This is a genomic window from Bradyrhizobium sp. WYCCWR 12699 (assembly GCF_032144035.1).
GTDB lineage: Bacteria > Pseudomonadota > Alphaproteobacteria > Rhizobiales > Xanthobacteraceae > Bradyrhizobium.
Genome location: NZ_JAVTJN010000039.1, coordinates 56,977 through 168,204, shown reverse-complemented (window position 1 = coordinate 168,204; position 111,228 = coordinate 56,977). Strand labels below are relative to the sequence as shown.

Genomic DNA, 111,228 nt, shown 5'->3' with positions numbered 1-111,228 from the left:
TTGAACGGGCCGACCAGCACCACGAAGGGCGTCAGGAACGAGACGGTCACCCAGAACAGCACGGCATGGGTGGCCCCGAGCACGAAATAGCCGGGCGCGCCGTACCAGGTGCGCAGCTCCAGATCCATCAGCCGCATGCCGATCGTCGCCGACGAAGGACCGCCGATGCAAGCGCCATAATAGACGATGGCCCAGATCACCGAGGCCGGCCAGGCCAGCCAGAACAGCGCCCAGCCGAGGCCGAGCGTGACCACGCCGAACAACGCGATGAAGAGGTAGCCGAGGATCACCGGCACCGAGATCACGACCATGTCGATCAGGAAGGCGAAGGCCCGGCGCGTCGCGACGCCGCGGAACTGTTCCGGGTGCAAATAGGGGTCGTAGGCGTGCGGTTGCACCCCGCCATCATTGCGCCAGGCATTGCCCGAGTCCGAATACGACATGTCCGTTCTCCCAAGGGGAAGCTCAAGGGGGAAGCTCCCGTGGCAGGACATGGGAACAGCCCGTCCGCGTGCCAAGGGTGTGCTGGGATTAACAAGCCGAAATATTCCGGCGATTCGGGGGCGGGAGAGGCTGGCGGTTGAGCGCCGATAATGTCGTGAGGCTTACCCCTGCGTCCGCAGCTTCTCCGCTGCCTTCGGCGCAAAATAGCTCAGCACCCCGTCGGCGCCGGCGCGCTTGAACGCCAAAAGGCTCTCCATCATCGCGCGCTCGCCGTCGAGCCAGCCGTTGTTCGCGGCGGCCGCGATCATCGCGTATTCGCCCGAGACCTGGTAGGCGAAGGTCGGCATCGCGAAGGTGTCCTTCACGCGGCGGACCACGTCGAGATAGGGCATGCCGGGCTTCACCATCACCATGTCGGCGCCCTCGGCGATGTCGAGCTCGACCTCACGCAGGGCCTCGTCGGAATTGGCGCTGTCCATCTGGTAGGTGCGCTTGTCGCCGGTCAGCGTCTTGGCCGAGCCGATGGCATCGCGGAACGGGCCGTAAAAGGCGGAGGCGTATTTAGCCGCATAGGCCATGATCTGCACGTCGGATTGGCCTGCGCGATCCAGCCCCTCGCGGATGGCGGCGACGCGGCCGTCCATCATGTCCGAGGGCGCGATGATGTCGCAGCCGGCTTCGGCCTGCACCAGGGCCTGGCGCACCAGCACGGCGACCGTCTCGTCGTTCAAGATCCTGCCGTCGGAGATCAGGCCGTCATGGCCGTGGCTGGTGAAGGGATCGAGCGCGACGTCGCAGAGCAGGCCGATCTCCGGAAACTCCTTCTTGATCGCGCGCACGGCTTGGCAGACCAGATTGTTCGGGTTGGTCGCCTCGGAGCCTTCCTCGTCGCGCAAGGACGGCTCGGTGTAGGGAAACAGCGCGATGCAGGGGATGGTGAGCTTCATGGCGCGCTCGGCCTCGCGCACCGCCTGGTCGACGCTGAGGCGCTCGACGCCGGGCATCGAGGCGACCTGCTCGCGCTTGTTGTTGCCGTCGATCAGGAACAGCGGCCAGATCAAATCGTCGGTGGTGAGCACGTTCTCCCGCACCATGCGCCGGGCCCATTCGGCCTTGCGGTTGCGGCGCGGCCGGACGGTCAGATCGAGGGCATGGGGCACCGCGGTGCCCTCGCTGCGCGAAACCTCGCGCAATTCGATCGGACGTCCGTATTTGATCGCCATCACTCTTCCTCCGGCTGGAATTATTCTTATACCAGCTCGCACGGTTCCCGTCACCGCGGCTTGACCTGCCGCAAGGGATGGGTAGCCGATTGATTTTGCAGGGCGAAGCAGCCAGAAGGGGCTCATGTCCGAGATTTCCACCCGCGATGCGGCCCGCGACGGCGCCAGGGACACTGCCAGAGACAATGCGATGTCCGTCGCTGCGATCTCGTCGGAGCGGGCCGAGTCCGACGACAATGTCTGGACGCGCCGCCTGGTGCTGTTCCTGCGGGTGATGGCGCTGCTCTCGATCCTGAAAGGTCTCTATCACTGGGCGCAGGTCACGGGCTTTGTCGGCGGCGAGGACGAGGCGTTCGAGAACCAGGCGATGGCCTGGCAGGCCGCGACGGTCTACTTCGCCGTGATCGAGCTGGTCGCCGCGGTCGGCCTGTGGCTGGCAACGCCGTGGGGCGCGGTGGTGTGGCTGACGACCGTGGTGTCGATGGCGGTGATCGAGCTGATGTTCCCGGGCATCTACGGCGGCAGCCTGATCGTCGTCGGCGTCGAGGCCTTCATGCTCGCCGCCTATCTCGCGCTGGCTTGGATGGCCGCGCGCGAACGGCCGCCATAGGCGACGACGTCGCCGCAAAAATTGCGGGCGTCCGGGGCCATCTCTCCGCGTTCTCGCTTTGAAACATCCGGGTCCCGGCTCTGCGCGCCGCTTTGCGGCGCTTGTCCGGGACACGAGAGTGTTGTGTTTGGTTGACCGCTGGTTGCCTAAAATTTGCGGTAAGTTTTCGTTGACCAGGGCGGTTCCGCCACAGCTCTTACGCGCCCGTTTCGAAACGAACCGGGGCTGTTCTGGAATGCGACAACAGGGGCGGACGGAGGGTGAACAGGACCTTGCGAAGGTCAACAGAGGGTTGCGAAAAGTGCTTGTGGCACAGGCTTAATCCGCAATTCACTGTCTTAAATTCATGATCTCTTTATTCTCTTATTTAAGCCGATCTTCAAACGAGCCCCTTAAGTTGCACCTATCAGACGGGACACAAGTTTCGTCGAATAAGTGTCGATAAAAACGACAACAGGGGAAGTGTCATGATGAAAGCCGTCGCAACTGCGGCAGATACCGCAGAGCGCGTCTCCGGCCAGCAGGGTTCGGTGCAGTCGCTCTATCTGGAAGCTTTGACTCTGGTGGAGCGGCTGCATCGCCGGCTCCTCGACGTGATCAAGGACGAATTCGATCGCCGCGGCCGTGCGGACATCAACTCGGTGCAGGCGCTCCTGCTCTACAACATCGGCGACAAGGAGCTGACCGCGGGCGAGCTGCGCACGCGCGGCTACTATCTCGGCTCCAACGTCTCCTACAATCTGAAGAAGCTCGTCGAGCTCGGCTTCCTCGATCATCAGCGCTCGCGCGTCGATCGCCGCTCGGTGCGCATTCGCCTGACCCCGCAGGGCCAGGAAGTCCGCCGCATCGTCGATGCGCTTTACCAGAAGCACGTCAAGACGGTGGAGCAGGTCGGCGGCATCTCGGGTGAGGAATTCTCGACCCTCAACAAGTCGCTGCACCGCCTCGAGCGGTTCTGGACCGACCAGATCCTCTATCGTCTCTGAGTTTTCTGAAGGGACCAAGGCCAAGCCGGCCCGCAACAAGACCGGCAAGCCTGCCCTGGACGTGCCTGACTTCCCCAAGCGCACTGGTCCGGAGTTGCCCCGGACCGGTGCGTTTACATTTTTGCACTGCGAAAAAAATCTCGGATGCGAGGAACCAGTTCCGGGTCCGGCGCTTATTTCCTTCGGATCGGAGACAGGACGATGCTGGTCGAGCGCGGGCTTCAGGCGATGAACGTGGAACTCGTGAGCGAGGCCTACGCGATCGCGGCGAACTACCTTCGCCGCTCCGGCGCCATCCCCGATACGCTCGTCACCGACGAACGCCTGCTCGAGGTCATCATCAAGCTGATCCAGCGCGGCGAATTCAACAAGATCAGGCTCGCCAACAAGGCGATCAATTGGTTCGAGACGCAGTCCGAGGCTCGCGCGGTTGCCTGATCAAGACTCCGAAAATCCAAGAGAACCAGAGGGTGCCATGGAAGCCGCGATCGACCGCATCATGCAGACCTATGACCTGCTCGCCAACCGCACCGCCGCGGCCAGCGAGGAGGCGCGGGCCAAGGTCACGAGCTATCTCACCACGTTGATGGAAGCCGGTGAGAAGGACCCGCACAGGTTGACGGTGTGTGGCCTGACCTATCTGCGCCAGCTCGACGGCAGCGTGGACCCGGTGAAGGCGGGGTATACCGGGCTGTAAGGCGACGCCAGCCGGAGTCCGCGCCTCCAGGCATGAGCAGCTAGGGCCGAAGCGGCCCCATTCCGGATGAGGCGGACGGGCGGTTTTCTCGAACCGGCCGATCCCCGAAAACTCCGTTCTCCACCATATCTGGCATAAATCCGGTCCTCGACCCGCAAACCCTTGGCCTGTTGCGGGCGATGTGGTAGATCGCGCGCGCCGCTTCCGATCGCCACACCAGACCGCCCGTAGCCCGCCACAAGGCTGCGGCGGTGGAGATATTCTCAAGATGACGTCAGCCCAGACCGCCTCCGCGCCCGATTCGTTTTTCACCGCCTCGCTCGAGCAGGCCGACCCGGAAATCGCCGCCGCCATCAAGGGCGAACTCGGCCGGCAGCGCCATGAGGTCGAACTGATCGCCTCCGAGAACATCGTCAGCCGGGCCGTGCTGGAAGCGCAGGGTTCGGTGATGACCAACAAGTACGCAGAGGGTTATCCGGGCGCGCGCTATTACGGCGGTTGTGAGTGGGTCGACGTCGCCGAGAACCTCGCGATCGATCGTGCCAAGAAGCTGTTCGGCGCGAACTTCGCCAACGTGCAGCCGAACTCCGGCAGCCAGATGAACCAGGCGGTGTTTCTGGCGTTGCTGCAGCCCGGCGACACCTTCATGGGTCTCGATCTCGCGGCCGGCGGCCATCTCACCCACGGTTCGCCCGTCAACATGAGCGGCAAATGGTTCAAGGCCGCGCACTACACCGTGCGCCGCGAGGACCAGATCATCGACATGGATGCGGTCGCCAAGCAGGCCGAACAGGTCAAGCCGAAGCTGATCGTCGCCGGCGGCTCGGCCTATTCCCGCGCCTGGGATTTCAAGCGCTTCCGCGAGATCGCCGACAGCGTCGGCGCCTATCTCCTGGTCGACATGGCGCACTTCGCCGGCCTCGTTGCCGGTGGCGTCCATGCCTCGCCCGTGCCGTACGCGCACATCACCACGACGACGACGCACAAATCGCTGCGCGGCCCGCGCGGCGGCCTGATGCTGTGGAATGACGAGACGCTGACCAAGAAGTTCAACTCAGCGATCTTCCCGGGCCTGCAGGGCGGCCCCCTGATGCACGTGATCGCGGCGAAGGCGGTCGCTTTCGGCGAGGCGCTGCGTCCGGATTTCAAGGTCTATGCCAAGAACGTCGTCGAGAACGCCAAGGCGCTGGCGGAAGCGATGAAGGGCCACGGCTTCGACATCGTCTCCGGCGGCACCGACAACCATCTGATGCTGGTCGACCTCAGGCCGAAGGGCCTGAAGGGCAACGCCTCGGAGAAGGCGCTGGTTCGCGCCGCCATCACCTGCAACAAGAACGGCATTCCGTTCGACCCCGAGTCGCCGTTCGTCACCTCCGGCATTCGTCTGGGCACGCCGGCGGCGACCACGCGCGGCTTTGGCGTCGCCGAATTCCAGCAGGTCGGCGGCATGATCGCCGAGGTCCTCAACGCGATCGCGCAGTCCGCCGACGGCAAGGCGCCGCTGGTGGAAGCTGCGATCAAGGAACGGGTCAAGGCGCTCACCGATCGGTTCCCGATCTATCAGTAAGGTTGGGTCAAGCGGATGCGCTGTCCAAACTGCAACAGTCTCGATACGCAGGTGAAGGACTCGCGTCCGACCGAGGACTCGTCCGTGATCCGCAGGCGGCGCGTATGCGTCGCCTGCAACTTCCGCTTCACCACCTTCGAGCGCGTGCAGCTGCGCGAGCTCACGGTGATCAAGCGCAACGGCCGCCGCGTGCCGTTCGATCGCGACAAGCTGATGCGCTCGGTGCAGATCAGCTTGCGCAAGCGTCAGGTCGAGCCGGAGCGCGTGGAGAAGATGGTCTCCACCATCGTGCGCGAGCTCGAGACCGGGGGCGAGGCCGAGATCTCGTCCGAGGTAATCGGCGAGACCGTGATGGAGCATCTGCGCACGCTCGACGACGTCGCCTATGTGCGCTTCGCCTCGGTCTACCGCAATTTCCGCGAGGCCAAGGATTTCGCCGATGTGCTCGGCGAGCTCTCCGGTGAGGAGGAAGCGCGGCTCGCCGCGATCCGCAAATGATCTTCCGTATCCTGGAAGACCAGTACGCGCAGAAGGCCCGCGAGGCCAAGGACGCCGATCTTCGCTTCATGCGGCTGGCGCTGGCGCTGGGCAGGCGCGGGCAGGGGCGCACCTGGCCCAATCCGGCCGTCGGTGCGGTCATCGTCAAGAACGGGGTCATCGTTGGTCGCGGCTGGACGCAACCGGGCGGGCGGCCGCATGGCGAGCCCGAGGCGTTGCGGCGGGCAGGTGAAGCGGCACGCGGCGCCACGCTCTACGTCACGCTGGAGCCGTGCTCGCATTTCGGCAAGTCGCCGCCTTGCGCCGATGCGGTGATCGCGGCCGGCATCAAGCGCGTGGTGGCGGCGATCGAGGATCCCAATCCGGAAGTTGCGGGGCAGGGCCATGCGCGCCTGCGCGCCGCCGGCATTACTGTGGACGTGGGTCTGTGCGCGGCGGAAGCCGCCTTCGACCATGCCGGACATTTCCGCCGCATCCGCGACAAGCGCCCGCATGTGATCCTGAAGCTCGCGGTGTCGCCCGACGGCAAGATCGGCGCGGCCGGCGGCAAGCCGGTCGCGATCACCGGGGAAGCGGCGCGCAATCGCGTGCATCTGCTGCGCGCGCAGAGCGATGCCATCCTGGTCGGCATCGGAACGGTGTTGGCGGACGATCCGCTTCTCACCTGCCGCCTGCCGGGCATGGCGGCGCGCTCGCCGGTGCGCGTGGTGCTCGATCAGAGCCTGCGGCTTCCCGGCGCAAGCAGACTGATAGGCTCCGCGCGCGAGACGCCGCTCTGGGTGGTGGGGTCTGAGCTCGCGGAAGCCGCCGCGGCGACGCGGCTGGGTGCGACCGGCGCGCAAGTGATCCGTGTCCCGGCGGCAAATGCCTCCGGGCTCGATCTGCCGGCGGTGCTGCGGGCGCTGGCCGGGAAGGGCATCACCCGCCTGATGGTCGAGGGCGGCAGCCGGGTGGCGTCCTCGTTCGTCGCGGCCGGTCTGGTCGACGAGATCTGGCTGTTCCGCGGCACGGAAGCGGTCGGCAGTGACGGCGTCGATGCGCTCGATGCATTGCCCCTGTCGAAAATCACGCAGTCGCAGGCCTACAAGGTTCATGCTAGCGAAACATTCGACAAGGATACTCTCACCGTCTACGAGCGCGCGTAATGTTCACCGGCATTGTCACCGATATCGGCGAGATCGTCAGTTTCACGCCCGTGGCACAGGGCCAGCTGCACCGGCTGCGTATTGCCTGCAGCTACGATCAGACCACAATCGCCGACGGCGCCTCGATCGCCAGCAACGGCGTCTGTCTGACGGTGGTTGCTTCCGGCGTCGCAGGCGACAAAACCTGGTATGACGTCGATGCGGCGGCGGAAACGCTGGCGCTGACGACAGCGAAGCACTGGAAGCAGGGCACGAAGCTCAACCTCGAGCGTGCGCTCAAGATCGGCGACGAGCTCGGCGGCCACATCGTCGCCGGCCACGCCGATGGCATTGCGACCATCGTCAGCCGCGAGGACCTGCCTGACATGGCCCGGTTCGAGCTCTCGACCACGCGGGAGCTGGCCCGGTTCATCGCCACCAAGGGCTCGATCACGCTCGACGGCGTCTCGCTGACGGTCAATACGGTGAAGGACGTGACCTTTTCGGTGCTGATCATCCCGCACACGCTGACGGTGACCACGATCGGTGGCTGGAAGGCGGGCAGTGAGGTCAATATCGAGGTCGATCTGATGGCCCGCTATGCGGCGCGGCTGACGGAAATGAAGTGACGGCGCATAAAGTTCGTCATGCGCGGGCTTGACCCGCGCATCCATCCTCTTATGAGGGGCTTGCCCGATGGATTGCCGGGTCAAGCCCGGCAATGACAGAATAGGTAGACCATGGCAGACGCGCGGCGCGCACCCCTGAAGGACCAGACCGACATTTCCGGCGCGCGCGCGCTGATTGTCGAGGCGCGGTTCTATGACGATCTCCAGGACGCACTACTGGACGGCGCAATTGCCGAGCTGAAGGCGGCAGGCCTGAGCCATGACGTCATCACGGTTCCGGGCGCGCTGGAAATTCCGGCCGCCGTGGCCATCGCGATCGATGCGGCTGCGGCGAACGGCAAGCCTTATGACGCGGTGATCGCGCTCGGCTGCGTGATCCGTGGCGACACCATTCATTTCGAGATCGTCTCGCAGGAATCCTCGCGCGCGCTGATGGACCTCGCGGTTGCGCGCAAGCTTCCGCTCGGCAACGGCATCCTCACCGTCAACAACGAGGACCAGGCCTGGGCGCGGGCGCGCGCCAGCGAGCTCAACAAGGGCGGTGATGCCGCGCGCGCGGCGCTCGCGATGCTGCGCATCAAACGCCGTCTGGCGCGGGCCTAGAGCCATGGCCGACAACACCAAAAAGCCGGCGGGGCCTAACGAGAAGAAAGCGAACCGGCGCGGTGCGGCGCGGCTCGCGGCCGTGCAGGCGCTGTACCAGATGGACATCGCTGGCGCCGGCATCAACGACATCTTCGCCGAGTTCGAGAGCCATTGGCTCGGCAACGAGGTCGAGGGCGACACTTACTTGCCGGCGGAAGCCGCCTTCTTCCGCGACGTCGTGTCTGGCGTCGTACGCGACCAGAAGAAGCTCGATCCCCTGATCGACGAGGCGCTGTCGAAGGGCTGGCCGTTGAAGCGGATCGAGGCGATCCTGCGCGCGGTGCTGCGGGCGGGGGCCTACGAACTGGAGCATCGCAGGGACGTGCCGGGCCGCGTCGTCATTTCCGAATATGTCGACGTCGCCAATGCCTTCGTCGACCGCGAGGAGACCGGCATGGTCAACGCGGTGCTCGACCAGATCGGCCGCCAGTTTCGCGGCGACGAGTTCGGGCGATAGTCGTGCTGGGGGGCGTTGCATTGAAGCAATACGCGAGCCCCATTCTCCGCTGTCATCACCCGCGAAGGCGGGTGATCCAGTACGCCGCGGCCTATCGATTTGACACGAGCGTCTCTGGAATACTGGATCGCCCGGTCGAGCCGGGCGATGACACCTGTTTGTGGGGATAAGCCAGTGGCAAACCCACAAAATCCCTCCGCCGAAGACAGCCTCATCGCGCGCTATTTCAAGCCGCTGGCGACCGATCCCGGTGCGTTCGGTCTGGTCGATGACGCCGCGGTGCTGTCGTCGTCCGGCGACGACATCGTCGTCACCACAGATGCCGTCGTCGAGGGCGTGCACTATCTTGCCGGCGATCCGGCCGGCACCATCGCGCGCAAGGCGCTGCGGGTGAACCTGTCCGATCTCGCCGCCAAGGGCGCGGTGCCGGCGGGCTTCGTGCTGACGCTGGCGTTGCGCAGCAAGGAGGATGCCTGGCTGCGGCCCTTTGCGGATGCGCTGGGCGAAGACGCCAGGGAATTCGCTTGTCCTCTGCTCGGCGGCGACACGGTCTCGACGCCGGGTCCGCAGATGATCTCGATCACGGCCTTCGGCCGCGTGCCGCAGGGGCGTATGATCGGCCGCACCGGCGCAAGGCCTGGCGATCGCATCCTGGTGACGGGCACGATCGGCGACGCTGCGCTCGGCCTCGACGTGCTCACCGGCGGCGCTGCCGCGGCAGCGCTCGCAAACAGTCCCGCCGCAAAGGACGCCCTGGTCTCGCGCTATCGCGTGCCGCAGCCGCGCAATGTGCTGGCGCGGGCCGTACGCGATCATGCGACCGCGGCGATGGACGTCTCCGACGGGCTCGCCGGCGATCTGGTGAAGCTCTGCGCGGCGTCCGCCGTCTCGGCCACGGTCGATGTGGCAAGCGTGCCGCTCTCGGCCGCGGCAGCAGGCCTGGTCGCCCGCAACGTCGTTGGCGTCGAGACGCTGCTCGCGGGAGGCGACGATTACGAGGTGCTGTGCACGGTCCCGCCGGCGCAAGCCGATGCGCTGATTGCCGCGGGGCGGGCGGCCGGCCTTGCCGTCACGGCGATCGGCACGATCGTCGCAGGGACGCAGAAGCCGCGATTCCTGGACGGACAGGGCCAGGAACTGGCTTTGACGCGGCTGTCCTACAGCCACTTCTAGGAATCGCTCCAAACCGGCATCTTGGTTCTCAGCACTTGGTTCTAAATACCTGCCGAGATCGGCGTTTTCGGCCTTATCCGGCGTTGCACCCTCAATTTGATTTTGGCAAGCTTGCGGCTGACTGAAGCCGCCCCTTTTGGGCAAGGGGCGGCTTTGTTCGAAATCAAGGCGCCGCACTGCACAACGGACAATAAAAGGCGCCGGGGGTACATCAAGGATCTGAGGCAAACATCACATGACAGCATTATGGTTGATAGTGCTCTGCGGAGTGCTTTCCGTCGTCTACGCGATTTGGGCGACGTCTTCGGTGTTGAGCGCGGATGCGGGGTCGCCGCGCATGCAGGAGATCGCAGGAGCGGTCGCTGAAGGCGCACAGGCGTATCTGCGGCGCCAGTACACCACGATCGGCATCGTCGGCATCGTCATCTTCGTGCTGCTTGCCTATTTCCTCGGTCTCTATGTCGCGATCGGATTTTTGATCGGCGCCGTCCTGTCGGGGGCGGCCGGCTTCATCGGCATGAACGTCTCCGTCCGGGCCAATGTGCGGACGGCCCAGGCTGCGACGACCTCGCTTGCCGGCGGCCTCGAACTCGCTTTCAAGGCGGGCGCGATCACCGGCCTTCTGGTCGCAGGTCTCGCACTGCTAGGGGTGACCCTCTACTTTGCCTTCCTGGTCCATTCCTTGAAGCTTGCGCCTGACAGCCGTACCGTGATCGACGCCATGGTTGCGCTCGGCTTCGGCGCCTCGCTGATCTCGATCTTCGCCCGTCTCGGCGGCGGCATCTTCACCAAGGGTGCGGACGTCGGCGGCGATCTCGTCGGCAAGGTCGAGGCCGGCATCCCCGAGGACGATCCGCGCAATCCCGCCACCATCGCCGACAACGTCGGTGACAACGTGGGCGACTGCGCCGGCATGGCTGCCGACCTGTTCGAGACCTACGCGGTGACGGCCGTCGCCACCATGGTCCTGGCGGCGATCTTCTTCGCCAAGACGCCGATCCTCGCCAACATGATGACGCTGCCGCTCGCGATCGGCGGCATCTGCATCATCACCTCGATCATCGGCACCTTCTTCGTCAAGCTCGGGCCGAGCCAGTCGATCATGGGCGCGCTCTATAAGGGCCTGATCGCAACTGGCGTCCTGTCGCTGATCGGCATTGCGCTGGTGATCTACTATCTGATCGGCTTCGGCAAGCTCGAGGGCGTCAACTACACCGGCATGGCGCTGTTCGAATGCGGCGTGGTCGGCCTCGTCGTCACCGCGCTGATCATCTGGATCACCGAATACTACACGGGCACCGACTACCGTCCGGTGAAGTCGATCGCCCAGGCCTCGGTGACCGGCCACGGCACCAACGTGATCCAGGGCCTTGCCATCTCGATGGAAGCGACCGCGCTGCCTGCGATCGTGATCATCGCCGGCATCCTGGTCACCTACAGCCTCGCCGGCCTGTTCGGCATCGCGATCGCGACCGCCACCATGCTGGCACTGGCCGGCATGATCGTCGCCCTCGACGCCTTCGGCCCCGTCACCGACAATGCCGGCGGCATCGCCGAGATGGCGGGACTGCCCAAGGAGGTGCGCAAATCGACCGACGCGCTCGATGCGGTCGGCAACACCACCAAGGCGGTGACCAAGGGCTACGCGATCGGCTCGGCCGGTCTGGGCGCTCTCGTGCTGTTCGCGGCCTACAACGAGGATCTCAAGTACTTCGTTGCCGGCTCCGCGAAGTATCCCTACTTCGCCGGCGTCAATCCGGACTTCTCGCTGAACAATCCCTACGTGGTTGTCGGCCTGCTGTTCGGCGGCCTGTTGCCCTACCTGTTCGGCGCGATGGGCATGACCGCCGTCGGGCGGGCGGCCGGCGCCATCGTCGAGGAGGTGCGGCGTCAGTTCCGCGAGAAGCCCGGCATCATGCAGGGCACCGACAAGCCTGATTACGGCAAGGCGGTCGACCTGCTGACGAAGGCAGCGATCAAGGAGATGATCATCCCCTCGCTGCTGCCGGTGCTGTCGCCGATCGTCGTCTACTTCCTGATCTACGCGATCGCGGGTGGCGGCGTGGCCGGCAAGTCGGCCGCGTTCTCCGCGGTCGGCGCCATGCTGCTCGGCGTCATCGTGACGGGTCTGTTCGTCGCGATCTCCATGACCTCGGGCGGCGGCGCCTGGGACAACGCCAAGAAGTACATCGAGGACGGCCATTTCGGCGGCAAGGGCTCTGATGCCCATAAGTCGGCTGTCACCGGCGACACCGTCGGCGATCCCTACAAGGACACGGCGGGCCCCGCGGTGAACCCGATGATCAAGATCACGAACATCGTGGCCTTGCTGCTGCTGGCGATCCTGGCGCACTGAGCGGCGGGTAGAGGCTCAAGACAAACCCCGCGGCGCAAGCCGCGGGGTTTTTCGTTGGGGGCGGCGCGGTCCGGCTGCACGACGAAACATATCGAGGGGTGAACCTCAGGCTTTCGGCTCCGATCCGTCCTCGGCTCTTTGCGCGAAGACCTCCTTCGCTGCGAACAGGCCGTTGAGGGCAGCCGGGAAGCCGGCATAGACGGCCATCTGCATCAGGATCTCGACAATCTCCTCTCGGCCGAGCCCGACATTCAGACCCGCCTCGATATGTACCTTGAGCTGAGGTGCGGCGTTGCCCAGGGCCGCGAGCGCTGCGATCGTCGCGATCTCGCGCGAACGGACGTCGAGCCCGGGCCGTGAGTAGATGTCGCCAAATGGAAACTCGAATATATAGGTGGCGAAGTCCGGGGCGATCTCGCCAAGCGCCGCCACGACCTTGTGGCCGGCCTCTCCGTCGATTTCAGCGAGTGCGCGCCGACCGCGCTCCAACCGGCTTTCGCCGGCGTTCGGAAAGTGTTGCATCATAATCCTTCATCCTCTGTTCCGTTTCGGCATAACCGCCGATCTTGGTGTCGAGGACGAGAAGACAGGCATTGAGCTCGTCGACGTGGGCACGGACGCTTTCGCGGTGGCGCTCCAGCAGCGCCCGCCGCTCGGCTTCGGTGCCGCTGCCCTGATCCCGGAGGTCCGCGTAAAGCAGCATGTCCCGGATCGGCATGCCTGTTGTCTTCAGGCGGCCGAGAAACTCGATCCAGGCAAGGATCGAGGCGTCGTAGTCACGTCGGCTGGATCGATCCCGGTCGGCGTAAGGCAACAGTCCGATCCGCTCGTAGTAGCGGATCGTATGAGCCGTCAGTCCGGACCGCTTCGCAAGTTCGCCGATCTTCATGTCTGTCTCTCATCACGACGCAGGCAAACTACGAGTTCGAGCGCGCTCTAAGTCAAGGGACATTCTGGCCCGGACCGTGCGAGCGTCGCGCCGCCGGCGGTCGGCAGGTCCGGTCGAGCCATGTCTCGGGCGCGGTCCAAGCCGCCTCCGACGCGCTATCCGAAGGCGGAACCTGGACTGGAGGATGCCGGAGCTCTGCATCCTGGGCGTGCATCACATTTAAGGTTGTTTAACCGGCTGCACTCTAAGAATACGGGAGATTGCCGCCGGCACCTGGCCAGCTCCGCCGCGGGCCTGGGAGTCCATTCACATCGTGCGCGGTCGCGACATGGTTAGGTACCCGTTGCTTGCCGGCTGCCACAGGAGGGTCCGTTGGGTGCGCTGCCGATGAGCCAGATTGAGCGCGCTCTGATGGCGCATCCGGGCGTGACGAACGCCGTCGTCAGCATCGAGCAAACCCCCGACGGGCGCCGGTTCAAGATCGCGTTCTGGCTGGTCAGGACAGGCCGTTGGTGACCGACCCGATGGCCGCCGCGTTTCTTCAGCATCTTGGCATTGAGTTCGGGACCATGTTGCGGACGAGGTTTCCGGAACTGGAATTGCCAGCGGCCGTGATTGCGCTCAACCAGCGCGATTTTGCCGAGATCGCATCTTCGTTGTCGCCCGCGCCGGACCATCCCGGCGTCCATGAAGCGGACGAGGCCGCGATATGACCGCCGGTAATTTGGGGCTGCGCTTTGAGGAGGTCGTGGCGGGCGCGCCGGACGCTGTCGCGCTGTTCTGCGAAGGCGACAGTTGCACGTTCTCAGAGCTGAACAAATCGGCGAACCGGTTGGCGCGATGGCTGACGTCGCGGGGCGTGGGCAAGGGCGCCGTCGTGTGTCTTGAGCTGCCGAAGATTGCCGAGGCTTATGGTCTTGCGCTGGCCTGCATCAAGATCGGTGCGCCCTATGCGTTCCTGGATCCCGCGGCCCCGGCGGAACGGGCCCGGTTGATGCTGGAGCGATGCCGGCCCGCCGAGATCGTCAGCGTGCGCGAGGGGATTGGACCGCGGACGGTGATCGGCAATGCAGGCGCCCGAGCGGCCTTGCATCATGAGTTGTCGAAGCTTGACGACGACAATCTGCAACTGACGTCTCTGATCACCGGGACCGATCCGGCCTATGTCATGTTCACCTCGGGATCGACGGGTGAGCCGAAGGGCGTGGTCATTCCCCATCAGGGCGTGCTTCACTTGATCGCGTGGGCGAGGAGCGACCTTGGAATTGGACCGCAAGACCGGCTGACCAACGTCAACCCGAACTACTTCGACAATTCGGTCTTCGACATCTATGCCGGACTGCTGAACGGCGCGGCCATTGTGGCGCTCGATGCGCTGAAGGGAAGGCCGCCCGCGGAGCTGGTGGCGGAGATCACGAGGCATCAGTGCACGTTCTTCTTTGCCGTGCCGACACTCTTCATGTTCCTGGACTCCATGCACCTGTTGAGTCCCGAATGGCTGCCGAGCGTCAGCCGCTTCATGTTCGGTGGCGAAGGATTTCCGCTGGCGCGGCTGCGCCGTTTCCACGACGCGTTTGCCGGCAGAGCGAGGCTGATCAACTGTTACGGCCCGACCGAGACGAGCTGCATCTGCAGCGGCTTCGAGATCATCGAGTCCGTGTTTGACACCAACGACGGGTTGGCGCCGTTGGGACGGCTCAATCCCAATTTCAGCTACCGCATTCTGGACGAGGACATGCAGCCGGTCGCCGCGGGCATCGCCGGCGAGCTGTGGCTGGGAGGCCCGTGCGTCGGGCTCGGCTACATCAACAATCCGCAGGAGACGGCCCGCCGCTTCCGTCAAGACCCTCTGGTCGACGGCTATCGATCGATCCTCTACCGGACCGGCGACCTCGTGGAGGCCCATGCCGAAACGGGTGTGCTCCGTTTTCGCGGTCGTGCGGACAATCAAGTCAAGCTCCGGGGGTATCGGGTCGAGCTGGAAGAGATCGACCATGCTCTGGCGGCATGCAAGGGCATCACCCGCGCCCTCGCCGTGGTGCTTCACGATGCCGGCGGCGCAAGCCGGCTCCTGGCCGCCTATTCGGGCGCGCGAACGGCGGACAGCGATTTGCGCCAGCACTGCGCCGCGCGCCTTCCGGCCTACATGGTGCCGAGCCGCTTCATCTGGCTGGAGGACATTCCCGTCAACGCCAATGGCAAGGCGGACCGGCGCTCGGTCGCCGCGCTGCTTGGCGAGGCCGCCGCGAGGGCATCGTAGATGCCATCGCCCGCAGCACTCATGCGCGCATTCCAATGAGCGTCGAGAGCCAGTCCTACGACGCGGCCACGGGCTTTCTCGCGAAGCCGTCGTGGCGGTTGATCCCCCAGATCGATCGGGACCCGAATCTCGTGGCAGGCCTGCAGCGGGGTCGCGGCCGCGTGCTCTTGTGCTGCACGGTCGCGCTGCTCGCCGTGCTGTTCTGGCAGATCCATATGGATTTCTCGGCGGCAGGTCTCGCGCTGGCGTGCGCCTATGCCGGGCGGTACCGGCGCGTCCTGATCCTCTTCGCAACGGTGCTGCTGCTTTACCGGAGCGGGTTCCTGATCGACCGCGCGTTTCTCGAGCGGGTGGCCGTCAACGAAGGCGTTGCGGACCGAATCCATCAGCCGCTGCTGGAGGCGGTCACGCTGCTAGCGGTGTTCGCGCTGTTTGCGGGACTGCTGGCCATGCAGGGTTCAGCCGGCACGGCGCTTCGCCGTCCGACGCTCAGCCTGGTGCTCGCATTCCTGGGGCTCGTCGCGCTGACGCAAGCGGAGATGACAGCCGGCATGCCGCGCGTGCTGCTTTGGTCGTTTCTGATGACATCACAGCCTTATCTCTGGTTCCTCGCTTACGGTCTGGCCGATGCCGGCAGGACGCCGTCTCCGATATGGCAACGCTTGAGCGTCTTTCATCCGTTCTGGGGATCGTCGCTGACGCCGGTCGGGAAGGGACTGTCCTACCTCGAACGCTTCGAGGCCAAGACGCCCGAGGAGCTCGCAGTTACGCAATTGAAGGGGATCAAGCTCGCGGCCTGGAGCCTGCTGCTGGCGAACGTCAGGCTCTGTCTCGGCGTGCTCGTCCACGGTCATTTGCAGCTGCCCTTGTTCGACGACAGCCTGCTGCACTATCTCGCAGGCTCTCCCTTGCCGCGTCTTGTCGGGTGGGCCAGCCTCGTCAGCTTCTTCGTGCAGGACGTCCTGGGCATGACGGTGTTCGGCGGCGTCATCATCGCGACGGCGCGGCTGGCCGGTTTTCGCCTGCTGCGCAACACTTGGCGGCCGCTGGAATCGACGACGATCGCCGAGTTCTGGAATCGCTATTACTTCTATTACAAGGAGCTGCTGGTCGATCACTTCTTCTACCCGACCTTCGTTCGCTATTTCCGCGGTCATCGCCGGCTGCGCATGTTCTTCGCCACCTTCATGGCGGCGTGCGTCGGCAACCTGCTGTTCCATTTCATCCGCGACATTCATTTCGTCGGCGACATGGGCCTGTGGCGGGCCTTGGTCGCTGAGCAGTCGCATGCGTTCTACACGTTTGTGCTCGCCGTCAGCGTCGGGCTGTCGCAAATGCGCCGCGCGCCGCAGCCGGCCTCGCGTGGCTGGCTGCGTCGCCGCGTGCTGCCTTGCCTGTGGGTCTTGACCTTCTTCTGTCTCATCCACGTCTTCGACGCGCCGTTGGACCGCGAGCACACGCTCTGGCAACGCGCCGAATTCCTGTTCTATCTCCTGGGAGTGACGACATGACCGCGAAAGCCGGCCCCGAAATCAGATCGCAAATGCGGCGCTATATCGAGCAGCGCCTGCTCACGAAGGGCGACGGCGCGCCGCTTCATGACGAGGATTTGCTGTTCACCAGCGGGCGTCTCGATTCACTCGACGCAGTCGAACTGGTGATGAGCATCGAGACCGACTACGGGATCAACTTTGCCGACATCGGTTTCGACCTGACGCGCCTGGACTCGATTTCGGCCATCGCCGATCTGGTCGGACAGCCGTCGGCCGAGCCCGCCTAAAGCATGATCCGGAAAAGTGCGAAGCGGTTTTCCGAAAGATCATGCGCAAACAAGAGCCTAAAGCGCGATGACGATTCATCCAAATCTCATCGCGCTTTAGCACGCTCTCGCGCAAGGCGGGATGCCGGTTCGTCGCAGCGTCACTGCACGTCCATCTGCAGTCCTTCCTTCTGGATGATGCCGGCGAACTTCTTCGTCTCGGCGTCCACGAAGGCGGCGAATTGCTCGGGCGTGCCGTAGTCGGCGCGGGCGCCCATGGCGAGGATCTGCTTCTTGATGTCGTCGCGCTCCAGCATCGCCTTGACCTGAAGATTGAGCGCGTTCAGCACCTCGGGTGAGACGCCCTTCGGCAGGAACACCGAGAACCACGACGAGACGTCGAAACTCGCCAATTCCGGCGCGCTCTCGCGCATGGTCGGCAGGTCCTTCGCGAGGTCGCTGCGCTCGGTGGTGGTGACGCAGAGACCGTTGAGCGTGCCGTTCTGTACCTGCGGCAGGCTTGGATAGAGATTGTCGAACAGGATCTGGATGTCGCCGGCGAGTGCGGCCTGCAGCGCGGGGCCGGCGCCGCGGAACGGGATGTGCGTCATCTTCAGCCCGGTGAGCTGGAGGAACCAGGCGCCGGTGAGGTGAGGGCTCTGGCCGACGCCCGAGGAGGCGTAGCTGAGCTTGTCCGGATTGGCCTTGAGATAGGCGATCAGCTCGGCGATCGACTTGATGCCGGTCTTCGGATGCGCCGACACGATGTTCGGGATCCGGATGATGTTGCTGACGGGCTGAAGCTGGTCCGGCTTGTAGGTTAGGTTCTTGAAGATGCTGTAGGCGATCGCGTTCGGACCGGGATTGCCGATCAGGATGGTATGGCCGTCAGGCTTGGCGCGGACCACTTCGGCCGTGCCGATGGTGCCGCCGCCGCCGGAGCGGTTTTCCACGACGGCCGACTGGCCCCATGCGGTTTGCAGATGCGCGGCCAGGAGCCGGCCCATCACGTCGGTCGAGCCGCCGGCCGCGGCCGGCACCACGAGACGGACGTTTTCGGTCGGCTTCCAGTCCGCAAGGCTCGATCGCGGCAGGATGGCTGCGGCCGAAATGCCGGCAGCCGCGGTGAGCACGCGGCGGCGGGACAGCAAAGTGTTCTGAAATTGAGTGTTCTGAAGTTTCTTGGACACGAATCCGCTCCCAGCTTTTTGCTTTGCAGGGAGCGTAGGAAACCGCGGGTGCGACGGCAAGTCGCGCGCGACGGCAAAGAGCGCGCGAAGGGTGGCACGACGCCGCAGGCGCGAGCCCATTTACCTTGCGGCGGAATTGGCGTCGCGCGAAAACGCTTGTCGAGACCTCAGTTGAAGCTGAGCAGCTTGAACAGCGGCGTGAGGTAGCTCATCTCCTGGCCCGAGGTCGGCGTCGTACGGCTGATGAAGTCGAAGATCTTGCCGTCCTGCAGGCCGTAATTCGCAAGCCGGCGCACGCGCCGGTTCTTGTCGAAATAGATCGCGATGACGCGCTGGTCCACCACCCTCTGGTTCATGAAGGCGACCATGCGCTCCGAGCGCTGCGAGATGTAGTAGAACACTTCGCCGTCGAGGGTTGCGACGGTGGAGGGCGTGCCCATCACGATCAGCACCTGATCCTGGCTCGCGCCGATCGGAATCTGCTCCAGCGCGCCGGGCGGCAGGATGTAACCCTTCTGGAATTGCTCGCCGGTGCAGCCCGCAAGCGCGGCGCCGACCAGAGCCGCGGCGGCAAGCAGGCGCAGGCCGCGCCAACGCGAATAAGCGCCGCGCCAGCGCAAATGAGCGCCACGCCAACGTGCATGAAGGCCGCGCCGCTTAACCGCGCGCTGGCTGGTCTCGATCGTTATCGTCATAGCGGAACTGATTCCGTCCCCTTGCGTCGCGCGAGGCGCTGAAGTACCGGGCAGGGCGTCTGAATGCAACACGCGCGCGCCCGCTTGCGGAAACCACAATGCTTTGGCCGTTCAATCACTTCAGGAAACCCCTGGTAACCCCGAGGGGCACCATTGAAGCCATCTATGGCATGATCGTGACGCAGGCGCGAGAACCCATATTTTACCGGGACTTGGGCGTGCCCGACACGGTTAACGGGCGTTTCGATCTGTTGCTGCTGCATCTGTGGCTGCTGCTGCGGCGCCTGCGCACGGTTCAAAGCGCCACCGAGCTGTCGCAGGCGCTGTTCGACCGCTTCTGCGAGGACATGGACGACAATCTGCGCGAGATGGGGATCGGCGACCAGACCGTGCCGAAGCGGATGCGGGCCTTCGGCGAGGCCTTTTACGGCCGGGTTCAGGCCTATGACCAGGCCATCGAGGCCGGCGGCGAAGCACTGGCGGAGGCGATCTGCAAGAATATCTTGAATGGGACCGGCCTCGATCAGGCCAGACTGCTCGCGGCCTATGCCCGGGCCAGCGAGGCCGATCTCGGCCGGACCGGCGAGGCCGCGCTGCTGGCCGCGTCCTTCACGTTTCCCCCGGCGCCCAGGGAGGATCTCACGCCATGAGTCGATCGAATGCCGAATCCAGGCCTGATCCCTGGCGCTCCCCGGTCATCGTCGCGCAGATCCCCGACACCGGCCTGCATCGCAAGCTCGAGGCCTCCGCCGCCGAGCGGCAGGCCATCGCCGAGGTCGGCGGCCTGCGGGAGGTCCTGGCCGCCCACGCCGACCTCGACGTCGTGCCCAGGAGCGGCGGCCGGGTTCAGGTGACCGGTACCATCAGGGCCAGGGTCGGCCAGACCTGCGTGGTCACGCTGGATCCGATGGAGAGCGAGATCGAGGAGGACGTGGACCTGATGTTCGCCCCCGAGGCCGAGGTGCGCCGCATGGCCGACCTGATCGAGGAGGGGCAGGACGACGAGGAGCCGCCGGAGGTGATTGATCCGCCGGAACCGATCGTCAATGGCATGATCGATCTTGGCCGGATCGCCACCGACGCGCTGTTCCTGGCGGTCGACCCCTATCCGCGCAAGGAGGGCGCCGTGTTCGAGGCGGAGGTCACCGCGCCCGACCCGGAGGACCATCCCTTCGCCGCGTTGAAGGCGCTGCAGGACAACAAGAAGGGCGAATAGCCGGCCCTTGCCCTTGGGATAGGCTTGCAACGGTGCACGAGGCATCTGCCTGGATGGTTTCAAAAGGCTCCTTATCTAGCTGATTTCAATGTATTTCTTGCAAATTCCGGGGTTCGCCCGCGGATCGCCCCGGATGCAAAAGGCTGGGGGCAAGAGGTTGTTTCGGGATAACAAAACGCTATTGTCGCGCCCCGGTCGGGGCGCGGCGTGGCGCCTGACCGGTCGCCATGTCCATGGCGAACTCATTCTGCGGCCCCGCTCGCGCAAGACCGCACCAGATCAGGTTTTCCAGGACTTTTATGCCAAGCAAGGTTCGTATTGCGCTTGACGCCATGGGGGGCGACGCCGGCGCCGCCGTGGTCATTCCGGGCGCGGCCATATCGCTTGGCAGGCATCGCGACACCGAGTTCCTGCTGGTCGGGGACCGCGCCAAGATCGAGCCCGAGCTCGAGAAGCATCCCGAGCTCAAGGCCGCCTCGAAGATCACCCATACCGACGTTGCCGTCAGCGGTTCGGACAAGCCGAGCCAGGCGCTGCGGCGCGGCCGCAAGACGTCCTCGATGTGGCTTGCCATCGACGCGGTGAAGAAGGGCGAGGCGGATGTCGCAGTCTCCGCCGGCAATACCGGCGCGTTGATGGCGATGTCGCGCTTCCACTTGCGCACGCTGAAGGGGATCGACCGTCCGGCGATCACGGGGATATGGCCGACAAAGCGCGGCGAATCCGTCGTGCTGGACCTCGGGGCCACCATCGGCGGCGACGCGCACCATCTGGTGTCGCTCGCGCTCATGGGGGCGGCGACGGCCAGCGTGCTGTTCGACAAGAAGCGGCCCACGGTCGGCCTGCTCAATATCGGGACCGAGGAGATCAAGGGCCACGAGGAGATTCGCGAGGCCGGGGAAATCCTGCGGGCGCGGAACCTGCCGGAGCTCGATTATATCGGCTTCGTCGAGGGCGACGGCATCGGCAAGGGCGTCGCCGACGTGATCGTGACCGAAGGCTATGCCGGCAACATCGCGCTCAAGGCCGCCGAGGGAACCGCCCGGCAGATGGCCGAATTACTCCGCAACGAGATGAAACGGAGCTGGCTGTCCAAGCTCGGTTATCTCTTTGCCAGCAGCGCCTTCCAGGCCCTGCGGGACAAGATGGACCCGAACAAGTCCAATGGCGGCGTGTTCCTGGGTTTGAATGGACTGGTGGTCAAGAGCCACGGCGGAACCAGCGCCGAAGGCTTTGCCTATGCGATCGATGTTGGCTATGAGATGGCTCACTACGATCTCCTGAACAAGATCAATCAGATGCTCAACCGCGAGGGTGGTGCACTCAATTCCGTGCAGGCCGCGCAGGAGGCTGTTTCGTGACTCAAATTCGTTCGGTCGTGCTCGGCTGCGGCTCCTATCTGCCGGAGCAGGTGGTGACCAACGCCCAATTGGCGGCGCGTATCGACACCTCCGACGAGTGGATCGTGCAGCGCACCGGCATTCGCGAGCGGCATGTCGCGGCCGAGGGCGAGTTCACTTCGCATTTGGCGATCAGGGCGGCGCAGGCCGCGCTCGGCGATGCCGGCGTGGACGCGCAGTCGATCGACCTCATCGTGCTGGCGACCTCGACGCCGGACAACACCTTTCCCGCGACCGCGGTCGCCGTGCAGAACGCGCTCGGCATCAATCACGGCGCGGCCTTCGACCTGCAGGCGGTGTGCTCGGGCTTCGTGTTCGCGCTCGCCACCGCCGACAATTTCCTGCGCACCGGCGCCTTCAAGCGCGCGCTGGTGATCGGCGCCGAGACCTTCTCGCGCATTCTCGACTGGAACGACCGCGGCACCTGCGTGCTGTTCGGTGACGGCGCCGGCGCGGTTGTGCTGGAGGCGCAGGAGCAGCCGGGCAACGCCGCGACCGACCGCGGCGTCGTGACCACGCATCTGCGCTCCGACGGCCGCCACAAGGCAAAGCTGTTCGTCGACGGCGGGCCATCCTCGACCCAGACCGTCGGTCATCTGCGCATGGAAGGCCGCGAGGTCTTCAAGCATGCGGTCGGCATGATCACCGACGTCATCGTCGACGCCTTCCAGGCGACCGGGCTCAATGCCGAGACCATCGACTGGTTCGTGCCGCACCAGGCCAACAAGCGAATCATCGACGCCTCCGCCCACAAGCTCCACATCGCGCCGGAGAAGGTGGTGCTGACGGTGGACCGCCACGGCAACACCTCGGCGGCCTCGATCCCGCTGGCGCTGACGGTGGCGCGCAAGGACGGCCGCATCAAGAAGGGCGATATGGTGCTGCTGGAAGCCATGGGCGGCGGCTTCACCTGGGGCTCCGCGCTGGTGCGTTGGTAGAGCCACAGTCGATAAATTTTGCCGGAATCAGCTGGATTATCGATGCGCCTGCATTGATGAGCGCTGTTGACCGCCGTATCGTAAGCTCATAATTTCAGACAACAATTGTTCGCCGTGATGTGGGGCAGGGCGATGACCGATCAAAGTAAAACCGTAACGCGTGTCGATCTGTGCGAAGCCGTCTACCAGAAGGTGGGCCTGTCGCGCACGGAATCGTCCGCTTTCGTGGAACTCGTGCTGAAGGAGATCACCGACTGCCTGGAGAAGGGCGAGACGGTGAAGCTGTCCTCGTTCGGGTCCTTCATGGTGCGCAAGAAGGGTCAGCGCATCGGACGCAACCCGAAGACCGGCACCGAGGTACCGATCTCGCCGCGCCGCGTCATGGTGTTCAAGCCATCGGCGATCCTGAAGCAGCGGATCAATGCCCAGCACCGCACCAATGGTGATGCCAGCAAGGCTCAACCCGAGGCGTAACGCCTTCCGCGAAGGATTTGGCATTTGGACAAGGCGCCGGATGCGTTCCGAACCATCAGCGAAGTAGCGCAGGAGCTCGACATCCCGCAGCACGTGCTGCGGTTCTGGGAAACCCGCTTCTCCCAGATCAAGCCGATGAAGCGCAGCGGCGGCCGCCGCTATTACCGCCCCGACGACGTCGACCTGCTCAAGGGCATCCGCCGCTTGCTCTACGGCGAGGGCTACACCATCCGCGGCGTGCAGCGGATCCTGAAGGAGCACGGCGTCAAATCGGTGCAGGGCCTCGCCGACAGCGCGGCCGCGGTCTCGTTCGGCGCCATCGAGGACGCCATCGGCGCAAGCCTGATGGAGCCCGAGGACGAGGAGGCGCCGATCAAGGGCGTCACCGACACCGACGATGACGACTACCAGGGCGACGAAGAGGAAGGCATCGACTTCCGCTTCAGCGAGATCGACGACGAGGAGATCCTCACCACCTTCCGCAAGGGCGGCACCCCCGCCGCGCCCTCTGGGCCCAGCGCGCTGGACCGGGAGCGCCTCGGGAAGGCGCTCGCAGACCTCGTCGCCTGCCGCGAGATGCTGGATCAGGCGCTGAAAGACGGGTAGGGGCGGTATTCGGATCGCGCGGCCAGTTCCCCGGGGCGCTTCGGGCTCAGAGCCGATCAAGGAGAGGCACCAAAATGCTGCGACCTCGCCTTGCGCATCGCGCCGATCCTAGCTAATGGAACGACGTTCGGAGCGTGGCGCAGCCCGGTTAGCGCACTAGTCTGGGAGACTAGGGGTCGGAGGTTCAAATCCTCTCGCTCCGACCATTTTTTCAAAGCATTTGTTGGGGTGGATGAACCGAGCCTGGACCTGGCTCCTGGCGCGGTGTCGGATGCGCGCCGGTCGATGGCGGTGGCTGGTTCGGTGCCCCGCATAACAAAAAGCCGAAAACAACCCCATGCACAGTAGCAACGCCATTGATCTTGTGTTGTTTTTCCGAAGCGATTTTTGTCCGCGGTAAAACAGGAGCAATGTGATGATGGCAGCTTGCCCGGTCATGTCTCGGATTGCCCTGCTCTGCATGTTCGCACTAGCCGGCTCGCCCACGTTGGCGGGCGAGGGACCGGCAGATCGAGAAACTGATCAGCTGATGCAAATCCTTCGCGACGAGATCGCACGTGAGGATTGTCTGTGGCGCGAGAGTCTAACGCGATTGTCTGATCAAACGGTGGACGAGCAGCAGAAGATTTCTGGACTCGTCGCCTATTTCTGCAGCCAGAAGAATAGAGAACAGATCATCCAAGGGGCCACGACGGAAGATCTCGTCAGGCATGAAGTCGCGCAATATGACCAACTCTGGGCACAGGACAGGGCGATTGCGATCGGCCGGCAGATACGTCAGCTCAGAGCGCGCGGGGTTCCCTAGAAGCTCGCTGCCAAGCAGAAATGCCACCTACCTCAAATATCCCACCACTAGCCGCGTCGTCTCGTCCACCAGCACCTTCACCATCTTCTCCGACAGCATCTCGGCTCCGTGCAGCACCGTGTTGTGCGCGACCGACTCGATCGCGCTGACGCAGATGAAGGTCGCTACATCCAAATCGACCTTGCGCATCTCCTTGCGGCGGCTTTCGAGATAGCTGCGTACGAGGGTTTGGACCTCCCGGTTGAAGGCTTCGACGTCTTTGAGCTGGCCGGTGCGGGGAATCTGCTCGGCGAGCACGCGGTGCAGTTTCGGGTTGATGCGGTGGGCTTCGATCGCGACGGTGACGAGCTTTCGCACGGCTTTGTCGATCGGGAGGTCGGCGACTTCCACGAGGGCGGCGCGGACGATGCCCATGATCTCCTCGTTGTGACGCTCGATCACAGCGGCGACGAGGGCTTCCTTGCTTGGAAAGTACTGGTAGAGCGAGCCGACGCTGACGCCGGCGATCTCCGCGATGCGGTTGGTGCTCGCCTTCTCGAAACCGTCGCGGACCAGAATGCGAGCGGTCGCCTCGACCAGTGCGTCGACGGTGGCGCGTGAGCGCGCCTGTGAGGCGTTTTTTGCGCGGATTTGTCGGCGGCGTGCGGGCCATGGCATTGCGATCCGAATGCGAGTAGGAAAAGCGAGCGAATGCTCGCATTATATCGGCCTATGGCGGCCTTCTCGCAACCATCTTCGTCGCCATATGGATGCGAAAGCCAGGCGGAGAACGGACCATGAGCGTCGCAAGACTTGTGTCGTCCCTGCAGTTTTGTCCTGCGATGTGCGCGCCGCGCAACCACGATCCCGCGCCGAGCCTGCAGAGCCGTCTGTTCAACGCGGTGCTGCGGCAGCTCCCCTACAAGCAGCAGCTCGCCTCCGCCGAAGCCGTGAAGGCGCATGTGCAGAAGCTTGCCTTGCAGCCGGCCTCGTTCGAGCCGACCGGGCTCGGCCGCGGCGTCGAGGCGATCCTGACCAGGATGGGCGGCTGGCCGGTCTATTACACCGCGCCGGCGTCGGGCCATGAGGGCTGCAACTTCGTCATGTTCCTGCATGGCGGCGGCTACATCAACGAGATCGTGCCGGCGCATTGGCGCTTTGTCGGCGAGATGACGCGCAAGGCGAACGTCGTCTGCGTCGTGCCGATCTATCCCTTGGCGCCGCGCACCACCGCGAAGGACCTTGTCCCAAGGACTGCCGAGCTGCTGCGGATGCTGCTGGAGGATGCCGGGTCCGCAAAGGTGACGGTGGTCGGCAATTCCGCCGGCGCGGGCCTTGCGCTCGCCGCCTGCCAATGGCTGCGCGATCGCGGGCACCGACAGCCGGCGCGGCTGATGTTGATCTCGCCGGCGGCCGACGCCTCGGTCAGCCGTCCCGAGCAGATCGAGATCGCGGCGCGCGATCCGGTCCAGGACATTCCCGGCATCGTCGAGGCTGCCAGGCTCTATGCCGGCGAGCTCGATGTCGGCCACCCCTTCGTCAGTCCGCTCAACGGCGCGTTCCGCTTCCTCGCGCCCATGACGATCTTCTCCGGCACGCGTGATCTGCTCTATCCCGACAGCGTCGATCTGGCGGAGCGGGCGAGGGCGGTGGGCGTGCCGGTGGATCTGCATCTGCTCCGCGACCAGCCGCACAATTATGCGCTGATGCCGACGCCGGAGGGCCGGCGCGCGCGCGCGATGATTTTGCGGGCGGTGGCGTGAGAGGCGTGTGACCGTTGTCACAGGGATGCGCCGTCGTGTCGACTGGCGCGGGGCCCATTGGAGGCGGCCTCCGGGGCGTTTCCTCGTCGTCTTCTATCTTCGCGTCAGTAGTTTTGCGGGATCTTCAGGCGTGGCCCTTGATCTCGTAGTGACCCGGCACGCATTTGAAGCGCTCGAGGCGCCAATTGGCGTGATAGATCGGATGCTCGCCCATCCATTTCGCCAGGGGTGCCTGTGCGCCGACCGCGCACTGCATCATCGAAATCTCGGGCGTCATGTTGCTGTCGGTCACGATTTCCTCGACGCAACTGCCTGAGCTAGCTGCGCTAAGCCGGCAGAGCACGGCTACGACGGTCACGAACATTCCTGTCACCTCATCGGTAGTTTTGGACCACGAAGAGAATGCAAGCGGAGTGCCAGAGCCTGTGACACGCAAACAACACGCTGGCCTGGCCGACTCGACCCAGCGTCCGGTGTCCATTTGATGATTCGGATTGTAAAAAATTTGCCCATAAACCGAAGCCGGACAAATACGGGAACCGGACGGTTATGTCCGATTGCGGGTGTGGCTCGGAGGGGCAGCGGCGCGACGAAGCGTCGGAATAGTCCATCCGCCGAAATAAGCGATGTCGGACACCGCGGCGCCCCGCTTTTACCTGCCGGTGCAGCGCTGCTACATTTTGCGCGCGCGTCGGCGAACGGCGCGGCGACGAAGAAACATACCGACAAGGGAGGGACTCCAGTCCCATGAAGGATTTTGCTGGAAAGATCGCGGTCATCACCGGCGGCGGCACGGGTATGGGGCGCGAGCTCGCGCGGCAGCTGGTGGCCGAGGGCTGCAACGTCGCGATGTGCGACGTCTCGGAAGCGGCCATGGCCGAGACCAAGCGGCTGTGCGAGACCGAGAAGCTGCCGCAAGGCTTGCGCGTCACCACGCATGTCGCCGACGTTTCGATCGAGGATCATCTGAAACGGTTTCGCGACGAGCTCGCCGAGCAGCAGAAGACCGATCGCGTCAATCTGTTGTTCAACAATGCCGGCATCGGCGGCGGCGGCAGCCTGTTCACCAACACGCGCGAGCAGTGGGAACGCACCTTCAACATCTGCTGGGGCGGCGTCTATCTCGGCGTGCGCACCTTCCTGCCGATGCTGGTCGCGGCGGACGAGGCCCACATCGTCAACACCGCGAGCGTCAACGGCTTCTGGGCCTCGATCGGCATGAACCAGGCGCACACTGCCTACAGCTCGGCGAAGTTCGCGGTGAAGGGATTCACCGAAGCCCTGATCAACGACCTCCGCCTGCACGCGCCGCACGTCAAATGCTCGGTGGTGATGCCCGGCCATATCGGCACCTCGATCGTCTCCAATTCGCGCAAGGTGCAGAGCGCCGACGGCTCGGAGCGACTCAATGCCGACGAGGTCGCGCTGACCCGAAAGCGCATGGTCGCGGCGGGCGTGCCGGATGCCGACAGGATGTCGGACGAGGACATTCAGGCGGCGTTCGCCGAGCGCGCCCGCAGCTTCCTGGAGGATGCGCCGACGACGGCCGCGCAAGCGGCCAAGATCATTCTCGACGGGGTCAAGGCGGAGCGCTGGCGCATCCTCGTCGGCGAGGACGCCAGGCGATTGGACGAACGCGTGCGCGCCACGCCCGAGCAGGCCTATGACCGCGCCTTCTACGAAAGCTTTACGCAGGAGGTCGGCTGGAAGCTCGGTTGAGACCGCCGGCGGGCGCGCGCCGATATAGGTATGATAGTCATCATGACAAGGGGGGTGCGCGTGATATTGCGTGCCACCTCTTGCCAATCGCCGGCTCTCCATGTCGGATCGGAATGTCATGCATGCGTCACGGATCGTCGCTCAAGCGAAGGTGATCTCGAACGCCTGTAATGCCGCGCGCGGCGTCTTGGTCGGACACCTGAAATGGTTTAGTCAATCAGGGGTAACGCGATGATAGAGCGCAGCTCCGATGATACCCGCATGCCTCTCCGACGACTGGATCCTCTGCCCGGAGCGAGAGGACATCTCCGCTGAATTCACGCGGCTGCTCACCGCGGCCCAGGAGGGCGGCGCCACGATCGCCGAATGCCTGATGATCGCGCGACAGCTGAAGCGCGGCGACGATCGCTCCTGGCATCGCGAATGGAAGCGGCTGGCGCAAGCCAACCGGCAGCGCGCCGAGGCCGCCTTCGCGGAAGGCCATATGGCGAGCGCACAGCGCAACTGGCTGCGCGCCATGAACTATTATGGTGCGGCGGCCATGCCGCTCGAGCAGGACGACGAGCGCCGCTGGGTCGCGGTGCTGGCGATGCAGGAATGCGCGCGCCGCTACCTTTCGACGCGCAGTCCGGCAGGCGAGGTCGTGACCATCCCCTGGCTCGACGGACATGCGCTGCAGGGCTACTTCCTCCCGGCTTCGTCGGGCAGCGTGCGGGCGCCGACCGTGATCTGCATCGGCGAGCCCGGCCACCGCAAGGAAGAGTTCTTGTTCAAGCTCGCGCCGCATGCGCGCGAGCGCGGCTTCTCGCTGCTGGCGCTGGATCTGTTCGGCGACCAGCGCGACGATTTCATCGATGCGCTGTTGCGGCGCCGCGATCTCGAGACCGCGATTCCTTCCGTCATGGACTATCTGGAGCCGCGCGGCGAGGTCGATTTCGCTCGCGTCGGAATCATTGCCGATGGCTGGGGCTCTTCCTTCGTGGCGCGGGCGGTGTTGCAGGAGCCGCGGCTTGCCGCCGCCGTCTGCGACGGCGGCCTGTGGGACCTGCACGAGCGCGCCTTCTTCGCCAGCCGATTCGCGCTGAGCGACGTCGGCATCGTGCCGGTGCCGCATGCGCCGCTGATGGCCTCCAGCGCCGACTGTCCGGTGCTGATCACGCTCGGCGAGGACGGCTGGCTCAAGGCCGACCGGGCCCGTCAGATCGTCCAGAGCTCCCGGCTCGGCAGCTCGGATGTCATGTTGAAGGTCTTCACGGCCGCCGAGACCGGCGCGGCGCAGGCCCACGCGGACAATCCGAGCCTTGCCAACGAATATATCTTCGACTGGCTCGAATCGCGGCTCGGCGCCGCCGCCCGCCGGATCTGAACCCGGCTTTATCGTTTGGGCATGATCTTGTCGGAAAACCGCGGCACGCTTTTCCGGATCATGCCCTAGAAGTCGAGCGAGATCCGGACGCAGGCCTTCTCGAGGCGAGTCTTCAGCGTCGCGAGCTTGGTGGTGAATTCCGCCAGTTCGTCCTCGTCGAACTCCTGGAAGACGAATTCGCGAATCGTCTTGTACTGCTCGTTGAGGCTCGCGATGTGCTTCTGCGTCTTGTCGGTCAGCGACAGCCGCACCACGCGGGCGTCGGTCGGCGAGGGGCGACGGCGCAACAGGGCCTTCTTCTCCAGCAGCTTGGACTGAGTGGTGATGAAGGACGGATCCACGTGGAGCAGCTTGGAGACGACGTTGACCGGGATGCCCTCGTCCTTGTCGAGGTCGGAGATGGCCATCAGGATCAGCCATTGCGGGCCGCTGATGCCGAGCGTCTTCGCCCACAACTGACGCAATTCCTCCAGATGCATGTTGATCGACGATATCTCCCAGGTGAAGCGCCTGATGATATCCAGATTGCCGACCGAGCGCATACGCGCTCCTTCTTTCCTCGTCGCGGACACAGCGTCACTCCAGTGAACGATCGTTCAGGCCGGTGTTCGTGGAGGGCCATAGTCCACGCAAGCCTGCTCTGACGCAAGTGCAGAGCAGGGTAATTTCGTCACTAAAATTACAAAGATGATCAGCTCAGCATTAGCCCGTTGACTTCCGGTGTTGCGCGCGGAGCACAGGTCGGGCGAAACCATAAAGCTGATCTAATAAACTATTTTGATTAGCGAACGACGCGCTGCATATTGTTCCCCGACGGTGGGGGTACTCGATCGTCCCGTTGCAGGTGGTTCGCTCACGTTCCTCGCGTCGCGATGCGGGGGTGCCGAAAGCGGCCGAGCGGATTTGAGAGGCGGGGATCTGGGGGGGCCTCACGGTCCGTCTCCGCAAAATGAGCAACTTGGAGGTTTTAAATGAAAGTGGTGAAGAGCCTTTTGCTCGGCACTGCGGCGGGTCTGATCGCCGTCGGTGGAGCCCAGGCGGCCGATCTTCCCGTCAAGGCCAAGGCGGTCGAGTATGTCAAGATCTGCTCGCTGTACGGTGCGGGCTACTACTACATCCCGGGCACCGACACCTGCATCAAGCTCGGCGGCTATGTGCGTGCCGAAGTGGCGCTGAACGCCGGCGGCAATTACAGCGCCCAGTACAACGGCGTGTTCGCGGCCAACAACCGCCTGACCAATTACTACTCGATGCGCGCTCGTGAAGACCTCAACATCGACACGCGCACCGCGACCGAGTACGGCGTCGTCCGCACCTATTTCGACGCGGTCTTCACCTGGACGACCGGCAGTTACGGCGGCACGGGGTCGGCCACGGGCGCGACCCAGTACAGCGGCACGATCGGCCTCAACGCGGCCGGCACCGGGCTCACCGGTTCGAGCGGCGGCGTCATCAACGGCACCGACGGCAACACCTCGGGCGGCGCGCTCGGCGTGTACTACGCCTTCATCCAGTTCGCCGGCTTCACCATGGGTAAGGCGGTGTCGCAGTTCGACGCGCCCTGGATCAACTATCCCGGCAACAACTTCGATCAGCTCGTCGGCGGCAGCGGCACCACCAACGGCGTGGCGCAGTTCACCTACACGGCCGATTTCGGCCAGGGCATCACGGCTGCGTTCTCGGCGCAGGACCAGACGCAGGTCTACCAGACCAGCCTCTGGAACACCGCGGGCATGTCGACCACCGGCGTGCTCGGCGGTGCGTACGGCTCGAACGACATCGGCGGCAGCCGCTCGCCCGATCTCGTCGCGATGGTTCGCGTCGATCAGGCCTGGGGCATCTTCCAGGCGTCGGTCGCAGCTCACGACAACCATGTCGCCTATTACGGCGCCAACGAAGCCACCGGTCATCCCGAAGACAAATGGGGCTGGGCCGTTCAGCTCGCATTGGGCATCAAGAACATCCCGACCGGCGCCGGCGACGTGATCAACATCTCGGGCGTCTACACCGAGGGCGCGAGCCGCTACAACTTCCAGGAGCTGGCCGCGACCAGCTACTCGATGTTCGGCAGCTCGAACGCCGCCTATCAGAGCATCGGCTTCGCCGGCGTGTCTGACGCGGTGTTCGCCCCGGGCGGTCAGCTCGAGCTGACCAAGACCTACGGCTTCCGGGGTGCCTTCACCCACAACTGGAGCCCGTACTGGAACACGGCGCTCTACGGCGCGTGGGCCGCGGTCAACTACAACGGCACCGCGAAGGGCCTGATCTGCGGCAGCGCCGCGTTCGCCACCCTGACCGGCACCTGCAACCCGGACTTCAACATCGGCCAGGTCGGTGTCATCACCCGCTGGACGCCGGTGAAGAACCTGACCTTCTCGGCTGACTTCACCTACAGCCACCTTGATCAGAAGTATTCGGGCGCGATCACGACCGCCGCGCTGACGGGCGTCGCCAAGCCGGCGGCGACCTACGAGCTGAAGGACCAGGACACCTACAGCCTGCTGCTGCGCGCCCAGCGCAACTGGTAAGCTTCTAGGTGCTTCCATCCGACACAGCCCCGGCGGACAACCGCCGGGGCTTTTTCTTTGCAGCGCTCGCGCGTCTCATCGCCGTGCGGCGGACGAAGACGAGCCATGCGATCCAAGCGTCCCAGATTAATTTACTTACATGAGCTACTAAGCTATATAGCTGAAAGCCAGATACGAAAGTTGCGGCTCTTAGCTTCACGCTAAGCCTCCAGAAGCCTCCGGCGATGCCCCGCCGGAGGTTTTTTATGTCCGCAAGTAGAGTTCAGCCCCGCATCACGCGAACGCGGGCGGTCGGCCGGTAGGCGAGGCGGCTGTGGCCGGCGCAATAGGGCTGACCGTCGGGCGCGGAATTGCCGCAGAAGCAGAAGTCCTCGGCGCCCGGCGTCGAGATCGGCCAGCGGCAGCGGTTCTCCGAGAGCTCCAGCAGCGAGCAGCGATTGGCCTCGTCGATCGGACCTGTCACCACGGGGGCGTCGGTGTCGCCATAGATCGTGGCGAGCATCTCGAATTGCAGCCGCGGTACCGCCTTCGCGCGCGCCGGGCCTCTGTCCTGAATCTTGCGCTCATCGCCGGTGCGGCCACGCGTCAGGTTGAGGCGGGACAGCTTGCCGATCACGGCGTTGCGGCTGACGCCGATGTCGGCGGCGATCTCGCGGCAGGAAAGGCCGGCCTCGAAGTGCCGCTTCAGGAGCTCAATTCGTTCGTCGGTCCAGGTCGGTGAGAGAACAGGCATTTGTCAACGGTCCCAGGTTGCAGATGTCGGCCATCCGCCTCGAGATCCGTCCGCCTCACGTTCGGCGCGCGCTCACGTCCTGCCATTGTCGCGGATCGACAAAAGCCCGTCCTTGATGGCGAGACGGATGCCTTCCTCGATCAAGGTACGTGCGACGCCGGGAACGCTGGTGCCGTGGGTGCCCTGTCTCACCAGCTTCTCCAAATAGGTGATGGTCGAGAGCGCCAAGGTTACGGGAATACGGTCAGTCTCGGCTTTTTCGGTGGCCATGGCCCGAACGCTAGCCTCTTACTCGGGTACATAAAAGTAACGATTAAGACTCTATTTAGGTTCGGGGCCGGAAGTCAAATGCAGGCTGCGCTTGACGCTCAGCATGTTGGAATCGCACGGGAAATCAGACACGACTCAGCGCACCGCGCGGGGATACGGGCGGCGACGTGGCGTCAGCAGGTCGGGAAGGGCGGTCCGGCTCAGCCGTGCACGATGGCCTTTTCGATCATGCAATGGATGCCTTTGGAGCCGTTGACGGTCTGGGTCACCCTGAGATCGGCGGCCAGGCTGCACAGCGTGTAGGCGTCCTCGCGCGACAGGTTTCGCGTCTCGCCGAGCAGCGTGATCATGTCGCGCAGCGCGCGCACCACGCATTGGTCGAGGTCGGGATCCATCGCCATGGTCATGTAGTGGGTCGCCGTCTCGGCGCGGGGATAGTCGAACTTGAGGTCCTTGCGCAGCGTCAGGCGGAAGCGGCCCTGCAGCGCGGTCTCGATCGCGGTGACACAGACCTCGCCGTCGCCCTGCACGCCGTGGCCGTCGCCGCAGGAGAACATCGCGCCCGGCACGAACACCGGCAAATAGAGCGTCGCGCCCGCGCCCAGTTCCTTGTTGTCGAGATTGCCGCCCATCGCGCGCGGGACCAGCGAGGAGATGCGGCCCCAGGCTGGTGGCGGCGATACGCCCATCACGCCGAAGAACGGCTTGAGCGGCAGGTCGAGGCCCCACGGCATGCGGCCGGTCATCCGTGTCCGGTCGAGCGGGATGTTCAGGATGCGCGTCTCGTGGAAATCGTCGGGCAGGGTGCCGGCCAGCGGCTTGATCATGTTCCAGCCCCAATCCTGCCGGAGCTGAACATCGAGGATCTCGACCGCGAGCACGTCCCCGGGCTCGGCGCCCTCGACCGCGATCGGGCCGGTGAGGATGTGGCCGGGCAGCATGCGCTCGTTCCTGGCGTGAACCTCGTGCATCTCCGGCGGAATGTGAAACTTGTCGCGGTCGGGCAGCATGTCCGGCCCGCCGCTGATGGTGTCGACCGTCACCTCATCACCGCTGGCGATGGTGAGGACGGGCTTCAGCGCGGCTTCGAAGAAGCCCCAATGGCAGGTTTTGGGGCTGGAATGCAGGTAGTGATGGGTCATTTGCCGCGTCCGGTCGCTTTCATCAGGCCGGGCTTGACCCGGCGATCGATCATCTTTCAAGAAGCTGTCTGAAGATCGCCGGGCAGGTCAAGCCCCGCGCAGACTGGCAAGATCATCCCCGCGAGGCTCCCCTGTATTTCGTTCTGTCCAAGACCCTTGGCGCCGCGCTGCTGCCGATCAATCTTCTGGTCGAGCTCGGTATCGTCTCGCTGGTGCTGATGGCAACGCGCTTTGCCGCGCTCGGCCGCAAGCTTGCCGTCACCACGCTGGTGCTGCTGGCGCTGGCGGCGTTCTCGCCGCTCGGCAATCTGCTGATCTATCCGCTCGAAACGCGCTTTCCGGCGTGGGACGCCGCGCGCGGCGCGCCCGACGGCATCATCGTGCTCGGCGGTTCGGTCGACACCGATCTGTCGGCGGCGCATCGCACGCCCGTCGTCGCGCACGCCGCCGATCGCCTGTTTGCGCCGGCCGAGCTCGCGCGCCGCTATCCGAATGCGCGCATCGTGTTCACCGGGGGCAGCGCCAACATCGTCTCCAACGACGCCCGGGAAGCCGACTACTCCGCGCCGATCCTGGAAAGTCTGGGCATCCCGAAGGAGCGTCTGATCTTCGAGCGCAATTCGCGCAACACCTGGGAGAACGCGATCTTCACCAAAGAGCTGGTGACGCCGAAGCCGGGCGAGCGCTGGCTTCTGGTGACCTCCGCCTTCCACATGCCACGCTCGATGGGAATCTTCCGCAAGGCCGGATTTGACGTCGAGGCCTATCCGGTCGACTGGCGGATGGGCGGACGTGACGATCTCCTGTCCTTCACCAACATGGGCATGGATGGTCTCGGCCGAACCGAAGTTGCGGTGCGCGAGTGGATCGGCCTCGTGGTTTACCGCCTGATGGGCCGGACCGGCGAGTTGCTTCCCCGACCCGGCAAGGACTAGAACGAGAGCCGCAAAACAAGAATACGCGGCGCACGATCGCTGCGTCCGGAGGAAGTCATGCAACAGCACAGCGCAGACAGCATCGATCTTGCCGGCCTCGTCGCCGATCTCAACAGCCTGCTGCGGCTGAAGACGAATGTGATCGGCATGAAGCTGTTCGCGCGTACCGCGGACATGGAAGCGATCCCGAAGATCCGGCGGCCGAATGCGATCCATACCACCGATCAGATCGTCAGCATGGCCTCGCGGCTCGGCTGGACCGTCGGCATTACCGCGGATGACCTCGTCGGCGCGCAGTGCCGCGCGGTGATCGGGCTGAGCCCCCAGGACGACAAATGGCTGGCCGGTGAAAACTATGTCGGAGTCTGGCACGGCACGGCGGAGGACGCGCGCAAGCGCCAGGAGGCGCTGGACGTGGTTCCATTCGGACAGTATCAGGCGCTCGCCGTCAGTCCGCTCGCGAGCGGCCGGCTCGATCCGCCCGATATCTGCCTCGTCTATGCGACGCCCGGGCAGATGATCATCCTGATCAACGGGCTGCAATATACCGGCTACAAGAAGTTCGAATGGGGTGTGGTCGGCGAAACCGCTTGCGCGGATTCGTGGGGGCGGGCGCTCAAGACCGGGGAGCCCAGCCTGTCCTTGCCATGCTATGCCGAACGGCGCTATGGCGGCGTGCCGGACGAGGAGATGCTGATGGCCTTGAAGCCCGCGCATCTCGCCAAGGCAATCGAGGGCATGAAGGCACTGGCCAAGAACGGCCTGCGCTATCCGATCCCGCCCTATGGCATTCAAAGCGACGTTCGTGCCGGCATGGGCGTGAGTTACGCGAAAAAGTAAGGGACGAGCATGAGCTCTGCGAAATTCGACATCGTCGTCTACGGCGCAACCGGTTTCACCGGCCAGCTCGTCGCCGAATATCTGACGAGGCAATACAAGACTGACAATTCGCTCAAATGGGCGATGGCAGGCCGCAGCCTCGGCAAGCTGAAATCGGTACGCGATGCGATCGGCGCGCCCGGGAATACGGCGCTGATCGTTGCGGATGCGTCGGACGCGGCCTCGCTGAGGGCGATGGCGGAGCAGACGATGTCGGTGATCACGACGGTCGGTCCGTACCAGCTCTATGGCGAGGAATTGCTCGCGGCCTGCGTCGCCACCGGCACGGATTATCTGGATCTCTGCGGCGAGCCGGTCTGGATGCGGCAGATGATCGACAAGTACGAGGCGGCTGCAAAAGAGAGCGGCGCGCGCATCGTGTTCTCGTGCGGCTATGATTCCGTGCCGTTCGAGCTCGGGACGTTCTTCGTGCAGGAGGAGGCCAAGCGCGTGTTCGGTGCGCCGGCTCCGCGTGTGAAGGGACGCGTGCGCGACATGCGCGGCACATTGTCGGGCGGCACCGCGGCGAGTGCGAAAGCGACGTTCGACGCGGTCGCCAAGGATCTCAGCCTCGTCGCCATTCTCAACGATCATTTTGCGTTGACGCCGGGGTTCACCGGCCCGAAGCAGCCGAAGGGCAACAAGGCGGCCTTCGAGGAGGACCTGAATTCCTGGGCTGCGCCGTTCATGATGGCGCTGATCAACACGCGCAACGTCCATCGCTCCAACATGCTGATGGGTTTCCCCTATGGCCAGGACTTCGTCTACGACGAGATGGTCTTGACCGGCCCCGGCGAGAAGGGCGAGGCCAACGCCAAGCGCGTGATGGCGGCCAACGCCGAGAAGACCGGTCCGAACGCGCCGAAGCCGGGCGAGGGGCCGTCGAAGGAGGAACGCGAGAAGGGGCTCTTCAATCTGCTCTATGTCGCGATCGCGCCCGATGGTCGCACGGTCCGCGCCGGTGTCACCGGCGACCGCGATCCCGGCTACGGCTCGACCTCGAAGATGATCTCCGAATGCGCGATGTGCCTGCTGCGCGACGCGACGGATGTTCCGGCCGGCTTCTGGACACCAGGCGCGGCGATGCAGCACAAGCTGATCAAGCGGCTGCAGGACAATGCGGGGCTGACGTTCAGGGTGGAAGCATAGGCGTAGCTTCCGTAGGGTGGGCAAAGCGAAGCGTGCCCACGTCTTCTGTCGAATGCCTGGAAAGATGGTGGGCACGGCGCGTTACGCCTTTGCCCACCCGGCAGCTCGCCGCTACACCGCCCGAGCGTCATATGCGTACATGAAGTCCATGCCCTTGGCGCCGAGCGGCAACAGCCACTTCATCATCTGATTGCGAACCCACGCGCCGCCGGCGCTGAATTCGCGCTTGCTGTTGCCGTTGCGGCGGGCGATCGCGACGATCTTCTCGGTGCGCGGGCGACGCTCGGCCTCGAAGGCCTGGAACGTGGCGCCGAGCTCCTGGCCCTCCTGCATCAGGCGCGCGAGCCGCATCGCATCCTCGAGCGCCAGCGAGGCGCCCTGGCCGGCATGGGGGCTCGTCGCGTGCGCGGCGTCCCCGATTAGCAGCGAGCGCTTGCGCGACCAGGCCGGCAGGGTCGCGACGTCGAGCGTGTCGGTGACCACGATATTCTCGGCGGCCTCGATGATGCCGGGGATCGGATCGTGCCAGCCGCGGTGGAAGCCGCGCAGATGCTGCTTCAGTGTCGCGTGGTCAAGCGCGCGAAACATCGCCGCGTCCATGCCGTGCGCAGGCTGCGTGCTCCACCACATCACGCCGTCGTTCGGATCCGGGCTGCAATAGCCGTATCCGAAGAAGCCGCTCTGGCCGAACGTGGTCTCGACGTGCCGGCCGATCGACCTGCCCTCGAGGACGGCGTGCGGCACGAAGCCGCCGAAGCCGATCAGTCCGGTATCGAAAGGTTGCGGTCCGTCCGGCACCACCTGACGGCGCGTCACGGAGTGGACTCCGTCGGCACCGATCAGGAAATCGCCCTCGGCGGTGGTGCCGTCGGCGAAATAGGCAATGACAGGCTGGTCGCCGCGGTCCTCGACCTTGATCAGCCGCTTCTCGAAATAGAGCGAGACGCAGGCGCACCAGGCCTTGTCGATCAGCATCTCGTTCAGCGTGGCACGGCAGACATTGACGGACGGCTGGCCGAAGCGCCGTGCCATGTCGCGGTTGATCGAGCCGAGCTTGGCGCCTCCTTGCGAATAGAAGTCGAAGGCCTCCGCGACCGAGCCGCGGCTGATCAGCTCGTTTGCAAGGCCGATCTCGTCCATCACGTGCATGCCGTTCGGCGCGATCTGAAGGCCGCCGCCGATGCCCTTCGAATAGGGCCAGGCCTCGTAGATCGCGGATTCGATGCCGGCGCGGCGCAGCAGGATCGCGGCCACGGGGCCGGCGATGCCGGCGCCGATGATCAGGGCCTTGCGGGGACGAGTGGACATGGCTTGCTCCCGACGTTTCCGTGGTGCTAGGAGAAATTACGGTCGCTTAATCTCTTAGTGACTAAGATATATATCGAGTAAGAGAAGAGGTCGGCCTTGTCAAGGACGAAGGCGCGCGCGGTGTTGCTCGGGGAATTGGAGGAGGCGATGCGCAGGTCGTCCGCGCAGGGCGTGCTCTATGGCCAGACCGTTGCGAACGTTGCCGGAATTGCCAATTCCGACCTCGAATGCATGGACATCCTCTATCTCGAGGGCCGCGTCACCGCAGGCAGGCTCGCCGAGGTCACGGGCCTCACGACGGGCGCCATCACCGGCGTGGTCGACCGGCTCGAGACGGCGGGGCTGGTACGCCGCGAGCGGGACGAGGCCGACCGCCGCAAGGTCTTCATCGCCGTCGTGCCCGAGGCGATCGACAAGCTCAGCCAGTTCTACGTGCCGATGCAGCAGGCCATGGAGAAGGTCTGCAACGGCTATTCCGACGAGGAGCTGCGTCTGCTGCTGCGCTTCGCCAATGAGGGCTACAAGGGCGTGCTCGCGGCCACCGAAGCGCTGAAGAGCCTGCTCGACACGCCGCCGGAAAAGCGTCCGGCCCTCAAGCTGAAGACGCGTCCTCGTCAGTCCTGAGGTTGTCAGTCCTGACCTTGTAGATCTGCGCGGCGGCGATCATGCCCCACATCGCGCCCAGCATCATCCAGAAGTGCCGCCAGTGGTCGGTGTCGATCACGAGGCTTTCGCCGACGGTGCCGACGAAGGCGGAGAACACGGCCAGATAAGCGCGCTGCCAGGGCACGGGAACGAAGACGTGCCTGAAGCCCATGATCACGGTGGTGAAGACGAGCGCCGGATAGCACACGCCGGACAGCCAGCCGCCGGACATGAAGGCGTTGAGGTAGGAGTTGTGGGTGTCCTCGGGGAAGAAGCGGTGGAATTGCAGGGGGCCGATGCCGAACGGCATGTCGAGCGCCATCTCCGCACCCAGGATGTGGCGGCCGAACCGGCCGAAGCGGCCTTCGTCGTAGCTCTGGTCGAAACTCGCGCGCTGCTTGAACATCTCGGCGGTGGAATCGAACGACAGCAGCACGGCGATCAGCGCCAGCCCCAGCACGGCGGCCACGATCGCCATGATGACGATGCGCGAGCGCTGCGCGTTGGTGCGGCCGGTCAGCACCATCAACACCAGCATGAAGGCGGAGGTCAGCACGAGGCCGCCCCAGGCGGCACGCGAGAACGCGAGCAGGATCGCGAGCGACATGATGGCGAAGGCGAAGACGTTGCGGAAGGCCTTTCCGAGCTTGTCCGAAACCACGCTCTGGAGCGAGAACAGCGCCGGCAGGATCAGGAAGGCGCCGAGCACGTTCGGGTCCTTGAACGTGCCGCGCGCGCGCCCGTAGAGCGTCAGGAGGTCGTTGCCGCCGGGTACCAAATGGAAGTAGCCGGCGACCGCCAGGACCGAAGCGACCATCGCGCCGACCACGAGCCCGCGGCGGAGCATGTCGAGCCTGGCCGCGGTGTCCTCGGACATCACCATGGCAAAGAACACGACGGTCACCGCCATGTACCAGGAGGTCGCGATCCAGCTCACGACCTCGGATTGCTCGAACAGCGGAATCGCGCTGATCGTGTAGCCGACATTGAGCAGGACCAGCAGCGCGAGCAGCGGCATCAACGCGAGCCGCAAGCGAAGGCCGGTGGCGAAGAACGTGACCGCCGCGAGCAGCGTCATGATCTCGTAGGGGCTCGGCTCGATGAAGACGACCGCGCCGGAGGCGCCGACCAGCCATACCAGCGCGCGCTGCAGCGCCAGCACGCCGGGCGCGGCACGGACCGCTGCATTCATCTCCCCGGCTGTCGCCGCATACGCCATCACACGCTCATACGCTTACGCAACTCTCACGCCACAACTTCCGCCGTCATCGCCCGGCTTGACCGGGCGATCCAGAAACTCAACTCAATACGCGTTCTCGTTCTTGGTCAGCAGCGAGATCGGCGTCTTCAGGAGAATGTAGAGGTCGAACAGCACTGACCAGTTCTCGATGTAATAGAGGTCGAACTCGACGCGCTTCTGGATCTTCTCTTCGTTGTCGATCTCGCCGCGCCAGCCGTTGATCTGGGCCCAGCCGGTGATGCCGGGCTTGACCCGGTGGCGGGCGAAATAGCCGTCGACGGCCTCGTCGAACAGCCGGCTCTGCAGCTTGCCCTGCACCGCATGCGGGCGCGGGCCGACCAGGGAGAGATTCCCGGCGAAGACCACGTTGAAGAGCTGCGGCAGCTCGTCGAGGCTGGTCTTGCGGATGAAGCGGCCGACGGGGGTGACGCGTGGATCGTTCTTGGTCACGACCTTCGACGCCGTCGGATCGGCCTGATGATGAAACATCGAGCGGAACTTGTAGACGTCGATGCGCTCGTTGTTGAAGCCGAAGCGCTTTTGGCGGAACAGCACCGGTCCGGGGCTGGTCAACTTGACTGCCAGCGCCACCAATCCCATCACCGGAAGCGCTGCGAGCAGCGCGAGGCTGCCGACGACGCGGTCGAACAGCCATTTCATCACCAGATCCCAGTCGGTGATCGGCGCCTCGAACACGTCGAGTGTCGGCACCTCGCCGAGATAGGAATAGGAGCGGGGCCGGAAGCGCAGCTTGTTGGTGTGCGCGGAGAGGCGGATGTCGACCGGTAGCACCCAGAGCTTCTTCAGCATCTCGAGGATGCGCGTCTCCGCCGAGATCGGCAGCGCGAACAGCACGAGATCGACGCGGGTGCGGCGGGCGAATTCGACGATGTCGTCGACCTTGCCGAGCTTGCGTGCGCCGGCGCAGGTGTCGAGCGCGCGGCTGTCGTTGCGGTCGTCGAACACGCCGAGCACGTGGATGTCGGAATCTTCCTGCGCCTTCAGCGCCTCGACCAGCTGCTCGCCGTTGCTGTCGGAGCCGACGATGATGGTGCGGCGGTCGAGCCGGCCCTGGCGCGCCCAGCCGCGCACCAGCGAGCGCAGCACCAGGCGCTCGGCGATCAGTGTGGCGAGCCCGAGGGCGTAGAAGCCGGCCAGCCACAGCCGCGAGATTTCGCTGCCGTATTTGGCGAAAAAGGAGATGCCGATGAACAGCAGGAAGACGAACGACCAGGACGAGATCATCCGCGTCATCTGGCGGAGCTGCCCGCGGAACAGCTGCACCTGATAGATGTCGGCGGCCTGGAAGCAGATCACGGCGGCGACTGCCACCGCGACGATCTCCGCGGGATAGAGCCAGTTGAAGCCGGCGTGCGGCATCACATAGCCGGCATAGAGCGCGATGCCGACGAGGCTTAGCAGCGTGAAGTCGGCGAGGCGCACGAAGCCGGCGATCACGATCGGCGAATAGGCGCGGGCGACCTTCTGGTTGACGACTTCCAGGGCCGCGGGCGTCAGCCGGCGGCGGCGCTCGACGAAGGGTTGGTCAGCGGGCTTCGCCGCAGCGCTGGTCGCGGCGTCGAGCATCGAGCGTGCGTTGAGCGGTTCCACGGGCGTCCACGTCCATTCCAAAGCCCGCGGCACGGCCTTGAGCGCCCGGGCGAGCATCCCCTGGACCTTCGATTATCGAACAAATCGGAAGATTCTCTAAAGCGGGCTTAAGGATGGTTAATGATTGGCAAACGCGTCGCGATAGCCGGCGATCACGCCGTCGACCATCGCCGCTTGCGAGAAATGCGCCGAGATGCGTTCTCGCAAGGAGATCGCGCGCTGCGCGGTGGTTTGGGGATCGTCGAGCGCGGCGGCGATCGCCTCGGCCATGGCCTCGGAATTGCTCGGCGCGAACAGCGCCGGGCTTTCGGCCCCGAAGATCTCGGGAATGCCGCCGATGCGCGACGCGATCATGGGAATGCCGGCGGCACCGGCCTCGATCACGACATAGGGCATGGAATCGCCGCGCGAGGGAACGACGAGCAGCCGCCCTTTGGAAAAGCCGTAGCGCGCCTTGACGTGGCCGATGAAGCGGATCGCGCCTGACAGGCCGAGCCTTTCGACCTGCGCCTTCAGCGCCGCCGTTTCCTCGCCGTCGCCGCCGAGCGTCAACGTGACCTTCTTGCCGCCCTCGTGCAGGCGCGCCACGGCATCGACCAGGAGATCCGCGCCCTTGATGTGCCTGAACTCGCCGACATAGCAGATGTCGGTGGCATCGTCGGCGGTCACGACAGGCTCGAATTCCTCGGGCGTGACGCCGTTGAAGACGCAATGCACCACGCCCTTGGGCGTGCCGACGATGCGTTGATAGGTGTCGCGGGCGAACGCGCTCTCGAACAGGAACAGGTCGGTCGAATCCATCAGCGTTCGCTCGAGCCGCGCGTAGAACTCGCCCTTGAAGGTGTTGAGCGGGTAGTGCAGCGAGCCGCCATGCGGCGTGTAGATGCGGATGGTGTCGTCGGAACGCCGCCGCATCCGGATGAAGGCGCCGGCCTTGGCGCCATGGCCGTGCATGACGTCGGGCTTGAGCTTCGCGATCAGCCGCCGCATGCGAAGCCACACCAGCACGTCGTCCGGCGAGGGTTCGCGCCGAATCGCGAGCCGGTGCACGCCGAGCTTCAGGCGCGGCGCGAGCTCGGCAAGCGCCTTGTCGGCGCGCTCGCCGCCGGTGAGGCTGTCGGCGAGGATGCCGACATGATGGCCGCGATCGACCTGGCCGTTGGCGACGTCGAGGATGTGGCGGAAGATGCCGCCGACCGGAGCACGCACGGCGTGCAGGATACGAAGCGGCCGGTCAGGAGAGGGGGGCATGAATCAAAACCAGCGCTCGACGGCGATTGCCGAACAATTCCTCGGAAATATCGAGACGGATTAAGAGCCCTCGTGGTTAACAAACGGTGACGGGCATGCGCGCGAGGTGCGCCGGATGCCCGCGATTAACCCAGCGGCAACCTTAATGGAGTGTAATCGCCGGCGTTGAGGTAGCTTGGTGGCGTTGCCCCTGCGGGAGTGTTCGATGCGTTTAGCGTTTTGGCGTGCCGGCAAGGACAAGGCGGTGGTGGCGCGGGCCGTTGCAAAGCCCAAGGCCGAAGTTGCGCCCAAAGCCGAAGTCGAGGTCGAGCCCAAGATCGAGCCCAAGATTGAAGCGAGGCCTGCGCCTGTTGTCACCAAGCAGCCGCAAACCGAATCCGGCGATATCGATCTGCACGCGCTCGGCGCGGCATTGGCGCGCAAGCGCGGCTGGATCGTCGTGCCGACGGTGCTGGCGCTCGTCGGCTCCATTGCAATCGTCAATCTCGTCACGCCGCGCTACAAGTCCGAATCGCGCATCCTGATCGATGGCCGCGAGAACGTGTTCCTGCGCCCGAGCAGCGATCGCGCCGAGGAGCGCCAGGCGCTCGACGCCGAAGCCGTCACCAGCCAGGTGCAGCTCGTGCTGTCGCGCGATCTCGCGCGCGAGATAATCAAGAAGAACAAGCTCGCCGAACGTCCCGAATTCGATCCGGTGCTGCAGGGCGTCTCGCCGCTGAAGTCGCTGGCCGCGATGATCGGGATCGGCCGCGACCCGTTCTCGATGACGCCGGAAGAGCGCGTGCTCGATGCCTATTACGACCGCCTGCAGGCCTATGCCGTCGACAAGTCGCGCGTCATCGTGGTCGAATTCCAGTCCGCCGATCCCGACCTTGCGGCCCGCGTCGCCAATTCGATCGCCGACGGCTATCTCGTGCTGCAGCAGGGCGTTCGCCAGGAGCAGGCCAAGAACGCCAGCCAGTGGCTGGCCGGCGAGATCGAGAGCTTGCGCAAGAAGGTCTCCGAGGCCGAGGCCAGGGTCGAGGACTTCCGCTCCAAGTCGAGCCTGTTCGTCGGCACCAACAACACCACGCTCTCGAACCAGCAGATGGGCGAGGTCAACACCCAACTCAACAATGCGCGCTCGATGAAGGCGGATGCGGAATCCAAGGCGCGGCTGATCAAGGAGATGCTCCAGAGCGGCAAGCCGATCGAGGCATCCGAGGTCGTGAACTCCGAATTGATGCGACGGCTGTCGGAGCAGAGGGTGACGCTGCGCGCGCAGCTCGCCGAACAATCATCGACGCTGCTCGGCAATCACCCGCGGATCAAGGAGCTGAAGGCTCAGCTCGGCGACCTCGACAACCAGATTCGCGACGAGGCGGCCAAGATCTCGCGCTCGCTGGAAAGCGACGCGCGGATCGCCAGCGGCCGGGTCGACGGCTTGATCACCAGCCTCGAGCAGCTCAAGAAGCAGGCGACCTCGACCAACGGCCAGGACGTCCAGCTCCGCGCGCTCGAGCGCGAGGCCAAGGCGCAGCGCGATCTGCTCGAGACTTATCTCGCCAAATACCGCGAGGCCAACACCCGCGAGACCATCGACACGGCGCCGACCGACGGCCGCATCATCTCGCGCGCCATCGTCTCCAACACGCCGGCCTATCCGAAGAAGCTGCCGATCGTGCTGATCGCGACGATCGCGACGCTGCTGCTGTCGTCCGGCGTCGTCGTCACCGGCGAGCTATTGCGCCAGACCGCGCCGCGCGCGGTGGCCGCGTTCAGCCCGGTGCAGGCGCCGGCGGCGATTCGCCGGGAAGCGGTCGTCCAGCCCGAGGCAGAGCCGTTCGCCGATCCCGTCATGGCAGAGCCCGCGCCGCTGCAGCCTGAGATGGCTGATGATGCCGAATTCACCGAATTCACCGAGATCGGGCAACTGGCCGACAGATTGGGCGCCGCCGGCGCTGCCGCGAAGAAGGTCACCGTGCTCGGCACCGCCTCAAGCGAAGCCATCACGCTGTCGACGCTGACGCTTGCACGGCATCTGGCGCGCGAGGCGCGTGTCGTCGTGGTCGATCTCGCCGCGTCCTCGCCGACGATCGCCGCGGTGTCCGTCGACGCGTCGGCGCCCGGACTTGCCGAGCTGATGCAGGGCGAGGCCTCGTTCGCGCAAGTCATCACCCGGGACAAGCTGTCGCGGCTGCATCTGGTCATGGCTGGCCGTCCCGGCTTCGACCGCAGCCTGCTGCAATCGCCGCGGGTGACGCTCGCGATCGACGCACTGCTGCGCGCCTACGATCACGTGTTGATCGACGCCGGCAGTGCCTCAGACCTTCCGGCCGAATTGCTGACGGCGCATGCCCGCGCCGTCGTGGTGCCCGATGCCGCGATGGCGCCGGATGCGCGCACGCTGATGTGCGAGCAACTGCGAGCGGTCGGCTTCAGCGAGGTGACGATGCTGAGCAAGCCGGTGCAGCCGTCGAATGCGACAGAAGCGCCGCGCGTGGTGGCGGCATAGGCTTCTACCCTCTCCCGCAAGGGGAGAAGGGAAGGGGGTTGCTGAAGCGGAAGGAACTACCCGAACGCCTGCCGCACGCGCCGGGCCAGATCGAACAGCATCTGGTTCTGCTTCACCAGCCGCTTGCCGTGGCTCAGCGATGACATCGCCATCGCGGCGAGCTTGCCGCGCGAGGTCAGGGGCACGAAGCTGTCGAAGATCTCTTCGTCGTCCTTGCAGAACATCCGCTTGTAATCGTCCGAGCCGATGCCGAGGTCGAGCGAGCGGTAGCCGCGCTCGCCGTAGCGATCGATGATGTAGCGCATCAGGATCAGGCCGGGGCTGTAGCGGGCGTGCTCGGACATCGTGTAGGTGTTGAACATCATCGAGAAGCGCTGGCCGTCGGCGACCCCGGCATAGATCGCGATGACCTCCTCGTCGCACTCGAGCGCGTGGATGTCGATGACGCGGCCTTCGCCGCGCGGCGCCAGGCAGGCGCTGCGGATGAACTGTTCGACGCCGGGCTCGGCAAAGACGTTCGGGAGCTTCTGCTCCGCCATCCGCGCCGGCTTGACGCGGAAGAACCAGTCGAGCAGGCGGGTGATGTCGGCGTCGGTGGTGGCGAGGTGATAGCGATAGCCGGCGAGGGCCTGGAGCTTCTTTTCCTTGCTCTTGAGGCGGCGGCGAAGGGAATTGCTGATGCGCGAGGCCGGCGGTCCGCCCGGCTCCATCACCAGCTGCGGACAGCCGTTGATCGCGCTCTGTCGCGGCCACAGCGCAAACGGGTTCTGCTGGTCGTGCCAGCGCAGCGGCTGCTGCGTCAGCGCGAGCACGTCGACATGTTCGCGCAGCGGGGCCAGCAGCGCCTCGAGATCGGCGATGGCGGTCTGCGCGGCGCACGCGGCGTCCCACAGACCCATGTTGAAGGTCGTGTGCTTGCCGCCCATGAAGCAGGCCGTGCGCACACCGTGGCTTTGGCGCAGCGAGAGCGGCAGCAGCAGCAGCGGCTTGTGATCGGCGTCGCGGGCGATCACGACGAAGGGGCGGGCGCCTTCGCGCGCGCCGACCAGGCGCTGCCAGGGGCTCAGCAGATCAAACCGCTGATAGGGCGTGAAGAGGTGGCCGGGCTCCTCGAGGCTGCGCCAGGCCGCTTCAGTGGCGTCGAGATCGGCGACGATGTCGACCTGCGCGATACGGCTCGCTTTCGACCGCGCTGGCGCTTCTGCCGTCCGGCTTTGCATCGCCGCAGCCATGGTCATTCGCGAAACCTGTCGAGAAATCAGAAATATGCGTAATTCGGCCTGTGGCCGACCTTTGCAAAGAAATGTCAACAAAGGGTAAGGACAATGGGAGCGGGAACGGGCGCCCGCGGGCGCGAGGATGGGGATATTGGCTTCCGACGACAGATGGCTGGAACGGCTGCGCCTCGAGCTGGCCTGGTTCACCGGCCGGGCCGCGCTGGGCAGCCGCGGTGCGGGCGCCATCCTGCGCCTCGAAAGGGTGCGGCCGCGGCGGCACGGCGGGTTTCAGCCGCTGCGCGCGCACGAGATCACGCCGCAATTCCTCGACCGCGCCATTCACGCGCTGAAGCGCTGGGGCTACGATTTCATCGGCATGGATGAAGTCTGCCGGCGCGCGGTGACATTGCCGGAGCAGCGGCGTTTCGTGGCGCTCACCTTCGACGGTGCGCATAAGGATCTCATCGACTTCGCCTATCCGGTGTTGGCGCATCACGCCGTGCCCTTCACGATCTACGTGCCCACCGCGTTTCCCGACGGCGTCGGACAGGCCTGGTGGCTCGGGCTCGAACAGGTGATCGCGCGCGAGAGCCGCATCAGCCTGATGATGGGCGAGAAGGAGCAGCGCTTCAACGTGGCTGATCGCGCCGAAAAGCAGGCGCTGTTTTCGCATCTGGAGAGCTGGTTGCGCTCGCTGTCGCCGGCGGATCTGTCGGCGGTGATCGCCGATCTCTGCACGCGCTACCGGGTCGACCTCGCCGCGCTCTCGCGCGAGGCGTCGATGGACTGGGAGGATCTGGCGAAGCTCGCTGCCGATCCGCTCGTCACGATCGGCAGTGCGACCGTGAACTATCCCGTCCTAGCCAACATGAAGGACGCTGCCGCGCTGCGCGAGATGAATATGGGCAAGGCGGTGGCGGAAGCCGCTTTCCGCCGCGATGTCGGGCATTTCGCCTTTCCGTTCGGCGATCGCACCTCGTTCCGGCGCAGCCATGTCATCATGGCGGAAGAGGCCGGCTTTGCCAGCGCGGTGTCGACCATCCCGGGCATCGTGGATGCGGAGGGGCGGACCAATCTGCGCGCGCTGCCGCGGATCTCCTGGGACGGTCGTGTACGCTCGCTGCGCATGCTGCGCGTGCTGGTGTCGGGCGTCGCCTTTGCGCCGGTGAAGCCGACCGGCAGCGCTAGCGACCGGACTTGACGCGATCCGGCCGCTGCATCCAGCTCACGATCGGCATTGCCGGCAGCACCCAGCCCATGCCCACGACCACGTAGTAGATCGCCTGCCGCCAGCTGGACTCGGCAATCCACGGCATCTGTGCCGCGGCCATGCCGAGCAGGGCCCAGACCGTGGCCAGCACCAGGAGCAGGATGGCGCCGAGGAACTTGCGGGTGCGGATATTCATGGCGAACGTGGGCGGCTTTCGCGTAACTTGCGCTGCGGGAGCGGGGGACTATAAGGGGCACGCAGTCCGGTTCAAGCCTCTTAAGTTCAAGCCCTGGTTTTAGCCCCTGAAATGACGACGAATTCCGTTCCGACCAACCCGCATCGCGCCGTGCGCTGGTGGCTGATCTCGGTCGCCGCGTTGATTGCGTTGATGGTGCTGGTCGGCGGCGCGACCCGGCTGACGGAATCCGGCCTGTCGATCGTCGAATGGAAGCCGGTCACGGGCAGCGTGCCGCCGCTGTCGGAGGCGCAGTGGACCGAGGCGTTCGAGGCCTACAAGAAGATCCCGCAATATCGCGAGCTCAATGCCGGCATGAGCCTGTCGCAGTTCAAGGAGATCTTCTGGTGGGAATGGAGCCACCGCTTGCTCGGCCGCTTCATCGGCGTCGCCTATCTCCTGCCATTCCTGTTCTTCCTCTGGCGTGGCGGTCTCTCCGGTGAGTTGAAGCGCCGGCTCTGGTTGCTGTTCGCGCTTGGCGGCCTGCAGGGCGCAGTGGGCTGGTGGATGGTCGCCTCGGGCCTGACGGAACGGGTCGAGGTGTCGCAATATCGGCTGGCGACGCATCTCTTGCTCGCGCTGCTGATCTTCGCCGGCATCGTCTGGACGGTGCGGCGGCTCAAGGAGCGGCCGCAGATCGCAGCCCCGGCACGGCTGCGCTTCACGAGCGCGCTGCTTCTGGTCGTGACGCTGGTGCAGATCTATTTCGGCGCGCTGGTCGCGGGCCTGCGCGCCGGCCGCGCCTACAACACCTGGCCGCAGATCGACGGCGCATTCATTCCCTCGGCCGAGCGGCTGTGGTTCGAGACGCCGTGGTGGCGCAACATGTTCGACAATGTTCTGACGGTGCAGTTCGAGCACCGCATGACCGCCTATGCACTGTTCGTGCTGGCGCTGCTGCACGCGATCGACGCGGTGCGCTCGCGCGCAGGCGCTGCCGCGGGCGGCGCGCTGTGGCTGTTCGCGGCGGTGAGCGTCCAGGCGGTGCTCGGCATCCTCACGCTGCTCAACCAGGTGCCGATCGATCTCGCGCTGTCGCACCAGGCGGTCGCGATCGCCGTGCTGACGCTTGCTGTGATGCAGGTGGAACGGCTTGCGTCGCGGCAGTCCGCGCAGGCGCAGCCGCGCGCGGTTCCGGTTAGCCAGGCCGGCTGATCAGGTTAGCAATAGCCGTAGATGCCGCACGCGTAGGGCAGCCGCCAGAAATAATCGACCTGCTTCCCGCCGTAATACGCGCCCTGATAGTCGTAATCCCAGGGGCGGCCGTAATAGCCCGGCAGCGTGTGCGACCCCGGCAGCAGCGGGGTGCCCGGCAGGTTGCGGATGTAGCTGCCGACGCCATAGGCCGGTGAGATCAGCGCATCCGGATCGGTCTCGACCCAAACCTTGGGCGGCTCTTGCTGCGCGGCGGCTCGCCGCTTCGGCGTGGCCGGCAAGTCAGCAGCGATCGCGCTTGAAACCGTCAGCATCGCGGCAAGGGCAGGCACCATCCAGCGCAGCATCGTCGGCTCCGAATCAAAAGGGCGATCCAACGACGATGTATGGGGCAGATATGGTTAATGATCGTTAACTGACGGTCGCCGAAGCGGCCGTCGGGCGCGCGTGAGCAACGGAATTCCGTAGCCCGGATGAAGCGAAGCGCAATCCGGGCTACGAGAGGAACCTAAGCCCCCAGCGCCTGTTCCAGGTCCGCGATCAGGTCTTCCTTGTCCTCGATGCCGATCGAGAGCCGCACCACGTCAGGACCGGCGCCGGACTTCACCTTGGCGGCGTCGTCGAGCTGGCTGTGCGTGGTCGAGGCCGGGTGGATCACCAGCGAGCGGGTATCGCCGACATTGGCGAGGTGCGAGAACAGCTGCAGCTTCGACACCAAATTGACGCCGGCGTCATAGCCGCCCTTCAGGCTGAAGGTGAACACGGCGCCCGCACCCTTCGGCGCGTATTTGCGGGCGAGCTGGTTGTACTTGTCGCTTGGCAGGCCCGCATAGCTCACCGAGGCCACTGCCGGATGTCCCGCGAGAAATTCGGCGACCGCTTTCGCATTGTCGCAATGCTTCTGCATGCGCAGCGGCAGCGTCTCGATGCCGGTCAGGATCATGAAGGCGTTGAAGGGCGACAGCGCGGGGCCGAGATCGCGCAGGCCCAGCACGCGGCAGGCAATCGCGAAGGCGAAATTGCCAAAGGTCTCCTGCAGGCGGATGCCGTGATATTCGGGCCGCGGCTCCGACAGCATCGGATATTTGCCACCCGTGGACCAGTCGAAGGTGCCGGCATCGACGATGATGCCGCCGAGCGAATTGCCGTGACCGCCCAGGAATTTCGTCAGCGAGTGCACGACGATGTCGGCGCCGTGGTCGATCGGGCGGATCAGATAGGGCGAGGCCAGCGTGTTGTCCACGATCAGCGGCACACCCGCTTTCCGCGCCACCGTCGAGATCGCCTCGATGTCGGTGATGCTGCCGGCGGGATTGGCGATGGACTCGATGAAGATGGCTTTCGTGCGCGGCGTCACCGCACGCTCGAAGCTCGCGATGTCATCGGGATCGGCCCACACCACGTTCCAGCCGAAGCTCTTGAAGGCGTGCGTGAACTGGTTGATCGAGCCGCCATAGAGCTTTCGTGCGGCGATGAACTCGTCGCCGGGCTGCAGCAATTGCTGGAGCACCACGACCTGGGCAGCATGGCCCGAGGCCACCGCCAGCGCGGCCGTGCCGCCTTCGAGGGCCGCGACGCGCTCTTCCAGCACCGCGTTGGTCGGGTTGCCGATGCGGGTATAGATGTTGCCGAATGCCTGCAGGCCGAACAGCGAGGCGGCGTGGTCGGCGTCGTTGAAGACGAACGAGGTCGTTTGATAGATCGGAGTCGCGCGCGCGCCGGTGGTCGGGTCGGGCTGTGCACCGGCATGCACGGCGAGGGTTGAAAATCCCGGAAGGCGATCGCTCATTGAGGGCGTCCTGTTCTTGTGGCCTGAAAATCGCGCGGCATGCTGATCGGCGCCGCGCTCGCCGTCAAGGCACGACGTCAGATCGGAATGATCTTGCTACGCATTGTCGCGTTCGCGAAATGAATCCTTCGCGATTGCGTCAGCTTTGCTCGCTCTTGTTTTTGGCGGCCCGATCCGAGGCTGCGGTGTCGCCGCCGCCGACACTCATCCGATTGAGGGATAGCCGCATGCCTTGCGTTGGCGCGGGCGCGCGCTTGGAGCTGAGCGTGCGCGAATTCACGCCCATCCAGGAGATCTCGGAAGACAGGCGGCCATATTCGATCTTGGGGCAGCGGTTCATCACCACCTTGATACCGACGGATTCCGCCTTCGCCGCCGCGGCGTCGTCACGCGCGCCGAGCTGCATCCAGATCACCTTGGGCAGCGGATCGAGCGTGAGCGCCTCTTCGACCACGGGCATGATGTGGCTGGAGTTGCGGAAGATGTCGATCATGTCGACGGGGCGGCCGATGTCCGACAACGAGGCGACGAAGGGCTTTCCGAGCAGCTCCTTGCCGACATGGCCAGGATTGATCGGGATCATGTCGTAGCCGCGCTGCGCCAGATATTTGAACGCGAAATAGCTCGGCCGCACGTTGACCGGCGAGGCGCCGACCATCGCGATCGACTTCACGCTGTTGAGGATGCCGCGGATGTAATTGTCAGGATAGGCGTCGTGGTTCATTTTCGTCTTTTTCTTTTTGTCACTCATCCCGCCATGTCGGCGCGCGCTTCTCGATGAACGCGCCGATGCCTTCCTCGGCGTCGCGTGCCATCATGTTCTCGGTCATCACCTCTGCCGCATAGCGATAGGCGTCCGCAAGGCTCATCTCGACCTGGCGGTAGAACGCCTCCTTGCCGAGCTTGACGGTGTAGGCAGATTTCAGCGCGACCTGCTGCGCGAGCTCGATCGCGGCACCAAGCTCGGTACCGGCCGGCACCACGCGGTTGACGAGGCCGATCTCGCGGGCGCGCTCGGCCGTTACAGGCTCTCCCGTCAGCAGCATCTCCATGGCCTGCTTGCGTGAGACGTTGCGCGACAGCGCCACCATCGGGGTCGAGCAGAACAGGCCGATGTCGACGCCGGGCGTGGCGAACTTCGCGTCCTCCGACGCGATCGCAAGATCGCAGCTGGCGACGAGCTGGCAGCCGGCCGCGGTCGCGATGCCCTGGACGGAGGCGACCACGGGTTTCGGCAGATGCACGATCGCCTGCATCATCGCGCTGCAGGCATTCATCATCTCGGCGAAGAAGGCGCGGCCGCGATCGGGATCGGTGCGGCGCGCGGTGAGTTCCTTCATGTCGTGGCCGGCCGAGAAGGCAGGGCCGTTGGCCGCGATCACGACGCCGCGGACCGCCTTGTCGTCGCGGATCTCGTCGAGCTCTGCATGCAGGCTGGCGATCATCGCCGCCGACAGGCTGTTGCGCGCGGCGGGCCGGTTCAGCGTCAGGACCGCGATGGGACCTACGGTCTCGCGCAGCAGGATCGGCGGTTGCGGGGAGGGGGCGCGGGCAGCCTTGACGGACATTGACGCGATTTCCGCTAAATGATTGCAATTGGATGACGCAGATAACTTAATGTAACAGGGCAAGCGAAGCGAGGGTGGGAAACGGCATGGCGTCAGCGAAAATGAGCGTGGCAGAGGTCGAGCAGTTCCTCCGTCACGAATTCCCCCAGGCCTTCAGCGGCGACGACATTACAATCGAAAGCGCCGACGGCCAGACCTGCCTCTTGCGGCAGCGCTACAGCGAAAGGATGCTGCGGCCGGGCGGCACCGTGTCCGGCCCGACGCTGATGGCGCTGGCCGATTTCGCCATGTACGTGGTGCTGCTGTCCGCGATCGGGCCGGTTGGGCTCGCCGTGACCACCAATCTCAACATCAACTTCCTGCGCAAGGGCCAGCCCGGCCAGGACGTGCTGGCCGAGGCGCGCCTGCTCAAGCTCGGCAAGCGCCTGGCGGTCGGGGAGGTGAAGCTGCTGTCCGGCACCTCGCCCGATCCGATCGCCCATGTCACCTCGACCTATTCCATTCCAACTATTTGAGCTTTTCGCAGGTAATATAGCACCATATTTTTAATCTATTGATATTGCGGCATTAATTTCCGTCTACGGGCATTGACCGTTGCGCGTCTCTTCTCTAGAAAACCGCGCAGTCCGGCGCGGTGTTCGCGCCGATGCTCCCCGTCCACGGAAACTCTGACATGAAAACCTTTTCGGCAAAGCCGGCTGAGGTGACGAAGAAGTGGGTGCTGATCGACGCCAAGGGTCTGGTCGTCGGCCGCCTCGCCACCATCGTCGCCATGCGCCTGCGCGGCAAGCACCTCCCGACCTACACCCCGCACGTTGATTGCGGCGACAACGTCATCATCATCAACGCGCAGCATGCGGTCCTCACCGGTCGCAAGCGCGAGCAGAAGACCTATTACAAGCACACCGGCTATGTCGGCCACGTCAAGGAGCGCACCGCGCGCCAGATCCTCGAGGGCAAGCATCCCGAGCGCGTGCTCGAGAAGGCCGTCGAGCGCATGATCCCGCGTGGCCCGCTCGGTCGCGTGCAGATGGGCAACCTCCGTGTCTACGGCGGGGCCGATCATCCGCACGAGGCGCAGCAGCCCGAGAAGATCGACATCGCCAAGTTGAACCGCAAGAACACGAGGGCCGCATAACATGGCCGAATCCATCCAGTCGCTCGACCAGCTCTCGCAGCTCAAGACGGCGGCGGCGCCCGATGCGCCCAAGCACGAGAAGAAGGTCGACAAGTTCAATCGCGCCTATGCCACCGGCAAGCGCAAGGACGCGGTCGCCCGCGTGTGGATCAAGCCGGGCGCCGGCAAGGTCACCGTCAACTCGCGCGAGGTCGAGGTCTATTTCGCCCGTCCCGTGCTGCGCATGATGATCGAACAGCCGTTCTCGGTGGCCCAGCGTTCGGGCCAGTACGACGTGATCTGCACGGTTGCCGGCGGCGGCCTGTCCGGCCAGGCCGGCGCAGTCCGTCACGGCATCTCCAAGGCGCTCACTTACTTCGAGCCGGAGCTGCGCTCCGTGCTCAAGAAGGGCGGCTTCCTGACCCGCGACTCGCGCGTGGTCGAGCGCAAGAAGTACGGCAAGGCCAAGGCCCGCCGGTCCTTCCAGTTCTCGAAGCGTTAATCGCTTCGGTCACATTCGCCGCGAAAGCGGCTTCAATGAGATGCAAAAGGGCGCTGATTTCAGCGCCCTTTTTGCTGTTCGTTTGTACGCAAATTGATGACGTGTTTCCGGAAAACTTAGGCGTCCGTGAAAACCTGAATGGAACTCGCCGCACCTAGCGTTGCCTTCGGAAGGGCGCGCAAATCGGATGTGCCGATCGCGTAACTGCTATGTTCTAGAGGGGGCCGACATGATGTCGCTCGATAGCATCACGCTCTATTTGGTCGCCACCATGGTCGCCGCACTGCTCGGCGCCATGATGGTGTTTTTCGGCAAGCAGGAGAACAGCCCCGCGCTGAAATGGTGGGGCACCGCCTATCTGCTCGGTGCCGCCTCCGTTGCGTTATGGACTGCGGCCGGCGACAAGCTGGGCCCGCATCTCTATCTCGCGTTAAATGCGGTCGGCTTCGTAGCCTGCGGCATGGTGTGGAATGCGGCGCGGGTCTTTCACGGCCGCAAGCCGAATTGGCCGGGCCTCGTGCTCGGCGCGCTGGCCTGGGTCGCCACCGTCACGCTGCTCGATCCCGCGGCGTCCATGCTGCGCATGATCGCCGGTGCCGGCATCGTCTCGGTCTATGCGGCGCTGACCGCCAGCGAGCTCTGGACCGAGCGGCGCAAGAGCCAGCAGCGCCGCTGGGCGGCCTTCGTCGTGCCGGTGATGCACGGCTGCGTGTTGATGCTGCCGATCCTGATCGGCAGCTTCCTCCGCCCGCATGATGCGGGCTTCTCCTCGAGCATCTGGGTCACCGTGTTCGCGGTCGAGCTCATCCTTTATGCCGTCGGCACCGTCTTCGTGATCTTCATGCTGGTGTCCGAGCGCACGGTGACTGCGCACCGGACCGCCGCGTCGACCGATCCGCTGACCGGCATGCTCAACCGCCGCGGCTTCTCGGAAGCCTGCGGCCGCGTCATCGAGCGCGAGGCCAAGGCCGGACGTCCCGTGACCGTCATGATCTTCGACATCGATCATTTCAAGTCGATCAACGATCGCTTCGGCCATCCCGCCGGCGACGAGATGCTGAAGCTGTTCTCGACCGTCGTCGTCAGCAATCTGCGCATCACCGACCTGTCGGGCCGCATCGGCGGCGAGGAATTCGCAGCGCTCCTGCCGTGCTCGCTGGAGGAGGGCGTGCTGGTCGCCGAGCGCGTGCGCGAGGCGTTCGAGACCTCCGGGGTCGTGGTCGACGAAGGTCCGGTCGACACCACGGTCAGCATCGGCGTCGCCGGTGGGCCGGCCGGCACCGAGCTCGAGGTGCTGCTGGCCTCGGCCGACACCGCGCTCTACCAGGCCAAGCGCGGCGGCCGTAACCGGGTCGAGGCGGCGGAGGAGCTGCCGTTGTCGCTGGAGAACTGGCGCCGCCAGAGCGCCGCGCGGACCGCTGCGCCACAGGCGCGGCCGGCCACCGCCTGAGGCACAGAGGCGGTACCCGCGGTAATGCCCTGTTTACCATTCGATCCCTACCATTGCGGTCATGGAATCGATCCGTCGACAGAACCCGCAAGCCGCCCTGATGTCGCTCGAAGCCGCTGCGGCCTCGGCACGCAGCGGTTTCGCCTGCCTGTTCTCGACCGCGGATGAATATGAGAGCGCGCTGATCACCGAGCGCCGCGCGCAGGGACGCTACGCGCAGAGCCGCCGCAGCTACTGGCCGCTCGCGCTGTTCGTCGGTTGCGCCCTCATCGTGGCGGGTACGGTCCTGCTGCTGGTCTGAGAGAGCTGCGTTTTTGAGCCGACCAGGGCGCCGTTCGGCGCCTTTTTCTTTGTCGCCGGCTGCGCTAGACACGCCCATCGAACAAAAATGGGTGGAAACCGATGATCACCGAGATCGCGCAAATCGACGTCAAGCCGGGCAGCGAAAAGGACTTTGAGGCCGCCGTCGCCAAGGCCAAGGCCGCCTTCGGCCGCTCCAAGGGGTTTCACGGCTTCGAATTGCACAAATCGATCGAGAAGCCGCAGCGCTACCGGCTGATGGTGAAATGGGCGACGCTGGAAAACCACACCGTCGATTTCCGCGGCTCGGAGAATTTCACCGAATGGCGCGGCCTCGTCGGCCAGTATTTCGCCGCGCCCCCGGAGGTCGAGCACACCGAGACCGTTCTGACGACTTGAGGATCACGCCGTCTCGGCGAGCGGCGGCGCCTCATACGTCTTGAAATGGTCGATCATGACCTTGGCGATGGCGACCAGCGGCAGCGCCAGCGCCAGGCCCCAGATGCCGAACACGACGCCGAGCACGATCTGGAACGCGAACAGCGTGGCCGGCGGGATGTCCAGCGCCTGCCGCTGCAGGATCGGCGTCAGCACATAGCTCTCCATGGCGTGCACGCCCATGAACAGCAGAAAGGCCGACAGCGCCGGGATCCAGCCCGAGGCGAGGCTCGCCAGCACCACGATGACGCCGGCGATGATGGCCCCGACGGTCGGGATGAAGGCGAGCAGGCCGGCCTGAATTCCCAGGATGAACGAGCCGGGAATGCCGATGAGGGCAAGCCCGATCCAGGTCACCACGCCGACCGCGAGCATGACGATGATCTGCGCGATCAGCCAGCGCTCGAGCGTCTCGGCGATGCGGTCGATGATGAGGGTGACGCGGGTGCGGTGCCTGGTTGGCGCCAGGAACAAGAGGCCGTCGTGATAGACGGCGGGCTGGGCGGCGAAGGCGAAGCCCAGGAACAGCACGATGAAGATGTTGCCGACACCGTGGATGGTGCCGAGCAGCAGCTTGAAGGTCTGGCTCACGATCGCACCGCCGCTGGAGGCCAGCGCGCCCGCGCCGGGAAGGGCACCGCGCGAGGGCGTCGCCGGCGCGGGCGTCGTCTCCGCCGGCGCCGTGGTCGCGGAATCGGCTGCGCCGTTGCCGAGATCGAAGAAGCTGGTATCGATGCCGTGGCTGTCGAGGAAGGACCTGACATTGGCGAGCTGCGACTTGAGGGTCTTGCTCAGCAGCGAAGCCTGCTCGGCAATGGTGGCGCCGCCGAGATAGGCGATGCCGGCGAGCATCAAAGCGAGCGCGACGCAGACGATCGCGAGCCGCACCGCATGGGGCAGGGGCACGCGGCGGCCGAGCGCGATCGTCAGCGCGTTGAGGCCGAGACCCAGCAGCATGCCGGTGAAGATCAGCAGCAGGGTGGCGGCGAAATACCAGGTGAAGGCGAGCAGCGCGGTGAACAGCACGACGCCGATGCCCCCGACCGAAATCGCCCAAGCCTGATCTCGAGCAAGGTCGCCGCGGGTCCGGGAGCGTTCATCTTGGGACATGGTCACATCGGGGTCCTTTTCAGCGCAAGGCGCGCCGCACTCTCTCGATAAACGCAGCTGCGATCAAGACCGCGTCAACGCGCTGGTTTGACGGCGGCGCGCTGACGGTGCAGAGCGGTGAGGGCAACAATGGGGGCGGTTTGAGCTTCATCAGCAAATGGGCGGGTCTGCTCGGGCTTCTGGCCGTGATCGTGATCGGCGACCAGATCCGGATCAACCGGCCCGGCCACAAATATCGCCTCACGGTCGAGGTGACGACGCCTGAGGGCATCAAGACCGGGTCCGGCATTCTCGCCGTCGTGCCCGACCGCAACTATAACCGCGGTGGCCGTACCACGATGCGCGGGGAGGCGGTGTTCGTCGATCTCGGCGGCAAAGGCAAAAATCTGGTGGCCTTGCTGGCGCATCGGCAGGACGCCAGGCTGGATTTCGACGACATCAACTATGTCGCGCTCCGTGCCTACGGCGCCGCGCGTGGCAATCGCGTCTCGTTCAGCGATATCCACCGGCAGGCCGGAATCGTTCCGGTGCAGGGCGACCTCGTTCCGGTGCTCGTGAGTTTTGGCGATCCCAACGATCCCACGACCGCGCGTCCCGTTGCCGGCGACCATGCGAAGGCGGTCCTGGGCGAGGGCTATGCGATGCGTGGTCTTAACGCCGAGATCGTGCCCAACGGGTTTTGGCCGATTGATTTCGGCGGGGCGCTCGGCGAGCCCGTGACGCGCGGCATCGACGCCAAGCTGCCCTGGCTGGCCGCGCCCGGCGATGGCGCGGCAACCGCCCTGAAGGCCGCCGGCCTGCCCGCGGGAGGCGAGGCCAGGGAGGCATTTACGCGAAAATAGCATTGCCGTCCCGCGATCCCTTCTGTTGAATTTGTTCCATCGGAGGGGCATGTTTGGGGAATCTTCTTTCGGAGAGGCGCGGAACGACAGATGAGAAAGCCGGTCGTCGGCGTGATCGGGAATTCCCATCGCGTCGAAAATCGATTTCAGGTCCAGATGGTGGGCGAGCGCAATTTGCGCGCCGTGGCCGAGGTCTCCGGCGGCTTGCCGGTGATGTTCGCTGGAGCCCCCGATATCACCGATATCGCGGCCCTGCTCGACACAGTGGACGGCATCATCCTCACCGGCGCCCGGGCCAACGTGCACCCGACCCGTTTCAACGTCGACCCCTGCGAGAAGCACGAGCCCTATGACATCCACCGCGACGAGGTGGCACTGGCGCTCTCGGTCGCCTGCGTTGCCCGCGGCATTCCGCTGTTCGGCATCTGCCGCGGCCTGCAGGAGATGAACGTCGCCTTCGGCGGCTCGCTGCATCCCGAGATCCGCGAAATTCCCGGCCGCATGAACCACCGCATGCCCAGGCTCGAGAACGGCGAGATCCATCCCGACCCGACCGTCGTGTTCGCCGACCGCCACGACGTCGACCTGACGCCGGGCGGGGCGTTCGCAAGGCTTCTCGGCTGCGAGAAGATCAGGGTCAATTCGCTGCATGGGCAGGGCATCCTCGAGCCCGGCAAGCGCGTGCTGATCGAGGGCATCGCCGAGGACGGCACCATCGAGGCGATCCGCATCGCGGAGGCCCCGACCTTTGCGCTCGGCGTGCAATGGCACGCCGAATACGATCCCCAGCACAATCCGATCAACCGCAAGCTGTTCGAGGCGTTCGGCGAAGCGCTGCTCGCGCGGCAGAAGGCGGCGGCGTAACGCATCTCGCGCTCGTGCGTCCCGGACGCGCTGCAGCGCGCTTGCGCTGCTGCGTCTTTCGGATTTCAGCCCGGCCTTCCATTCGCTGCATTTCCGCTTATGCTCGTCAGCACCGAAAGGTCTGCGCTCGGGGAGATGACGATGGTTTCTCCAAACAGAGTTGGCGCGATTCCAATCGCGGCTACGGTCCTTTACCTCGCAGCGGCTCAGGCGGTGGCACAAACCCTGCCTTCAAATGCTCCGACCAAGGAGCAGCTCGCCAACGACAACAATCTCTTCATCACTCTGGCAAAAAAGGCGCTGCGGTGGGAGGAGCCGGCCGAACCGGTCAGCATCGTCGGTCCGATCCATTTCGTCGGCACCAAGGGCCTCGGCGTCTTTCTCTTCACGACCGCCGAGGGCCACATCCTGATGAATACCGGAATGCCTTCGTCGGGACCCATGATCTTGGACTCCGTTCGCAAGCTCGGCTTCAAGCCGGAAGACATCAAGCTCATGATCAACGGCCACGCTCACGCGGATCATGCCGGCGCCTTCGCCTGGCTCAAGGAGCGGCTCGGGGCCGAACTCGCCGTCATGAAGGACGACGTCGCGGCGATGGAGAGCGGCGATGCCGACGACTTCAAATACGGCAATGATCTCACCTATCCGGGCGTAAAGGTCGATCGCGTCCTGCGCGATGGTGAAACCATCAAGATGGCGACGTGCTGCTGACCGCTTACCACACGCCGGGCCATACCAGGGGCGCGACGACCTGGATCGCCAACCTCGTGGTCGACGGGAAGCCTTTCATCGTCGCCTTTCCGGACGGCGCCGGCTTCAATCCCGGTTACCGACTGGCGAAGAATCCATCCTATCCCGGCATTGCCGACGATTATCGCCGGACTCATCATGCCCTGGAAATGCTCAAGCCCGACATCTGGCTGGCGCAGCACAACGAATACTACGACCTCGAAGGCAAGCGGGAGCGCGCCAAAACGGACGGCGTGAAAGCCTGGGTCGATCCGGAGGGATATCGCCGCTTCATCGCCGGCAAGAAGCGGGCCTTCGAGGACGAAGTCGACGAGGAAATGGGCGCTGCAAAGGGAGGCGGTAAATGAGCCGCGTGGCCTGTCTTTCTCTGCTGCTGCTGGCAGTCCCCGCCGTCGCCGCCGAAAGCGCGGGCAACGCGCCCAGGATGGTCGATGTGCACAATTTCATTCGCGCCGAGACCGATCTCTATTTCCGCAAGGCTGCCATGGATGACGGCGCCTTCGGCAAGCTCCGGCACCGTCGAGCGGTGGCATCGATCGACAAGCAGGACGTCGTACGCATGAACCGCGACACGCTCTATTCATCCGGCGTGTTCGATCTCGACGCCGCGCCGGTCACGATCACGCTGCCGGACGCCGGCAGGCGGTTCATGTCGATGCAGGTGATCTCGGAGGATCATTACACGACGGATGTCGTCTACGGTCCGGGCACGTTCGCCTATTCAAAGGACAGGGTGGGAACGCGCTACGTCTACGTCATCGTCCGCACGCTCGTGGACTCTGAAAGCCCTCAGGACGTGAAGGCTGCGAACGTCATCCAGGACGCCATCAAGGTCGAGCAGGCGTCCGCTGGAAAGTTCGAGGTGCCCCGTTGGGACAAGGCGTCCCAGGACAAGGCGCGCGGCGCTCTCGAAGTGCTCGGCTCGTTGGGCGGCGTTGTCGACCGGTTCGGCAGGAAGGACGAGGTCGACCCGTTCGATCATCTCATCGGCACCGCGATCGGATGGGGTGGCAACCCGCGCAGAGCCGCCGACTATCAGAGCTATTATCCGCCGCAAAACGACGGCAAGGGCGTGTATCGACTGACCCTGAAGAACGTGCCGGTCGACGGTTTCTGGTCAGTCAGCCTCTACAACGACAAAGGCTTCTTCCAGAAGAATGCGCTGGGCGCATATTCGTTGAACAACCTCACCGCAACGCCCGATCCAAGCGGCGCCGTCGTGATTCAGTTCGGCGGCTGCGATAAGGCGACGCCGAACTGCCTTCCAATCATGAAAGGCTGGAATTACACGATACGGCTCTACCGTCCGCGGCAGGAAATCCTCGACGGAAGCTGGAAGCCACCGCCGCCGGAGCGCGCATCGTAGCTTACCCCGCAGCCTTGGCGCAATTTCGTTTCCAATCCGAGGTGGACCGCGCTCCTCGCCGACTCGTAGAAGTGGGGCCTGAATTGCGTTATCCCAATGCCAGGATTCACTTTATCGGACAGACTGGCGCGATCGGTTGGCCGACTCAATTGGAGTCTCCATCTCAAGACAAGGATTGGTCATGAGCAGGCCTGTGAAGACTGAAAGCGAACTGATCGCCATGGCGAAGGCCGAGCTGAAGGTCCATGCCGACTGTCCCGATGGCATGATCATTTCCGTTCTCCGCGACGGTCGTTCTTGGGAGTCTCGAGCCAGCGCAGACAAGGCCACCTCGGATCGGCCGGGCTACCCTGAATCCGTCGCCATGCTCGTCCAGATCGGCGACCACCTCTGCAAGCAGTACGACGTCGAGGATTAGTCGCGCCTGCGCGGGTCGGGGCAGGGCCTCCGGGCACCACCTTTGCCGGCAGCCATTTCACGTCGACGCGCATTAAGCACTGCGACCTTCTCTCGGACCAACCGCCGATTTTTTTGTTGACCCGGAATTGCCTCACGGTAAATGTGGGCCCGCTTCACGCGGCGGGTAAGACCTTAAGGTGTCTTGCCAAAAACCGACAACAAGAACGGGCGGAAGCATCAGGAGGGGTCAGCTAGCTCCCGCGCAGAAGTGGAAGGTTGCAGCAGCAGCGCCATGGTCTTGCTCGCTTGGGAGGTGGTGCTCAGCGAGCGGGGACAAGGCATCGATGCGCCCATTGTTGGCGATAAGTACGGCTATCGACTGGCTGAACGAAAAGGTCGGCAACGTCTGCAACATTCTGGTTCTCGCGGCCTGCGTGGTCAGCGCTGCCAATGCGATGATCCGGTATGCCTTCAGCTACAGCTCCAACGGCTGGCTCGAGACGCAGTGGTATATGTTCGCCGTCGTCGTGATGTTCGGCTCGTCCTACACCTTCAAGCGCAACGAGCATGTCCGCGTTGAAATCCTCTACCTCATGCTGTCCGAACGCGGCCAACTCTGGCTCGACTTGATCGGGACTTTGGTTTTCCTCGTCCCGGCCTGTCTGCTCCTCAGCTACCTCTCGTGGTCGATGTTCTACAACTCAATCATCATCGGCGAAATGTCCAATAATGCCGGCGGTCTCCTCCGGTGGCCGATCAAGTTCGTTCTGACGTCGGGATTTTTCATGGTGGCGTTGCAAGGCGTCTCGGAAGTCATCAAACGCATGGCGGCCTTGCGCGGCGAAGTCACCATCGATGCGAAATATGAGCGGCCGACCCAATGATCACGATTGAGATGATGCCGCCGCTGATGTTCGGCGGCCTGGTCGTGGCCATGCTGATCGGATATCCGGTCGCCTTCACGCTGGCCGCTCTCGGCCTTTCCTTCGGATTTCTCGCGATCCACGAAGGGTTTTTCGGGTTCAGCTTCCTGCAGGCGATCCCGGAGCGCATCTACGGCAGCGTTCTGGCCAACGAGTTGCTGCTGGCCATTCCCTTCTTCACGTTCATGGGCTCGATCCTCGAACGATGCGGCCTCGCCGAGGATATGCTGGATTCGATGGGGCAGTTGTTCGGCCCCATTCGCGGCGGCCTCGGTTATTCCGTGATCATCGTCGGCTTCATCCTCGGTGCCATCACGGGCACCGTGGCGGCGCAGGTGATCGCGATGGCGCTGATCTCGATGCCGGTGATGATCCGCTACGGCTACAACATGCGCTACATCACCGGCGTGCTCGCGGCGTCCGGCACCATCACCCAGCTGGTGCCCCCTTCGCTGGTCCTGATCGTGCTCGCGGACCAGCTCGGGAAGTCGGTCGGCGACATGTATCTGGGCGCCTGGGGTCCGTCGATCCTCCAGATCGCGCTGTTCGCGGGCTACACTTTTGCTCTGAGCGTGATCAAGCCGAGCCACGTTCCGGCGGTGCCGAAGGAAGCAAGGACGCTCGCGGGCTGGGCGCTCTGGCGCAAATGCCTGTTGGGCATCATTCCCTCCGCCGTTCTGATCTTCGTGGTGCTCGGCACCATGATGCTGGGCCTTGCCACGCCCACCGAGGCAGGCGCGGTGGGCGCGGTCGGCGCGATCGTGCTCGCCGTCGTCCATCACAAGGATTTCAGCTCGGCCGGACACAAGATACTGCTCATCGGCGTCGCGGCCGCGGGTGTCGGCACCATCATCGGCATCTATTTCACGCCAAATCTGGTGTTCAAGATCGCCTTCGCGATCGCCTATCTCGCGGTCGCCTGGGTCTGCATCGAGGCGATCAGGATTCCGGACCTGCGCATCCTGGTCAAGCAAGGCTACGAGACCACCATGCGCATCACCTGCATGGTGACGTTCATCCTGATCGGATCGACCTGCTTCTCGATCGTCTTTCTGGGTTGCAACGGCGGTGTCTGGCTGGAGCACATGCTGACATCGCTGCCGGGAGGCGTCTGGGGCTTCCTGATCTTCATGAACCTCTTCATTTTCTTCATCGCGTTCTTCCTCGATTTCTTCGAGATCGCATTCATCATCATTCCGATGATTGCGCCGATCGCGCAGAAGCTGCTCACGCCCGTCGTCGGCGCGGACGCCGCCTTGATCTGGTTCGGCGTCATGCTCTGCGTCAACATGCAGACCTCGTTCCTGCATCCTCCCTTCGGCTTTGCCCTGTTCTACCTGCGGGGTGTGGCGCCGAAGGAGGTCAAGAGCTCGGACATCTATTGGGGCGCGATGCCATGGATCGGCCTGCAGGCGGTCATGGTTGCGGTCGTCATCGCATTCCCGATCACCGTCACCGGGCTGTTGGACGCTCCCAGGAAGGTGGATCTGGACAAGATCAAGATCGAGATTCCGGATATCGAGCTGCCGCCGCCGCTCGACTTCGGCCAGCCCAAGACTTGAGGAAAGTCTGCCTGGAGACAGGCATCACCCCGCGAGCTTTACGACATAGGCGTCGATAAGGTCGGGATAACCCTTGAGACGCAGACTGCGCCGCTCGGCCGCCATGCCGGTCGATGCGTCGCCCCAGACCGCCGAGCTGATGACCATCTCGCCGCCTTTTGCCGCTGCCACCAGACGTGCGCAGAAATTCATGGGGTCTCCGAGCGCGGCAAACTGGTAGTTGCCGTCCTCCACACCGATCGAGCCGACAAAGGTCCTGCCCGTATGCACGCCAACGCCGATGGAGAGCCAGGGGCCGGCGGGATCGTCATGGCCGGTCGCGCGCAGAAGCGCGAGCCCGGCCTTGACCGCGAGCTGGCGGTAGTCGCTGCCCGAAATACCGGGTGGAAAAATTCCGATCACCTCGTCGCCGACCATCTTGTCGACCACGGCATCGGTCGCCGCGAACACGTGGGTCGCCACGCGGAAGAAACGCTGCATCAGCGCGGCAAATTCCGTTGGGCCGATGCGGGCAGCAAGCTCGGTCGATCCGCGTACGTCGGCATAGAGCATTGCGATCTCGATCTCGGCGCCGCCGCGCTCCTTGGCGAGCACTGTCTCGCACTGCTCGCAGATGTGCGGATTGCGCCGCCACGGCCGAAAGCCGGCAAGCCGCAAGGCCGGCGCCGTGAAGCCGTCGAAACCGACGCAACAGAGCCGGCAGCGGTTGTCCGCGGTCGGCGACAGCATGCGCATCACCGCGCGGCCGCGGCGGAGCGAGGGGTGCTCGCCGGCCAGCATCTGCTGCCAGAACGCGTTGCGATCTCGTTCGTCCCTGGGGTCCGACATCTAACTTCTCGTTCGATCGCCTGAAGTTAGTCTCGTCCATCCTAGTCCGTGGGCGGCAAGCCGGCAACGAGCCTTGTGCGCCATCGCGGTGGCTCAGTTGCTCGCGATCTGCGATTGCCTCAGCGGGCTGCGATGATGTGCAGTTGTACCGAACCGACCGAGTAGCTACCTTCTCGCATGGTTCTCAAGTTCGGAATTGCATGCAGATGATACGCAGCCTGATTGCCACGACCTCCTTTCTGCTCGTCTGTTCCGTACATGCCCAAACCGCGCCGCCGCAGGAAGGCGCCATCACCTGCGTCACGCCCGTGGCACCCGACGACACCGAACGGAGCCTGAAACAGCGCTACGGCAAGGACGCCGTGGTGCAGCAGCTGCCCGGCGCCGAAGGCGAGACCTACAAGGGCGTCGTGCTGTTCCCGAAGGCGCGGGACCGCCGCATCGAGATCGCCTTCACCGACGACAAGGCCGGCCGCGCCTCCGGCTTGACCTTGCGCGACGCAGGGAAGACCAGCCTGTGGACCATCGCTGGCATCACGATCGGATCGAGCCTTGCCGACGTGCAGAAGGCCAACGGCAAGCCGTTCCTCGTCAGCGGCTTCGAATGGGACTATGGCGGCTTCGTCACCGACTGGAAAGGCGGCGCGCTTGCGCGTCCGATGCAAGGCGGCTGTCGGGTGACGATCCGCTTCGGCGGCAAGAGTGGCGCGCCCAGGTCGCTGTCCGGCGACGGCGTGAAGGCAGCATCCGACAACGCGGCGCTGGTGAAATGGGCCCCCGTCGTGACCGAGATCGGCGTGAATTTTCCGGACAAGTAGGATGTGAGCGCGTAGGGCGGATGAGCCGAAGGCGTAATCCGCCGTCTTGACTCGAACGCCGTGCATTTGGCGTAAACCAATCGGTAGGAATTGGTCCGGCCTGATTTTTGCGGCTCTGATTTGTTCTTTGAGAACGAAGTGGAGTCAGATGCAGAACGAAAGCTGACGGATCCGACTCGCAAGATCTGTCCTACGCCGTCCGCTCCATTCGCCGCGCGCGATAGGCCTGCGGTGACATCAGGGTCAATTTCCGGAACGCCTTGCGAAAGCTGCTTTCGTCCTCGTAGCCCGTCGTGCGCGCGATGGTCTTGACCGGCTGCGTCGTCGTCTCCAGCAGCGTGCGCGCGTGCTCGACGCGGCGGCGCATGATGAAGGCTTGCGGCGGCTCGTGCGTGAGCTCCTGAAACTTCCGGTTCAGCGTGCGCTCGCTGAGGCCGAGCGCGCCGGCAAGGCGCTTGACGGTCATCGGAGCCTTGCCGGTGCGGCGAACCAGGAGGTCCGCCCTGGTCAGCAGCGGGTCCTGCGAGAGCAGATAGCCGACCGGCATGAAGATCGACTGGGTGCGCTGGGCCGTGTCGATCACGACGTAGTCCGCGCATAGTTTTGCGATCTCCTTGCCTTCGACCATCGCGATCAGCTTGAGCAGGAGATCGACCCACGACATCGGGCCGGCCGCGCAGACGATGCGGTCAGCCACGGTGATGACGGCGTCGGCGGCGAGGTCGATGCTGGGATGACGCTGCCGCAATTCGCCCTGCAGCCACCAGGTGATGGTGGCGCGGCGGTGGTCGAGCAGGCCGGCGCCGGCCAGCAGGAATACGCCGCTGCAGAATGCGCCGATCAGTCGGCCGTTCGCGTGCTGCTGCCGGAGCCAGGCGCCGGCCCGGGCATATTGCGGTTGCAGCCGCGCCGCCGTGACGTGATCGACGAGATTGCCGGGGACGAGGATCGCATCGAAGCGAGCGCGCTGTCCGATCGCGCCATCGACCGCAATCACCTGGCCGCCGCCGGCGCGCACCGGCCTGCCGTCGAGCGAGAGCGTCTGCCAGCTGAAGCGGGGTTTTGCGCCGCTCTGCTGCATGACGTGATTGGCGAGCGACAGGATGTCGGCGACGCCGGCGATCGCCGAATGCATGCAGCCTTCCACGGCCAGAATTGCGAGCTTCATGAGACCTCCAGATGGGACGCCTCGATCCTATCCGGTCGGCGCGCGGCGATGTGGCGGAAATTGCCCGATCTCTGTCTTATCCGCCACTGCCTTGGCGGTCGCGTTCGGGTCACTCTGCCGTCGTCGTCACACGACATGATTGGAGAAAGACATGCCTTACGTCACAATTTCCACCGTCCGCGGTATCCTGGACGCCGCGCAGAAGAAGCAGCTGCTCGAACGCGTCACCGACCTCCTGGTCGAGGGGCAGGGCAGTGCGGACTTCCGCCGCAACGTCTGGGTCCGGATCGAGGAGCAGGAGCCCACGCACTGGTCGCTCGGCGGCATGCAGCCGACCGCCGAGATCATTGCCGGCACGTTCGGTGCGATCGGCGCGGACGGACTGCGGCTTGCGCGGCCGAAGCCGTAATTGCCTGGGCGGGTAGGGCGGAGCGGGGCGCATCTCGACACGACCGGCGAGATGATGTCTGGCAAGGACCTTACCCGCGCTACGTGTGCCGCCCATCTTCGGCCCCATTGCGCGGTTTCGAATAGCCTGCCGGGGACAGCAGGAGGATATTCGATGATCAGCGACGCCGTCACATCAGCCCCTCACCGGCCTGGCCGGATATCGGGACTTGCCATTCCACTGCTGGCCTTCGCGCTCTGGTCCGGCTGCATCGGCGCGGCAGCGCTGGCCGCCGAGCCGGGCAAGGATGCTCCGGCTGGCGGCCTGCCGCGCATTCTCGTGCTTGCGACGGGCGGCACCATCGCAGGCCAGGCCGACGCGCGCGCGACCGGCGCCTACAAATCCGGCCAGATCACGGGCGAGCAGCTGATGCAATCGGTGCCGGGCCTGGACAAGCTGGCGAAGCTCAACGCCGAGCAGATCTCGTCGATCGGGTCCCAGGACATGAACGACAAGGTATGGTTCGCGCTGGCCCGCCGCATCCAGGATGCTTTCGACAAGAACGAAGCGGACGGCATCGTCATCACCCATGGCACCGACACGCTGGAGGAGACCGCGTTCTTCCTCGACAATGTGGTGCGCGGCGACAAGCCGGTGGTGATCGTCGGCTCGATGCGGCCGGCCACGGCAGTCAGCGCCGATGGCCCCGGCAATCTCTACGAAGCCGTGCAGGTCGCCGCCGATCCGCGCTCGCGCGGGCGCGGCGTCATGGCCGTGCTGAACGACAAGATCCAGGGCGCGCGCTCGGTCACCAAGACCAACACCACCAGCATCGAGACGTTCAGCTCCGCCAATGACGGCCCTGTCGGCTATGTCGACACCGCCGGCGGCATCCGGTTCATGACCCAGGCCGCGAGCCTCAGGCGCGCGACCTATCCGCTGCCGGCGGGCGAGCAATTGCCGCGCGTCGCGATTGTCTACTCGCACGCCAATATGGACGCCGTCCCGATCGAGGACGCCATTGCGCACGGCGCCAAGGGCATCGTGCTGGCCGGTGTCGGCGACGGCAACACCTCGAAGCCGGCGCTCGATGCGCTCGAGGCGGCGGCGAAGAAGGGCATCATCGTGGTTCGCTCCACGCGGGTTCGTTCCGGCTTCGTCACGAGGAATGTCGAGGTCGACGACGACAAGAACGGTTTTGTGGTGTCCGAGGACCTCAATCCGCAGAAGGCCCGCGTACTCACTCAATTGCTGATCGCGGGCGGCGTCACCGCGCCGGCCGAGCTGCAGAAGGCGTTCACGGCGACGTGGTGAGGGGACGTAACGCGTAGGGTGGGTTGGCCGAAGGCGTAACCCACCATCGCTCGCATCCGAAAAGACAGAAGAGGGCCCAAACGAAAAGGCGCTCCTTTCAGAGCGCCTTTTGCTTGTCGCAGAAAGTCCGGGCCGCTTAGCCCGAATAATACATCTCGAACTCGACCGGGTGCGGGGTCATTTCGAAGCGGGCGACTTCGGTCATCTTCAGCTCGATATAGGCGTCGATGAAGTCGTCGTCGAACACGCCGCCGGCCTTGAGGAAGCCGCGGTCCTTGTCGAGGTTCTCAAGCGCCTCGCGGAGCGAGCCGCAAACGGTCGGGATCTGCTTCAGCTCTTCCTTCGGCAGGTCGTAGAGGTCCTTGTCCATCGCCGGACCCGGATCGATCTTGTTCTTGATGCCGTCGAGGCCGGCCATCAGCATCGCGGCGAAGCCGAGATAGGGATTGGCCATCGGATCGGGGAAGCGCACCTCGACACGCTTGGCCTTCGGCGAAGCGGTGTAGGGAATGCGGCAGGAGGCCGAGCGGTTGCGCGCGGAGTAGGCGAGCAGCACGGGGGCCTCGTAGCCCGGGACCAGACGCTTGTAGGAGTTGGTCGACGGGTTGGTGAAGGCGTTGATCGCCTTGGCGTGCTTGATGATGCCGCCGATGTAGTGCAGGCAGGTCTCCGACAGGTCGGCGTATTTGTTGCCGGCGAACACCGGCTTGCCGTCCTTCCAGATCGACTGGTGCACGTGCATGCCCGAGCCGTTGTCGCCGAAGATCGGCTTCGGCATGAAGGTGGCGGTCTTGCCGTAGATGTGCGCGACCTGGTGGATGCAGTATTTGTAGATCTGCATGTGGTCGGCCATCAGCGTCAGCGTGTCGAACTTCATGCCGAGCTCGTGCTGGGCGGACGCGACCTCGTGGTGGTGCTTCTCGACCTTGACGCCCATCTTGGCCATGGCGCCGAGCATTTCGGAGCGCATGTCCTGCACCGAATCCTGCGGGGGAACGGGGAAGTAGCCGCCCTTGGTGCGGATGCGGTGGCCGAGATTGCCGCCCTCATATTCGGTGTCGGAGTTGGTGGGCAGCTCCGAGGAGTCGAGACGGAAGCCGGTCTTGTAGGGCTCGGCCGAATAGCGCACGTCGTCGAACACGAAGAACTCGGCCTCGGGGCCGACGAACACGCTGTCGCCCACGCCCATCGACTTCACCATGGCTTCCGCCTTCTTGGCGATGCCGCGGGGGTCGCGGTTGTAGGGCTCGCCGGTGGTCGGCTCGAGCACGTCGCAGGTGATGACCATCGTGGTCTCGGCGAAGAACGGGTCGATCGTCGCGGTGACCGGATCGGGCATCAGGCACATGTCGGACTCGTTGATCGCCTTCCAGCCGGCGATCGAGGAGCCGTCGAACATCGTTCCTTCGGCGAAGATGTCTTCATCGATCATGCTGACGTCGAACGTCACATGCTGCCACTTGCCGCGCGGATCGGTGAAGCGCAGGTCGACGTACTTGACGTCGTTGTCCTTGATCGATTTCAGGACGTCTTTGGCGGTCTTCATGCATACCCCTTTTGGCTCTGCGGGTCGGTTTCCAGATGAGCAAAATTATTCTCGCTCGGGCGAGTTTTGCGCGACCGCACAAACGAAATCAGGCCGCCGAAGCAGCCTTCATTCTAGTCGGAGTGTCGCAAAATTCGGGATAGCACCCGGCTCAGATAGCGTCCAGCCCGGATTCGCCGGTTCGGATGCGGATCGCCTCTTCGATGTTGGAGACGAAGATCTTACCGTCGCCGATGCGGCCGGTCTGCGCGGCGCGGCGGATCGCGTCGATGGCGCGCTCGACCAGATCGTCGCCGATCACGATCTCGATCTTCACCTTGGGCAGGAAGTCGACGATGTATTCGGCGCCGCGGTAGAGCTCGGCGTGGCCCTTCTGCCGGCCAAAGCCCTTGGCTTCGGTGACGGTGATGCCCTGAAGGCCGACTTCCTGAAGCGCTTCCTTCACCTCGTCGAGCTTGAATGGCTTGATGATGGCTTCGATTTTCTTCACTGCGCGCCTCCCGGCCTTTCGATCAAATAGCAACGTCTTCGTCAGGATGCGCTTCTCTAACGCACGATCTTGTCTTCGCTATGCCGGGAGTCCTGACCTGTCCGGCAACAACGGCCGGCGACACCCTGATAAACGCCAGTGAGCACGACAAACCGAAGCGGCTTCCTCGAAAGCAGGGTCTATGCCAAGTTGCAAATGCCCTGATTATTGGAGCGTTATCAGCCTTTTAACGAGCATCTCTGAATGGTGGCGCCGATCTGCACAAAATACCCAAGACTACGAAATAGGCAAACGGTTCAATATGTGTGCAGATCCTTGTTCCCCGCGTCCGATCGGCGCGGAAGATGCCTGTTGAAAAGGCGATTGTACTAGGGAAGTGGCATGGAAGTTCTGACCAACGCCGAAATGCAGCGCGCGGACCAGCTCGCCATCGCGGCCGGCACCCCCGGTTTCAAGCTGATGCTGAGCGCGGGCCAGGCGGTCGCGGAGGCCGCCCAGGCGCTGGTGGAGGAGGGGCCTATCCTGATCGTGGCCGGTTCCGGCAACAATGGCGGTGACGGTTTTGTCGCAGCCGCCGAGCTTGCTGCCCAGGGACGGGAGGTCTCGGTGATCGCCATGTGCGAGCGCGAGCAGCTCCAGGGCGATGCGGCCTCCGCCGCGCGCGGCTGGAAGCACCCGCTGCTCCCGTTCAATCCGCAGGCGATCGGAAAGCCTGCGCTGATCATCGACGCGCTGTTCGGCGCGGGCCTCAGCCGGCCCGTCGAGGGAGAGGCGCGCGCGATGATCGAGGCGATCAACGCCAACGGCGCCGTGGTGCTCGCCATCGACCTGCCGAGCGGCATCAACGGCACCAGCGCGGCCGTGATGGGCGCAGCGGTGAATGCCGCCGAGACCGTCACCTTCTTTCGCAAGAAGCCGGCGCATTTGCTGCTGCCGGGCCGGATGCATTGCGGCCGCGTGCGCGTCGCCGACATCGGCATCGATGCGCAGGTGCTGGACGAGATCGCGCCGCAGACCTTCGAGAACGATCCGGAGGTCTGGGGCGCCGCCTTTCCGATACCGCGCATCGACGGCCACAAATACGCGCGAGGGCACGTGCTGGCGGTCTCGGGCGATGCCGCGGCAACCGGGGCGGCGCGGCTCGCCGCGCGCGGCGCGCTGCGGGCAGGGGCGGGCCTCGTGACGCTGGCGAGCCCGCGCGATGCACTCGCGATCAACGCGGCTGCGCTGACGGCGGTGATGGTTCGCCCCGTCGACACCGTGGTCGAATTCGGCGAGCTGCTCGGCGACAAGCGCTACGGCACCTGCATCATCGGCCCCGGCGCGGGCATCGGTGAGCGCACCTGCGATCTCGTCCACACCGCGCTGAGCGCGCAGCGCCACCTGGTGCTCGATGCCGATGCGCTGACGAGCTTTGCCGCAACCCCAGAGCGCCTGTTCGAATCGATCAAGTCCTCAGGTGACAACGCGGTGGTGCTGACGCCGCATGAAGGCGAGTTTCCGCGCCTGTTCTCCGACCTCAGCAACAAATTTCCGGGCCGTTCCAAGCTGGAGCGTGTGCGCGCCGCCGCCGAGCGTTCCGGCGCCGTCGTGCTCCTGAAGGGGCCGGACACCACGATCGCCGCCCCCGATGGCCGCGCCACCATTGCCGCCAATGCGCCGCCCTGGCTCGCCACCGCCGGCGCCGGCGACGTCCTCTGCGGCATCATTGCCGGCCTGCTCGCGCAGGGCGTGCCGGCGTTCGAAGCCGCCAGCATCGGCGTCTGGATGCACGGCGAGGCGGCACGCGAAGCCGGGCCGGGACTGATTGCGGAGGACCTCACCGAGACGCTGCCAGCCGTGCATCGGCGGATCTATGACGCGCTGGGGGTGGAGTATTGAGCGCTCACTCCACCGCGTACCACCGCACCAGCCGTGGTGCGGCCCAGTCGGTGGCGACGGATTCGAGAAGCCAGCGGCCGGACGCGGTCGCCGCGAAGGCGATGCGGTGGGTCTGGCCGGGTTCGATCGCGAGCGTGTCGAGCCAGTAGGGCTTCCAGCCGTCGTCGAGCTTGTCGAGCAGCCGGAAGGGGTGACCGTGCAAATGGAAGACGGTCGTGACGGGGGCGGGGTTCTTCAGGGCGAGCACGACGGTGCGGCCAGTCCTGGCCCGGAAGGCGGGGGCGGAGGCCGTGGAGAAATTCACAGGCCGCGCCCAGCCGACGTCGGGGGCCCCGAGCGCGACATCGAACCGCAGGGCGCCTCTCAAGTCGAGCCTCTCGGGAAGGTCGTTCGACGGGAGCGGCTGCGGCGGCGCCAGCGGAACGCGCCGCTCCAGCTGGTCCGAGATCTTGAGGCTGCCGATCGGTTGCGCCGCCTTGCCGTCATGCAGCAGGAACTGGGCTGATGCCGCCGCATCCACGACGGCGTCGGCCCGTGCGCCGGGCGCCAGCACCAGGGCGCCATTGCGCGCCGAAAACGGCTCGGCCGGCTGTCCGTCCAGGGCCAGCACGCGGACGTCGTAGCCTTCCAATTTGATAGCGAGAACAGTGCGTTGAGAGCCGTTGATAAAGCGCAGCCGCAGCCGTTGATGGCCCGAGGCTGAGAGTTCGAATGAAGTCTGCCCGTTGACCGTATAGAGCGGTGTCGCGTCCTTCGGGTCCTGGCCCGGTGGCACAGCGGTGCCATCCGGCCTCAGGCGCCATTCCTCGATCAAAAGCACTTCGTCACGATCGGCGGCAACCGGGCTGGTCTCGGCTGCGATGACCGGAAGCGGGCGCGCGGGATGCTTCAGGCCATCCTCGAACAGGCGGAAGTCGGCCAGCAAGGTTCCGGCGTTAGACACTGAAATAATTGACGTTTCGACCGCATTCGGTGGCGCGGGCGCGCGCCCCCGCAGCGGGTCGGTCGTCACGGGGCCGTTGAGGCCGTACCAGACTGGCGCAAGTGGCACAGGAAGGTCGTTCTGAAACACCACTTCGCAACGGTCGCCACGCCTCAGACGGACGTCCCGGAGATGGCTTGCGGCGGCCAGCTCCCAGATCGGTGTAGCCGGCTGTCCTGGTTTGAGAGCCAGGGTGGACGCCCTTGCCTGAAGGGCGAGCTGGGCGGTCACGGGCGGGGTTGCTCCGCCCACCATCGCACCGGCTGCGGACGCTCCAAGCCCGGCCAGAAGTCCGGCCAGAACCTCGCGCCGATCGGGGTGAAAGATCCGCGGTTTCATGGGGCAATCCGGACCACGCCGCGCTGGATAAGTCCAGCCGCCGTGCCTACTTGAAGCCTGCCTCCATCAGGCCATTTTTTTGCTGCGAACAGTCAGGCACATGCTATAAGCCCGGCCGCCCGCGGCATCGCGGCCGGTCTTGATGCAACTTCACGCGGGCGTGGCGGAACTGGTAGACGCGCTGGATTTAGGTTCCAGTGACGAAAGTTGTGGGGGTTCGAGTCCCTCCGCCCGCACCAAGCGCTTATCGCGTTTGCACGGATTACGAGGGCCTGCTTTCGCGCGGATGTCTGTCCGCTGGGAGCCGGTCCGATTGAAGCACCGGCGTTGAGGCGTTTGCCTTGCGCCGGATCGATTAATGACAGCGTCCCGACGCATGCGCGCCGGGACCGAACGAGAAGAAGATTGGACGCCATGCAGGTCACAGAGACCCTCTCGGAAGGTTTGAAGCACGAGTTCAAGATCAGCGTTCCCGCGTCTGATCTCGACGCCAAGGCCGGCGCCAAGCTCGTCGACCTCAAGGACAAGGTCCGTATCAACGGCTTCCGTCCCGGCAAGGTGCCGGTCGCTCACCTGAAGAAGGTCTACGGCCGCTCGGTGATGGCCGAGACCATCGACCAGACCATCCGCGACACCAATACGCAGCTGTTCTCCGAGCGCGGCTTCCGCCTTGCGACCGAGCCGAAGATCACCATGCCGAGCGAGCAGGCCGAGGTCGAGGAGCTCCTCAGCGGCAAGACCGACCTGACCTACACGGTCGCGATCGAGGTCGTGCCGTCGATCGCGCTTGCCGACTTCAAGACCTTCGAGGTCGAGAAGCCCGTCGCCGACGTCACCGACGCCGACGTCGACGAGGCCATCAAGCGCATCGCCGATACCAACCGCACCTTTGCCGACAAGGGCGAGGGCGCCAAGGCCGCCTCGGGTGACCGCGTCACCATCAACTTCAAGGGCAGCATCAACGGCGAGGTCTTCGAGGGCGGCACCGGCGAGGGCATCCAGGTCGCCATCGGCTCCAACACCTTCATTCCCGGCTTCGAGGAGCAGCTGATCGGCATCGGTGCGGGCGAGACCCGCACGCTGAAAGTGTCGTTCCCGAAGAACTACATGAACGAGAAGCTCGCCGGCCAGCCGGCCGAGTTCGAGACCACCGCGACGCTGATCGAGGCGCCGCAGGACCTCGCGATCGACGACGAGTTCGCCAAGACGCTTGGCCTCGAATCGCTGGACAAGCTGAAGGAAGCCGCGCGCGAGCGTCTGGTCGCCGAGTTTGCCGGTGCGACGCGCCAGCGCGTCAAGCGCGCCTTGCTCGACCGCCTCGACGAAGCGCATCGCTTCGAGGCACCGCCCTCGCTGGTCGATGAAGAGTTCAATCTGATGTGGAACTCGGTCAAGGCCGAGATGGATTCCGCCGGCAAGACCTTCGCCGACGAGGACACCACCGAGGACAAGGCCAAGGAAGAGTACCGCAAGATCGCCGACCGCCGCGTGCGGCTTGGCCTCGTGCTGTCCGAGATCGGCGAGAAGAACAAGATCACGGTGACCGACGATGAGGTCGGCCGCGCCGTGATCGAGCGCGCGCGCTCGATGCCGGGCCGCGAGAAGGAGGTCTGGGACTATTACCGCAGCAATGCCCAGGCGTTGGCCCAGCTCCGTGCACCGATCTATGAGGACAAGGTCGTCGACTTCATCCTCGAACTCGCCAACGTGACCGAAAAGAAGGTCTCCCGCGAGGACCTCTACAAGGACGACGAGGCGGAAAAGACCGCAGCCTAAGGGGTTGAGTCAGCCATCCATTAAGAATGATCTGCGAAGAGGCCCAGCTAGCCAGATGGCCGGCTGGGCCTCTTTGTGCGAATCAGCTTCAACTGCCCGACGGATTAAGCCTTAATGCGCTCCGCACTTGTCAGAAGCGAATTGGGCTATATCTGTCGATACGCCTTCTACATCTACCCAAGTTCCTGCATCACACGACGTCCACTCGCCCTTCCGGCAAATCCAGCGAAGCTGGCAAGCCTTCCCGGCGATGTCCGTCTCCGAAAACCCTAGGTGACTCATGCGCGATCCGGTTGAAACCTACATGAACCTCGTGCCCATGGTGGTCGAGCAGACCAACCGTGGCGAGCGCGCCTACGACATCTTCTCGCGCCTCCTGAAGGAACGCATCATCTTCCTGACCGGGCCGGTCGAGGATGGTATGTCGACGCTGGTCGTCGCCCAGCTCTTGTTCCTCGAGGCGGAAAATCCGAAGAAGGAAATCTCGATGTACATCAACTCGCCGGGTGGCGTGGTGACGTCGGGGCTTGCGATCTACGACACCATGCAGTTCATTCGTCCGCCGGTCTCGACGCTGTGCACGGGGCAGGCCGCCTCGATGGGCTCGCTGCTGCTCGCCGCCGGCGAGAAAGACATGCGCTTCTCGCTGCCGAACGCGCGCATCATGGTGCACCAGCCCTCCGGCGGCTTCCAGGGCCAGGCCACCGACATCATGCTGCACGCCCAGGAAATCCTGAACCTGAAGAAGCGGCTCAACGAGATCTACGTCAAGCACACCGGCCAGACCTACAAGGCGATCGAGGACGCGCTGGAGCGCGACAAGTTCCTGACTGCGAACGACGCCAAGGAGTTCGGCCTGGTCGACAAGGTCATCGACAAGCGCGCTGAGGAGCCGGCAGCCGCGAAGACCCAGTAACACTACTGGGATGGACGGCGATCCCTCGGCAAGCCCTGGGACCGCCGGTTACCTTTCAGGTGGCGTTCACGCTATGGACGCGTGTGCGCATCGCAAAACGCAGTTTTGCGCCCTGCGACAGGCAGAAAGTTCCGCTTTCGTGCTTGTTTTTCGTGGCAATCCAGCAACGCCGCGGTGATTTCGGTCACTTCGCCCGTGCCAAGACCGGAAATCACGGTATTGTCACGGGTAGCCGACGACCCCCGATTAGCGAATTCTTGATAGTCGGGTGACAGCATGGTTGGCTACGAATGATCGGCTATGATCGCGGAGAATCGAGCGACCGTGATTCGCACGGGATGTAATGCGTAGGGTCTTTTTTGGTACGGAATTTGCTCTACTTAAGCTTCATGCCGGCCATCGTGTCGGAATGGAGCGATCGAGCGGAACGGGATCGAACCGCGGACGGAGACATGAATGAGTAAGGTCGGCACGAGCGACTCCAAGAACACGCTATATTGCTCGTTCTGCGGCAAGAGCCAGCACGAAGTCCGCAAACTGATCGCGGGTCCCACGGTCTTCATCTGCGACGAGTGCGTCGAGCTCTGCATGGACATCATCCGCGAGGAGAACAAGTCCTCGCTGGTCAAGTCGCGCGACGGCATTCCGACGCCGAAGGAAATCTGCAAGGTCCTGGACGATTACGTCATCGGCCAGAGCCATGCGAAGAAGGTCCTGTCGGTCGCGGTGCACAATCACTACAAGCGCCTCAACCACCAGACCAAGCACAACGACGTCGAACTCGCGAAGTCGAACATCCTGCTGATCGGTCCGACCGGCTCGGGCAAGACGCTGCTCGCGCAGACGCTCGCCCGCATCCTGGACGTGCCCTTCACCATGGCGGATGCGACGACGCTGACCGAGGCTGGATATGTCGGTGAGGACGTCGAGAACATCATCCTGAAGCTGCTTCAGGCCGCCGACTACAATGTCGAGCGGGCCCAGCGCGGCATCGTCTACATCGACGAAATCGACAAGATCAGCCGCAAGTCCGACAATCCCTCGATCACGCGCGACGTGTCGGGTGAGGGCGTGCAGCAGGCGCTGCTCAAGATCATGGAAGGCACGGTGGCTTCGGTCCCGCCGCAGGGCGGCCGCAAGCATCCGCAGCAGGAATTCCTGCAGGTGGATACCACCAACATCCTGTTCATCTGCGGCGGTGCGTTCGCCGGCCTCGAGAAGATCATCTCCGCGCGCGGACGGTCGACCTCGATCGGTTTCGCCGCCCAGGTGATGGCGCCGGAAGACCGCCGGACCGGCGAGATCTTCCGTCACGTCGAGCCTGAGGATCTCTTGAAGTACGGCCTCATCCCCGAGTTCGTCGGCCGTCTGCCCGTCGTGGCGACGCTGGAGGACCTCGACGAGACCTCGCTGAAGAAGATCCTGACCGAGCCGAAGAACGCGCTGGTGAAACAGTACCAGCGGCTGTTCGAGATGGAGAACATCGAGCTGACGTTCGCCGACGAGGCGCTTGGCGCGGTCGCCCGCAAGGCGATCGAGCGCAAGACCGGTGCGCGCGGACTGCGCTCGATCCTCGAAGCCATCCTGCTCGAGACCATGTTCGACCTGCCGGGCCTGGAAGGTGTGGAAGAAGTCGTGATTTCCCGCGAAGTCGTGGAAGGAACGGCGCGTCCGCTCTACATCTACGCCGATCGGTCCGATCGCGCCGTCGAGAACGCCAGCGCCTGATCCGGCGGCGCTGGAACGCTCCAATCGTACCTGCAAATTGGGCTGCGGAATCATATCTCCGCAGCCGGTGTTGCGTCGCTTACCGCGTTGCGTAAGCGCCTGATGGCGCGCGTCTTTCAATGACTTGACACCCCCCGGGTCGATAGCCACCTAATGTCGGCGGCGAGCAAAAATTCTCTTCCAGATTCGCCTCAGTTCCGATCCGGCGAGCCGGTCCAACTCGAAAGGGACCGATCGGTCTTGCGGATCACCTCGGCACCTTGTGGCGGTTGCGCGTGAGCGGAGCGGACTGCGTGCAGGGGGGCAAAGCAAAAGGAAAAGGCCATGACTAATCCAAAACCCAGGCCAACCATCGTCCATGGCGAAACGCACGCCTACCCCGTGTTGCCGCTGCGCGACATCGTCGTCTTCCCGCACATGATCGTTCCGCTCTTCGTCGGCCGCGAGAAGTCGATCCGTGCGCTCGAAGAGGTGATGAAGAACGATGCGCTGATCATGCTCGCGACGCAGAAGAACGCGTCCGACGACGATCCGGCGCCCGATGCCATTTACGAGACAGGTACGCTCGCCAGCGTGCTGCAGCTCTTGAAGCTCCCTGACGGCACCGTGAAGGTGCTGGTCGAAGGGCTCGAGCGTGCGCGCGTGCAGAAATACACCGATCGCGCCGACTATTACGAAGCGACCGCGATTGCGCTCGCCGACACCGACGCGAAGTCGGTCGAGGCGGAGGCCATGGCGCGCTCGGTCGTGTCCGACTTCGAGAGCTATGTGAAGCTCAACAAGAAGATCTCGGCCGAGGTCGTCGGCGTCGTGCAGGCGATCACCGATTTCGCCAAGCTCGCCGACACCGTTGCCTCGCATCTCGCCGTCAAGATCGCGGACCGCCAGGGCATCCTGGAGACGCTGTCGGTCACCACGCGCCTGGAGAAGGTGCTGGGCCTGATGGAGAGCGAGATCTCGGTGCTGCAGGTCGAGAAGCGCATTCGCTCGCGCGTCAAGCGCCAGATGGAGAAGACCCAGCGCGAGTATTATCTCAACGAGCAGATGAAGGCGATCCAGAAGGAACTCGGCGACGACGACGGTCGCGACGAGCTCGCCGATCTCGAAGAGAAGATCTCCAAGACCAAGCTCTCCAAGGAAGCGCGCGAGAAGGCGCAGCATGAATTGAAGAAGCTGCGCCAGATGTCGCCGATGTCCGCGGAAGCGACGGTCGTGCGCAACTATCTGGATTGGCTGCTGTCGATCCCGTGGAACAAGAAGTCCAAGGTGAAGAAGGATCTGGAGCAGGCGCAAGCCATCCTGGATTCCGATCACTATGGGCTGGAGAAGGTCAAGGAGCGCATCGTCGAGTATCTCGCGGTGCAGTCGCGCGCCAACAAGCTGACGGGCCCAATCCTGTGCCTCGTCGGGCCTCCCGGCGTCGGCAAGACCTCGCTCGGCAAGTCGATCGCGAAGGCGACGGGGCGCGAGTTCGTGCGCGTCTCGCTCGGCGGCGTGCGTGACGAGGCCGAGATCCGCGGTCACCGCCGCACTTATATCGGCTCGATGCCGGGCAAGATCATCCAGTCGATGCGGAAGGCGAAGTCGTCCAACCCGCTGTTCCTGCTCGACGAGATCGACAAGATGGGCGCCGATTTCCGCGGCGACCCGTCCTCCGCCTTGCTCGAGGTCCTCGACCCCGAGCAGAACGGGACGTTCAACGACCACTATCTCGAGGTCGACTACGATCTGTCCAACGTGATGTTCATCACGACCGCGAATACGCTCAATATTCCGGGCCCGTTGATGGACCGCATGGAGATCATCCGGATCGCGGGCTACACCGAGAACGAGAAGGTCGAGATCGCGCGCAAGCACCTGATCCCGAACGCGGTGTCCAAGCATGGCCTGGACTCCAAGGAGTTCTCGATCGACGACGACGCGCTGCTGCTTCTGATCCGCCGCTACACCCGCGAAGCGGGCGTGCGTAACCTGGAGCGTGAGCTCTCCACACTCGCCCGCAAGGCGGTGAAGGAGCTGATGATCTCCAAGAAGAAGTCGGTCAAGGTCACCGAGAAGACTCTGGAAGAGTTGCTCGGCGTGCCGAAGTACCGCTTCGGCGAGATCGAGAGCGAGCCGCAGGTTGGCATCGTCACCGGCCTGGCCTGGACCGATGTCGGCGGCGAGCTGCTGACGATCGAAGGCGTCATGATGCCCGGCAAGGGCAAGATGACGGTCACGGGCAATCTGCGCGACGTGATGAAGGAGTCGATCTCCGCGGCGGCGTCCTATGTCCGCTCGCGCGCGATCAACTACGGCATCGAGCCGCCGATGTTCGACCGCCGCGACATCCACGTGCACGTGCCTGAGGGCGCGACACCGAAGGACGGTCCGTCGGCGGGCGTCGCGATGGCCACTGCGATCATCTCGGTCATGACCGGCATCCCGGTCCGCCACGATGTCGCGATGACCGGCGAGATCACGCTGCGCGGCCGCGTGCTGCCGATCGGCGGCCTGAAGGAGAAGCTGCTGGCTGCGGCCCGCGGCGGCATCAAGACGGTGCTGATCCCCGAGGACAACGCCAAGGATCTCACGGAGATTTCCGATGCGATCAAGGGCGGCATGGAGATCATTCCGGTCTCCCGGCTCGACGACGTCGTCGTCAAGGCGCTGGTCAAGAAGCCGACGCCGATCGTCTGGGAAGAGGACACCAAGGTGACGGTGAAGCCTGACGGCGACGAAGCCGCCGGCGGCCTGACCGCTCACTAGGCCATCGCAAAAGATGATAAGACGGCGCCTTCGGGCGCCGTTTTTGTTTTGGGGCAAGGCATGCCGGTGGAGAAGGCATGGCGGTTGAGAAGGCACGGCGAAGGAGGGGGAGAGGGCGATGCAGATCGACGGGCAATGCCATTGCGGCAAGATCACCTATCAGGCCGAGGTCGCCCCCGAGGCCGTGTCGGTGTGCCACTGCACCGACTGCCAGACCCTGACCGGCTCGCCGTTCCGGGTGACCGCGATCTGCGGCGCGGCGGACGTCAAGCTCACTGCCGGCACGCCAAAAATCTACGGCAAGCGCGGCGACAACGGCCGGATGCGCTTCCAGCACTTCTGCGCCGATTGCGGTTCCCCGCTGTTCACCAGCGGCGAGGGCGAGGCGGCCGATGATTGGGGCATCCGCTGGGGCTCCATCCGCCAGCGCGACAAGCTGCGGCCTGTCAGGCAGATCTGGTGCCGGTCGGCGGCGGTGTGGATCGACGCGGTGCCGCTGCTGCCGGGAAGGCCAGGGGATTGAGATGGCGCGGGCCTGGCCTGCCGAGCCGTAGCCCGCGAAGCGAGCGAAGGCTGGTGGGCGGTCACGGATTCGAACCGCGGACCCTCTCGGTGTAAACGAGATGCTCTAACCAGCTGAGCTAACCGCCCCACGGCGCCTCTTTACCGCCTTGGCGGGTGCCGGAGCAAGGGCCGAGCGCCGCCCCAAATCGCAGTTTGGTCCGAGGTTTCACGCCTGGCAGGAGCAGCCCTGCAACGGGCTCCGCTGCAGGGCACGCTCTGTCATCGCGTGAATCCCGGATCCGGCCGATGGTCCATCGGCCGTGCTCGCGGGCGCTGCGCCCCCCGGCCGGGAACCCCGCCTGATTGTCAGGCCGTCTTGGTGAACATCGTCAGGACGCCGTCGGCGATGTTGATCGCGACGACTTGAGACGAGCTCAGGCCCTTGGCCTTGAGGACCGAGGCTGCCTGCGGCGTGGCGTCGATGGACTGCCGAAGCGACTGGATGTCCTTGTCGCTCGTGTGCGCTACCAGCTCATCGACTTTCGCGCGCACCGCCGGCTGCAATTCCTTGACGTCGACGACCTCGATGCTTCGGATCACCGTGCTGGACTGAGCGGAGGGCTGTTCCGTGCCGGCTTGCGGCGATGCTCCCTGTGCCTGCACGAGAGCAGGTGTTCCGAGCGAGAGAGCTGCAACGATGACGGATGCGGTAAATCTGCGCATGGGCATGCCTTTTCCAGTTTGAAGAATGGCAAAACCTATCGGCGAAATCTGGTTGGCATCTGATTCCGATGTGGCCGTTCGGTGAAACCAATGCGGCCGCAATGCGCAGAGGCGAGACGCACTGCGCCGCGCTTGCCGGCGCCAAAGCTATCGTGCTGCCAAGTCCTGCTGAAGGTCCTGCCGGGCGACCTCGCCCGGGGCAGCGCCGGCGGGATGTTCGACCGCGGGCTTGGATTGACCAAGCCGGGCGAGCGGATTGGCCAGGAAGCGGGTCAGCGGCTTGATGGCGGGTTTTTCGACCAGCACGTAGACCAGCCAGGCGATCGCAGCGAGGAAGGCGGGGAGGACGAAGGCGCGGATCAGCATGTCGCCCGTGGAGTCACGGCCCACATGCGCCCAACGCAGGATCATCATCCCGACGTCCTGATGGATCAAATAAAGCGGATAGCTGATGACGCCGATGAAGGCGAGGGCGCGAAAGGCGCGCGGCAAGATGTGGTCGTAGCGCACGGCAAGATAGACGGCGGTCGTGCCGGACCACAGCAGCAGCGACCGGTACATTTCGATCGGGACGGACGGCTGCTTGACGTTGAATTTCAGGTGATAGAGCTCGACGGAGAATGCCACGAGGATTCCCGCGATCGCCTCGCCAGTGCGTCCCCTGACGAGGGCCGCGACGCTCATGCCGGCGATGAAGAACGGAAAGAAATCGTTGGAGGTGTAATATTCGGTGCTGGTCGTCAGGGTCCGGAAGATGGTCACTGCACACAGCAATGCCAGCAGGCGATGCTTGAGGCCCAATGCCATCATCAGAAAGCAGAAGACGTAGAACTGAAATTCGATCTGCAATGACCAATAGGCGCCGTCAGGCAGGTTATAGTTCACCTGCAGGACGTTGAGCGTCGGAAGCGCGATCAGCGTGTAGACGTAGTGCCCCCATTTCAGCCCGCGGCCGGGCTCGACCAGCTCGGGCGCGAGAATCTTGAACAGCGTCGTCAGGAAGCCGCAGACGATCAGCGCGGGCAGCAGGCGGCCAAGCCTCTTGGCGTAGAAGTGCCACGCCGTCTGCGACGTCTCGACGCTGAACGCGATGCAATAGCCGCTGATGATGAAGAACAGCAGGACGCCGAACGTGCCCCGGTTGAAAGCCTGCATCGGGACGAAGTGGTACAGCAGCACCCAGATGATGGAGATGGCGCGCAGGCAATCGATGCCGACCGATCGTTCCGATTTCAACGCCTTTCTCCTCTCCGGGCGACTTAACACAGCGCCTTACGGTTGTGTCAACTTGGCGCGCATGGCGGCATCGGGCGGCCGTTCCGGCACCCGGCTGAAATCGGCCTTGCGGCGGGCAACGACATGCGGATAAGCCTTTTGGGCAGAACGGGATCGGTACTTTTGCGGAGAGCTTGATGCAACAACCCAGCGGACACGAGCAGAACGCCGATCAGATCGCCTATTGGAACGGGCCGAGCGGACAACGCTGGGCGGATCGCCACGCGGCCCAGGAGAGCCTGCTCGGCCCCATCGCCGACGTGCTGATCGACCGCGCCAGGTTGAAGCCTGGCGAGCGTGTTCTCGACGTCGGCTGCGGCTCCGGCGCGACGACGTTTGCGTTCGCGAAGGCGGTGGCGCCCGACGGTTTTGCGCTCGGCCTCGACGTGTCCGAGCCGATGTTGTCCCAGGCGCGCGCGTTCGCGCCAAAAGGCCTGCCGCTCGATTTCGTGCTGGCGGACGCGACGGTCCATCCGTTCGAGCCGGCAAGCTTCGATCTGCTCGCCTCGCGCTTCGGCGTGATGTTCTTCGCCGATCCCGTCGCGTCGTTCACCAATCTCCGCGGTGCGCTGAAGCCGTCAGGACGGCTCGCCTTCGCGTGCTGGCGCGAGCCGAAAGAGAATCCGTGGATGATGGCGCCGCTGATGGCGGTGTACAAACACGTGCCCAAAATGCCGCCGGTCGGGCCGGAGGAGCCGGGTCCGTTCGCCTTCGCCTCGGAGGAGCGCGTGATGCGCATCCTCGAGGGAGCCGGCTTCACCGCCGTAGCGATGGAGCCGCACAATCTGTCGATGGACGTCGCGATCGGTGGTGGCCTCGATGCCGCGGTGGACGGCGCGCTGCAGATCGGGCCGGCCAGCCGTGCGCTGCAGGGCCATCCGCCCGAGACCTATGCGGCCGCAAGAGCCTCGATCCGCGACATGCTCACGCCGTTCCTGAAGGGGCAGAGCGTGGCGTTGCAGGGTGCGATCTGGATCGTGACGGCGAAGGCGGGGTAGGGCTGCTTCGCGAGGCTGGTGCAGCAACGGGCCCTCACACCACATCATCCGGCGCCAGCGCACAGCCATTGTCCGGATGCGTCTCGATCTGGAGCGTGGTGTGGCCGATGCGGAAGGACGTCTTCAGGAGCTGCGCGGTCTCCATCAGGAATGCGTCGGCGGTGCCGGCGGGCATCACGAGATGGCAGGTCAGCGCCGTCTCGGTGGTGGAGATCGGCCAGACGTGGAGATCGTGGATCGCCGAGACGCCAGGGCGTGCCAGCAGGAATGCCCTGATCGCGGCAAGGTCCGTCCCTTTGGGCGCGGCCGCCATCGACATGTCGATGGAGCCGCGCAGCAAGCTGGTGGTGCTCCAGAGGATGGTTAAGCAGATGACGAGGCTGGTGACGGGATCGAGCCAGAGCCAGCCGGTCCAGATGATCAGCGCCGCCGAAACGACGACGCCGAGTGACACCGCAGCGTCCGCCGCCATGTGCAGATACGCGCCCTCGATGTTGATGTCGTCCTTGCGTCCGCTGGCGAACAGCATCGCGGTGAAGCCGTTGATGAGGATGCCGATGCCGGCGACCACCATCACGGTGACGCCTGCGACCGGCTCCGGCTGGCGCAGGCGCAGGATCGCCTCCCAGCCGATGGCACCGGTCGCGACCAGCAGGAACACCGCGTTCGCCAGCGCCGCCAGGATGGTGGAGGCGCGAAAACCGTAGGTGAAGCGGCCGCTCGGCGCGCGCTGCGCCGCGATCGAGGCGCCCCAGGCCACGACCAGGCCGAGCACGTCGGACAAATTATGGCCGGCATCGGCGAGCAGGGCGGTGGAGTTGCCGAGATAGCCGTAAATTGCCTCAGCCACGACCAGCGCGGTGTTGAGGGAAATCCCGATCGCGAAGGCCTTGCCGAAATTGGCGGGGGCATGGACATGTGCATGGCCGTGCCCATGACCATGGTCGTGGCCATGATCATGCGAATGGCCGGCATGATCATGGTGGTGATGACCGTGATGGTCGTGGCCGCCCAATTCTAGCGCTCCCCGGAAGTCGCTAAATCAGGCGCCAGTGTAGGCGTTTCGCGCGTCCCGTCACGACGGAACAGCACGTAGAGCGCCGGCAGCACCAGCAATGTCAGCACCGTCGAGGAGATGATGCCGCCGATCACCACGGTCGCCAGCGGCCGCTGCACCTCGGCGCCGGCGCCGGTGGCAAGCGCCATCGGCACGAAGCCGAGCGAGGCGACCAGCGCCGTCATCAGCACGGGGCGCAGCCGGGTCAGCGCGCCCTCGCGCACGGCCTCCACGAGGGGGCGCCCCTCGCTGCGCAGCCGCTCGATGAAGGCGATGATGACGAGGCCGTTGAGCACGGCGACGCCCGACAGCGCGATGAAGCCGACGCCGGCGCTGATGGAGAGCGGAATGCCGCGCAGCAGCAGCGCCGCGACGCCGCCGGTCAATGCCAGCGGCACGCCGGAGAACACCAGCGCCGCATCCGCCGTCGATCCCATGCCCATGAACAGCAGCAGGAACACCAGCAGCAGCGCCACGGGCACCACGATGGTCAGCCGCTTGGTCGCCGAGACCAGCTGCTCGAACTGGCCGCCCCAACCGATCCAATAGCCCGGCGGCAGCTTGACCTTCTCGGCCACCGCCTCCTGGGTCTCGGCGACGAAGGAGCGCAGGTCGCGCCCGCGAACGTTGGCCATCACCACCACGCGGCGCTTGCCGTTCTCGCGGCTGATCTGGTTGGGGCCGGGTGCGAGCTCGATCGTGGCGACAGACGACAGCGGGACGTAGCGGAGCGTCGAGCCCGATGCGCCCGGCCATGCGGTTTTCGTGACGGCGGGGACATCCTCGCCTGGCGGCAGCGGGATCGGCAGCGACTTGATCGTGTCGGGGTTGGCGCGCAGGTTTTCCGGCAGCCGCACCACGATGTCGAAGCGGCGATCGCCCTCGAACAGTTTCCCGACTGGCTTGCCACCGATCGCGATCTCGACGAGGTTTTGTACCTCGCCGAGGCTGAGGCCGTAGCGCGACAGCGCCTGGCGGTCGAGCTTGACGGTGAGGATCGGCAGGCCCGCGATCTGCTCGGTCTTGACGTCGGCGGCGCCCTCGATGCCGCGAACCACGCCGTTGACCTGCTGGGCGATGCCCGCGAGTACGTCGAGATCGTCGCCAAAGATCTTGACGCCGACGTCGCTGCGGATGCCGGCGATCAGCTCGTTGAAACGCATTTGGATCGGCTGGGTCATGCCATAGGCCGTGCCGGGCAGGGTGTTGGCGGCGCGCTCAAGCTCGGCGACCACCTCGTCCTTCGGCTTGTCGGGATCGGGCCATTCGTTGCGCGGCTTCAGCGTGACGTAGGTGTCGGCGGCGTTCGGCGGCATCGGATCGTTGGCGATCTCGGCAGTGCCGACCTTGGAGAAGATGGTCGCGACCTCCGGAACCTGCTTGACCGCCTTCTCCAGCCGCAGCTGCATGTCGACGCTCTGCGTCAGGCTGGTGCCGGGAATCCGGATGGTTTCGATGGTGATGTCGCCTTCATCCAGGCTCGGGATGAATTCGCCGCCCATGCGCGTCGCGGCAAACAGGCTGCCGGCAACGATGAGGACAGCGGCGAACGCCACACTGCGGCGATATCGGATCGCACGGTCGAGCTGCGGCACGTAGAACCGCTTGGCGGCCCGCATGAAGATGTTCTCCTTCTCCGAAACCTTGCCGGTCACGAAGATTGCCACCGCAGCGGGAACGAAGGTCACCGACAGCAGCGCCGCGCCCGCGAGCGCCATCAGCACGGTCAGCGCCATCGGCGTGAACATCTTGCCCTCGGTCCCCGTCAGGGTCAGGACCGGCAGGTAGACCACGGCGATGATCAGCGTGCCGAACAGGCTCGGCTTGATGACCTCGCTGGCGCCCTCGCGAATGGTCTGCATCCGTTCTTCCAGCGAGAGCAGGCGGCCGCGCCGGTGCTGCTCGGCGGCGAGCAGCCGCAGGCAGTTCTCGACGATGATGACGGCGCCGTCGACGATGATGCCGAAGTCGATCGCGCCGAGACTCATCAGATTGGCGCTGACCTTGCTCTCGACCATGCCTGTGATCGTGAACAGCATCGACAGCGGGATGACGCAGGCCGTAATCAGCGCGGCGCGGATGTTGCCGAGGATCAGGAACAGCACCGCGATCACCAGCGCTGCACCTTCGATGAGGTTCTTCTCGACGGTCTGGATGGTGGCTTCCACCAGATGCGTGCGGTCGTAGACTGCGTGCGCGATCACGCCGTCGGGCAGTGATTTCGCAATCTCCTTGAGCTTCGCCTTCACGCGTTGCGCCACGCTGCGGCTGTTCTCGCCGATCAGCAGCATGGCGGTTCCGAGTACCGTCTCCGTACCATTGGTCGAGGCCGCGCCGCTGCGCAGGTCCTGGCCTTCCTGGACGTCGGCGACGTCGCGGATGCGCACCGGAACGCCGCCGCGCGAGCCGATCACGATATCTCTGATGTCCTCGATATTGGCGACCTGGCCGGGCGCGCGGACGAGATATTGCTCGCCGTTGCGCTCGATATAGCCGGCGCCGACATTGGAATTGTTGGCGGCCAGCGCCGTCATGATGTCGCGGAATCCGAGCTTGTAGGCCATCAGCCGGCCGGGGATCGGCAGTACGTGGAATTGCCGCTCATAGCCGCCGATCGAGTTGACCTCGACCACGCCGGGAATGGTGCGCAGCTGCGGCTTGATGATCCAGTCCTGGATGGTCCGTAGCTCGGTCGGCGTGAACTCGGCGCCGGTAGACGACTTTGCACCGGGCGTGGCCTCGACGGAGTAGACGTAGATCTCGCCGAGCCCGGTGGAGACCGGCCCCATCGCGACCTCGGTGCCGACAGGAAGCTGGTCCTTTGCCTGCTGGATACGCTCGTTGACGAGCTGGCGGGCGAAATAGATGTCGGTGCCGTCCTGGAATACGACGGTGACCTGGCTCAGGCCATAGCGTGAGATCGAGCGGGTGTAGTCGAGCTTGGGCAAGCCGCCCATCACGGTCTCGATCGGGAAGGTGATGCGCTGCTCGGCTTCGAGCGGCGACAGGCCCGGCGCGCGCGTGTTGATCTGGACCTGGACGTTGGTGACGTCAGGCACCGCGTCGATCGGCAGGCGCGTGAAATTCCAGGCGCCGAAGGCGCCGGCCGCGATGGCAAACAGGACGACGAGCCATCTTTGACGAATGGAGAAGGCGAGGAGCGCGTCAATCATGGTCAGCGTCTCCCTTGCCCATCTCCGCCTTCACGACAAAGCTGTTCTCGGCGACGTAGCGCTCGCCGGCGGAGAGACCGGCGCGGATCTCTACGAATTTCGGGTCGGAATCGCCAAGCTCCACGGGACGTGCCTCGATCTTGTCGCCGTCCTCGCGGACGAACACGATGGTCCTGTTCTCCAGCGTCTGGATCGCGCTCCGGCGCACGGCGACCGCGACGTTGCGGGCGGCGAGGATCAGCCGCGCCGTGACGAACAGGCCGGGCCGCAGCCGCCCGTCCGGATTTTGCAGCACCACGCGCGCCAGTGCGGTCTGGGTCTCGCTCGAGCCGATCGGCGCCATGTAAGAGATGGTGCCCTTGATCTCGCCGCGGCCGTCGTCGGGATCAATCAGCACCTCGTCGTTGAGGCGAACGCGCCGCAGATCCTGTCGATAGATCGACAGCTCGACCCAGATGGTGGAGAGGTCGGCGACAACGAAGGCCGGCTTCTGCTCGGAGGCGTATTCGCCGAGCGAGATCTGCCGCTCGATGACGGTGCCGGCGATCGGCGCCTTCAGCTCGTAGACCGTGAGGCTCTGGTTGCTCTCGATCGCGGCGAGCAGATCGTCCTTGGCGACCTTGTCGCCGATGCGCTTCTGGATCGATTTGGCAACGCCGGGAAAGCGCGGCGTCACCTGCACCACGGCCTCCTGGTTGGCGCGCAGAATGCCGTTGAAGGCGAGCGTGTCGGTCAGCGTGGCGCTCGCAGCCTCCGCCAGCACCACGCCCGCGGCCGCCAGCTTGACGTCGGAGATGCGGATGCGGTCGGCGCCGTGCTCGTCCTGCTCGACATGGTCGTTCGGCTTCTTCGGTTCGGAATGCTCGGAATGCTCGCTGTGCGCAGGCTTGTCCGGCGCGAGCAGGGAGGTGCCGTAAGCACCGAGCGCGGCGGCAATGATGGCCACGAGAATGGTGGAGGACGTCTTCATCGTGCGCTCTCCCGCGCCAGCGTGAAGGGATTGCCGACGAGGCCTTCGATGGTCGCAACGCCGGCATGGAAATTCTGCAGGGCCTCCTGCTCGCGCAGCCGCGCCTGGGTGACGCTGGCCTGGGCATCGAGCACCTCGAGCAGAGTGAAGCGGCCCTGGCCGTAGCCTTGCGAGATGGCCTCGGACGCCTCGACGGCCTTGGGGATCGCGGTCTCACGCAGCACCGCGAGCTCGCGCAGCGATCCCTGCAGCGAGTCATAGGCGCGGCCGGCAATCACAATCAGCGTGTTGCGGTTGGCATCGCGCTCGGCTTTGGTCTTGGCGAGGCTTTCCTGCGCCGAGAGGATATTGCCCTGGTTCTGGTCGAACACGGGGATCGGCACCGAGACGGTGAGGCGTGCCGCGTCGTCATTGGTCTCGTTGAAATGGCGCCAACCGGCCGCGATCCGCACGTCCGGATAGGGCTTGAGCCGCGCCAGCAGTAGCTCGGCATTGCGCTGGGCAAAGACCGCGGTCCAGCGCACCAGCTGCGGATTGGCGTCGATGGCGGCGACGACGGATTGGAACGTCGGCGGCTTGCCCATGGTGTCGAGCCGGCCGGAGACCTCGCCGAATTTCGCGGACGGATCGCCCATCAACACCGCAAGCTCGCGCCGGGCGCTCGCCAGGGTCGCCTTGAAGCGTTCGCGGTCGGCCTTCACCAGGGCGGAGGCGACCTCGGCGCGGCCGGTCTCGGCCGGGGAGGAGGCGCCGGCCTCGACGCGGCGGCGCAAGAGCGGCGTCAGGCGGTCGATGGCAGTGATCTGTTCGTCGAGGATCTGGATGCGGCGCTGCGCGCCGAGCACGCTGAGGAAGGCGATCGCGGTCTCCGACAGCACCTCCAGCCTGACGGCCTTGCGCTGGATCGCGGCGACTTCGACACCGGCCGCTCCGGCCGCGATCCGCGCGTCGCGCTTGCCGAACAGCTCGAAGGCCTGGCTGATCTGGAGGGTGGTCTCGGCCGATCGCGTCCCGCGATATTTGCCGGAGCCGAATGAATCGTCCTGCTCGTAGGTCAGTTCCGGATTGAGCAGCGCGCCGGCCTGGATGCGCTGGCCCGTGGCGATGCCGACGTCGCGCTCGGCCGCCGTCAGGCGCGGGCTCGCGGCCAACGCGCGCGACAGCGCGCTTCGCATCGTCAAAGTCTGGGCGTACGACGGTGCAAGCGCTGATCCTGCAATCAGACACGCCGCCGCGCACGCCAGGCGCGCGGCCATTCCCCTGCGAAACATGAAACCGACCTGTGAAGGATGAACCTAATGGGCGCGGAACGCCCGACCAATCCGTTCAGGCAATATGCTTGGGAGGGGGAGAGTCGGTATCGGTGATGATTCCGGCGAGCCGGGAGGCATGTTGCGGGTGCGTTGCCGGCACCGGCGCGACCGACACGGCCGATGGCGCCGGCTGCGTGACCGTCAGCGAGAAGCAGCCATGGCAATGATGCCCGCCGATGGCCTTGTGATCGCCATGGCCCGTGGTGCCGTCGAGGACGGCGGCGATCTCCGAGCCACCGCCGGGCGTGGTGACGTCGATATCGTGCGATCCGTGCAGCGCGCCCGCGAGCAGATAGATGACCGCGATCAGCACAGACAGCAGCCCGCGCCAATTGCGCGGACGGCATGTTCCGGAAAGCTGGCGGTTCGCAGGCACGACGTCACTCTGGTTGCGGTCGATGTTCGGCCTAGCATGGCGGCAGGAACAGTGTCGACCCGCAACATTGTTACGTCCGGGAACAATTGCCGCAGCAGCGCGGCCGGCGCGCTTCCTCGCTGGCGGGCGATAATGCGTCGGTGCGAGGCAGTGGTTTCAATGATGGCCGTGCGGATCGGTTCGGCAACGTGACTGCCATGGTCGGCCTTCACGGTCACGGCGGCGCGACGGCTCGCCTCCATCGCCCGCTCCAGCCATTTGATGGCTTCATAGGACGGGCGAGGGGAGAGATTGCCCCATCGCAAACGCGGAAAGGCCCCAGCCGGCAACTGCCCGGCTGAGGCCTTGTGCTCACAATCTCATCCTTCGGACTCGAACAATCAACGCGCATCCGGCCGGTTCGTTCCGTAACGGATGCCGAATTTAGGAACGTTCCTCCTGTCTTCTGATTAGCGAGCAGAAACGTGTTGAGGAGGAAGGGACTATGGACGGACTGATTTACCTGATCGGCTTGATCGTCGTGATCATGGCGGTGCTGTCGTTCTTCGGCCTGCGCTGAGAGGACGACAATGGAAACGCTCGTACGGGAAGACATGATGGAGGGCGGCGTGACGGCCGCCGATGGCCGCTGGGCCATCCAGTGGAGCTCGGTGTTCGCAGGCGCTCTCGCCGCTGGCGCAATGTCGTTCATCCTGATCGGCTTCGGCGTCGCGGTTGGCCTCGGTGTCAGCTCGGCCTCGCCGACTTGGCGCGATGCCTCGGCGGCGCTGGCGCTGCTGTCCGGGCTGTACCTGATCATCCAGGCGATCATCAGCTTCGGCTTCGGCGGCTACATCGCCGGACGGACGACGCGACCGGCGCCCGCGCTGGCGACGATCGAAGACGACGGCGAACGGCGGGACGGCCTGCACGGGCTGACCGCCTGGGCGCTGGCCGTGCTGGCCGGCGCGGCTCTGCTCGCGCTGCTGGGCGCTGCCGCGATCGACCGTTCGCCGATGCGCAGCTCAGCCAGCAATACGACCGCAGCCGAGCCTCTGCTAAGCTATGAGCTGGACAGGCTGTTCCGCGCACCACGCCGCGCGCCGAACATCGATCTGAGGGAAGCGCGTGCTGAGGCCGGACGCATTCTGATGACGTCGTCCAGCCACAGCGGCGTCAGCACCGATGACCGGGCCTATCTGGTGCAGCAGGTTGCCGGTCTGACGGGGCTGCAGGCGCCCGACGCCGAACGGCGCGTCGATGCGCTGATTGCGGATTCAAAGACCGCCATCAACCGTGCGCGGCGCAACTCGATCATCGTGGCGTTCTCGGTCGCAGCCGCGACCCTGATCGGCGCCGCGGTGGCGTGGGCTGCGGCGGTGGCCGGCGGACGACACCGCGACGGTGAGCCATTGCCGAACTGGATGGCGAGCTCGAACCGCTTCCATCGCAATCCGCGCGCGATGCCGGTGCCGTAAATTCTAAACAAATGGCCGGGCGCAAGCCCGGCCATAACGGCTGCCTGCAAGAAGGGTTAGGCCTTCTCTTCCCAGATCATGGCGAGGTGCACGATGGTCTGCACCGCCTTTTCCATGTCCTGCCGGCTGACCCATTCCAGCCGGGAGTGAAAGGCGTGCTCCCCGGCAAAGATGTTGGGGCAGGGCAGGCCCATGAATGACAGGCGCGAGCCGTCGGTGCCGCCGCGGATCGCGGTGCGCATCGGGCGCAGGCCGGCACGGCGGATCGCCTCGATGGCGTATTCGAGTACGTGCGGGTGACGGTCGATCACCTGCTTCATGTTGCGGTATTGCTCCCGGACCTCGAACTTGTAGGTCGAGCGCGGATAGTCCTTCATCACGTCCTTGACGATGGTCTCGAGCAGATCCTCTTTCTCCTTCAGCCCTTCCTCGGTGAAGTCGCGGACGATGAAGGACAGCGTCGCCTGCTCCAGCGCACCCTCGATGCCGATCGGATGCAGAAAGCCCTGCTTGCCGGAAGTGGTCTCCGGCGAGCAGCCTTCCTTGGGCAGCCGCTCGACGATGGCAGCCGCGATCTTGATCGCGTGCTCCATCTTGCCCTTGGCATAGCCGGGATGAGCGCTGACGCCTGATATGGTAATGGTGGCGCCGTCGGCCGAGAAAGTCTCGTCCTCGACGCAGCCGGCGCTTTCACCGTCCATGGTGTAGCCGAAATCGGCCCCCAGCTTCTTCAGGTCGACATTGTCGACGCCGCGGCCGATCTCCTCGTCCGGCGTGAACAGGATCTTGATGGTGCCGTGCTTGACGTCGGGATTGTTGATGAAGAACTGCGCGGCATCCATGATCTCGGCGACGCCGGCCTTGTTGTCGGCGCCCAAAAGCGTCGTGCCGTCGGTGGTGATGATATCGTTGCCGATCTGGTTCTTCAGCGCCGGATGTTCCGTGAAGCGGATCACCTGGCTGGTGTCGCCCGGTAGGGTGATGTCGCCGCCGCGATAGTTCTTCAGAACTTGCGGCTTCACGTCCTTGCCGGTCACGTCGGGCGAGGTGTCCATGTGCGAGCAGAAGCAGATCACCGGCACCTTCTTGTCGGTGTTCGCCGGGATCGTGCCGTAGACGTAGCCGTATTCGTCCAGATGCGCGTCGGCGACGCCCATGGCCTTGAGCTCGGCCGCGAGGACGCGGCCGAGATCCTTCTGCTTCTCGGTCGAGGGCGAGCGCGGGGAGGCCGGATCGGACTGGGTGTCGATGGTGACGTAGCGCAGGAAGCGCTCGGTCACGGTATGCGAAAAGGTGAGGGAGGACATTTCTGGTCAAACCGCCGGGTCAGGGGAAGAGAGGCGGTATACCAGAAAGCGGGCCGCGTTGCGGCCGGAACGAGATGAGATCAGGCCTAACGAAACGTTACTTCAGATCGCCTCTTTCAGTTCCTTCACGGGGCGGAAGGTGACCTTCTTGCTGGCCTTGATGTGGATCGGCTCGCCGGTGGCGGGATTGCGCCCGGTGCGGGCGGCGCGTTTGCGGACCTGGAGGATGCCGAGCCCGACGATGCGGACGCGGTCGCCCTTCTTCAAGTGCTTGGCGATCAAATCGACCATGTCGGTCAGGACCGCCTCGGCGTGCTTTTTCGACAGGTCCTGGCTCTCGGCGATATCGGCGGCGAGATGCTTGAGCGTGATGGTGGCGGGAGCGGCGGCCTTTTTCGCCGAATCCTTCTTAGCCAAATCCTTCTTAGCCATGACTGGCCTCCTCAATGACAGGGAAGCCCCGGAAAAACCGGAAAACGTATGGGGATCCCTCTAAGTCCTGGAAGGCGTAGACGATTCGGGCACGGGCTGACTATGGCCAGAGGTTCCCGGCCTTTGCGGGCAAAGCCGCGAAAGGGGGCGAAGGGTTTGAGGTAACACTATGAAGGGATTGCCAAAATGGCGCGAGAGACGGGGCTCGAACCCGCGACCTCCGGCGTGACAGGCCGGCGCTCTAACCAACTGAGCTACTCCCGCGTGGTTCGCTCGATGCGCGCGGAACGAGGGGGGAATTAAAGGCGGGGCTGGGTGAAGTCAAGGACGTTGCGCTTCGCCGGTGCATCTCCGCTTAAGCATTGCTCTGGAAAACGAAAAAGGCCGCCCGGAGGCGGCCATGCGTCAGCCCGGAAGGGGGCGTATCAGCGAATCTCCGAGGTGCCGGCGCTCGTCACCACCACCGGCTTGCCGGCCTTGATGACGTGGGTGGACTGGGCGGTCTGGCTGTAATCGGCATTGGTGCGGGCTGCGATCCCGAAGCCGGCCACCATGATGCCGGCCACCAGCGCCACCACCACGATCTTCAGGTGGGTCGCACGATCAGCAGAGTGAATTGAGTGGTTCATCTGAGCCTCCCGACGGGCTTTGCCGCCGTCTATGGCTCCTGTCTTAAGGACCGTCTGTTTCCGGATGGTTTCGCGGGTTCCGCAAAATGGTTTCATTAATACGCCCGTCGGGTTTCGCCAGGCTTGCGGCGGATAAGGTCTCAGGCCGCCGCCCTCTCGATATCGGCCCGGATCGACCGCGCCGCCCAGATGAAGAGCAGGGCGCCGAGCGTGGTCGTGACCGCCGCCGAGAGCAGGGAATAGCGCACGGCCTCGGCGCCATAGCTGCCCTTCAAGGCATCGTTGACCATGCCGACCGCGAGCGGGCCGACGCCCTGACCGAAGCAGGTGGCGGTGAGCGCGATCAGCGCGGAGGCGAGCGCCCGCATGCTGGGCTTGGCCACGGTCTGCGCGATCGCGAAGATCGGGCCGAGATGGAAGCCGACCAGGAACGAGGTCAGCGCCAGCATGGCCACCATCATCGCAAAGTCCTGCGTCAGCATGCACAGCGCGAACACCGGGCCGGCGAGGCCTGAGGTGACCGCGGGCGCCCACAGCTTCCAGCGGTCGTCGCGCCGGCTGATTTGGGCGACCACGAAGCCGCCGAGCAGGGTGCCGGCCATGCCGGCGAGCCCCTTGAAGGTGCCGGCATAGGTGCCGATCTCGGCGCTCGACAGATGGTGCACGCGTGCGAGGAATGGCGGGATCCAGGCCGCGGTCGCGTAATTTGTGTAGGTGGTCAGGCAGAAGCCGATCAACACGATGATGAAACTGCGCTGCGAGGCGAGGAAGCGTAGCGTCGGCCCCAGCGGCTCGGGCACGAAGCTTTCCTGCATCGCCCCGCGCTTCGGCTCGGAGATCGTCAGCCACAGGACCAATGCGAGCAGGATGCCGGGCAGGCCGGCGACATAGAACGCCATCCGCCAGCCATAGTGCTGGTTGACGTAGCCGCCGACGAAATAGCCGAGGAAGACGCCGAGATAGGTGCCGATGGCGTAGATGCCGAGCGCGCGCGGACGCTCGTTCTTGGCAAAGAGATCGGCGACGATCGACTGCGAGGAGGGGGAGCCGGCGGACTCGCCGATGCCGACGCCGATGCGCGCCAGCGCCAGCGACGTCAGGCTGGTGGCTGCGCCGCACAGCGCCGTCATCGCGCTCCAGAACGCAAAGGCGACAGCCACGATGTTGCGCCGGTTGAGCCGGTCGGCGACGCGCGCGATGGGAATGCCGAGCAGGGAATAGAACAGCGCGAAGCCGAAGCCGGCGAGCAGGCCCATCATGGTGTCGCTGAGCTGGAACTCCTTCTTGATCGGCTCGATCAGGACGTTGAAGATCGTGCGGTCGAGGAAGTTCAGCGCATAGATGATGGTGAGCAGGCCCAGCACGTAATAGCGCCGCGGCGAGGGCGTGGCCGCAGCAGCCGTTTGCACCGACATCTGTGACGTCACATCGACCATCGCGTCCCCCAATTTGTCTTTGTTATCGTTGTCGGTCCAGCTCTTGTCTTGAGCCGGTTGCTCAGCCTTCGCGGATGTAGTTCCCCGCTTCGAATACGACCGGCGGCGCGCTTTGATCGAACGAGACGCCGATCGGATCGCGGCCGGCTTCCATCGCTTCGAGCTGGTCGCTCAGCATGCGCCGGATCATGAGGATGCCGCGGTCGCTCTGGCCGAAATGCTCTTCCGAATGAACGGTGACCTCGCCCTGGCCGACCTGGGCCTCGTAGTCGCCCGGAAATTGCTGGTGCTCTTGCTCGGTCATGTCCCACCAGAACTTGCCGTTGAACTTCGAGCGCATGCGGCTGATGTCGCCGGAGTTCTTGACGCGGCCGGCGACATAGATGCGGAACGAGGTGTCGTCGATCGGAAGCACCCAGCCGATCGATTCGACGCGGGCGAACTGCGCGACGCGCGGGTTCGGCACCACGCGCAAGGTCGGCAGCGCGGCTTCGGTGACGCGATAGAACACCTTGCCGTCGTCCTGCTTGCGGATCGAGCGCACAGCGATGCCGCGCGGCGTCTTGTCGAACTTCACCTCCGGGATCGAGGCCATCATGTTGGTGAACTGCGGCCCCGAGAACGAGCCGTGCAGCACCGGCACGTGATAGGGATCGACCACGTTCTCGAAATGCTGCAGCCAGTTGCAGGGGATGATGGCGGGGCCGCCGCCGCCGATCGAGGAATCGTCGGCCTCGACGAACTCGCCATCGTCCATCTGCTCGAGACATTCGTAAGCCGGCAGCACCGGGCGTTTCTCGGCCGGGCCCATATAGGCGAAGATCAGGCCGTAGCGCTCCTCGACCGGATACCAGGGCTGGCGCACCTTGTCCTTGTACGGAGCGCCATCGGGCTCGCAGGGCTGCTCCAGGCAATGGCCTTCGGTGTCGAATTTCCAGCCGTGATAGCAGCAGCGGATGCCGTCCTCCTCGACCTTGCCGTAATAGAGCGTGGTGCCGCGGTGACAGCAGCGGGCGTGCAGGAGGCCGGGACGGCCGTGCCTGTCGCGAAACAGCACCAGATCCTCGCCCAGCGCGCGCACCTTTTTCGGCGTGTCGGTGGCATCGCCGATCAGTGCGACCGGGTGCCAGTAGCGGCGCAGCAGCTCGCCCATCGGGGTGCCACGCACGACCGAGGTCAGCTCGGTGCGGCTGTGCGCCGGCTTCATCGCATAGGCCGTGCCGAGATCGCGATCCCGCTGGGTGATGGTCATGCTGGTCCTCCCGCTCCGGCCCATGGGGCCGTGCGCAATTTTGCGCCTTTCCCGCAGTGAAAAATAATTCGATGACAATGTCAACGATCTTCTAAATGCCTCTTAGAGGCATTTGATGAGCCGGCCGGCGCTTGGCAGGTCCCGGCTTTCTTGGCAGAGGTGGATCATGACTCAGACCGAAAGCAGGGGCGGGGCGACGTCGCCCGCATTGGACGACAGCGAACCGTCGGCCCCGATCACCGTGATGCTGTCGTCGCGACTGATGGTGCTTGCCAATCTGCTCAAGCGCGGCGCGATCCTGCGCTACAAGCGCCTCACTGGATTGTCCTCGGTCGAGTTCGGTCTCGTCGCCTCGCTCGGCCGCCGGCCGCCGATGAGCGTGGCGCGGCTCGCCGAGGCCGTCGGCCAGGACAAGGGACAGATCAGCCGTGCGCTTGCCAATCTGCTCTCGCGCAAGCTGATCGCGAGGACCGCAAATCCGAAAGACAGCCGCGAGGTGCTGATCTCGCTGACCCCTGCGGGTCTCGCCGCGCATGATGCGATCGTTGAAGGCGCGCAGGAGCGTAACCGCCGCTTGCTGGAGCAATTGAGCGAAGCCGAGTTCCACACGCTGCTGGCGCAAGTCGACCAGCTCACGGCGATCGCCGCAGAGATGCTCGAGAGCGAGAAGAGCGCGCGCTGATCTCGCGGCCATCTCAGAACATCTTGGATCGCTTCTAAGAGTCCTTCTAAGACCTTTTCAATTAGGGGATTTTCACGCGCTCCCATAAGCGTCGCGTCGAAGCGCATGCCGTCCGGGGACAGGCGGCATCACGCATCGAACATGCAGTTTGGGGTGGCGCGTTGAACAGTCTGGGAATGCTGCGGTCGGCTGTGTTGGCGACCGCGTCCGCTTTGGTTTTGATGCCGCAGGCATCGCTTGCACAATCTTCCGCGCAGAGTGGCGCAACGAGCCTGCCGGCGGTGACCGTCGCGGCGCCGGAGGCCCGCCGCCGCGCGGCCGCAACTCCCCAGCGCCGCGTGCCGCGCTCCTCGGTGCAGGCCGCCAACAGGAACAAGCCCCAGCCGCAGCGCGATGTCGGCTTCGTCGAGACGCCGCGCGGTCCGGTGAACGGCTACGTCGCCGGCCGCAGCTCGTCCGGCACCAAGACCAACACGCCGATCATCGAGACACCGCAATCGGTGTCGGTCATCGGCGCCGAGCAGATCCGCGACCAGAAGCCGAACAAGCTCGACGAGGTGCTGCGCTACACCGCCGGTGTGCGGGCCGGGACCTTTGGCGCGGATACGCGCAACGACTGGTGGCTGATCCGTGGCTTCAAGTCCGACGATGTCGGGCTGTTCCTTGACGGCATGCAGCTGTTCTACACGTCTTATGCGAGCTGGAAGCTCCAGCCGTCCAACATGGAGCGCGTCGAGGTGCTGCGCGGTCCGTCGGCAGTGCTCTATGGCGGATCGAGCCCGAGCGGCATCGTCAACGTCATCAGCAAGATGCCGCCGGCCGAGCCGATCCGCTACGTCGAGACCGGCGTCAACAATTTCGGCAATGCCTATGTCGGGTTCGATTTCGGTGGGCCGGTCGCGACGCAGCCCCAGGATGGCAAGCTGTTCTACCGCGTCGTCGGCCAGGTGCAGAACGGCCCGACGCAGGTCAACTTCACGCCCGACAACAACTACTTCATTGCACCGTCTGTGACCTGGAAGCCGGATGCCGACACAACGTTCACGGTGCTGGCCTCGGCTTCGAAGCAGGACACCCGCGGCATCAACTTCCTGCCCTATGTCGGTACGGTGACGAATGCCTCCTATGGCAGGATTCCGACCAGCTTCTTCGGCGGCGATCCGAGCGTCGACAAGTTCACGCGCGAGCAGGAGATGCTCGGCTACCAGTTCGAGCGCCATCTCACCGATGACCTCACGTTCCGGCAGAACGCGCGGTTTGCGCATATCGACCTGACCTATCGCGGCTATGTCGGCAACGATGCCAATCAGGCGACCGCCACATTCAATCGCTACAATTGGTATGCGAAGAACACGGCCAATCAGGCCGATCTCGACAACCAGCTCGAATATCGCTTCAACACCGGCCCGGTGAGGCACACCATGCTTTTCGGTGTCGATCTGAAGGGCTATCAGATCGACGATTACCAGGCCTTCGGGTTCGGCGTGCCCTCGATCAGCATCTTCAATCCCGTCTACGGCGGAGCCGAAACGCCGCTGCCGACCACGCCGTTCCGCAACTTCCTGATTACGCAGAAGCAGGCCGGCACCTATCTCCAGGACCAGATGAAGCTCGGCGATTTCACGCTGGTCCTGAGCGGGCGGAATGATTGGGTCGAGACGACGCAGGACGCCCGCGACACGGGCGCCAGTGTCGACAGCCGCAACGACAGCAGGTTCAGCGGTCGCGCGGGACTGATCTACAATTTCGACAACGGCATTGCGCCCTACGTCTCCTACTCGACCAGCTACAATCCGATCATCGGACTCAACGCGCAGAACAAATTGTTCCTGCCGGAGGCGGGCAAACAGGCCGAGATCGGTGTGAAGGTCGCACCAAAGTGGTTCGACGGCTATTTCACGGTCTCGGCCTTCGACCTGGTCCGTCAGAATGTCGCGACGACGCTGCCGGGCAGTGTTCCTGTCCTGCAGAACCAGACCGGTGAGGTCACGTCGCGGGGCATCGAGCTCGAGGCCGTCGCGAACCCCACGAAGGAGCTGAAGCTGGTCGGCGCCTTCACGGCCTATCATCTGTTCAACAGCTGGGATCTCGACCCGTCCCTGGTCGGCAAGACACCGACCAACACGCCCGAGCTGCTGGTTTCCGGCTGGGCGGACTACACCTTCAAGGACGGACCGCTCGAGGGCTTCGGCTTCGGCGGCGGCGTCCGCTACATCGGCTCGTCGTGGGCCGATACCGCCAACACCCTCGAGGTCCCTGCAGTGATGCTCGGCGACCTCGCGCTCCACTACGAATGGCAGAACTGGCGTACCGCCTTCAACGTCATCAACCTGACCGACAAGATCTACGTCGCGAGCTGCGCGTCGGCCACGTCCTGCTTCTACGGCGACCGCCGGCGGGTCACCGCCAGCGTTTCCTACAAATGGTGAGGGGAGGGTGAGGACAGGGAAGGGCAGTCTCGTGCCTGCCTGATCGCGTCCTCCTCCTGCCCTGCCGACCGGACGACCGCGGATCTTCCGTTGGGGAGATCGATGAGCTCCAGGCAATGCCCCCCGGCCGGAAGCTCATGCGAGCGCGGCGCGTGCAACGACCCAGCAAGTCGCCGCCGCGCTCGCGGTCGGCCGTACTGCACTATAACGCGGACGATGTGGTTCTCGCCGGAGGCAGGACCGATCCTGCCCTGATGCATGGCTCGTCTGACCACTTGCGCCTGTGGATAGGTGACTTGGTGCAACCCGACTTGGCTCACGGCTGCGACAATCACCGGCTCCCGGGTGTCGTTGCTGCCGCAGACGGCCAGCCACTATGTCGGCGGGGTGACAGTCGGGGTTCCTGAGGTTGGCCATATCCTGGTTGGGTGCGCCGCCGCACCCGAAAACCCGGCGTTTTTCTCGGGCGATCCATGGCAAATCGCTGCCGCGGCCCGCGCGCCGCAATCTCCGGACCGCTGTCCTTTCAAAACCGGCGGCCGCCCTTGCTGGCCCTGCCGATCTGCTCCATACCAGCGCGGGGTGATTCCGGGATTTTCACCGTGCTGGGGGCGGCAAAGGGCCTGAAAAGAGCGTGTCTTGCGCCCATTGGTGCACTGCGCTAAGGCTCAGAATAATTCCAAATCGGACGAATCCGTGGCTGTCCCGAGGCTGCGGGAAAAAGGGCTCGCCAATGAGCGGCATTCTGCAGAACTATCTTCCACTCGTCGTCTTCATAGGTGTCGCGGGCCTTATCGGCCTCGTGCTGCTGATCGCGCCCTTCATCGTGGCGTTCCAGCAGCCGGATCCGGAAAAGCTGTCGGCGTATGAATGCGGTTTCAACGCCTTCGACGACGCGCGCATGAAGTTCGACGTCCGCTTCTACCTGGTCGCCATCCTCTTCATCATCTTCGACCTCGAGGTGGCGTTCCTGTTTCCGTGGGCGGTGGCGTTCGGCAAGCTTGGCGCGACCGGCTTCTGGTCCATGGTGGTGTTTCTCGCCGTGCTGACGGTCGGGTTCGCCTATGAATGGAAGAAGGGAGCACTCGAATGGGATTGAACCCTGCATCGTCCACGGGTCCGGTCGTCGCGCCGGCCGCCAAGGGCATCCTGGATCCGTCGACCGGCAGGCCGGTCGGGGCCAATGATCCGTTCTTCCTCGAGGTCAACTCCGAGCTGTCCGACAAGGGCTTCTTCGTGGCCGCGACCGACGACCTCATCACCTGGGCGCGCACCGGCTCGCTGATGTGGATGACCTTCGGTCTCGCCTGCTGCGCGGTCGAGATGATGCAGGTGTCGATGCCGCGCTACGACGTCGAGCGCTTCGGCTTCGCGCCGCGTGCCTCGCCGCGCCAGTCCGACGTGATGATCGTCGCCGGTACGCTGACCAACAAGATGGCGCCGGCGCTGCGCAAGGTCTACGACCAGATGCCCGAGCCGCGCTACGTCATCTCGATGGGCTCCTGCGCCAATGGCGGCGGCTATTATCACTATTCCTACTCGGTCGTGCGCGGCTGCGACCGCATCGTGCCGATCGACATCTACGTGCCGGGCTGCCCGCCCACGGCGGAAGCGCTGCTCTACGGCGTGCTGCTGCTGCAGAAGAAGATCCGGCGCACCGGCACCATCGAACGCTAAGGTTTTACGTCATGGACGACGCCAAGCTCGACGCCCTGGGGCAGACGATCGTTAGCGCGCTTCCGGGCGCCGCCACCGGTCATTCGGTGGCCTTCAACCAGCTGACGGTTGATGTCGAGGCCAGCAAGATCGTCGAGGTGGTCAAGTACCTCCGCGACGATCCGAACTGCCGCTTCGTCAACTTCACCGACATCACGGCCGCCGACTATCCGTCGCGCGAGAAGCGCTTCGACGTGATCTATCACTTCCTGTCACCGACCCTGAACGCGCGCATCCGCCTCAAGGCCCAGGCCGACGAGACCACGCAGGTGCCGTCGCTGATCGAAATCTTCCCCGGCGCCGACTGGTTCGAGCGCGAGGCCTACGACCTCTACGGCGTGTTCTTCGTCGGCCATCCCGACATGCGCCGCATCCTCACCGACTACGGCTTCGAGGGTCATCCGCTGCGCAAGGATTTCCCGACCACCGGTTTCGTCGAGGTCCGCTACGACGACCAGGAGAAGCGGGTGGTGTACGAGCCCGTGCGTCTGAACCAGGAATTCCGCAAGTTCGATTTCCTCTCGCCATGGGAAGGCGCGGACTATCCGGTCCTCCCGGGGGATGAAAAAGCGGGGCCGAAGGTCTGATCATGAACGAGCAACCCGAACAGCTTCGCAATTTCACCATCAATTTCGGACCGCAGCATCCGGCGGCGCACGGCGTGTTGCGCCTGGTGCTGGAGCTTGACGGCGAGGTCGTCGCGCGCGTCGATCCCCACATCGGTCTCTTGCATCGCGGCACCGAGAAGCTGATCGAGCAGAAGACCTATCTGCAGGCGATCCCGTATTTCGATCGGCTCGACTACGTCGCGCCGATGAACCAGGAGCACGCCTTCTGCCTCGCCGCCGAGAAGCTGCTTGGCATCGAGGTGCCGCGCCGCGGCCAGCTGATCCGCGTGCTCTATTGCGAGATTGGCCGCATCCTCTCTCATCTTCTCAACGTCACCACGCAGGCCATGGACGTCGGCGCGCTGACCCCGCCGCTGTGGGGCTTCGAAGAGCGCGAGAAGCTGATGGTGTTCTACGAGCGCGCCTCGGGCAGCCGTATGCACGCGGCTTACTTCCGCGTCGGCGGCGTGCATCAGGATCTGCCGCAGAAGCTGGTCGACGACATCGAGGCCTGGTGCGATCCGTTCCTGAAAGTCGTGGACGATCTCGACCGGCTGCTCACCGCCAACCGCATCTTCAAGCAGCGCAACGTCGACATCGGCGTGGTGCCGCTGAAGGAGGCCTGGGAGTGGGGCTTCTCGGGCGTGATGGTGCGCGGCTCGGGCGCGGCCTGGGATTTGCGCAAGTCGCAGCCCTACGAGTGCTACGCCGAGATGGATTTCGACATTCCGATCGGCAAGAACGGCGACTGCTACGACCGCTATCTGATCCGCATGGAAGAGATGCGCCAGTCCGTGCGCATCACGAAGCAGTGCATCCAGAAGCTGAACGCGCCTGAAGGCAAGGGACCGGTCGTCGTCGAAGACAACAAGGTCGCGCCGCCGCGCCGTGGCGAGATGAAGCGCTCGATGGAAGCGCTAATCCACCACTTCAAGCTCTACACCGAAGGCGTCCACGTGCCGGCCGGCGAAGTCTACGCCGCGGTCGAAGCGCCGAAGGGCGAGTTCGGCGTCTACCTGATCTCCGACGGCACCAACAAGCCGTACAAGTGCAAGATCCGCGCGCCGGGCTTTGCGCATCTGCAGGCGATGGATCACATCTGCCGCGGCCATCTGCTTGCCGACGTCTCGGCGATCCTCGGCTCGCTCGACATCGTGTTCGGAGAGGTCGATCGGTGATGGGGCAGCAGGCGCCAATCCAGTTTGACCGCGCCTCGGGGGCCCTGGAAGGGGCCAACCTGTGGGAGCGGACGGCTGCCTTGGCGCTGGTGACGGGATCGAAGATCTCCTCGCACTTCTCGCATATGGGCTACATCGCCTGTGCGAATCTGCTGCGGAAGACACTGCCCGAGCGCAACATTGCGATCAGGCTCAATCCCGACGCCGTGTTCGAATTCCCCTATGGCGACGGCTATTGGAGCAAGCTGCTCAACCGTTCCTACAATTACGAGGACGAACTCGAGCTCTTGTTCGCCGACTCCATCGACGTCGACTACACCTTGCTCGATTGCGGCGCGAACTACGGCTACTGGTCGGTGCTGGTCTCGAGCAAGCCGTTCGGCTCGCACAAGGCGATCGCGATCGAGCCGTCGGGGCAGAACTACCCGAAGCTCGTCAACAACGCGCGCGTCAACGGCAATCGCTTCGACACCATGAAATGCGCGATCGGCGCCGTCCGTGGCACCGCGCGGCTGTCGGGCACAAAGCACGAAGCCTTCAGCATCGCGGGCAATCCGTCGGCTGGCGGCGAGGAGGTGCCGGTCATCTCGCTCGACAATCTCATTGACGACGGCAAGGTGCCTGCCACCGGCAAGTACCTGATCAAGCTCGACGTCGAGGGCGTCGAGATCGAGGCGATCAAGGGCGGCGCACGGCTGCTCCAGGCCGACAGCGTCATCATGTGCGAGGAGCACGGCAGCGACCGCAATCACTCCGTGTCGCGCTTCATCCTCGAACAGACCCCGCTGAAGCTGATCGTGTTCGATCCGCGCAGCAACCGGATGGAGACCGTGACCGAGCTGTCGATCCTCGATCGCATCAAGGTCTCGACCCACGTCGGCTACAACGTTTTCGGCACCGCAAGCGCATTCTGGCAGGACAGGATCGAAGCCCTGAATGCCAAAACCGCGCGCCGCATGCAGTGAGAGATTGAAGAGATGTCCGTTCGTCGATTAGCACCGAAGGAAGTCCAGCCCGCGAGCTTCGCGTTCACGGAGGAGAACCTCGCGTTCGCCAAGCAGCAGATAGCGAAATATCCGGCGGGACGTCAGGCCTCCGCGGTCATCGCCATTCTCTGGCGCGCGCAGGAGCAGCACGACGGCTGGGTCTCGGAAGCCGCGATCCGCGTCATCGCCGACATGCTCGACATGCCCTATATCCGCGTGCTGGAGGTTGCGACCTTCTACACGATGTTCCAGCTCGCCCCGGTCGGCAAGAAGGCGCACGTCCAGGTCTGCGGTACCACGCCGTGCCGGCTGCGCGGCGCCGAGGATCTGATCCACGTCTGCGAGCACCGCATTCATCACGAGCCCTTCCATCTGTCCAAGGACGGCAATTTCAGCTGGGAAGAGGTGGAGTGCCTGGGCGCCTGCGTGAACGCGCCGATGGTGCTGATCGGCAAGGACACCTATGAGGACCTGACCAAGGAAAGCTTCGGCAAGGTGCTCGACGGCTTCGCTTCGGGCAATCCGCCCAAGCCCGGTCCGCAGAACGGCCGCCAGTTCTCGGCGCCGATCACCGGGCCGACCACGCTGAAGGAGATCACATGATGCGTGATCTCTCGTCGCAGGCCATGCAGGGGAGCGGTGCCGTGAAGAAGTGGGGCTTCATCGCGATGCATGCGGCGGTTGCGGCCGCCTTCATTTTCCTGCTGCAGCGTTTCAGCCTGAACGCGTCGCTGGAATCCAGTCTGCTCTGGGCGCTGACCTTTGCCGTCTGCGCCGCCGGACTTGCCTACAAGCAGACCATTCGTTGATCGGAAAGCACTGATATGCTCGAGGACAAGGACCGCATCTTCAAGAACCTCTACGGCCTCCACGACTGGGGGCTCGAGGGTGCGCGGCGCCGCGGCGCCTGGGATGGCACGAAGAACATCATCGACAAGGGCCGCGACTGGATCATCAACGAGATGAAGGCGTCGGGCCTGCGCGGCCGCGGCGGCGCCGGCTTCCCGACCGGTCTGAAATGGTCCTTCATGCCGAAGGAATCGACCGACGGCCGTCCGAGCTACCTCGTCGTCAATGCCGACGAATCCGAGCCCGGCACCTGCAAGGATCGCGAGATCATGCGGCACGATCCGCATCTGTTGATCGAAGGCTGCCTGATCGCGAGCTGCGCGATGAACGCGCATGCCTGCTACATCTATGTCCGCGGCGAGTTCATCCGGGAGCGCGAGCATCTGCAGGCCGCGATCGACCAGGCCTATGAGGCCAAGCTGGTCGGCAAGGACAACGTCAACGGCTGGCCGTTCGACATCTACGTCGCGCACGGCGCCGGCGCCTATATCTGCGGCGAGGAAACCGCGCTGCTCGAAAGCCTCGAAGGCAAGAAGGGCCAGCCGCGGCTGAAGCCGCCGTTCCCGGCCAATGTCGGCCTGTTCGGCTGCCCGACCACCGTCAACAACGTCGAGTCCATCGCGGTTGCGCCCGACATCCTGCGCCGTGGCGCCGCCTGGTTCGCCGGCATCGGCCGTCCGAACAATGTCGGCACCAAGCTGTTCTGCATCTCCGGCCATGTCGAGCGGCCCTGCAACGTCGAAGAGGCCATGGGCATTCCGTTCCGCGAGCTGATCGACAAGCATTGCGGCGGCATTCGCGGCGGCTGGGACAATCTCAAGGCCGTGATCCCCGGCGGCTCGTCGGTGCGCATGGTGCCGGCCGAGCAGATCATCGACACGCCCATGGATTTCGACTCCTTGAGCAAGCTGCGCTCGGGTCTCGGCACCGCGGCCGTGATCGTGATGGACAAGTCGACCGACCTGATCCGCGCCATCGCCCGCATCTCCTATTTCTACAAGCATGAGAGCTGCGGCCAGTGCACGCCGTGCCGCGAGGGCACGGGCTGGATGTGGCGCGTGCTCACCCGCATGGCCGAGGGTCGCGCCCACAAGCGCGAGATCGACATGCTCCTCGAAGTGACCAAACAGGTCGAAGGCCACACCATCTGCGCGCTCGGCGACGCAGCCGCATGGCCGATCCAGGGCCTGATCGCGCATTTCCGTCACGAGATCGAAGCGCGCATCGACCAGTATTCGCACAGGGCCGACATTGACGATATCGGCGTCCGCGATCCCGTGAACATGGTCGCGGCGGAGTAAGAGACATGACCAAGCTCATCATCGACGGCAAAGAGATCGATGTCCCCGCCGAATACACGCTGCTTCAGGCGTGCGAGGCGGCCGGCGCCGAGATTCCGCGCTTCTGCTATCACGAGCGGCTGTCGATCGCCGGCAATTGCCGGATGTGCCTCGTCGAGGTGAAGGGCGGCCCGAAGCCGGTCGCGAGCTGCGCCTGGGGCGTGCGCGACTGCCGTCCGGGCCCCAAGGGCGAGCCGCCGGAAATTTCCACGCGTTCGCCGATGGTGAAGAAGGCACGCGAAGGCGTGATGGAATTCCTTCTGATCAACCATCCGCTGGACTGCCCGATCTGTGACCAGGGCGGTGAGTGCGATCTGCAGGACCAGGCGATGGGCTATGGTGTCGACACCAGCCGCTTCGCCGAGAACAAGCGCGCCGTCGAGGACAAATATCTCGGCGCGCTGGTCAAGACCTCGATGAACCGCTGCATCCAGTGCACGCGCTGCGTCCGCTTCTCGGCGGAAGTCGCAGGCGCCCCGGAGATGGGCGCCACGGGGCGTGGCGAGGACATGGAGATCACGACCTATCTCGAGCACGCGCTGACTTCGGAATTGCAGGGCAATCTCGTCGACATCTGCCCGGTCGGCGCGCTGACCTCGAAGCCCTATGCTTTCGCGGCACGCCCCTGGGAGCTCGGCAAGACGCAGTCGGTCGACGTCATGGACGGCGTGGGCTCGGCGATCCGCGTCGACACCCGCGGCCGCGAAGTGATGCGCGTGCTGCCGCGCATCAACGAGGCCGTGAACGAGGAATGGATCTCGGACAAGACCCGCCACGTCGTCGACGGTCTGCGCACCCAGCGGCTCGACCGGCCCTATGTCCGTGAGGCCGGCAAGCTGCGCGCGGCGAGCTGGACGGAGGCCTTTGCCGCGATCGCCGCCAAGGCGGCGCGCACCGACGGCAAGCGCATCGGCGCGATCGCCGGCGATCTCGCCGGTGTCGAGGAAATGTTCGCGCTGAAGGATCTGCTCGCCAAGTTCGGTTCTGGCAATCTGGCGGTGCAGGGCGGCGACGCCTTCGACCCCGCGCTCGGCCGCGGCTCCTACATCTTCAACCCGACGCTGGCGGGCGTCGAGCAGGCGGATGCGCTGCTCATCATCGGCGCGAACCCGCGGAAAGAAGCGGCCGTGTTCAACGCCCGCATCCGCAAGCGCTGGCGTGCCGGCGGCTTCAAGGTCGGCGTGATCGGGGCCAAGCCCGATCTGACCTACGATTACGATCACCTCGGCGCGGGCACCGAGACGCTCGGTGAGCTCGCGGCCGGCAAGCACTCCTTCATGGACGTGCTGAAGAACGCCAAGAATCCGATCATCCTGGTCGGCGCGGGCGCGGCCGCCCGTCACGACGGCGCGGCCATCCTCGCAGCTAGCGCCAAGCTCGCGCTCGATGTCGGCGCGCTCAAGGACGGCTGGAACGGCTTTGGCGTGCTGCACGAGAGCGCCTCACGCGTCGGTGCGCTCGACATCGGCTTCTTCGCAACGGGCGGCGGCCTCAATGCCGCGCAGATGACGACGTTCGGCACGCTCGACCTCTTGTTCCTGCTGGGGGCCGACGAGATCAACGCGCCGGATGGCACCTTCGTCGTCTATATCGGCACCCATGGTGACCGCGGCGCGCACCGCGCCGACGTGATCCTGCCGGCGGCCGCCTACACCGAGAAGTCCGCGATCTACGTCAACACCGAAGGTCGCGTGCAGATGACGGGCCGCGCCGCGTTCCCGCCGGGCGAAGCCCGTGAGGATTGGGCGATCGTCCGCGCGCTGTCCGAGGCGCTCGGCAAGAAGCTCGGCTACGACTCGCTGGCGCAGCTGCGCCAGGCGATCTTCAAGGCCGTGCCGCATTTGATCCGTCTCGACCAGATCGAGGCCGGCTCGGCCGAGCAGATCAAGAAGCTGGCGGGGAAGGGCGGCTCGCCGGAGAAGGCGCCGTTCAAGCCGCTGGTCGAGGACTTCTATTTGACCAACCCAATCGCGCGTGCGTCCGCCGTGATGGCGGAATGCTCGCGCCTCGCCTCCGGGCACATGCTGACCGCAGCGGAGTGAGCGTGATCTGATGGAATTCTTCGAAAGCGCATTCTGGACCGGTTTCCTCTGGCCGCTGATCATCATGATCGCGGAGAGCGTCTTGGTGCTCGTTGTCCTTCTGGTGGCGATCGCCTACATCCTGCTGGCCGACCGCAAGATCTGGGCGGCGGTGCAGATCCGGCGCGGCCCGAACGTGGTCGGCCCCTGGGGCCTGTTCCAGTCCTTCGCCGACCTTCTGAAGTTCGTGCTGAAGGAGCCGATCATCCCGGCCGGCGCCAATAAGGGCGTCTTCCTGCTGGCGCCGCTGGTGTCGTGCGTGCTGGCGCTCGCGGCCTGGGCGGTGATCCCGACCAATCTCGGCTGGGTGATCTCCGACATCAATGTCGGCATCCTCTTCATCTTCGCGATCTCGTCGCTGTCGATCTACGGCATCATCATGGCCGGCTGGTCGTCGAACTCGAAGTATCCGTTCCTGGCCGCGCTGCGCTCGGCGGCGCAGATGGTGTCCTACGAAGTCTCGATCGGCTTCGTCATCATCACGGTGCTGCTCTGCGCCGGCACGCTGAACCTGTCGGCCGTCGTCGAGGCCCAGCACGTCCGCGGCCTTGCCAGCCTGATCGGGCTGCCGCAGCTCACCATCCTGAACTGGTACGTCTGGCCGCTGTTCCCGATGTTCGTGGTGTTCTACGTCTCGGCGCTGGCGGAAACCAACCGTCCGCCCTTCGACCTCGTCGAAGCGGAATCCGAGCTGGTCGCCGGCTTCATGGTCGAATACGGCTCGACCCCGTATCTGCTGTTCATGCTCGGCGAATACGTCGCGATCGTCACGATGTGCGCGATGGCGACGATCCTGTTCCTCGGGGGCTGGCTGCCGCCGGTGGATCTGCCGCCCTTCAACTGGGTGCCGGGCATCATCTGGTTCTCGCTGAAACTGTTCTTCATGTTCTTCCTGTTCGCGATGGCAAAGGCGATCGTGCCGCGCTACCGCTACGACCAACTGATGCGCCTCGGCTGGAAGGTGTTCCTGCCGCTGTCGCTGGCGATGGTGGTCATAGTGGCGGGCGTGTTGCAGTTCGCCGGCATCGCGCCGAAGTGAGGGCCGTCATGGGTATCAACGTCAACGCCACTGCACGCTCGCT

The 111,228-nt window shown here is 64.7% G+C and carries 114 protein-coding genes and 4 tRNA genes (2 of these 118 cut by a window edge); 75 read left to right on the top strand and 43 right to left on the bottom strand.

Going from position 1 to position 111,228, the window contains the following annotated elements:
• A protein-coding gene (locus RPS27_RS31645) for an RDD family protein (protein ID WP_194407740.1) crosses the window boundary here: on the bottom strand, positions 1–443 show its 5' portion. Its footprint begins 97 nt before the window's first position; 443 of the gene's 540 nt are visible here — the first part of the coding sequence; its start codon is at positions 441–443; the stop codon falls past the left edge of the window.
• 162 nt (positions 444–605) lie between these two features.
• The gene (hemB, locus tag RPS27_RS31640; RefSeq protein WP_211416730.1) at positions 606–1,667 is read right to left on the bottom strand and encodes a porphobilinogen synthase; all 1,062 of its coding nucleotides are present in this window, start codon (positions 1,665–1,667) and stop codon (positions 606–608) included.
• 124 nt (positions 1,668–1,791) lie between these two features.
• Here hemB and RPS27_RS31635 point away from each other — a divergent pair, with 124 nt between their 5' ends.
• From RPS27_RS31635 to RPS27_RS31580, 12 genes are all read left to right on the top strand, one after another.
• Positions 1,792–2,277, top strand: coding sequence for a DUF6163 family protein (locus RPS27_RS31635; protein WP_212068287.1), 486 nt, complete (start codon positions 1,792–1,794; stop codon positions 2,275–2,277).
• Between the two features lie 467 nt (positions 2,278–2,744).
• Positions 2,745–3,263: a transcriptional regulator LdtR gene (gene ldtR, locus RPS27_RS31630; protein ID WP_018320040.1), complete on the top strand. Its 519-nt coding sequence runs from the start codon at positions 2,745–2,747 to the stop codon at positions 3,261–3,263.
• Between the two features lie 201 nt (positions 3,264–3,464).
• Complete coding sequence (locus RPS27_RS31625; protein ID WP_211416731.1) at positions 3,465–3,701, top strand: hypothetical protein; 237 nt, start codon at positions 3,465–3,467, stop codon at positions 3,699–3,701.
• A gap of 37 nt (positions 3,702–3,738) precedes the next feature.
• Positions 3,739–3,960, top strand: a complete 222-nt coding sequence (locus RPS27_RS31620) for a hypothetical protein (RefSeq protein ID WP_194407744.1) — start codon at positions 3,739–3,741, stop codon at positions 3,958–3,960.
• A 268-nt stretch (positions 3,961–4,228) separates the two neighbouring features.
• The gene (gene glyA / locus RPS27_RS31615) at positions 4,229–5,527 is read left to right on the top strand and encodes a serine hydroxymethyltransferase (RefSeq protein WP_212068286.1); all 1,299 of its coding nucleotides are present in this window, start codon (positions 4,229–4,231) and stop codon (positions 5,525–5,527) included.
• A gap of 15 nt (positions 5,528–5,542) precedes the next feature.
• Complete coding sequence (gene nrdR, locus RPS27_RS31610) at positions 5,543–6,025, top strand: transcriptional regulator NrdR (protein WP_011087793.1); 483 nt, start codon at positions 5,543–5,545, stop codon at positions 6,023–6,025.
• A complete protein-coding gene (ribD, locus tag RPS27_RS31605) occupies positions 6,022–7,170 on the top strand; it encodes a bifunctional diaminohydroxyphosphoribosylaminopyrimidine deaminase/5-amino-6-(5-phosphoribosylamino)uracil reductase RibD (protein WP_211416732.1) in 1,149 nt (382 codons plus the stop codon). The genes nrdR and ribD overlap by 4 nt, the downstream gene beginning before the upstream one ends.
• Positions 7,170–7,778 carry a riboflavin synthase gene (locus RPS27_RS31600; protein WP_194407747.1) on the top strand — a complete coding sequence of 203 codons (609 nt, stop codon included), beginning with the start codon at positions 7,170–7,172 and terminating at the stop codon, positions 7,776–7,778. The genes ribD and RPS27_RS31600 overlap by 1 nt, the downstream gene beginning before the upstream one ends.
• 111 nt (positions 7,779–7,889) lie before the next feature.
• Positions 7,890–8,381, top strand: a complete 492-nt coding sequence (gene ribH, locus RPS27_RS31595; RefSeq protein ID WP_194407748.1) for a 6,7-dimethyl-8-ribityllumazine synthase — start codon at positions 7,890–7,892, stop codon at positions 8,379–8,381.
• 4 nt (positions 8,382–8,385) lie between these two features.
• Positions 8,386–8,880 (top strand): transcription antitermination factor NusB, encoded by a 495-nt coding sequence (gene nusB / locus RPS27_RS31590; protein ID WP_211416735.1) that lies wholly within the window; start codon positions 8,386–8,388, stop codon positions 8,878–8,880.
• Positions 8,881–9,027: 147 nt separating this feature from the next.
• The gene (gene thiL, locus RPS27_RS31585) at positions 9,028–10,053 is read left to right on the top strand and encodes a thiamine-phosphate kinase (RefSeq protein WP_212068285.1); all 1,026 of its coding nucleotides are present in this window, start codon (positions 9,028–9,030) and stop codon (positions 10,051–10,053) included.
• 235 nt (positions 10,054–10,288) lie between these two features.
• Positions 10,289–12,409, top strand: coding sequence for a sodium-translocating pyrophosphatase (locus RPS27_RS31580; protein WP_194407751.1), 2,121 nt, complete (start codon positions 10,289–10,291; stop codon positions 12,407–12,409).
• A 105-nt stretch (positions 12,410–12,514) separates the two neighbouring features.
• On the opposite strand, the gene RPS27_RS31575 is transcribed toward RPS27_RS31580, so the two are convergent.
• Positions 12,515–12,931 carry a carboxymuconolactone decarboxylase family protein gene (locus RPS27_RS31575; RefSeq protein WP_194408273.1) on the bottom strand — a complete coding sequence of 139 codons (417 nt, stop codon included), beginning with the start codon at positions 12,929–12,931 and terminating at the stop codon, positions 12,515–12,517.
• Positions 12,870–13,298 (bottom strand): MerR family transcriptional regulator, encoded by a 429-nt coding sequence (locus RPS27_RS31570; protein WP_194407752.1) that lies wholly within the window; start codon positions 13,296–13,298, stop codon positions 12,870–12,872. Before RPS27_RS31570 ends, RPS27_RS31575 begins: the two co-directional genes overlap by 62 nt.
• A 372-nt stretch (positions 13,299–13,670) precedes the next feature.
• On the opposite strand from RPS27_RS31570, the gene RPS27_RS31565 reads away from it, so the two are divergent.
• The 5 genes from RPS27_RS31565 to RPS27_RS31545 are packed head-to-tail and all read left to right on the top strand — an operon-like array spanning position 13,671 to position 17,338.
• Positions 13,671–13,814 (top strand): hypothetical protein, encoded by a 144-nt coding sequence (locus RPS27_RS31565; protein WP_211416737.1) that lies wholly within the window; start codon positions 13,671–13,673, stop codon positions 13,812–13,814.
• Complete coding sequence (locus RPS27_RS31560) at positions 13,811–14,011, top strand: hypothetical protein (protein WP_211416738.1); 201 nt, start codon at positions 13,811–13,813, stop codon at positions 14,009–14,011. Before RPS27_RS31565 ends, RPS27_RS31560 begins: the two co-directional genes overlap by 4 nt.
• Complete coding sequence (locus tag RPS27_RS31555) at positions 14,008–15,558, top strand: amino acid adenylation domain-containing protein (RefSeq protein ID WP_212068284.1); 1,551 nt, start codon at positions 14,008–14,010, stop codon at positions 15,556–15,558. The genes RPS27_RS31560 and RPS27_RS31555 overlap by 4 nt, the downstream gene beginning before the upstream one ends.
• Positions 15,559–15,593: 35 nt before the next feature.
• Entirely contained in the window at positions 15,594–17,069 is a 1,476-nt protein-coding gene (locus RPS27_RS31550) for a hypothetical protein (protein WP_313754925.1), read from the top strand.
• Complete coding sequence (locus tag RPS27_RS31545) at positions 17,066–17,338, top strand: acyl carrier protein (protein ID WP_211416741.1); 273 nt, start codon at positions 17,066–17,068, stop codon at positions 17,336–17,338. The genes RPS27_RS31550 and RPS27_RS31545 overlap by 4 nt, the downstream gene beginning before the upstream one ends.
• Before the next feature lie 140 nt (positions 17,339–17,478).
• On the opposite strand, the gene RPS27_RS31540 is transcribed toward RPS27_RS31545, so the two are convergent.
• Positions 17,479–18,468, bottom strand: a complete 990-nt coding sequence (locus RPS27_RS31540; RefSeq protein WP_211417479.1) for a Bug family tripartite tricarboxylate transporter substrate binding protein — start codon at positions 18,466–18,468, stop codon at positions 17,479–17,481.
• 206 nt (positions 18,469–18,674) lie between these two features.
• Complete coding sequence (locus RPS27_RS31535) at positions 18,675–19,202, bottom strand: outer membrane protein assembly factor BamE (protein WP_211416742.1); 528 nt, start codon at positions 19,200–19,202, stop codon at positions 18,675–18,677.
• Positions 19,203–19,300: 98 nt separating this feature from the next.
• Between RPS27_RS31535 and RPS27_RS31530 the strand changes: the two genes are divergently transcribed.
• The 8 genes from RPS27_RS31530 (at position 19,301) to RPS27_RS31495 (ending at position 24,641) form a co-directional block, all read left to right on the top strand.
• Positions 19,301–19,852 (top strand): ubiquinol-cytochrome C chaperone family protein, encoded by a 552-nt coding sequence (locus tag RPS27_RS31530; protein WP_212068282.1) that lies wholly within the window; start codon positions 19,301–19,303, stop codon positions 19,850–19,852.
• Positions 19,849–20,418, top strand: a complete 570-nt coding sequence (locus tag RPS27_RS31525; protein ID WP_212068281.1) for a DUF177 domain-containing protein — start codon at positions 19,849–19,851, stop codon at positions 20,416–20,418. Before RPS27_RS31530 ends, RPS27_RS31525 begins: the two co-directional genes overlap by 4 nt.
• Positions 20,419–20,717: 299 nt before the next feature.
• Positions 20,718–21,779 (top strand): phosphate acyltransferase PlsX, encoded by a 1,062-nt coding sequence (plsX, locus tag RPS27_RS31520; RefSeq protein ID WP_212068280.1) that lies wholly within the window; start codon positions 20,718–20,720, stop codon positions 21,777–21,779.
• Positions 21,776–22,756 (top strand): beta-ketoacyl-ACP synthase III, encoded by a 981-nt coding sequence (locus tag RPS27_RS31515; RefSeq protein ID WP_194407762.1) that lies wholly within the window; start codon positions 21,776–21,778, stop codon positions 22,754–22,756. Before plsX ends, RPS27_RS31515 begins: the two co-directional genes overlap by 4 nt.
• A gap of 132 nt (positions 22,757–22,888) precedes the next feature.
• A complete protein-coding gene (locus RPS27_RS31510; protein WP_018456841.1) occupies positions 22,889–23,230 on the top strand; it encodes an integration host factor subunit alpha in 342 nt (113 codons plus the stop codon).
• Positions 23,231–23,254: 24 nt separating this feature from the next.
• Positions 23,255–23,836, top strand: coding sequence for a MerR family transcriptional regulator (locus RPS27_RS31505; RefSeq protein ID WP_212068279.1), 582 nt, complete (start codon positions 23,255–23,257; stop codon positions 23,834–23,836).
• 128 nt (positions 23,837–23,964) lie between these two features.
• Positions 23,965–24,042: transfer RNA gene (locus RPS27_RS31500), tRNA-Pro, on the top strand.
• 209 nt (positions 24,043–24,251) lie between these two features.
• On the top strand, positions 24,252–24,641 hold the full coding sequence (locus RPS27_RS31495) for a hypothetical protein (protein ID WP_212068278.1): 390 nt from the start codon (positions 24,252–24,254) through the stop codon (positions 24,639–24,641).
• A gap of 27 nt (positions 24,642–24,668) precedes the next feature.
• On the opposite strand, the gene RPS27_RS31490 is transcribed toward RPS27_RS31495, so the two are convergent.
• Complete coding sequence (locus RPS27_RS31490; RefSeq protein ID WP_313754924.1) at positions 24,669–25,298, bottom strand: TetR/AcrR family transcriptional regulator; 630 nt, start codon at positions 25,296–25,298, stop codon at positions 24,669–24,671.
• Between the two features lie 119 nt (positions 25,299–25,417).
• On the opposite strand from RPS27_RS31490, the gene RPS27_RS31485 reads away from it, so the two are divergent.
• A complete protein-coding gene (locus RPS27_RS31485) occupies positions 25,418–26,383 on the top strand; it encodes an alpha/beta hydrolase fold domain-containing protein (RefSeq protein ID WP_212068277.1) in 966 nt (321 codons plus the stop codon).
• 124 nt (positions 26,384–26,507) lie between these two features.
• On the opposite strand, the gene RPS27_RS31480 is transcribed toward RPS27_RS31485, so the two are convergent.
• On the bottom strand, positions 26,508–26,675 hold the full coding sequence (locus tag RPS27_RS31480; RefSeq protein WP_249132184.1) for a hypothetical protein: 168 nt from the start codon (positions 26,673–26,675) through the stop codon (positions 26,508–26,510).
• Between the two features lie 455 nt (positions 26,676–27,130).
• Here RPS27_RS31480 and RPS27_RS31475 point away from each other — a divergent pair, with 455 nt between their 5' ends.
• The gene (locus tag RPS27_RS31475) at positions 27,131–28,102 is read left to right on the top strand and encodes an SDR family NAD(P)-dependent oxidoreductase (protein ID WP_194407792.1); all 972 of its coding nucleotides are present in this window, start codon (positions 27,131–27,133) and stop codon (positions 28,100–28,102) included.
• A 250-nt stretch (positions 28,103–28,352) separates the two neighbouring features.
• On the top strand, positions 28,353–29,468 hold the full coding sequence (locus tag RPS27_RS31470; protein ID WP_212068276.1) for an alpha/beta hydrolase: 1,116 nt from the start codon (positions 28,353–28,355) through the stop codon (positions 29,466–29,468).
• 65 nt (positions 29,469–29,533) lie between these two features.
• Here RPS27_RS31470 and RPS27_RS31465 read toward each other — a convergent pair whose 3' ends face one another.
• On the bottom strand, positions 29,534–30,040 hold the full coding sequence (locus RPS27_RS31465) for a MarR family winged helix-turn-helix transcriptional regulator (RefSeq protein ID WP_194407794.1): 507 nt from the start codon (positions 30,038–30,040) through the stop codon (positions 29,534–29,536).
• 399 nt (positions 30,041–30,439) lie between these two features.
• On the opposite strand from RPS27_RS31465, the gene RPS27_RS31460 reads away from it, so the two are divergent.
• Complete coding sequence (locus RPS27_RS31460) at positions 30,440–31,996, top strand: porin (RefSeq protein ID WP_211416753.1); 1,557 nt, start codon at positions 30,440–30,442, stop codon at positions 31,994–31,996.
• 262 nt (positions 31,997–32,258) lie between these two features.
• Here the strand turns inward: RPS27_RS31460 and RPS27_RS31455 are convergent, their stop codons facing one another.
• The 3 genes from RPS27_RS31455 to RPS27_RS31445 all read right to left on the bottom strand — a co-directional run bounded on the left by RPS27_RS31455 (position 32,259) and on the right by RPS27_RS31445 (position 34,141).
• A complete protein-coding gene (locus RPS27_RS31455; protein ID WP_211416754.1) occupies positions 32,259–32,729 on the bottom strand; it encodes a GcrA family cell cycle regulator in 471 nt (156 codons plus the stop codon).
• Positions 32,730–32,801: 72 nt separating this feature from the next.
• Positions 32,802–32,999 (bottom strand): hypothetical protein, encoded by a 198-nt coding sequence (locus RPS27_RS31450; protein ID WP_007603456.1) that lies wholly within the window; start codon positions 32,997–32,999, stop codon positions 32,802–32,804.
• Positions 33,000–33,199: 200 nt separating this feature from the next.
• The gene (locus RPS27_RS31445) at positions 33,200–34,141 is read right to left on the bottom strand and encodes an acetamidase/formamidase family protein (protein WP_212068275.1); all 942 of its coding nucleotides are present in this window, start codon (positions 34,139–34,141) and stop codon (positions 33,200–33,202) included.
• Between the two features lie 167 nt (positions 34,142–34,308).
• Between RPS27_RS31445 and RPS27_RS31440 the strand changes: the two genes are divergently transcribed.
• The 3 genes from RPS27_RS31440 to RPS27_RS31430 are packed head-to-tail and all read left to right on the top strand — an operon-like array spanning position 34,309 to position 37,104.
• On the top strand, positions 34,309–35,076 hold the full coding sequence (locus tag RPS27_RS31440) for a YdcF family protein (protein ID WP_212068432.1): 768 nt from the start codon (positions 34,309–34,311) through the stop codon (positions 35,074–35,076).
• A gap of 57 nt (positions 35,077–35,133) precedes the next feature.
• Complete coding sequence (locus tag RPS27_RS31435; protein WP_212068274.1) at positions 35,134–35,916, top strand: DUF169 domain-containing protein; 783 nt, start codon at positions 35,134–35,136, stop codon at positions 35,914–35,916.
• A 9-nt stretch (positions 35,917–35,925) separates the two neighbouring features.
• Positions 35,926–37,104, top strand: a complete 1,179-nt coding sequence (locus RPS27_RS31430) for a saccharopine dehydrogenase family protein (protein ID WP_211416757.1) — start codon at positions 35,926–35,928, stop codon at positions 37,102–37,104.
• Positions 37,105–37,215: 111 nt separating this feature from the next.
• Here RPS27_RS31430 and RPS27_RS31425 read toward each other — a convergent pair whose 3' ends face one another.
• Complete coding sequence (locus RPS27_RS31425) at positions 37,216–38,412, bottom strand: FAD-dependent monooxygenase (protein WP_212068273.1); 1,197 nt, start codon at positions 38,410–38,412, stop codon at positions 37,216–37,218.
• Between the two features lie 147 nt (positions 38,413–38,559).
• On the opposite strand from RPS27_RS31425, the gene RPS27_RS31420 reads away from it, so the two are divergent.
• Positions 38,560–39,036 (top strand): MarR family transcriptional regulator, encoded by a 477-nt coding sequence (locus RPS27_RS31420; protein WP_212068272.1) that lies wholly within the window; start codon positions 38,560–38,562, stop codon positions 39,034–39,036.
• On the opposite strand, the gene RPS27_RS31415 is transcribed toward RPS27_RS31420, so the two are convergent.
• The 3 genes from RPS27_RS31415 to RPS27_RS31405 all read right to left on the bottom strand — a co-directional run bounded on the left by RPS27_RS31415 (position 39,005) and on the right by RPS27_RS31405 (position 43,159).
• Entirely contained in the window at positions 39,005–40,276 is a 1,272-nt protein-coding gene (locus RPS27_RS31415) for an O-antigen ligase family protein (RefSeq protein WP_212068271.1), read from the bottom strand. The genes RPS27_RS31420 and RPS27_RS31415 overlap by 32 nt on opposite strands.
• A gap of 84 nt (positions 40,277–40,360) precedes the next feature.
• The gene (locus RPS27_RS31410; protein WP_211416762.1) at positions 40,361–41,908 is read right to left on the bottom strand and encodes an undecaprenyl-phosphate glucose phosphotransferase; all 1,548 of its coding nucleotides are present in this window, start codon (positions 41,906–41,908) and stop codon (positions 40,361–40,363) included.
• 117 nt (positions 41,909–42,025) lie between these two features.
• Positions 42,026–43,159, bottom strand: a complete 1,134-nt coding sequence (locus tag RPS27_RS31405; RefSeq protein ID WP_212068270.1) for a glycosyltransferase family 4 protein — start codon at positions 43,157–43,159, stop codon at positions 42,026–42,028.
• Positions 43,160–43,364: 205 nt separating this feature from the next.
• On the opposite strand from RPS27_RS31405, the gene RPS27_RS31400 reads away from it, so the two are divergent.
• Entirely contained in the window at positions 43,365–45,653 is a 2,289-nt protein-coding gene (locus RPS27_RS31400; protein WP_212068269.1) for a GumC family protein, read from the top strand.
• Positions 45,654–45,709: 56 nt separating this feature from the next.
• Here the strand turns inward: RPS27_RS31400 and RPS27_RS31395 are convergent, their stop codons facing one another.
• Entirely contained in the window at positions 45,710–46,891 is a 1,182-nt protein-coding gene (locus RPS27_RS31395; RefSeq protein ID WP_212068268.1) for a GNAT family N-acetyltransferase, read from the bottom strand.
• Between the two features lie 130 nt (positions 46,892–47,021).
• Here RPS27_RS31395 and RPS27_RS31390 point away from each other — a divergent pair, with 130 nt between their 5' ends.
• Complete coding sequence (locus RPS27_RS31390; RefSeq protein WP_212068267.1) at positions 47,022–48,071, top strand: polysaccharide deacetylase family protein; 1,050 nt, start codon at positions 47,022–47,024, stop codon at positions 48,069–48,071.
• On the opposite strand, the gene RPS27_RS31385 is transcribed toward RPS27_RS31390, so the two are convergent.
• Entirely contained in the window at positions 48,055–48,276 is a 222-nt protein-coding gene (locus RPS27_RS31385) for a DUF2842 domain-containing protein (RefSeq protein WP_212068266.1), read from the bottom strand. The two genes, RPS27_RS31390 and RPS27_RS31385, sit on opposite strands and share 17 nt — an antisense overlap.
• 111 nt (positions 48,277–48,387) lie before the next feature.
• On the opposite strand from RPS27_RS31385, the gene RPS27_RS31380 reads away from it, so the two are divergent.
• Positions 48,388–49,470, top strand: a complete 1,083-nt coding sequence (locus RPS27_RS31380) for a COX15/CtaA family protein (RefSeq protein ID WP_313754923.1) — start codon at positions 48,388–48,390, stop codon at positions 49,468–49,470.
• Between the two features lie 5 nt (positions 49,471–49,475).
• Here the strand turns inward: RPS27_RS31380 and RPS27_RS31375 are convergent, their stop codons facing one another.
• From RPS27_RS31375 to RPS27_RS31360, 4 genes are all read right to left on the bottom strand, one after another.
• Positions 49,476–49,817, bottom strand: coding sequence for a hypothetical protein (locus RPS27_RS31375; RefSeq protein ID WP_194407810.1), 342 nt, complete (start codon positions 49,815–49,817; stop codon positions 49,476–49,478).
• 161 nt (positions 49,818–49,978) lie between these two features.
• Positions 49,979–51,259 (bottom strand): O-acetylhomoserine aminocarboxypropyltransferase, encoded by a 1,281-nt coding sequence (locus tag RPS27_RS31370; protein WP_194407811.1) that lies wholly within the window; start codon positions 51,257–51,259, stop codon positions 49,979–49,981.
• A 139-nt stretch (positions 51,260–51,398) separates the two neighbouring features.
• Positions 51,399–51,983 (bottom strand): CoA-binding protein, encoded by a 585-nt coding sequence (locus RPS27_RS31365; protein WP_211416770.1) that lies wholly within the window; start codon positions 51,981–51,983, stop codon positions 51,399–51,401.
• Between the two features lie 19 nt (positions 51,984–52,002).
• A complete protein-coding gene (locus RPS27_RS31360; RefSeq protein WP_212068264.1) occupies positions 52,003–52,827 on the bottom strand; it encodes an enoyl-CoA hydratase in 825 nt (274 codons plus the stop codon).
• 86 nt (positions 52,828–52,913) lie between these two features.
• On the opposite strand from RPS27_RS31360, the gene RPS27_RS31355 reads away from it, so the two are divergent.
• The 6 genes from RPS27_RS31355 (at position 52,914) to RPS27_RS31330 (ending at position 56,595) form a co-directional block, all read left to right on the top strand.
• The gene (locus RPS27_RS31355) at positions 52,914–53,342 is read left to right on the top strand and encodes a PaaI family thioesterase (RefSeq protein WP_194407814.1); all 429 of its coding nucleotides are present in this window, start codon (positions 52,914–52,916) and stop codon (positions 53,340–53,342) included.
• Between the two features lie 158 nt (positions 53,343–53,500).
• On the top strand, positions 53,501–53,965 hold the full coding sequence (rplM, locus tag RPS27_RS31350) for a 50S ribosomal protein L13 (protein ID WP_011087726.1): 465 nt from the start codon (positions 53,501–53,503) through the stop codon (positions 53,963–53,965).
• Position 53,966: 1 nt separating this feature from the next.
• Entirely contained in the window at positions 53,967–54,446 is a 480-nt protein-coding gene (gene rpsI, locus RPS27_RS31345) for a 30S ribosomal protein S9 (protein ID WP_018320095.1), read from the top strand.
• A 229-nt stretch (positions 54,447–54,675) separates the two neighbouring features.
• Positions 54,676–55,896 carry a GGDEF domain-containing protein gene (locus tag RPS27_RS31340; protein WP_194407815.1) on the top strand — a complete coding sequence of 407 codons (1,221 nt, stop codon included), beginning with the start codon at positions 54,676–54,678 and terminating at the stop codon, positions 55,894–55,896.
• A 61-nt stretch (positions 55,897–55,957) separates the two neighbouring features.
• A complete protein-coding gene (locus RPS27_RS31335) occupies positions 55,958–56,197 on the top strand; it encodes a hypothetical protein (RefSeq protein WP_211416773.1) in 240 nt (79 codons plus the stop codon).
• 101 nt (positions 56,198–56,298) lie between these two features.
• Positions 56,299–56,595 carry an antibiotic biosynthesis monooxygenase family protein gene (locus tag RPS27_RS31330; RefSeq protein WP_025036647.1) on the top strand — a complete coding sequence of 99 codons (297 nt, stop codon included), beginning with the start codon at positions 56,299–56,301 and terminating at the stop codon, positions 56,593–56,595.
• 3 nt (positions 56,596–56,598) lie between these two features.
• Here the strand turns inward: RPS27_RS31330 and RPS27_RS31325 are convergent, their stop codons facing one another.
• The gene (locus RPS27_RS31325; protein ID WP_212068263.1) at positions 56,599–57,750 is read right to left on the bottom strand and encodes an AI-2E family transporter; all 1,152 of its coding nucleotides are present in this window, start codon (positions 57,748–57,750) and stop codon (positions 56,599–56,601) included.
• 134 nt (positions 57,751–57,884) lie between these two features.
• Here RPS27_RS31325 and RPS27_RS31320 point away from each other — a divergent pair, with 134 nt between their 5' ends.
• The 8 genes from RPS27_RS31320 (at position 57,885) to RPS27_RS31285 (ending at position 64,453) form a co-directional block, all read left to right on the top strand.
• Positions 57,885–58,586 (top strand): hypothetical protein, encoded by a 702-nt coding sequence (locus RPS27_RS31320; protein WP_212068262.1) that lies wholly within the window; start codon positions 57,885–57,887, stop codon positions 58,584–58,586.
• Positions 58,587–58,676: 90 nt separating this feature from the next.
• On the top strand, positions 58,677–59,450 hold the full coding sequence (locus RPS27_RS31315) for a gamma-glutamyl-gamma-aminobutyrate hydrolase family protein (RefSeq protein WP_194407818.1): 774 nt from the start codon (positions 58,677–58,679) through the stop codon (positions 59,448–59,450).
• A gap of 141 nt (positions 59,451–59,591) precedes the next feature.
• Positions 59,592–60,164, top strand: a complete 573-nt coding sequence (locus tag RPS27_RS31310) for an MBL fold metallo-hydrolase (RefSeq protein WP_249132181.1) — start codon at positions 59,592–59,594, stop codon at positions 60,162–60,164.
• The gene (locus RPS27_RS31305) at positions 60,155–60,550 is read left to right on the top strand and encodes a hypothetical protein (protein WP_249132180.1); all 396 of its coding nucleotides are present in this window, start codon (positions 60,155–60,157) and stop codon (positions 60,548–60,550) included. Before RPS27_RS31310 ends, RPS27_RS31305 begins: the two co-directional genes overlap by 10 nt.
• The gene (locus RPS27_RS31300; protein ID WP_212068261.1) at positions 60,547–61,569 is read left to right on the top strand and encodes a DUF1254 domain-containing protein; all 1,023 of its coding nucleotides are present in this window, start codon (positions 60,547–60,549) and stop codon (positions 61,567–61,569) included. The genes RPS27_RS31305 and RPS27_RS31300 overlap by 4 nt, the downstream gene beginning before the upstream one ends.
• Positions 61,570–61,750: 181 nt before the next feature.
• The gene (locus RPS27_RS31295) at positions 61,751–61,987 is read left to right on the top strand and encodes a hypothetical protein (protein ID WP_212068260.1); all 237 of its coding nucleotides are present in this window, start codon (positions 61,751–61,753) and stop codon (positions 61,985–61,987) included.
• Between the two features lie 325 nt (positions 61,988–62,312).
• On the top strand, positions 62,313–62,852 hold the full coding sequence (locus tag RPS27_RS31290; protein ID WP_211416777.1) for a TRAP transporter small permease subunit: 540 nt from the start codon (positions 62,313–62,315) through the stop codon (positions 62,850–62,852).
• The gene (locus RPS27_RS31285; protein ID WP_313754922.1) at positions 62,849–64,453 is read left to right on the top strand and encodes a TRAP transporter large permease subunit; all 1,605 of its coding nucleotides are present in this window, start codon (positions 62,849–62,851) and stop codon (positions 64,451–64,453) included. The genes RPS27_RS31290 and RPS27_RS31285 overlap by 4 nt, the downstream gene beginning before the upstream one ends.
• Before the next feature lie 24 nt (positions 64,454–64,477).
• Here the strand turns inward: RPS27_RS31285 and RPS27_RS31280 are convergent, their stop codons facing one another.
• A complete protein-coding gene (locus tag RPS27_RS31280; protein WP_211416779.1) occupies positions 64,478–65,281 on the bottom strand; it encodes an adenylate/guanylate cyclase domain-containing protein in 804 nt (267 codons plus the stop codon).
• 200 nt (positions 65,282–65,481) lie between these two features.
• Here RPS27_RS31280 and RPS27_RS31275 point away from each other — a divergent pair, with 200 nt between their 5' ends.
• Complete coding sequence (locus RPS27_RS31275) at positions 65,482–66,099, top strand: hypothetical protein (protein ID WP_409517581.1); 618 nt, start codon at positions 65,482–65,484, stop codon at positions 66,097–66,099.
• Between the two features lie 190 nt (positions 66,100–66,289).
• Here RPS27_RS31275 and RPS27_RS31270 read toward each other — a convergent pair whose 3' ends face one another.
• Positions 66,290–67,267 (bottom strand): GlxA family transcriptional regulator, encoded by a 978-nt coding sequence (locus RPS27_RS31270; protein WP_212069038.1) that lies wholly within the window; start codon positions 67,265–67,267, stop codon positions 66,290–66,292.
• 151 nt (positions 67,268–67,418) lie between these two features.
• On the opposite strand from RPS27_RS31270, the gene RPS27_RS31265 reads away from it, so the two are divergent.
• Positions 67,419–67,676, top strand: coding sequence for a tautomerase family protein (locus tag RPS27_RS31265; protein WP_212069037.1), 258 nt, complete (start codon positions 67,419–67,421; stop codon positions 67,674–67,676).
• Positions 67,677–67,829: 153 nt separating this feature from the next.
• Positions 67,830–68,969 carry an asparaginase gene (locus RPS27_RS31260; RefSeq protein ID WP_212069036.1) on the top strand — a complete coding sequence of 380 codons (1,140 nt, stop codon included), beginning with the start codon at positions 67,830–67,832 and terminating at the stop codon, positions 68,967–68,969.
• A gap of 136 nt (positions 68,970–69,105) precedes the next feature.
• On the opposite strand, the gene glnA is transcribed toward RPS27_RS31260, so the two are convergent.
• Positions 69,106–70,515, bottom strand: coding sequence for a type I glutamate--ammonia ligase (glnA, locus tag RPS27_RS31255; protein WP_100179304.1), 1,410 nt, complete (start codon positions 70,513–70,515; stop codon positions 69,106–69,108).
• A 151-nt stretch (positions 70,516–70,666) separates the two neighbouring features.
• On the bottom strand, positions 70,667–71,005 hold the full coding sequence (locus RPS27_RS31250; RefSeq protein ID WP_007603495.1) for a P-II family nitrogen regulator: 339 nt from the start codon (positions 71,003–71,005) through the stop codon (positions 70,667–70,669).
• Positions 71,006–71,386: 381 nt separating this feature from the next.
• Here RPS27_RS31250 and RPS27_RS31245 point away from each other — a divergent pair, with 381 nt between their 5' ends.
• Positions 71,387–72,886: an NAD(P)H-hydrate dehydratase gene (locus tag RPS27_RS31245; RefSeq protein ID WP_212069035.1), complete on the top strand. Its 1,500-nt coding sequence runs from the start codon at positions 71,387–71,389 to the stop codon at positions 72,884–72,886.
• Positions 72,887–72,890: 4 nt separating this feature from the next.
• Here the strand turns inward: RPS27_RS31245 and RPS27_RS31240 are convergent, their stop codons facing one another.
• Positions 72,891–74,207, bottom strand: a complete 1,317-nt coding sequence (locus tag RPS27_RS31240; protein ID WP_212069034.1) for a multicopper oxidase domain-containing protein — start codon at positions 74,205–74,207, stop codon at positions 72,891–72,893.
• A 154-nt stretch (positions 74,208–74,361) separates the two neighbouring features.
• On the opposite strand from RPS27_RS31240, the gene RPS27_RS31235 reads away from it, so the two are divergent.
• The 6 genes from RPS27_RS31235 to RPS27_RS31210 all read left to right on the top strand — a co-directional run bounded on the left by RPS27_RS31235 (position 74,362) and on the right by RPS27_RS31210 (position 81,898).
• Positions 74,362–74,446, top strand: a tRNA-Leu gene (locus RPS27_RS31235).
• 175 nt (positions 74,447–74,621) lie between these two features.
• The gene (gene tig / locus RPS27_RS31230) at positions 74,622–75,983 is read left to right on the top strand and encodes a trigger factor (RefSeq protein WP_194407825.1); all 1,362 of its coding nucleotides are present in this window, start codon (positions 74,622–74,624) and stop codon (positions 75,981–75,983) included.
• A 280-nt stretch (positions 75,984–76,263) separates the two neighbouring features.
• On the top strand, positions 76,264–76,899 hold the full coding sequence (locus RPS27_RS31225) for an ATP-dependent Clp protease proteolytic subunit (RefSeq protein WP_063194797.1): 636 nt from the start codon (positions 76,264–76,266) through the stop codon (positions 76,897–76,899).
• Between the two features lie 456 nt (positions 76,900–77,355).
• The gene (clpX, locus tag RPS27_RS31220) at positions 77,356–78,627 is read left to right on the top strand and encodes an ATP-dependent Clp protease ATP-binding subunit ClpX (protein ID WP_018320118.1); all 1,272 of its coding nucleotides are present in this window, start codon (positions 77,356–77,358) and stop codon (positions 78,625–78,627) included.
• Positions 78,628–78,951: 324 nt separating this feature from the next.
• The gene (gene lon, locus RPS27_RS31215; protein ID WP_194407826.1) at positions 78,952–81,375 is read left to right on the top strand and encodes an endopeptidase La; all 2,424 of its coding nucleotides are present in this window, start codon (positions 78,952–78,954) and stop codon (positions 81,373–81,375) included.
• 118 nt (positions 81,376–81,493) lie between these two features.
• Positions 81,494–81,898: a GFA family protein gene (locus RPS27_RS31210; RefSeq protein ID WP_212069033.1), complete on the top strand. Its 405-nt coding sequence runs from the start codon at positions 81,494–81,496 to the stop codon at positions 81,896–81,898.
• A 51-nt stretch (positions 81,899–81,949) separates the two neighbouring features.
• Here the strand turns inward: RPS27_RS31210 and RPS27_RS31205 are convergent.
• From RPS27_RS31205 to RPS27_RS31195, 3 genes are all read right to left on the bottom strand, one after another.
• Positions 81,950–82,026: transfer RNA gene (locus RPS27_RS31205), tRNA-Val, on the bottom strand.
• 219 nt (positions 82,027–82,245) lie between these two features.
• Positions 82,246–82,608 carry a hypothetical protein gene (locus RPS27_RS31200; RefSeq protein ID WP_211416785.1) on the bottom strand — a complete coding sequence of 121 codons (363 nt, stop codon included), beginning with the start codon at positions 82,606–82,608 and terminating at the stop codon, positions 82,246–82,248.
• Positions 82,609–82,749: 141 nt separating this feature from the next.
• Positions 82,750–83,838 carry an acyltransferase gene (locus tag RPS27_RS31195; RefSeq protein WP_212069032.1) on the bottom strand — a complete coding sequence of 363 codons (1,089 nt, stop codon included), beginning with the start codon at positions 83,836–83,838 and terminating at the stop codon, positions 82,750–82,752.
• A 176-nt stretch (positions 83,839–84,014) separates the two neighbouring features.
• Here RPS27_RS31195 and RPS27_RS31190 point away from each other — a divergent pair, with 176 nt between their 5' ends.
• A complete protein-coding gene (locus RPS27_RS31190) occupies positions 84,015–84,875 on the top strand; it encodes a class I SAM-dependent methyltransferase (protein ID WP_212069031.1) in 861 nt (286 codons plus the stop codon).
• A gap of 34 nt (positions 84,876–84,909) precedes the next feature.
• Here the strand turns inward: RPS27_RS31190 and RPS27_RS31185 are convergent, their stop codons facing one another.
• The 6 genes from RPS27_RS31185 to RPS27_RS31160 are packed head-to-tail and all read right to left on the bottom strand — an operon-like array spanning position 84,910 to position 92,006.
• The gene (locus RPS27_RS31185) at positions 84,910–85,890 is read right to left on the bottom strand and encodes a cation diffusion facilitator family transporter (RefSeq protein ID WP_212069030.1); all 981 of its coding nucleotides are present in this window, start codon (positions 85,888–85,890) and stop codon (positions 84,910–84,912) included.
• A gap of 2 nt (positions 85,891–85,892) precedes the next feature.
• The gene (locus RPS27_RS31180) at positions 85,893–89,105 is read right to left on the bottom strand and encodes a CusA/CzcA family heavy metal efflux RND transporter (protein ID WP_313754921.1); all 3,213 of its coding nucleotides are present in this window, start codon (positions 89,103–89,105) and stop codon (positions 85,893–85,895) included.
• A complete protein-coding gene (gene ihpB, locus RPS27_RS31175) occupies positions 89,098–90,075 on the bottom strand; it encodes a divalent metal ion exporter adaptor subunit IhpB (RefSeq protein WP_212069028.1) in 978 nt (325 codons plus the stop codon). The genes RPS27_RS31180 and ihpB overlap by 8 nt, the downstream gene beginning before the upstream one ends.
• Positions 90,072–91,346, bottom strand: a complete 1,275-nt coding sequence (gene ihpA / locus RPS27_RS31170; protein WP_212069027.1) for a divalent metal ion exporter subunit IhpA — start codon at positions 91,344–91,346, stop codon at positions 90,072–90,074. Before ihpA ends, ihpB begins: the two co-directional genes overlap by 4 nt.
• 55 nt (positions 91,347–91,401) lie before the next feature.
• The gene (locus RPS27_RS31165) at positions 91,402–91,764 is read right to left on the bottom strand and encodes a hypothetical protein (protein ID WP_212069026.1); all 363 of its coding nucleotides are present in this window, start codon (positions 91,762–91,764) and stop codon (positions 91,402–91,404) included.
• The gene (locus RPS27_RS31160; protein WP_212069043.1) at positions 91,695–92,006 is read right to left on the bottom strand and encodes a hypothetical protein; all 312 of its coding nucleotides are present in this window, start codon (positions 92,004–92,006) and stop codon (positions 91,695–91,697) included. Before RPS27_RS31160 ends, RPS27_RS31165 begins: the two co-directional genes overlap by 70 nt.
• A 354-nt stretch (positions 92,007–92,360) precedes the next feature.
• On the opposite strand from RPS27_RS31160, the gene RPS27_RS31155 reads away from it, so the two are divergent.
• On the top strand, positions 92,361–93,221 hold the full coding sequence (locus RPS27_RS31155; protein ID WP_313754920.1) for a hypothetical protein: 861 nt from the start codon (positions 92,361–92,363) through the stop codon (positions 93,219–93,221).
• 56 nt (positions 93,222–93,277) lie between these two features.
• Here the strand turns inward: RPS27_RS31155 and pepT are convergent, their stop codons facing one another.
• The 6 genes from pepT to RPS27_RS31125 form a co-directional block, all read right to left on the bottom strand.
• Positions 93,278–94,528 (bottom strand): peptidase T, encoded by a 1,251-nt coding sequence (gene pepT / locus RPS27_RS31150; protein WP_212069024.1) that lies wholly within the window; start codon positions 94,526–94,528, stop codon positions 93,278–93,280.
• A gap of 102 nt (positions 94,529–94,630) precedes the next feature.
• The gene (locus RPS27_RS31145; protein ID WP_211416795.1) at positions 94,631–94,960 is read right to left on the bottom strand and encodes an HU family DNA-binding protein; all 330 of its coding nucleotides are present in this window, start codon (positions 94,958–94,960) and stop codon (positions 94,631–94,633) included.
• 187 nt (positions 94,961–95,147) lie between these two features.
• Positions 95,148–95,224 (bottom strand) — tRNA-Asp (locus RPS27_RS31140).
• A 161-nt stretch (positions 95,225–95,385) separates the two neighbouring features.
• Positions 95,386–95,589: a hypothetical protein gene (locus tag RPS27_RS31135; protein WP_063194782.1), complete on the bottom strand. Its 204-nt coding sequence runs from the start codon at positions 95,587–95,589 to the stop codon at positions 95,386–95,388.
• Between the two features lie 140 nt (positions 95,590–95,729).
• A complete protein-coding gene (locus tag RPS27_RS31130) occupies positions 95,730–97,025 on the bottom strand; it encodes a spinster family MFS transporter (RefSeq protein ID WP_212069023.1) in 1,296 nt (431 codons plus the stop codon).
• Between the two features lie 61 nt (positions 97,026–97,086).
• Entirely contained in the window at positions 97,087–98,277 is a 1,191-nt protein-coding gene (locus RPS27_RS31125) for an aromatic ring-hydroxylating dioxygenase subunit alpha (RefSeq protein ID WP_212069022.1), read from the bottom strand.
• Between the two features lie 166 nt (positions 98,278–98,443).
• Between RPS27_RS31125 and RPS27_RS31120 the strand changes: the two genes are divergently transcribed.
• From RPS27_RS31120 to nuoI, 13 genes are all read left to right on the top strand, one after another.
• Positions 98,444–98,959, top strand: a complete 516-nt coding sequence (locus RPS27_RS31120) for a MarR family winged helix-turn-helix transcriptional regulator (protein ID WP_212069021.1) — start codon at positions 98,444–98,446, stop codon at positions 98,957–98,959.
• A gap of 176 nt (positions 98,960–99,135) precedes the next feature.
• Positions 99,136–101,388, top strand: a complete 2,253-nt coding sequence (locus tag RPS27_RS31115; protein ID WP_212069020.1) for a TonB-dependent siderophore receptor — start codon at positions 99,136–99,138, stop codon at positions 101,386–101,388.
• Between the two features lie 733 nt (positions 101,389–102,121).
• Positions 102,122–102,487 (top strand): NADH-quinone oxidoreductase subunit A, encoded by a 366-nt coding sequence (locus RPS27_RS31110; protein ID WP_008136158.1) that lies wholly within the window; start codon positions 102,122–102,124, stop codon positions 102,485–102,487.
• Complete coding sequence (locus tag RPS27_RS31105) at positions 102,478–103,065, top strand: NADH-quinone oxidoreductase subunit B family protein (RefSeq protein WP_211416800.1); 588 nt, start codon at positions 102,478–102,480, stop codon at positions 103,063–103,065. Before RPS27_RS31110 ends, RPS27_RS31105 begins: the two co-directional genes overlap by 10 nt.
• A gap of 11 nt (positions 103,066–103,076) precedes the next feature.
• Entirely contained in the window at positions 103,077–103,691 is a 615-nt protein-coding gene (locus tag RPS27_RS31100) for an NADH-quinone oxidoreductase subunit C (RefSeq protein ID WP_194407842.1), read from the top strand.
• Between the two features lie 2 nt (positions 103,692–103,693).
• Positions 103,694–104,890, top strand: coding sequence for an NADH-quinone oxidoreductase subunit D (locus RPS27_RS31095; protein ID WP_212069019.1), 1,197 nt, complete (start codon positions 103,694–103,696; stop codon positions 104,888–104,890).
• Entirely contained in the window at positions 104,890–105,855 is a 966-nt protein-coding gene (locus RPS27_RS31090; RefSeq protein ID WP_211417483.1) for an FkbM family methyltransferase, read from the top strand. The genes RPS27_RS31095 and RPS27_RS31090 overlap by 1 nt, the downstream gene beginning before the upstream one ends.
• Before the next feature lie 12 nt (positions 105,856–105,867).
• The gene (gene nuoE / locus RPS27_RS31085; protein WP_011087680.1) at positions 105,868–106,479 is read left to right on the top strand and encodes an NADH-quinone oxidoreductase subunit NuoE; all 612 of its coding nucleotides are present in this window, start codon (positions 105,868–105,870) and stop codon (positions 106,477–106,479) included.
• Entirely contained in the window at positions 106,479–106,685 is a 207-nt protein-coding gene (locus tag RPS27_RS31080) for a hypothetical protein (RefSeq protein ID WP_194407844.1), read from the top strand. Before nuoE ends, RPS27_RS31080 begins: the two co-directional genes overlap by 1 nt.
• Before the next feature lie 15 nt (positions 106,686–106,700).
• Positions 106,701–108,026 (top strand): NADH-quinone oxidoreductase subunit NuoF, encoded by a 1,326-nt coding sequence (nuoF, locus tag RPS27_RS31075; RefSeq protein ID WP_028141460.1) that lies wholly within the window; start codon positions 106,701–106,703, stop codon positions 108,024–108,026.
• Positions 108,027–108,031: 5 nt separating this feature from the next.
• The gene (nuoG, locus tag RPS27_RS31070) at positions 108,032–110,107 is read left to right on the top strand and encodes an NADH-quinone oxidoreductase subunit NuoG (RefSeq protein ID WP_212069018.1); all 2,076 of its coding nucleotides are present in this window, start codon (positions 108,032–108,034) and stop codon (positions 110,105–110,107) included.
• A 10-nt stretch (positions 110,108–110,117) separates the two neighbouring features.
• Positions 110,118–111,185 (top strand): NADH-quinone oxidoreductase subunit NuoH, encoded by a 1,068-nt coding sequence (gene nuoH, locus RPS27_RS31065; RefSeq protein ID WP_194407846.1) that lies wholly within the window; start codon positions 110,118–110,120, stop codon positions 111,183–111,185.
• A gap of 8 nt (positions 111,186–111,193) precedes the next feature.
• Positions 111,194–111,228, top strand: the beginning of a protein-coding gene (gene nuoI, locus RPS27_RS31060) for an NADH-quinone oxidoreductase subunit NuoI (RefSeq protein ID WP_014494864.1). The gene runs 460 nt beyond the window's last position; 35 of the gene's 495 nt are visible here — the first part of the coding sequence; the start codon lies at positions 111,194–111,196; its stop codon lies beyond the right edge, outside the window.

Excerpts from the sequence above, each read along its gene's own strand:
- RPS27_RS31080 (WP_194407844.1), top strand. The coding sequence starts at position 106,479 with ATGCGTGATCTCTCGTCGCAGGCCATGCAGGGGAGCGGTGCCGTGAAG.
- RPS27_RS31575 (WP_194408273.1), bottom strand. The coding sequence starts at position 12,931 with ATGCAACACTTTCCGAACGCCGGCGAAAGCCGGTTGGAGCGCGGTCGG.
- RPS27_RS31135 (WP_063194782.1), bottom strand. The coding sequence starts at position 95,589 with ATGAACCACTCAATTCACTCTGCTGATCGTGCGACCCACCTGAAGATC.
- RPS27_RS31105 (WP_211416800.1), top strand. The coding sequence starts at position 102,478 with ATGGGATTGAACCCTGCATCGTCCACGGGTCCGGTCGTCGCGCCGGCC.
- RPS27_RS31240 (WP_212069034.1), bottom strand. The coding sequence starts at position 74,207 with ATGAAACCGCGGATCTTTCACCCCGATCGGCGCGAGGTTCTGGCCGGA.
- RPS27_RS31445 (WP_212068275.1), bottom strand. The coding sequence starts at position 34,141 with ATGACCCATCACTACCTGCATTCCAGCCCCAAAACCTGCCATTGGGGC.
- RPS27_RS31130 (WP_212069023.1), bottom strand. The coding sequence starts at position 97,025 with ATGGTCGATGTGACGTCACAGATGTCGGTGCAAACGGCTGCTGCGGCC.
- RPS27_RS31315 (WP_194407818.1), top strand. The coding sequence starts at position 58,677 with ATGAGAAAGCCGGTCGTCGGCGTGATCGGGAATTCCCATCGCGTCGAA.
- RPS27_RS31355 (WP_194407814.1), top strand. The coding sequence starts at position 52,914 with ATGGCGTCAGCGAAAATGAGCGTGGCAGAGGTCGAGCAGTTCCTCCGT.
- RPS27_RS31395 (WP_212068268.1), bottom strand. The coding sequence starts at position 46,891 with ATGACCATGGCTGCGGCGATGCAAAGCCGGACGGCAGAAGCGCCAGCG.
- RPS27_RS31400 (WP_212068269.1), top strand. The coding sequence starts at position 43,365 with ATGCGTTTAGCGTTTTGGCGTGCCGGCAAGGACAAGGCGGTGGTGGCG.
- RPS27_RS31420 (WP_212068272.1), top strand. The coding sequence starts at position 38,560 with ATGCGCAGGTCGTCCGCGCAGGGCGTGCTCTATGGCCAGACCGTTGCG.
- nusB (WP_211416735.1), top strand. The coding sequence starts at position 8,386 with ATGGCCGACAACACCAAAAAGCCGGCGGGGCCTAACGAGAAGAAAGCG.
- ldtR (WP_018320040.1), top strand. The coding sequence starts at position 2,745 with ATGATGAAAGCCGTCGCAACTGCGGCAGATACCGCAGAGCGCGTCTCC.
- RPS27_RS31200 (WP_211416785.1), bottom strand. The coding sequence starts at position 82,608 with ATGCCCATGCGCAGATTTACCGCATCCGTCATCGTTGCAGCTCTCTCG.
- RPS27_RS31530 (WP_212068282.1), top strand. The coding sequence starts at position 19,301 with ATGCTTTGGCCGTTCAATCACTTCAGGAAACCCCTGGTAACCCCGAGG.
- RPS27_RS31295 (WP_212068260.1), top strand. The coding sequence starts at position 61,751 with ATGAGCAGGCCTGTGAAGACTGAAAGCGAACTGATCGCCATGGCGAAG.
- RPS27_RS31555 (WP_212068284.1), top strand. The coding sequence starts at position 14,008 with ATGACCGCCGGTAATTTGGGGCTGCGCTTTGAGGAGGTCGTGGCGGGC.
- nrdR (WP_011087793.1), top strand. The coding sequence starts at position 5,543 with ATGCGCTGTCCAAACTGCAACAGTCTCGATACGCAGGTGAAGGACTCG.
- RPS27_RS31570 (WP_194407752.1), bottom strand. The coding sequence starts at position 13,298 with ATGAAGATCGGCGAACTTGCGAAGCGGTCCGGACTGACGGCTCATACG.
- RPS27_RS31095 (WP_212069019.1), top strand. The coding sequence starts at position 103,694 with ATGAACGAGCAACCCGAACAGCTTCGCAATTTCACCATCAATTTCGGA.
- ribD (WP_211416732.1), top strand. The coding sequence starts at position 6,022 with ATGATCTTCCGTATCCTGGAAGACCAGTACGCGCAGAAGGCCCGCGAG.
- RPS27_RS31285 (WP_313754922.1), top strand. The coding sequence starts at position 62,849 with ATGATCACGATTGAGATGATGCCGCCGCTGATGTTCGGCGGCCTGGTC.
- RPS27_RS31115 (WP_212069020.1), top strand. The coding sequence starts at position 99,136 with ATGCTGCGGTCGGCTGTGTTGGCGACCGCGTCCGCTTTGGTTTTGATG.
- RPS27_RS31370 (WP_194407811.1), bottom strand. The coding sequence starts at position 51,259 with ATGAGCGATCGCCTTCCGGGATTTTCAACCCTCGCCGTGCATGCCGGT.
- clpX (WP_018320118.1), top strand. The coding sequence starts at position 77,356 with ATGAGTAAGGTCGGCACGAGCGACTCCAAGAACACGCTATATTGCTCG.
- hemB (WP_211416730.1), bottom strand. The coding sequence starts at position 1,667 with ATGGCGATCAAATACGGACGTCCGATCGAATTGCGCGAGGTTTCGCGC.
- plsX (WP_212068280.1), top strand. The coding sequence starts at position 20,718 with ATGCCAAGCAAGGTTCGTATTGCGCTTGACGCCATGGGGGGCGACGCC.
- RPS27_RS31425 (WP_212068273.1), bottom strand. The coding sequence starts at position 38,412 with ATGTCCACTCGTCCCCGCAAGGCCCTGATCATCGGCGCCGGCATCGCC.
- RPS27_RS31365 (WP_211416770.1), bottom strand. The coding sequence starts at position 51,983 with ATGAACCACGACGCCTATCCTGACAATTACATCCGCGGCATCCTCAAC.
- RPS27_RS31490 (WP_313754924.1), bottom strand. The coding sequence starts at position 25,298 with ATGCCATGGCCCGCACGCCGCCGACAAATCCGCGCAAAAAACGCCTCA.
- RPS27_RS31460 (WP_211416753.1), top strand. The coding sequence starts at position 30,440 with ATGAAAGTGGTGAAGAGCCTTTTGCTCGGCACTGCGGCGGGTCTGATC.
- RPS27_RS31545 (WP_211416741.1), top strand. The coding sequence starts at position 17,066 with ATGACCGCGAAAGCCGGCCCCGAAATCAGATCGCAAATGCGGCGCTAT.
- tig (WP_194407825.1), top strand. The coding sequence starts at position 74,622 with ATGCAGGTCACAGAGACCCTCTCGGAAGGTTTGAAGCACGAGTTCAAG.
- ihpA (WP_212069027.1), bottom strand. The coding sequence starts at position 91,346 with ATGTTTCGCAGGGGAATGGCCGCGCGCCTGGCGTGCGCGGCGGCGTGT.
- RPS27_RS31300 (WP_212068261.1), top strand. The coding sequence starts at position 60,547 with ATGAGCCGCGTGGCCTGTCTTTCTCTGCTGCTGCTGGCAGTCCCCGCC.
- RPS27_RS31120 (WP_212069021.1), top strand. The coding sequence starts at position 98,444 with ATGACTCAGACCGAAAGCAGGGGCGGGGCGACGTCGCCCGCATTGGAC.
- nuoE (WP_011087680.1), top strand. The coding sequence starts at position 105,868 with ATGTCCGTTCGTCGATTAGCACCGAAGGAAGTCCAGCCCGCGAGCTTC.
- RPS27_RS31245 (WP_212069035.1), top strand. The coding sequence starts at position 71,387 with ATGGAAGTTCTGACCAACGCCGAAATGCAGCGCGCGGACCAGCTCGCC.
- RPS27_RS31090 (WP_211417483.1), top strand. The coding sequence starts at position 104,890 with ATGGGGCAGCAGGCGCCAATCCAGTTTGACCGCGCCTCGGGGGCCCTG.
- glyA (WP_212068286.1), top strand. The coding sequence starts at position 4,229 with ATGACGTCAGCCCAGACCGCCTCCGCGCCCGATTCGTTTTTCACCGCC.
- RPS27_RS31550 (WP_313754925.1), top strand. The coding sequence starts at position 15,594 with ATGAGCGTCGAGAGCCAGTCCTACGACGCGGCCACGGGCTTTCTCGCG.
- RPS27_RS31635 (WP_212068287.1), top strand. The coding sequence starts at position 1,792 with ATGTCCGAGATTTCCACCCGCGATGCGGCCCGCGACGGCGCCAGGGAC.
- RPS27_RS31290 (WP_211416777.1), top strand. The coding sequence starts at position 62,313 with ATGCGCCCATTGTTGGCGATAAGTACGGCTATCGACTGGCTGAACGAA.
- RPS27_RS31495 (WP_212068278.1), top strand. The coding sequence starts at position 24,252 with ATGATGGCAGCTTGCCCGGTCATGTCTCGGATTGCCCTGCTCTGCATG.
- RPS27_RS31340 (WP_194407815.1), top strand. The coding sequence starts at position 54,676 with ATGATGTCGCTCGATAGCATCACGCTCTATTTGGTCGCCACCATGGTC.
- RPS27_RS31455 (WP_211416754.1), bottom strand. The coding sequence starts at position 32,729 with ATGCCTGTTCTCTCACCGACCTGGACCGACGAACGAATTGAGCTCCTG.
- RPS27_RS31600 (WP_194407747.1), top strand. The coding sequence starts at position 7,170 with ATGTTCACCGGCATTGTCACCGATATCGGCGAGATCGTCAGTTTCACG.
- ribH (WP_194407748.1), top strand. The coding sequence starts at position 7,890 with ATGGCAGACGCGCGGCGCGCACCCCTGAAGGACCAGACCGACATTTCC.
- RPS27_RS31435 (WP_212068274.1), top strand. The coding sequence starts at position 35,134 with ATGCAACAGCACAGCGCAGACAGCATCGATCTTGCCGGCCTCGTCGCC.
- RPS27_RS31485 (WP_212068277.1), top strand. The coding sequence starts at position 25,418 with ATGAGCGTCGCAAGACTTGTGTCGTCCCTGCAGTTTTGTCCTGCGATG.
- RPS27_RS31145 (WP_211416795.1), bottom strand. The coding sequence starts at position 94,960 with ATGGCTAAGAAGGATTTGGCTAAGAAGGATTCGGCGAAAAAGGCCGCC.
- lon (WP_194407826.1), top strand. The coding sequence starts at position 78,952 with ATGACTAATCCAAAACCCAGGCCAACCATCGTCCATGGCGAAACGCAC.
- RPS27_RS31190 (WP_212069031.1), top strand. The coding sequence starts at position 84,015 with ATGCAACAACCCAGCGGACACGAGCAGAACGCCGATCAGATCGCCTAT.
- RPS27_RS31155 (WP_313754920.1), top strand. The coding sequence starts at position 92,361 with ATGGAGGGCGGCGTGACGGCCGCCGATGGCCGCTGGGCCATCCAGTGG.
- nuoF (WP_028141460.1), top strand. The coding sequence starts at position 106,701 with ATGCTCGAGGACAAGGACCGCATCTTCAAGAACCTCTACGGCCTCCAC.
- RPS27_RS31160 (WP_212069043.1), bottom strand. The coding sequence starts at position 92,006 with ATGGAGGCGAGCCGTCGCGCCGCCGTGACCGTGAAGGCCGACCATGGC.
- RPS27_RS31335 (WP_211416773.1), top strand. The coding sequence starts at position 55,958 with ATGGAATCGATCCGTCGACAGAACCCGCAAGCCGCCCTGATGTCGCTC.
- RPS27_RS31415 (WP_212068271.1), bottom strand. The coding sequence starts at position 40,276 with ATGGCGTATGCGGCGACAGCCGGGGAGATGAATGCAGCGGTCCGTGCC.
- RPS27_RS31430 (WP_211416757.1), top strand. The coding sequence starts at position 35,926 with ATGAGCTCTGCGAAATTCGACATCGTCGTCTACGGCGCAACCGGTTTC.
- rpsI (WP_018320095.1), top strand. The coding sequence starts at position 53,967 with ATGGCCGAATCCATCCAGTCGCTCGACCAGCTCTCGCAGCTCAAGACG.
- pepT (WP_212069024.1), bottom strand. The coding sequence starts at position 94,528 with ATGTCCTCCCTCACCTTTTCGCATACCGTGACCGAGCGCTTCCTGCGC.
- RPS27_RS31330 (WP_025036647.1), top strand. The coding sequence starts at position 56,299 with ATGATCACCGAGATCGCGCAAATCGACGTCAAGCCGGGCAGCGAAAAG.
- RPS27_RS31375 (WP_194407810.1), bottom strand. The coding sequence starts at position 49,817 with ATGCTGCGCTGGATGGTGCCTGCCCTTGCCGCGATGCTGACGGTTTCA.
- RPS27_RS31265 (WP_212069037.1), top strand. The coding sequence starts at position 67,419 with ATGCCTTACGTCACAATTTCCACCGTCCGCGGTATCCTGGACGCCGCG.
- RPS27_RS31275 (WP_409517581.1), top strand. The coding sequence starts at position 65,482 with ATGCAGATGATACGCAGCCTGATTGCCACGACCTCCTTTCTGCTCGTC.
- RPS27_RS31385 (WP_212068266.1), bottom strand. The coding sequence starts at position 48,276 with ATGAATATCCGCACCCGCAAGTTCCTCGGCGCCATCCTGCTCCTGGTG.
- RPS27_RS31225 (WP_063194797.1), top strand. The coding sequence starts at position 76,264 with ATGCGCGATCCGGTTGAAACCTACATGAACCTCGTGCCCATGGTGGTC.
- RPS27_RS31100 (WP_194407842.1), top strand. The coding sequence starts at position 103,077 with ATGGACGACGCCAAGCTCGACGCCCTGGGGCAGACGATCGTTAGCGCG.
- RPS27_RS31450 (WP_007603456.1), bottom strand. The coding sequence starts at position 32,999 with ATGGCCACCGAAAAAGCCGAGACTGACCGTATTCCCGTAACCTTGGCG.
- ihpB (WP_212069028.1), bottom strand. The coding sequence starts at position 90,075 with ATGAAGACGTCCTCCACCATTCTCGTGGCCATCATTGCCGCCGCGCTC.
- RPS27_RS31125 (WP_212069022.1), bottom strand. The coding sequence starts at position 98,277 with ATGACCATCACCCAGCGGGATCGCGATCTCGGCACGGCCTATGCGATG.
- RPS27_RS31580 (WP_194407751.1), top strand. The coding sequence starts at position 10,289 with ATGACAGCATTATGGTTGATAGTGCTCTGCGGAGTGCTTTCCGTCGTC.
- RPS27_RS31210 (WP_212069033.1), top strand. The coding sequence starts at position 81,494 with ATGCAGATCGACGGGCAATGCCATTGCGGCAAGATCACCTATCAGGCC.
- RPS27_RS31620 (WP_194407744.1), top strand. The coding sequence starts at position 3,739 with ATGGAAGCCGCGATCGACCGCATCATGCAGACCTATGACCTGCTCGCC.
- RPS27_RS31380 (WP_313754923.1), top strand. The coding sequence starts at position 48,388 with ATGACGACGAATTCCGTTCCGACCAACCCGCATCGCGCCGTGCGCTGG.
- RPS27_RS31525 (WP_212068281.1), top strand. The coding sequence starts at position 19,849 with ATGAGTCGATCGAATGCCGAATCCAGGCCTGATCCCTGGCGCTCCCCG.
- RPS27_RS31360 (WP_212068264.1), bottom strand. The coding sequence starts at position 52,827 with ATGTCCGTCAAGGCTGCCCGCGCCCCCTCCCCGCAACCGCCGATCCTG.
- RPS27_RS31535 (WP_211416742.1), bottom strand. The coding sequence starts at position 19,202 with ATGACGATAACGATCGAGACCAGCCAGCGCGCGGTTAAGCGGCGCGGC.
- RPS27_RS31280 (WP_211416779.1), bottom strand. The coding sequence starts at position 65,281 with ATGTCGGACCCCAGGGACGAACGAGATCGCAACGCGTTCTGGCAGCAG.
- RPS27_RS31260 (WP_212069036.1), top strand. The coding sequence starts at position 67,830 with ATGATCAGCGACGCCGTCACATCAGCCCCTCACCGGCCTGGCCGGATA.
- glnA (WP_100179304.1), bottom strand. The coding sequence starts at position 70,515 with ATGAAGACCGCCAAAGACGTCCTGAAATCGATCAAGGACAACGACGTC.
- RPS27_RS31270 (WP_212069038.1), bottom strand. The coding sequence starts at position 67,267 with ATGAAGCTCGCAATTCTGGCCGTGGAAGGCTGCATGCATTCGGCGATC.
- thiL (WP_212068285.1), top strand. The coding sequence starts at position 9,028 with ATGACACCTGTTTGTGGGGATAAGCCAGTGGCAAACCCACAAAATCCC.
- RPS27_RS31405 (WP_212068270.1), bottom strand. The coding sequence starts at position 43,159 with ATGCCCCCCTCTCCTGACCGGCCGCTTCGTATCCTGCACGCCGTGCGT.
- RPS27_RS31510 (WP_018456841.1), top strand. The coding sequence starts at position 22,889 with ATGACCGATCAAAGTAAAACCGTAACGCGTGTCGATCTGTGCGAAGCC.
- RPS27_RS31310 (WP_249132181.1), top strand. The coding sequence starts at position 59,592 with ATGGTTTCTCCAAACAGAGTTGGCGCGATTCCAATCGCGGCTACGGTC.
- RPS27_RS31475 (WP_194407792.1), top strand. The coding sequence starts at position 27,131 with ATGAAGGATTTTGCTGGAAAGATCGCGGTCATCACCGGCGGCGGCACG.
- RPS27_RS31180 (WP_313754921.1), bottom strand. The coding sequence starts at position 89,105 with ATGATTGACGCGCTCCTCGCCTTCTCCATTCGTCAAAGATGGCTCGTC.
- nuoH (WP_194407846.1), top strand. The coding sequence starts at position 110,118 with ATGGAATTCTTCGAAAGCGCATTCTGGACCGGTTTCCTCTGGCCGCTG.
- RPS27_RS31470 (WP_212068276.1), top strand. The coding sequence starts at position 28,353 with ATGATACCCGCATGCCTCTCCGACGACTGGATCCTCTGCCCGGAGCGA.
- nuoG (WP_212069018.1), top strand. The coding sequence starts at position 108,032 with ATGACCAAGCTCATCATCGACGGCAAAGAGATCGATGTCCCCGCCGAA.
- rplM (WP_011087726.1), top strand. The coding sequence starts at position 53,501 with ATGAAAACCTTTTCGGCAAAGCCGGCTGAGGTGACGAAGAAGTGGGTG.
- RPS27_RS31625 (WP_211416731.1), top strand. The coding sequence starts at position 3,465 with ATGCTGGTCGAGCGCGGGCTTCAGGCGATGAACGTGGAACTCGTGAGC.
- RPS27_RS31110 (WP_008136158.1), top strand. The coding sequence starts at position 102,122 with ATGAGCGGCATTCTGCAGAACTATCTTCCACTCGTCGTCTTCATAGGT.